Here is an 81322-nt window from a genome sequence, read left to right as displayed (position 1 = left end):
GGGTCTCCCCATGCGAGAGTAGGGAACTGCCAGGCATCAAATTAGAAAAACCCCGGTCCATAAGGCCGGGGTTTTTTGCATATCAATTATTTGCATGATGAAGGGAATCTCATGTCAGTTCTGTATATCCAAATTCGTCGTAATCAAATTACTGTTCGCGATCTTGAAAGCAAACGTGAAGTGTCAGGAGAGGCTGCCTTCAGTAACCAGCGCCTGTTAATCGCCAATTTCTTTGTTGCAGAAAAAGTTCTGCAAGATCTTGTTTTGCAACTCCACCCACGTTCACCCTGGTACTCTTTTTTGCCAGCAAAACGTATGGATATTGTTGTGAGCGCGCTGGAAATGAATGAGGGCGGTTTGTCACAGGTTGAGGAACGCATTCTTCATGAAGTGGTCGCTGGTGCAACGTTAATGAAATATCGCCATTTCCACATCCATGCGCAATCAGTGGTGCTCAGTGATAGTGCGGTCATGGCAATGCTTAAGCAGAAATAATCATGTCACCATTGGTGGGTACGAAACCTGAAGTTCAGCTCACCGGGATGAGAAAAAAATTGCCTACGCCTCCACATACGCCAGATTCAGCAACGGATACGGTTTCCCCAAATCGTCCACCTCAGAGCGTCCCGTAACCTTAAATCCCAACTTCTTATAGAACCCTACCGCCCGGGCATTTTGCTCATTAACATTGGTTGTCAGTTCCGGTGCTATCGAGAGCGCATGTTCCACCAGCATCCGACCCACGCCGCAGCCGCGCACATCAGGATCGATAAACAGCGCATCCATATGCTGCCCACTTAACAACATAAACCCAACCGGCCGATCCCGCTCATTAACCGCGACCCACAACGGCGCTTCCGGCAGGAAGGAACGCACCAGCTCTTCCAGCTCGGCCCGATACTCTGCTGATAAAAAATCGTGAGTGGCATCGACAGAACGGCACCAAATCGCAACCAGTTCTTCCCCTTCCTCATGCCGTGAGCGGCGAATACTAATAACCATTTTCTCTCCTTTTCGTCATTCTTATATTCTAACGTAGCCTTTTCCTTGAAACTTTCTCACCTTCAACATGCAGGCTCGACATTGGCAAATTTTCTGGTTATCTTCAGCTATCTGGATGTCTAAACGTATAAGCGTATGTAGTGAGGTAATCAGGTTATGCCGATTCGTGTGCCGGACGAGCTACCCGCCGTCAATTTCTTGCGTGAAGAAAACGTCTTTGTGATGACAACTTCTCGCGCGTCTGGTCAGGAAATTCGTCCGCTAAAGGTGCTTATCCTTAACCTGATGCCGAAGAAGATCGAAACTGAAAATCAGTTTTTGCGCCTGCTTTCAAACTCACCTTTGCAGGTCGATATTCAGCTGTTGCGCATCGATTCCCGTGAATCGCGCAACACGCCCGCAGAGCATCTGAATAACTTCTACTGTAACTTTGAAGATATTCAGGAACAAAACTTTGACGGTCTGATAGTTACCGGCGCGCCGCTGGGCCTGGTGGAGTTTAATGATGTCGCTTACTGGCCGCAGATCAAACAGGTGCTGGAGTGGTCGAAAGATCACGTCACCTCGACGCTGTTTGTCTGTTGGGCGGTCCAGGCCGCGCTCAATATCCTCTACGGCATTCCTAAGCAAACCCGCACCGACAAACTATCTGGCGTTTACGAGCATCATATTCTCCATCCTCATGCGCTTCTGACGCGTGGCTTTGATGATTCATTCCTGGCACCGCATTCGCGCTATGCTGACTTTCCGGCAGCGTTGATTCGTGATTATACCGATCTGGAAATTCTGGCGGAGACAGAAGAAGGGGATGCATATCTGTTTGCCAGCAAAGATAAGCGCATTGCCTTTGTGACGGGGCATCCGGAATACGACGCACATACGCTGGCGCAGGAATTTTTCCGCGATGTGGAAGCCGGACTAGACCCGGATGTACCGTATAACTATTTCCCGCATAATGATCCGCAAAATACACCGCGAGCGAGCTGGCGTAGTCACGGTAATTTGCTGTTTACCAACTGGCTCAACTATTACGTCTACCAGATCACGCCATACGATCTACGGCACATGAATCCAACGTTGGATTAATCTTCTATGATAGTCGATCGTTAAGCGATTCAGCACCTTACCTCAGGCACCTTCGGGTGCCTTTTTTATTTCCGAAACACACCTCAAAAGGTGAATAAATTTTATTCATATTGTTATCAATAGGTTAACATGTATTTTTATTTAAAATGGAAATTGTTTTTGATTTTGCATTTTAAATGAGTAGTCTTAGTTGTGCTGAACGAAAAGCGCACAACGATCCTTCGTTCACAGTGGGGAAGTTTTCGGATCCATGACGAGGAGCAGCACGATGACTGAACAGGCAACAACAACCGATGAACTGGTTTTCACAAGGCCGTATGGCGAGCAGGAGAAGCAAATTCTTACTGCCGAAGCGGTAGAGTTTCTGACTGAGCTGGTGACGCATTTTACGCCACAACGCAATAAACTTCTGGCAGCGCGCATTCAGCAGCAGCAGGATATCGATAACGGAACGTTGCCTGATTTTATTTCGGAAACAGCTTCCATTCGTGATGCTGACTGGAAAATTCGTGGGATTCCTGCGGACTTAGAAGATCGTCGGGTAGAGATTACCGGACCCGTAGAGCGCAAGATGGTGATCAACGCGCTCAACGCCAATGTGAAAGTCTTTATGGCCGATTTCGAAGATTCACTGGCACCAGACTGGAACAAAGTGATCGACGGGCAAATTAACCTGCGCGATGCGGTTAACGGCACCATCAGCTATACCAATGAAGCAGGCAAAATTTACCAGCTCAAGCCCAATCCAGCGGTTTTGATTTGTCGGGTACGCGGTCTTCACTTGCCGGAAAAACATGTCACCTGGAGTGGTGAGGCAATCCCCGGTAGCCTGTTTGATTTTGCGCTCTATTTCTTCCACAACTATCAGGCCCTGTTGGCAAAGGGCAGCGGTCCCTATTTCTATCTGCCGAAAACCCAGTCCTGGCAGGAAGCGGCCTGGTGGCGCGAAGTCTTCAGCTATGCAGAAGATCGCTTTAATCTGCCGCGCGGCACCATCAAGGCGACGTTGCTGATTGAAACGCTGCCCGCTGTGTTCCAGATGGACGAAATCCTTCACGCGTTGCGTGACCATATTGTTGGTCTGAACTGCGGTCGCTGGGATTACATCTTCAGCTATATCAAAACGTTGAAAAACTATCCTGATCGCGTCCTGCCAGACAGACAGGCCGTGACGATGGATAAACCATTCCTGAATGCTTACTCACGCCTGTTGATAAAAACCTGCCATAAACGCGGTGCTTTTGCGATGGGCGGCATGGCGGCGTTTATTCCGAGCAAAGATGAAGAGCGCAATAACCAGGTGCTGAACAAAGTAAAAGCGGATAAAGCGCTGGAAGCCAACAACGGTCACGATGGCACATGGATTGCCCACCCTGGCCTTGCTGACACGGCAATGGCGGTATTCAACGACATTCTCGGCTCCCGTAAAAATCAGCTTGAAGTGATGCGCGAACAAGACGCGCCGATTACTGCCGATCAGCTGCTGGCACCTTGTGATGGTGAACGCACCGAAGAAGGTATGCGCGCCAACATTCGCGTGGCTGTGCAGTACATCGAAGCGTGGATTTCTGGCAACGGCTGTGTGCCGATTTATGGCCTGATGGAAGATGCTGCGACGGCTGAAATTTCCCGTACCTCAATCTGGCAGTGGATCCATCATCAAAAAACGTTGAGCAATGGCAAACCGGTGACCAAAGCCTTGTTCCGCCAGATGCTTGGCGAAGAGATGAAAGTCATTGCCAGCGAACTGGGCGAAGAACGTTTCTCCCAGGGGCGTTTTGACGATGCCGCACGCTTGATGGAACAGATCACCACTTCCGATGAGTTAATTGATTTCCTGACCCTGCCAGGCTACCGCCTGTTAGCGTAAACCACCACATAACTATGGAGCATCTGCACATGAAAACCCGTACACAACAAATTGAAGAATTACAGAAAGAGTGGACTCAACCGCGTTGGGAAGGCATTACTCGCCCATACAGCGCGGAAGATGTGGTGAAATTACGCGGTTCAGTCAATCCTGAATGCACGCTGGCGCAACTGGGCGCGGCGAAAATGTGGCGTCTGCTGCATGGCGAGTCGAAAAAAGGCTACATCAACAGCCTCGGTGCACTGACTGGCGGTCAGGCGCTGCAACAGGCGAAAGCGGGTATTGAAGCAGTCTATCTGTCGGGATGGCAGGTAGCGGCGGACGCTAACCTGGCGGCCAGCATGTATCCGGATCAGTCGCTCTATCCGGCAAACTCGGTGCCAGCTGTGGTGGAGCGGATCAACAACACCTTCCGTCGTGCCGATCAGATCCAATGGTCCGCGGGCATTGAGCCGGGCGATCCGCGCTATGTCGATTACTTCCTGCCGATCGTTGCCGATGCGGAAGCCGGTTTTGGCGGTGTCCTGAATGCCTTTGAACTGATGAAAGCGATGATTGAAGCCGGTGCAGCGGCAGTTCACTTCGAAGATCAGCTGGCATCAGTGAAGAAATGCGGTCACATGGGCGGCAAAGTTTTAGTGCCAACTCAGGAAGCTATTCAGAAACTGGTCGCGGCGCGTCTGGCAGCTGACGTGACGGGCGTTCCAACCCTGCTGGTTGCTCGTACCGATGCCGATGCGGCGGATCTGATTACCTCCGATTGCGACCCATATGACAGCGAATTTATTACCGGCGAGCGTACCAGCGAAGGCTTCTTCCGTACTCATGCAGGTATTGAACAAGCGATCAGCCGTGGCCTGGCGTATGCGCCATATGCTGACCTGGTTTGGTGTGAAACCTCTACGCCGGATCTGGAACTGGCGCGTCGCTTTGCGGAAGCTATCCACGCGAAATATCCAGGCAAACTGCTGGCTTATAACTGCTCGCCGTCCTTCAACTGGCAGAAAAATCTCGACGACAAAACTATTGCCAGCTTCCAGCAGCAGCTGTCGGATATGGGCTACAAGTTCCAGTTCATCACCCTGGCAGGCATCCACAGCATGTGGTTCAACATGTTTGACCTGGCAAACGCCTATGCCCAGGGCGAGGGTATGAAGCACTATGTTGAGAAAGTGCAGCAGCCGGAATTTGCCGCCGCGAAAGATGGCTATACCTTCGTATCTCACCAGCAGGAAGTGGGTACAGGTTATTTCGATAAAGTGACGACCATTATTCAGGGCGGCACGTCTTCAGTCACCGCGCTGACCGGCTCCACCGAAGAATCGCAGTTCTAAGCAACAACAACCGTTGCTGACTGTAGGTCGGATAAGGCGTTCACGCCGCATCCGGCAATCGGTGCACGATGCCTGATGCGACGCTTGCGCGTCTTATTAGGCCTACAACCGTTGCTGACCGTAGGCTGGATAAGGCGTTCACGCCGCATCCGGCAATCAACGCCTGATGCGACGATTTGCGCGTCTTATCCGGCAATTCACTGCTCCTGATGAGGGCAACAAATGCCGCGTGGCCTGGAATTACTGATTGCACAAACCATTCTGCAAGGCTTCGACGCTCAGTATGGTCGATTCCTCGAAGTGACTTCCGGGGCGCAGCAGCGTTTCGAACAAGCCGACTGGCACGCTGTCCAGCAGGCGATGAAAAACCGTATCCATCTTTACGATCATCACGTGGGTCTGGTGGTGGAGCAACTGCGCTGCATTACCAACGGCCAAAGCACGGACGCGGCATTTTTACTGCGCGTTAAAGAGCATTACACCCGGCTGTTGCCGGATTACCCGCGCTTCGAGATTGCGGAGAGCTTTTTTAACTCCGTGTACTGTCGGTTATTTGACCACCGCTCGCTTACTCCCGAGCGGCTTTTTATCTTTACCTCCCAGCCAGAGCGCCGTTTTCGTACCATTCCCCGCCCGCTGGCGAAAGACTTTCACCCCGATCACGGCTGGGAATCTCTGCTAATGCGCGTTATCAGCGATCTGCCGCTGCGTCTGCGCTGGCAAAATAAAAGCCGTGACATTCATTACATCATTCGCCATCTGACAGAAACGCTGGGGACAGACAACCTCGCGGAAAGTCATTTACAGGTGGCGAACGAACTGTTTTATCGCAATAAAGCCGCCTGGCTGGTGGGCAAACTGATCACGCCTTCCGGCACATTGCCATTTTTGCTGCCGATCCACCAGACGGACGACGGTGAGTTATTTATTGATACTTGCCTGACGACGACCGCCGAAGCGAGCATCGTCTTTGGCTTCGCACGCTCTTATTTTATGGTTTATGCACCGCTGCCCGCAGCACTGGTCGAGTGGCTACGGGAAATTCTGCCAGGTAAAACGACCGCAGAATTGTATATGGCTATCGGCTGCCAGAAGCACGCTAAAACCGAGAGCTACCGCGAATATCTCGTTTATCTACAGGGCTGTAATGAGCAGTTCATTGAAGCGCCGGGTATTCGTGGCATGGTGATGTTGGTGTTTACGCTGCCGGGTTTTGATCGGGTGTTCAAAGTGATTAAAGACAAGTTCGCGCCGCAGAAAGAGATGTCTGCAGCTCACGTTCGTGCCTGCTACCAACTGGTGAAAGAGCACGATCGCGTGGGCCGAATGGCGGACACCCAGGAGTTTGAAAACTTTGTGCTGGAGAAGCGGCATATTTCCCCGGCATTAATGGCATTACTGCTCCAGGAAGCAGCGGAAAAAATCACCGATCTCGGCGAACAAATTGTGATTCGCCATCTTTATATTGAGCGGCGGATGGTGCCGCTCAATATCTGGCTGGAACAAGTGGAAGGTCAGCAGTTGCGCGACGCCATTGAAGAATACGGCAACGCCATTCGCCAGCTTGCTGCCGCCAACATCTTCCCCGGCGACATGCTGTTTAAAAACTTCGGTGTCACCCGTCACGGGCGCGTGGTGTTTTATGATTACGATGAAATTTGCTACATGACGGAAGTAAACTTCCGCGACATCCCACCGTCGCGCTACCCGGAAGACGAACTTGCCAGCGAACCGTGGTACAGCGTCTTGCCGGGCGATGTTTTCCCGGAAGAATTTCGCCACTGGCTATGTGCCGACCCGCGTATTGGTCCGCTGTTTGAAGAGATGCACGCCGACCTGTTCCGCGCCGATTACTGGCGCGCACTACAAAACCGCATACGTGAAGGGCATGTGGAAGATGTTTATGCGTACCGGCGCAGGCAACGGTTTAGCGTGCGATTCGTATAAATCAGAGGCGAAAATGTCACCGCATCCCGCTGTACGCCAGCGTCACTTCCTTCGCAGCTTTAATCACCATCGCACCAAACTCGGTTACGCGATCATCGGTAATACGTGAAATCGGCCCGGAAATCGAAATTGCCGCAAATGGTTCGCGGTGCTCGTCGAAAATACACGCTGCGAGGCAACGCAGCCCCAGCGCATGTTCCTCATCGTCAAATGAATAACCCCGTTTTCGCGTTTGGGCGAGATCTTCTTTTAAATGTACAGGAGACACCAGTGTTGCGTGGGTATAGGCATGTAACCCTTTGCGGTGCAGCAGCTTCGTCACCTGTTCTTCGCTCAGTTGGGCTAAAAAGGCTTTACCCGCACCGGAAGCGTGCATCGGTAATTTACCGCCAATAGGGGCGGACATACGCATCAGGTGCGTACACTGTACCTGGTCGATAATAATCGCTTCGTGATCGCTTTGATCAAGCACCGCCATATTTACCGTTTCGCCAGACTCTTCCATTAGATTGCGCAGGATAGGGTGAACAATGGCTAACAAATTACGGCTCTGGAGAAAGCTGCTGCCGACCATAAAGGCATGTGCGCCGATTGCCCAGTGACCCAGTTCGCCAACCTGACGCACAAAGCCCTGTTGTTGCATCGTGGTTAGCAAGCGATGGGTCGTGGAATTAGGCAATCCGGCTTGCTGTGCCAGTTCCGTGAGTGCCACACTGCCATTGGATTCGGCTATCCATTCCAGTAATTTCAGGCCACGCGTTAAAGACTGTACTTGCCCGGTAGCGGGGGCGGTGGCAGCGGCGGGTTTTCTGCCGCGTTTTGCGGGAACAGGTGCGACCATGACAGCCTCCTTTTTCTGTATCGTGGAAATCATTTTCATTTTTATTGCTATCTAATGCAATAGTTGCCACACTGATCCGATGAGTTAATGTTGAACAAATCTCATGTTGCGTGGTGGTCGCTTTTACCACAGATGCGTTTATGCCAGTATGGTTTGTTGAATTTTTATTAAATCTGGGTTGAGCGTGTCGGGAGCAAGTGTGAGCAGCAAAGTGGAACAACTGCGTGCGCAGTTAAATGAACGTATTCTGGTGCTGGACGGCGGTATGGGCACTATGATCCAGAGCTATCGACTGAACGAAGCCGATTTTCGTGGTGAACGCTTTGCCGACTGGCCATGCGATCTCAAAGGCAACAACGACCTACTGGTGCTCAGCAAACCGGAAGTGATCGCCGCTATCCACAACGCCTACTTTGAAGCGGGTGCGGATATCATCGAAACCAACACCTTCAACTCCACGACCATTGCGATGGCGGATTACCAGATGGAATCCCTGTCGGCGGAAATCAACTTTGCGGCGGCGAAACTGGCTCGCGCTTGTGCTGACGAGTGGACTGCCCGCACGCCGGAGAAACCGCGCTACGTTGCCGGTGTTCTCGGTCCAACCAACCGCACGGCGTCTATATCTCCGGACGTAAACGATCCGGCATTCCGCAACATCACTTTTGACCAGCTGGTGGCGGCCTATCGCGAATCCACCAAAGCGCTGGTGGAAGGTGGCGCGGATCTGATCCTGATTGAAACCGTTTTCGACACCCTTAACGCCAAAGCGGCGGTCTTTGCGGTGAAAACGGAGTTCGAAGCGCTGGGCGTTGAACTGCCGATTATGATCTCCGGCACCATCACCGACGCCTCCGGGCGCACGCTCTCCGGGCAGACCACCGAAGCATTTTACAACTCATTGCGCCACGCCGAAGCGCTGACTTTCGGCCTGAACTGTGCGCTGGGGCCAGATGAACTGCGGCAGTACGTGCAGGAGCTGTCACGGATTGCGGAATGCTACGTCACCGCGCACCCGAACGCCGGGCTGCCCAACGCCTTTGGTGAATACGATCTCGACGCCGACACGATGGCAAAACAAATACGTGAATGGGCACAAGCGGGCTTTCTCAATATCGTCGGCGGCTGCTGTGGCACCACGCCACAACATATTGCAGCGATGAGTCGTGCTGTAGAAGGATTAGCGCCGCGCAAACTGCCGGAAATTCCCGTAGCCTGCCGTTTGTCTGGCCTGGAGCCGCTGAACATTGGCGACGACAGCCTGTTTGTGAACGTCGGTGAACGCACCAACGTCACCGGTTCCGCTAAGTTCAAGCGCCTGATCAAAGAAGAGAAATACAGCGAGGCGCTGGATGTGGCCCGCCAGCAGGTGGAAAACGGCGCGCAGATTATCGATATCAATATGGATGAAGGGATGCTCGACGCCGAAGCGGCGATGGTGCGTTTTCTCAATCTGATTGCCGGTGAACCGGATATCGCTCGCGTGCCGATTATGATCGACTCCTCAAAATGGGACGTTATCGAAAAAGGGCTGAAGTGTATTCAGGGCAAAGGCATTGTTAACTCGATCTCAATGAAAGAGGGCGTCGACGCCTTTATCCATCACGCGAAACTGTTGCGTCGCTACGGTGCGGCAGTAGTGGTGATGGCCTTTGACGAACAGGGCCAGGCCGATACCCGCGCACGGAAAATCGAGATTTGCCGTCGGGCGTACAAAATCCTTACCGAGGAAGTCGGCTTCCCGCCGGAAGATATCATTTTTGACCCGAACATCTTCGCGGTTGCCACAGGAATTGAAGAGCACAACAACTACGCGCAGGACTTTATTGGCGCGTGTGAAGACATCAAACGTGAACTGCCGCACGCGCTGATCTCCGGCGGCGTTTCTAACGTTTCGTTCTCATTCCGTGGCAACGATCCGGTGCGCGAAGCCATTCACGCGGTGTTCCTCTACTACGCTATTCGCAATGGCATGGATATGGGGATCGTCAACGCCGGGCAACTGGCGATTTACGACGACCTACCCGCTGAACTGCGCGACGCGGTGGAAGATGTGATTCTTAATCGTCGCGACGATGGCACCGAGCGTTTACTGGAGCTTGCCGAGAAATATCGCGGCAGCAAAACCGACGACACCGCCAACGCCCAGCAGGCGGAGTGGCGCTCGTGGGAAGTGAATAAACGCCTGGAGTACTCGCTGGTCAAAGGTATTACCGAATTTATTGAACAGGACACCGAAGAAGCCCGTCAGCAGGCTACGCGCCCGATTGAAGTGATTGAAGGCCCGTTGATGGACGGCATGAACGTGGTCGGCGATCTGTTTGGCGAAGGCAAAATGTTCCTGCCGCAGGTGGTCAAATCGGCGCGTGTGATGAAGCAGGCGGTGGCTTACCTCGAACCATTCATAGAAGCCAGCAAAGAGCAGGGCAAAACTAATGGCAAGATGGTGATCGCTACAGTGAAGGGTGACGTCCACGATATCGGTAAAAATATCGTTGGCGTGGTGCTGCAATGTAACAACTACGAAATTGTTGATCTCGGCGTGATGGTGCCTGCGGAAAAAATTCTCCGTACCGCCAAAGAAGTGAATGCTGATTTGATTGGCCTTTCGGGGCTTATCACGCCGTCGCTGGATGAAATGGTTAACGTGGCGAAAGAGATGGAGCGTCAGGGTTTCACCATTCCGTTACTGATCGGCGGCGCGACCACCTCTAAAGCGCACACGGCGGTGAAAATCGAGCAAAACTACAGTGGCCCGACGGTGTATGTGCAGAACGCCTCACGCACCGTTGGTGTGGTGGCGGCGCTGCTTTCTGACACTCAGCGTGATGATTTTGTCGCTCGTACCCGTAAAGAGTACGAAACCGTACGTATTCAACATGGGCGCAAGAAACCGCGCACACCGCCAGTCACGCTGGAAGCGGCGCGCGATAACGATTTCGCTTTTGACTGGCAGGCTTATACGCCGCCGGTGGCGCACCGTCTCGGCGTGCAGGAAGTCGAAGCCAGCATCGAAACGCTGCGTAATTACATCGACTGGACGCCGTTCTTTATGACCTGGTCACTGGCTGGGAAGTATCCGCGCATTCTGGAAGATGAAGTGGTGGGTGAAGAGGCGAAGCGCCTGTTTAAAGACGCCAATGACATGCTGGATAAATTAAGCGCCGAGAAAACGCTGAATCCGCGTGGCGTGGTGGGGCTGTTCCCGGCAAACCGTGTGGGCGATGACATTGAAATCTACCGTGACGAAACGCGTACCCATGTGATCAACGTCAGCCACCATCTGCGTCAACAGACCGAAAAAACGGGCTTCGCTAACTACTGTCTCGCTGACTTCGTTGCGCCGAAGCTTTCTGGTAAAGCAGATTACATTGGCGCATTTGCTGTGACCGGCGGGCTGGAAGAGGACGCACTGGCTGATGCTTTCGAAGCGCAGCACGATGATTACAACAAAATCATGGTGAAAGCGCTTGCCGACCGTTTAGCCGAAGCGTTTGCGGAGTATCTCCATGAGCGTGTGCGTAAAGTCTACTGGGGCTATGCGCCGAACGAGAACCTCAGCAACGAAGAGCTGATCCGCGAAAACTATCAGGGAATCCGCCCGGCACCAGGCTACCCGGCCTGCCCGGAACATACGGAAAAAGCCACCATCTGGGAGTTGCTGGAAGTGGAAAAACATACCGGCATGAAACTTACAGAATCTTTCGCCATGTGGCCCGGTGCATCGGTTTCGGGTTGGTACTTCAGCCACCCGGACAGCAAGTACTACGCGGTAGCGCAAATTCAGCGCGATCAGGTCGAAGACTATGCCCGCCGTAAAGGTATGAGCGTCTCAGATGTTGAACGCTGGCTGGCACCGAATCTGGGGTATGACGCGGACTGATTCACAAATCTGTCACTTTTCCTTACAACAAACAGGGCGCTCAATGAGTGCCCTGTCTCTTTATTAATATGAAACACTTATACTGGAATCAGGCTGGAATAATCTTAGCCGGAAAAACGAATGTCAAAAGTCACGATAAAGATTTCAGTCAGCGTGTTTCCGGTCCTTTGGTCATTCAATTGCTTCAGGAACATATAACGATAAGGAGAACCTGAACTCGTGTTAACGCTGCTTCACCTGCTTTCTGCCGTCGCCCTGTTGGTCTGGGGGACACATATTGTTCGAACAGGCGTAATGCGCGTCTTCGGCGCACGTCTGCGTACCGTTCTGAGCCGGAGCGTCGAAAAAAAGCCGCTCGCCTTTTGTGCGGGGATCGGCGTTACCGCACTGGTGCAGAGCAGTAATGCTACCACCATGCTGGTGACTTCGTTCGTCGCTCAGGATCTGGTTGCCCTCGCGCCTGCGCTGGTGATTGTGCTGGGTGCAGATGTCGGGACGGCGCTAATGGCGCGTATTCTCACCTTCGACTTATCCTGGCTGTCACCGTTACTTATTTTTATCGGCGTGATTTTTTTCCTCGGCCGCAAACAGTCACGCGCCGGGCAACTAGGCCGTGTCGGTATTGGTCTTGGGCTGATTTTACTGGCGCTGGAATTGATTGTGCAGGCCGTAACGCCGATCACCCAGGCAAACGGCGTTCAGGTGATCTTTGCCTCGCTAACCGGCGATATTCTGCTGGATGCGCTGATTGGCGCGATGTTCGCCATTATCAGCTACTCCAGCCTTGCTGCTGTACTGCTGACCGCGACTCTGACCGCCGCAGGCATCATCTCCTTCCCCGTGGCACTTTGTCTGGTGATTGGTGCTAACCTCGGCTCCGGCTTGCTGGCGATGCTCAACAACAGTGCCGCCAATGCCGCAGCTCGCCGTGTCGCGCTGGGTAGCCTACTGTTTAAGCTGGTGGGTAGTCTGATTATCCTGCCGTTTGTCCATTTGCTGGCAGAGACAATGGGGAAGTTGTCATTGCCAAAAGCGGAACTGGTGATCTATTTCCACGTTTTCTACAACCTCGTTCGTTGCCTGGTCATGCTGCCATTTGTTGAACCGATGGCACGTTTTTGCAAAACGATTATTCGCGATGAACCGGAACTGGATACCCAGCTACGGCCTAAACATCTGGATGTCAGCGCGCTGGATACGCCCACGCTTGCTCTGGCGAACGCTGCCCGCGAAACCCTGCGCATTGGCGACGCCATGGAACAGATGATGGAAGGGTTGAATAAAGTGATGCACGGCGAGCCACGGCAGGAGAAAGAGCTGCGTAAGCTGGCTGATGACATCAACGTTCTCTATACCGCTATTAAGCTGTATCTGGCGCGAATGCCAAAAGAAGAGCTGGCGGAGGAAGAGTCGCGTCGCTGGGCGGAGATCATCGAAATGTCGCTTAACCTTGAACAGGCCTCCGATATCGTCGAGCGCATGGGTAGTGAAATTGCCGACAAATCGCTGGCTGCAAGGCGAGCATTTTCGCTTGATGGCTTGAAGGAACTGGATGCGCTCTATGAGCAATTGCTCAGTAATTTAAAACTGGCAATGTCGGTTTTCTTCTCTGGCGATGTTACCAGCGCCCGTCGTTTGCGCCGCAGCAAACATCGTTTTCGCATTCTTAATCGCCGCTATTCCCACGCCCACGTCGATCGCCTGCATCAGCAAAACGTGCAGAGCATTGAAACCAGTTCGCTACATTTAGGCTTACTGGGCGATATGCAGCGTTTGAACTCGCTGTTTTGTTCGGTGGCTTACAGTGTGCTGGAACAGCCGGATGAAGATGAAGGACGGGACGAGTATTAATACCGTGACCCTGAAGGCCTGATAAGACGCGTAAAGCGTCGCATCAGGCACTATGAACAAGATGCCGGATCATGCATCCGGCAATTCACTTAAAAACGGTGACCCGCTTCCAGCGGAACCGCTTCTTCACCAGCCTTAAACACATAAGTGGTGTTCGGGCCACCCAGCGTAGCGTGACCTTTACTTACTGTGATCCAGTTACCTTCCGGCAGACCAATAATCGTCAGTTCTGGCGCGACGACCAGCAGTTCGCGAATACGCTGCTCACGGGTTTCACCTTTATGGCCTTCCGGCAGCGCGTTGGTGAAGTGCGGGTTGATTTGCAGCGGGAACAGATTTAGCGCATCGAAACCTTGCGGATCGACAATCGGCATATCGTTGGTGGTACGAATGGTTGGGCAAGCAAGGTTAGCGCCTGCGCTCCAGCCAATATACAGCGCGCCACGTTTCACCACGTCAGTAATTGGTGCCAGCAGCCCGCGCTCGCGGCACTGTTTCAGCAACTGGAAAGTATTACCGCCGCCGACAATCACGATCTCAGCATTTTCAATCGCGGCAACGGGATCGACAACGCTATGAATACCGGTGACAGAAACACCCAGCGGAGCGAGAACCGCAGCCGTTTTCGCTGTGTAATCATCCCAGGTCTGCGTTACGCCAGCGAAAGGAATAAATACCGCAGAACGGCGACCCTGCAACTGTTCAGCAATCAGCGGCAGCGCGTGTTCCAGCCAGGCTTTACCCGGCAGCGTCGAGTTACTCAATAAAAGCAGTTCCATTACTTCTCCGGTTAGTAAGAAATCACGGGAGGCATGCTATCACTGTGATTTTAATCGCTTACTGACATGGCTCACGATGTCGCACATTGCTTCTGGAAAGTGATTTGAGCAGGTAACGAATTCAAGCCAATGGAAATAACAAATAGTTCGCTCATGACTATTTTTTATCAACCCAAAGGTACGGTATATTCCGTTTTTTACAGGAGAATTTATGCTGCCCGACTCATCAGTCCGTTTAAATAAATACATCAGCGAAAGCGGAATTTGCTCACGCCGCGAAGCGGATCGCTATATCGAGCAAGGCAATGTGTTCCTTAATGGCAAGCGAGCCACCATTGGCGATCAGGTGAAACCCGGCGACGTTGTGAAAGTAAATGGTCAGTTGATTGAGCCTCGGGAAGCCGAAGATTTGGTACTTATCGCCCTGAACAAGCCCGTCGGTATTGTCAGCACCACCGAAGATGGCGAGCGCGATAACATTGTCGATTTTGTTAACCACAGCAAACGCGTGTTCCCGATTGGCCGCCTGGATAAAGATTCCCAGGGGCTGATTTTCCTCACCAATCACGGCGATCTGGTGAATAAGATCCTCCGTGCGGGTAACGATCATGAGAAAGAGTATCTGGTTACGGTCGATAAACCGATTACCGATGAATTTATTCGTGGTATGGGGGCGGGGGTGCCGATCCTCGGGACGGTGACGAAAAAGTGCAAAGTCAAAAAAGAAGCGCCGTTTGTTTTTCGCATTACCCTGGTGCAGGGACTGAACCGTCAGATCCGTCGCATGTGCGAGCACTTTGGTTACGAAGTGAAAAAGCTGGAGCGTACGCGCATTATGAACGTCAGTTTAAGCGGCATTCCGCTGGGTGAGTGGCGCGATTTAACCGACGATGAGCTAATTGATCTCTTTAAATTAATTGAGAATTCCACTTCTGAGGTAAAACCCAAAGCGAAGGCCAAACCGAAAACGGCGGGCATCAAACGTCCAGTCGTTAAGATGGAAAAAACGGCGGAAAAAGGCGGTCGCCCGGCGTCCAACGGTAAGCGTTTTACCTCGCCGGGGCGCAAAAAGAAGGGGCGCTAATCAGCGCCTACCACGCGTCGACGTATTTGCCGACCAGCTAAACGACACTTCAGGATCTGGTTTATAAGCCTGCTTTTTCTTCAACTGGCGGGCTTTTTTTGCTTCAGCCTCACGCTCAACCATTAATTTATCGATGTACTCTTTCTTGATGCTGTTGGTTTCGGAGTTGGTCAGTACGCGACCATGCGCAATCCGCGCGCGATCCAGCAATGTTTTTAGTTCGCGCTGCTCGCGTTCAGTCATCTCTTTTTGGGTAATACGGGGGAGTGCCATGATGGTGCCCTCAGTGAGCCGGAGAGTTCAGTGTACGGGAATTCCTTTGCGAGCAGAACTGATAATATTCATTTTGCCTTCTCTTAAATATTTATCTCTCTCGATAATTAGCTAGAGATGCAGATAAAAAATTAAAGGTAATTATTCTTAGATAAAGATGCTGGTTAACAGGGAATAGACTCGTTTATTGATGGGCATAATGACAAGAAAAACATACGGCCCGAAATAATGTCTTTCGGACCATACTGTGTTTACTCAAACAAATTAAAATGCAGCTTCTGCACCACCTGCTCGGCATCTTCGCCGGGCACCAGGAAGCACAGGTTATGGCTGGATGCGCCGTAGCAAATCATGCGGATGTTGAACGGTTCCAGTACGCCGAATACCTCTTTGCCTACGCCGCAGGCTTTTGACAGGTCATTGCCAATCAACGCGACCAGCGCCAGGCCTTCTTCCACTTCTACCCGGCACAGTGCGGAAAGCTCCATCAGCAGGGATTGCGTCAGCAACGTATCGCCAGTGGAGGTGGAACCGGTGGTATCAAGTGTCAACGCCACGCTCACTTCGGAGGTGGTGATGAGATCCACCGAAATATTATGCCGCGCGAGAATGCCGAAAACTTCCGCGAGGAAACCGCGAGAATGCAGCATATTCAGGCTGTGCAAAGTGAGCAGAGTCTGATTACGACGAAGCGCCAGGGCACGGAACAGCGGCGGATTTTCAGTTTTATTGCACACCAGCGTACCACCTGCGCGTGGGTCTTTACTGGAGCCGACAAACACCGGAATATCGCTGCGTACTGCGGGTAGCAATGTTGCCGGATGCAGTACTTTTGCACCAAAAGTTGCCATCTCTGCCGCTTCGGCAAACGCGATTTCATCAATACGTTTTGCTGCGGTGACCACGCGTGGATCGGTGGTGTAGATGCCTGGGACATCGGTCCAGATATCAACTCGAGAAGCGTGTAAGGCCTCCGCCAGCAAGGCTGCCGTATAATCGCTGCCTCCACGGCCAAGCGTCGTTGTACGACCTTTACTTTCGCTGCCGATAAATCCTTGGGTGATCACTAAGCCTTCATTGAGGCGCGGGAGCAGCTGCAGCGCGGTCAGTTCCGCCAGCGCGGCTACGTCTGGCTCTGCACGACCAAATCGGTCATTAGTACGCATCACTTTACGTACATCAAACCACTGTGCCTGAATATCGCGTTCGCGCAGGATCTCAACAAACAGCAGGGTCGACATCAGCTCGCCGTGGCTGACCAGTTCATCTGTCAGCGCCGGAGACGTTGCCAGCGCCGCCGCTTCTGCCAGAACAGTAATGTTCTCCAGCAGACGTTCAATCTCTTCACGAATAACGTTCGGGTAACGCAGACGTTCCAGAATGGCAAACTGGATATTGCGGATTGCGTCGAGTTTTTCGAATCGCTCGCCAGGTTCCAGTCCTTCAGCTAAAGCGACCAGTAGATTAGTGATACCAGCAGAAGCCGAGAGGACAACTAAACGTACGTTGGCATCAGAAAGCACAATATCAGCACTGCGGTTCATCGCGTCAAAATCAGCTACGCTGGTACCGCCAAATTTGGAGACAACAATTTCAGACATAACTACCTCGTGTCAGGGGATCCATTTTCAGCCTTGGCACAAGGGAAGAGCGGAAGACGGGTGGGCGCAGAGCGATACTTCGCTACTATTTTCACCCAGAAGTGCTCCACCACTTGCGAAACGCCCGACTGCGAACGCTTCTGGTGACAACCCAGGGGATTCAGCCCCTGTAGCCGATGATGAACGTGGCCAGCCGTTCAATCACCTCGGCGATGCACCCCCTCAGGTGTTATCACAGGACTGGCTCCTCCAACACCGTTACTTGGGCAACGCGCCTCTTCTGGCCTGCGCTAGCGCAGGTAGTACATTTATAAATAAAGGGTGAGCGGGGCGGTTGTCAACGATGGGGTCATGCGGATTTTTCATCCACTCCTGGCGGTCAGTAGTTCAACTAATAAATGCTTCATCGCGATAAGGGTTTACACTCAACATTACGCTAACGGCACTAAAACCATCACATTTTTCTGTGACTGGCGCTACAATCTTCCAAAGTCACAATTCTCAAAATCAGAAGAGTATTGCTAATGAAAAACATCAATCCAACGCAGACCGCGGCCTGGCAGGCACTACAGAAACACTTCGATGAAATGAAAGACGTTACGATCGCCGATCTTTTTGCTAAAGACGGCGATCGTTTTTCTAAGTTCTCCGCAACCTTCGACGATCAGATGCTGGTGGATTACTCCAAAAACCGCATCACTGAAGAGACGCTGGCGAAATTACAAGATCTGGCGAAAGAGTGCGATCTGGCGGGAGCGATTAAGTCGATGTTCTCTGGCGAGAAGATCAACCGCACCGAAAACCGCGCTGTTCTGCACGTAGCGCTGCGTAACCGTAGCAATACCCCGATTCTGGTTGATGGCAAAGATGTTATGCCGGAAGTCAACGCGGTGCTGGAGAAGATGAAAACCTTCTCGGAAGCGATTATTTCTGGTGAGTGGAAAGGCTATACCGGCAAAGCAATCACTGACGTAGTGAACATCGGGATCGGTGGTTCTGACCTCGGGCCGTTCATGGTGACCGAAGCACTGCGTCCGTACAAAAATCACCTGAACATGCACTTTGTTTCTAACGTCGATGGAACTCACATCGCGGAAGTGCTGAAAAAAGTAAACCCGGAAACCACGCTGTTCCTGGTAGCATCTAAAACCTTCACCACTCAGGAAACCATGACCAACGCCCATAGCGCGCGTGACTGGTTCCTGAAAGCGGCAGGTGATGAGAAACACGTTGCGAAACACTTTGCTGCGCTCTCAACCAATGCCAAAGCCGTTGGTGAGTTTGGTATTGATACCGCCAACATGTTCGAGTTCTGGGACTGGGTCGGCGGTCGTTACTCTTTATGGTCAGCGATTGGCTTGTCGATTGTTCTCTCCATCGGCTTTGATAACTTCGTTGAACTGCTTTCCGGCGCACACGCGATGGACAAGCATTTCTCCACCATACCTGCAGAGAAAAACCTGCCTGTACTGCTGGCGCTGATCGGCATCTGGTACAACAATTTCTTTGGCGCGGAAACTGAAGCGATTCTGCCGTACGACCAGTATATGCACCGTTTCGCAGCGTACTTCCAGCAGGGCAATATGGAGTCCAACGGTAAGTATGTTGACCGTAACGGTAACGTTGTGGATTACCAGACTGGCCCGATTATCTGGGGTGAACCAGGCACTAACGGTCAGCACGCGTTCTACCAGCTGATCCACCAGGGAACCAAAATGGTACCGTGCGATTTCATCGCTCCGGCTATCACCCATAACCCGCTCTCTGATCATCACCAGAAACTGCTGTCTAACTTCTTCGCTCAGACCGAAGCGCTGGCGTTTGGTAAATCCCGCGAAGTGGTTGAGCAGGAATATCGCGATCAGGGTAAAGATCCGGCAACGCTTGACTACGTGGTACCGTTCAAAGTGTTCGAAGGTAACCGCCCAACCAACTCTATCCTGCTGCGCGAAATCACTCCGTTCAGCCTGGGTGCGTTGATTGCGCTGTATGAGCACAAAATCTTTACTCAGGGCGTGATCCTGAACATCTTCACCTTCGACCAGTGGGGCGTGGAGCTGGGTAAACAGCTGGCGAACCGTATTCTGCCAGAGCTGAAAGATGATAAAGAAATCAGCAGCCACGATAGCTCGACCAATGGTCTGATTAACCGCTATAAAGCGTGGCGCGGTTAATTAAATAACCGTAATAACAATGCCGACTATAAGTCGGCATTGTTTTATCAGATAAATCCCCTTGTCTGTGATTTAACGAAAATCATACCGTGAGGTTAATCCTAAAATAGATTTTTAATCATGATTGATTTCGGAAGATACGTAGGTTAATTATTTTTGATTTTATTTTAACTTTTTGATTTTTAATCTTATTTATATATAAGCTGAAACTTATATTTGATAATCATTCCAATTATCTTAAAACCCCATCACTAATTCCCCGCGCCGTAATTCGCATGCTTTAGTTGTGTATACTCGATCCCGCCCGAAATGTTTTTGGGTAAATCTCCATTCATTCAATGAAGGGAAATTGTTATGAAAAAAGTTCTGTATGGCATTTTTGCCATATCTGCGCTTGCGGCGACTTCTGCGTGGGCTGCACCTGTACAGGTGGGCGAAGCGGCAGGATCGGCAGCAACGTCGGTTTCGGCGGGTAGTTCCTCCGCGACCAGCGTCAGCACCGTAAGCTCGGCGGTGGGTGTCGCGCTCGCGGCAACCGGTGGCGGTGATGGTTCTAATACCGGGACCACAACAACCACGACCACCAGTACCCAGTAATAAAGTATGTATCCCCAAAATAATTTGAGTCATCGCATCTGTGGCTTGAAGTATGACGGGGATTAACCATAACCACACTCCGGTGTGGTTATTCTGCCCCTCTGGAGAAGAGTCGTGAAGCGACCTGCACTCATTCTTATCTGCCTGCTATTACAGGCCTGTTCAGCCACGACTAAAGAGCTGGGCAATTCACTGTGGGACAGTCTGTTCGGTACGCCAGGCGTACAGCTGACGGACGATGATATTCAAAATATGCCCTACGCCAGCCAGTACATGCAGCTTAATGGCGGGCCGCAGTTGTTTGTGGTGCTGGCCTTCGCTGAAGACGGACAACAAAAATGGGTCACTCAGGATCAGGCCACTCTCGTCACACAACATGGTCGTCTGGTGAAGACTTTGCTTGGCGGCGACAACCTGATTGAAGTGAATAACCTTGCCGCCGACCCGCTGATTAAACCCGCACAAATTGTTGATGGCGCAACATGGACGCGCACGATGGGCTGGACCGAGTATCAGCAGGTGCGCTACGCCACCGCACGCTCGGTTTTCAAATGGGATGGCACCGATACCGTCAAAGTCGGTAGCGATGAAACTCCGGTTCGTGTGCTGGACGAAGAAGTCTCCACCGACCAGGCGCACTGGCATAACCGCTATTGGATCGACAGCGAAGGGCAAATTCGCCAGTCGGAACAGTATCTCGGCGCGGATTATTTCCCGGTGAAAACCACTCTCATCAAGGCGGCAAAACAATGATTAAACAAACTATTGCTGCGTTGATTATGAGCGTGGGAGCGTCATCGGTCTTTGCGGCAGGCACCGTCAAAGTGTTCAGTAATGGCAGCAATGAGGCCAAAACGCTGACAGGCGCAGAGCATTTAATTGATCTGGTAGGTCAACCGCGGCTCGCAAACAGTTGGTGGCCCGGTGCGGTGATTAGCGAAGAGCTGGCAACGGCGGCGGCATTACGGCAGCAGCAGGCGTTGCTGACAAGGCTGGCAGACCTGGCCTCAGAATCCAGCACCGACGATGCCGCCGCCATTAACGCCTTACGCCAGCAAATTCAGGCGTTGAAGGTGACGGGCAGACAAAAAATCAATCTTGATCCTGATATCGTGCGCGTTGCCGAACGCGGTAACCCGCCGTTGCAGGGCAACTACACGCTGTGGGTCGGACCACCACCGTCCACGGTCACGTTATTCGGGCTTATCAGCCGTCCTGGCAATCAGCCATTCACTCCCGGTCGCGACGTGGCGAGCTATCTCTCTGACCAGAGCCTGCTCAGCGGTGCGGATCGCAGCTACGCGTGGGTCGTTTATCCGGATGGACGCACGCAAAAAACTCCGGTGGCTTACTGGAACAAGCGTCACGTAGAGCCGATGCCCGGCAGCATTATTTATGTTGGCCTCGCGGACTCCGTCTGGAGTGAGACGCCTGATGCCCTTAACGCTGACATTCTTCAGACTCTGACGCAGCGGATACCGCAATAATGAAAAAAAGACATCTGCTTAGTTTACTGGCGCTGGGCATTAGCACGGCTTGCTATGGCGAAACATATCCTGCGCCCATTGGTCCGTCGCAATCGGATTTCGGTGGCGTAGGATTATTACAAACACCTACTGCGCGCATGGCGCGGGAAGGGGAGTTGAGTCTGAACTATCGCGATAACGATCAGTACCGTTATTACTCTGCTTCGGTGCAACTCTTCCCGTGGTTGGAAACAACGCTGCGTTATACCGACGTGCGCACTCGGCAGTACAGCAGCGTCGAAGCGTTCTCTGGTGATCAAACGTATAAAGATAAAGCCTTCGATCTCAAACTGCGTTTATGGGAAGAGAGTTACTGGCTGCCACAGGTGGCGGTTGGTGCGCGGGATATCGGCGGTACGGGGCTGTTCGATGCGGAATATCTTGTCGCCAGCAAAGCCTGGGGGCCATTCGATTTTACGCTCGGCCTGGGCTGGGGATATCTGGGCACCAGCGGTAACGTGAAAAATCCGCTCTGTTCAGCCAGTGACAAATATTGCTATCGCGATAACAGCTACAAACAAGCGGGATCTATCGACGGCAGCCAGATGTTCCACGGTCCGGCCTCACTGTTTGGCGGCGTGGAATACCAGACGCCCTGGCAGCCGCTGCGTCTGAAACTGGAGTATGAAGGCAATAATTATCAGCAGGATTTTGCCGGGAAGCTGGAGCAAAAAAGTAAGTTTAACGTCGGGGCGATTTATCGCGTTACCGATTGGGCCGACGTTAACCTTAGCTATGAACGCGGTAACACCTTTATGTTTGGCGTCACGCTGCGTACCAACTTTAACGATCTACGCCCGTCCTACAACGATAACGCCCGTCCGCAATATCAACCGCAGCCGCAGGATGCCATTTTGCAGCATTCGGTGGTGGCGAATCAGTTAACGCTGTTGAAATACAACGCCGGACTGGCCGATCCGCAGATCCAGACGAAAGGCGATACGCTGTACGTCACCGGTGAGCAGGTGAAATATCGTGATTCGCGCGAAGGGATCATCCGTGCTAATCGGATCGTGATGAACGATCTGCCGGATGGGATCAAGACGATCCGCGTTACAGAAAATCGCCTTAACATGCCGCAGGTGACGACGGAAACCGATGTCGCCAGCCTGAAAAATCATCTTGCCGGAGAGCCGTTGGGCCACGAAACGAAGCTGGCGCAAAAACGCGTCGAGCCAGTGGTTCCGAAGTCCACCGAGCAGGGCTGGTATATCGACAAATCACGCTTTGATTTCCATATCGATCCGGTGCTAAACCAGTCGGTCGGTGGCCCGGAAAACTTTTACATGTATCAGCTGGGCGTGATGGGAACGGCGGATTTGTGGCTGACGGACCATCTGCTGACCACCGGCAGCCTGTTTGCTAACCTTGCCAACAACTACGACAAGTTTAACTACACCAATCCGCCGCAGGACTCGCACTTACCGCGCGTGCGTACCCATGTGCGTGAGTATGTGCAGAATGATGTCTATGTGAATAACCTGCAAGCCAACTACTTCCAGCATCTGGGCAACGGCTTCTACGGTCAGGTCTACGGTGGTTATCTCGAAACCATGTTTGGCGGCGTGGGGGCAGAGGTGTTGTATCGCCCGCTGGATAGCAACTGGGCGTTTGGTCTGGATGCTAACTACGTTAAACAGCGCGACTGGCGTAGCGCGAAAGATATGATGAAATTCACCGATTACAGCGTGAAAACCGGACATCTGACCGCCTACTGGACGCCATCTTTCGCTCAGGATGTGTTAGTGAAAGCCAGCGTCGGGCAATATCTGGCAGGGGATAAAGGCGGCACGCTGGAAATCGCCAAACGCTTTGACAGCGGCGTGGTAGTGGGTGGGTATGCCACGATCACGAATGTTTCGAAAGAGGAGTACGGCGAAGGGGACTTCACCAAAGGCGTGTATATCTCTGTACCGTTGGATCTCTTCTCGTCTGGCCCGACTCGTAGCCGAGCGGCAATTGGCTGGACGCCGCTGACGCGTGACGGTGGTCAGCAACTTGGGCGTAAGTTCCAGTTGTATGACATGACCAGCGACCGAAGCGTCAATTTCCGCTAAGTCAGAGGAAAGGTGCCAGTTTTCGCACTCACTGGCACCTTCATTCTTAATGGCCTGTCGAGCCATCAGGAACGCAGTTCACCCCCGGTTTGCGATCTGGTGTGTAAAGGCGAAAACATTCTGTTTTCCTGTCCGTCGATATTGGTTGCAGGTCTGGTTGCCTGAGCGACTGGGCCATCATTGGGCTGGAGACATTGCTTTGCGGTAGGTCGGCTTTATCAGCAGTACCGAGCGGACCAGCATAAGCAGGAAGAACAGAGACTGATAACATCAAAGCAGCAAAATAAGGCTTCATTTTTACCACCTTTATCAGGTTACGTTTCATTTGTTCCAGAGGAACATTGTCGATTTTTCGCGCATTGCTGGTGGCTGGGAATCACCTGAATGGGTGATTTTTTGGACTGTGTGTTTTGCCAGATGCGACGTTGGTTGGGAGATGCCCATTTAATCGATCTGAACAAAACATACACAAAAAATATAGATCTCCGTCACATTTTTGCGTTATACAGGAAGCTCGCCATTGTGAAGGAGGTACTGCTATGACGTCACTCTCTCGTCCGCGCGTGGAGTTTATCTCCACCATTTTGCAGACCGTTCTCAATCTTGGCCTGTTGTGCCTCGGCCTGATTTTGGTTGTCTTCCTCGGCAAAGAAACGGTGCATCTGGCTGATGTGCTGTTCGCGCCAGAACAAGCCAGCAAATATGAGCTGGTGGAAGGGCTGGTGGTTTACTTTCTCTATTTCGAATTTATCGCGTTGATTGTGAAGTACTTTCAGTCCGGTTTTCACTTTCCCTTGCGTTACTTTGTCTATATCGGGATCACCGCCATTGTGCGCTTGATCATCGTCGATCATAAATCACCGCTGGATGTGTTGATCTACTCGGCAGCGATCCTGCTACTGGTGATCACCTTATGGCTGTGTAATTCGAAACGGCTGAAGCGGGAGTAAAAAAAGGCGCTCCATAGAGCGCCGAATAACAGTCACAAGTTGGGATAACGTAAGTTGAGGGTGTAGCGGCATAACATTGGCAGAACAACATCTTTAACCTTTCACACCACCTGCCGTCAGTCCGTTGACCAGCCAGCGTTGAGCCAGCAAGAAGACGATGGTGATCGGTAATGCAGACATCACGGCAGCGGCGGCAAAGTCACCCCACAGGTAGTTTTGCGGGTTGAGGTATTGCTGCATTCCCACGGCCAGGGTGTAGCTGTTTACGTCACGCAGTAACAACGACGCGACCGGAACTTCAGTAATGGCAGCGATAAACGACAGGATGAACACCACCGCCAGAATCGGCACTGACAGCGGCAAGAGGACAAGGCGGAAGGCCTGCCACGGTGTTGCACCATCCAGCGCCGCCGCTTCTTCCAGCGAACTGTCGATGGTTTCGAAATAGCCTTTGATGGTCCAGACATGCAGCGCAATCCCCCCCAGGTACGCGAAGATTACGCCGCCGTGAGTATTCAGGCCGATGAATGGAATGTACTCACCCAAACGATCAAATAACGCATACAACGCTACCAGTGAAAGCACCGCCGGGAACATCTGGAAAATCAGCATGCCTTTCAGCAGTGTCGCTTTACCAGGAAAGCGCATACGGGCGAAAGCGTAGGCGCAGGTGGTGGATAGCGCAACAATGCCAATCGCGGAAATTCCGGCGACCTTTACTGAGTTCCACAGCCACAGCAGTACCGGGAACGGCGGTGGCGTAATGCGCCCATCAGCCTGTTCAACGCTAAAACCTAACGCCAGTTTCCAGTGATCCCAGGAGATTTGTTCCGGGATCAGGCTACCAGTCGCGAAGTTCCCCTGACGCAGAGAGATAGCGACGACCATCAGCAGCGGGAACATAATCGCCGCGATAAAAAGTAGCAGTAGCAGATGAGTAATAAACAAACGTGCTTTTTGCGATTTCGGTTGGACCATTGCCATTTTTGTTATCTCCCTTAATCAAACTTCATTCGCGTGGCTTTCAGGTTGACGATCGCCAGCGCACCCACCAGCAGGAAGATCAGCGTGGCAATTGCCGCCGCCAGACCGAAGTCCTGACCACCGCCGCCTTCAAAGGCGATGCGGTAGGTGTAGTTAACGAGCAGGTCGGTATAACCGGCTGGCGTGGTAGTGCCAAGACGATCCGGGCCGCCGTTAGTTAACAGTTGAATCAGCACGAAGTTGTTAAAGTTAAAGGCGAAGCTGGCGATCATTAGCGGTGTGAGCGGCTTAATCAGCAGCGGCAGCGTAATTTTAAAGAAGTTCTGGAATGGACCTGCGCCATCCATTGCTGAGGCTTCATACAGATCGTCCGGAATCGCTTTCAGCAAGCCCATGCAGAGGATCATCATGTACGGATAACCCAGCCAGGTGTTGACGATAATCAGCATCGTGCGGGCGGTGGTCGGATCGCTAAACCAGGCAGGCTTCACGCCAAATAGCGCGCTCAACATCATGTTGATTTCACCGAAGCTCTGGTTAAACAACCCTTTGAAAATCAAGATTGAAATAAACGATGGCACCGCGTAGGGCAGAATCAGCAGGACACGATAGACCGCTTTGCCGCGCAACGCTTCCCACTGCACCAGACACGCCAGAACCATGCCGACTGCCACTGTTAAAAAGACGGTGATTAGCGAGAACACCACGGTCCAGACGAAAATGGCGAGGAACGGTTTCTGAATGCCTTCGTCGGTGAAGACGCGGGTAAAGTTTTTCCAGCCGGTGGTCACGGTGTAACCGGGGCTTAACTTTTCATCGCCCCAGTTGCCGTCGGCGGTAATGGACTGGTAAAAACCAATTTGGTTATTCGGCCGATATTTCACACCGCTCTGGTTATTCGTCAGCGTGCCGTCACCGGCGAGTGTGTAGAGCGGCTGCGTGCCAGAAAACTGGCGCAGGGAGCTCATCATCACTTTGTTACCATCCGGCAGAATGGCAGTAATGTCACTCAGTGCCTGACGATTCTGGGTAATCACACGCAGATTCGCGCGCTCGCCTTCAGGCTGGGCGGCTGTTTCTTTTAGTTGCAGTTTTTGCTCGCCGCCAAATTTAAACGCGTCGGAGAGGTAATTTTTGCCAGTTTCGCCGTCGCTGAGCGCCAGTTGCCACTCATCGCCCGCCGGGTAAAGACCAAAGTTATAGGTTTTGCCTGCTTGCCAGGAGCGATCTAACAACACTTCCTGCGCACGTTCAAAAGTCAGCTGGTTAGTGCTGCTGTAGTTGGTGAAGGCAATGGCGATGGTGCAGACCAGAGGGAAAAGGACGAATAGCCCCATCCCAGCCATTCCCGGATAGACATAGCGCCAGGCGTAGGCTTTACGATTGGCGAAAATATAGAGCCCCGCTGAACTCAATATCAGCGTGGTAATGGCGAACAGGTATTCCCCTTGTGCGTACATTAAAACAACAAGGTAACCCACCAGCAGGCCGAGCAGACCTAACACTGACCATTTCAGCGCGTCGCTTTGCCACCAATGTTTCTTTTTAATGACATCCATGGGGTTCTTCCTCATTCCAGGACAGATAAAGCATTTACGCCTTATCCGACAACAACTGCCTGATGCGACGCTGACGCGTCTTATCAGGCCTACATACGTTTCGGTTTTGTAGGCCGGATAAGGCGTTTACGCCGCATCCGGCATTTCACTGCATTACTTGGTGATACGAGTCTGTGCATCTTTCAGCGCTGCATCCACAGTCTGACGACCGCTGGCGGCGTTGATCACGGCAGTACGCACGGCATACCAGAAAGCGGACATCTGCGGGATGTTCGGCATAATTTCACCTTTCTGAGCGTTATCCATGGTGGCGGCAATACGAGGATCTTTCGCAAGTTCATCCTGATAGGACTTCAGCGCTACTGCACCCAGCGGTTTATCTTTATTAACCGCTTCCAGGCCTTCGTCAGTCAGCAGATAGTTTTCGAGGAACTCTTTCGCCAGCTCTTTGTTCGGACTGGCGGCGTTAATACCCGCGCTCAGTACGCCCACGAACGGTTTGGATGGCTGGCCCTTAAAGGTCGGCAGTACCGTTACACCATAATTCACTTTGCTGGTGTCGATGTTGGACCATGCCCACGGGCCGTTGATGGTCATCGCTGTTTCGCCTTTATTAAAGGCGGCTTCTGCGATGGAGTAATCGGTGTCCGCATTCATGTGTTTGTTTTTAATCAGGTCAACCAGGAAGGTCAGACCCGCTTTCGCGCCAGCGTTATCCACGCCCACGTCTTTAATGTCGTACTTGCCGTTTTCGTACTTGAACGCATAACCCCCGTCAGCAGCAATCAGCGGCCAGGTGAAGTACGGTTCTTGCAGGTTGAACATTAGCGCGCTCTTACCTTTCGCTTTCAGTTCTTTATCCAGCGCTGGGATCTCTTCCCATGTTTTTGGCGGGTTCGGCAGCAGATCTTTGTTATAAATCAGCGATAACGCTTCGACAGAAATTGGGTAAGCAATCAGCTTGCCGTTGTAACGTACGGCATCCCAGGTAAACGGATACAGCTTGTCCTGGAACGCTTTGTCTGGGGTGATTTCAGCCAACAGGCCAGATTGAGCATAGCCACCAAAGCGGTCGTGCGCCCAGAAGATAATGTCAGGGCCATCGCCAGTTGCCGCAACCTGAGGGAATTTCTCTTCCAGTTTATCCGGATGCTCAACGGTGACTTTAATTCCGGTATCTTTCTCGAATTTCTTACCGACTTCAGCGAGGCCGTTGTAGCCTTTGTCGCCGTTAATCCAGATTACCAGTTTACCTTCTTCGATTTTGGCGAGAGCCGAGGCGGAAAACATCATCGTCGTTAATGCGGATAATGCGAGGATGCGTGCACCTGTTTTTATTTTCATAATCTATGGTCCTTGTTGGTGAAGTGCTCGTGAAAACACCTAAACGGACTCTAGTTTCTTTATACGGCAACCTCTTTCCATCCTCCTTGCCCCTACGCCCCTCCGTTGCTTTGTGTGATCTCTGTTACAGAATTGGCGGTAATGTGGAGATGCGCACATAAAATCGCCACGATTTTTGCAAGCAACTTCACGAAATTCCTTACATGGTCTCGGGTTAGTTCACAGAAGCCGCGTTCTCATCCTCCCGCCTCCTCCCCCATAAAAAAGCCAGGGGGTGGAGGATTTAAGCCATCTTCTGATGACGCATAGTCAGCCCATCATGAATGTTGCTGTCGATGACAGGTTGTAACAAAGGGAGAAGGGCATGGCGAGCGTACAGCTGCAAAATGTAACGAAAGCCTGGGGCGAGGTCGTGGTATCGAAAGATATCAATCTCGACATCCATGAAGGTGAATTCGTGGTGTTTGTCGGGCCGTCTGGCTGCGGAAAATCGACTTTACTGCGCATGATTGCCGGGCTTGAGACGATCACCAGCGGCGACCTGTTCATCGGTGAGAAACGGATGAATGACACACCGCCAGCAGAACGCGGCGTTGGTATGGTGTTCCAGTCTTACGCGCTCTATCCCCACCTGTCAGTAGCAGAAAACATGTCATTTGGCCTGAAACTGGCAGGCGCGAAAAAAGAGGTGATTAACCAACGCGTTAACCAGGTGGCGGAAGTGCTGCAACTGGCGCATTTGCTGGATCGCAAACCGAAAGCGCTCTCCGGTGGTCAGCGTCAGCGTGTGGCGATTGGCCGTACGCTGGTGGCCGAGCCAAGCGTATTTTTGCTCGATGAACCGCTCTCCAATCTCGATGCTGCACTGCGTGTGCAAATGCGTATCGAAATCTCCCGCCTGCATAAACGCCTGGGCCGCACGATGATTTACGTCACCCACGATCAGGTCGAAGCGATGACGCTGGCCGACAAAATCGTGGTGCTGGACGCCGGTCGCGTGGCGCAGGTTGGGAAACCGCTGGAGCTGTACCACTATCCGGCAGACCGCTTTGTCGCCGGATTCATCGGTTCGCCAAAGATGAACTTCCTGCCGGTAAAAGTGACCGCCACCGCAATCGATCAAGTGCAGGTGGAACTGCCGATGCCGAATCGTCAGCAAGTCTGGCTGCCGGTTGAAAGCCGTGATGTCCAGGTTGGAGCCAATATGTCGCTGGGGATTCGCCCGGAACATCTACTGCCGAGTGATATCGCTGACGTCATCCTTGAGGGTGAAGTTCAGGTCGTCGAGCAGCTCGGCAACGAAACTCAAATCCATATCCAGATCCCTTCCATTCGTCAAAACCTGGTGTACCGCCAGAACGACGTGGTGTTGGTAGAAGAAGGTGCCACATTCGCTATCGGCCTGCCGCCAGAGCGTTGCCATCTGTTCCGTGAGGATGGCACTGCATGTCGTCGACTGCATAAGGAGCCGGGCGTTTAAGCACCCCACAAAACACACAAAGCCTGTCACAGGTGATGTGAAAAAAGAAAAGCAATGACTCAGGAGATAGAATGATGATTACTCTGCGCAAACTTCCTCTGGCGGTTGCCGTCGCAGCGGGCGTAATGTCTGCTCAGGCAATGGCTGTTGATTTCCACGGCTATGCACGTTCCGGTATTGGCTGGACAGGTAGCGGCGGCGAACAACAGTGTTTCCAGACTACCGGTGCTCAAAGTAAATACCGTCTTGGCAACGAATGTGAAACTTATGCTGAATTAAAATTGGGTCAGGAAGTGTGGAAAGAGGGCGATAAGAGCTTTTATTTCGACACTAACGTGGCCTATTCCGTCGCGCAACAAAATGACTGGGAAGCTACCGATCCAGCCTTCCGTGAAGCAAACGTGCAGGGTAAAAACCTGATTGAATGGCTGCCAGGCTCCACCATCTGGGCAGGTAAGCGTTTCTACCAACGTCATGACGTTCATATGATCGACTTCTACTACTGGGATATTTCTGGTCCTGGTGCCGGTCTGGAAAACATCGATGTTGGCTTTGGTAAACTCTCTCTGGCAGCAACCCGTTCCTCTGAAGCTGGTGGTTCTTCCTCTTTCGCCAGCAATAATATTTATGACTATACCAACGAAACCGCGAACGATGTATTCGACGTACGTTTAGCACAGATGGAAATCAACCCGGGCGGCACGTTAGAGTTGGGTGTCGACTACGGTCGTGCCAATCTGCGTGATAACTATCGTCTGGTTGATGGCGCATCGAAAGACGGTTGGTTATTCACTGCTGAACATACTCAGAGTGTCCTGAAGGGCTTTAACAAGTTTGTTGTTCAGTACGCTACTGACTCGATGACCTCACAGGGTAAAGGTCTGTCGCAGGGTTCTGGCGTTGCGTTTGATAACGAAAAATTTGCCTACAATATCAATAACAACGGTCACATGCTTCGTATCCTCGACCATGGTGCGATCTCCATGGGCGACAACTGGGACATGATGTACGTGGGTATGTACCAGGATATCAACTGGGATAACGACAACGGCACCAAATGGTGGACCGTCGGTATTCGCCCGATGTATAAGTGGACGCCAATCATGAGCACCGTGATGGAAATCGGCTACGACAACGTCGAATCCCAGCGCACTGGTGACAAGAACAATCAGTACAAAATTACCCTCGCGCAACAATGGCAGGCTGGCGACAGCATCTGGTCACGCCCGGCTATTCGTGTCTTCGCAACCTACGCCAAGTGGGATGAGAAATGGGGTTATGACTACAACGGTAGCTCTTCAACCAACCCATACTACGGCAAAGCTGTTCCAGCTGATTTCAACGGCGGCAGCTTCGGACGTGGCGACAGCGACGAGTGGACCTTCGGTGCTCAGATGGAAATCTGGTGGTAATAGCAAAACCTGGGCCGGATAAGGCGTTCGCGCCGCATCCGGCATAAAAACAGGTTGTCATTATCTGAAAGGGGCGAAAGCCCCTCTGATTATCGGGTTTGGCGCGCTATTGCCTGGCTACCGCTGAACTCCAGATTTTGAGGTGAAAACAATGAAAATGAATAAAAGTCTCATCGCCCTCTGTTTATCAGCAGGGTTGCTGGCAAGCGCGCCTGGAATCAGCCTTGCCGATGTTAACTACGTACCGCAAAACACCAGCGACGCGCCAGCCATTCCATCTGCCGCGCTGCAACAACTCACCTGGACACCGGTCGATCAATCGAAAACCCAGACCACCCAACTGGCGACCGGCGGCCAACAACTGAACGTCCCCGGCATCAGTGGTCCGGTTGCTGCGTACAGCGTCCCGGCAAACATTGGCGAACTGACACTAACGCTGACCAGCGAAGTGAACAAACAAACCAGCGTATTTGCGCCGAACGTGCTGATTCTTGATCAGAACATGACCCCATCAGCCTTCTTCCCCAGCAGTTATTTCACCTACCAGGAACCAGGCGTGATGAGTGCAGATCGGCTGGAAGGTGTTATGCGCCTGACACCGGCGTTGGGGCAGCAAAAACTTTATGTTCTGGTCTTTACCACGGAAAAAGATCTCCAGCAGACGACCCAACTGCTCGACCCGGCAAAAGCCTATGCCAAAGGCGTCGGTAACTCGATCCCGGATATTCCCGATCCGGTTGCTCGTCATACCACCGATGGCTTACTGAAACTGAAAGTGAAAACGAACTCCAGTTCCAGCGTGTTGGTGGGGCCTCTATTTGGTTCTTCCGCTCCAGCTCCGGTTACGGTAGGCAACACGGCGGCACCAGCTGTGGCTGCACCCGCTCCGGCACCGGTGAAGAAAAGCGAGCCGATGCTCAACGACACGGAAAGTTATTTTAATACCGCGATCAAAAACGCTGTCGCGAAAGGTGATGTTGATAAGGCGTTAAAACTGCTTGATGAAGCTGAACGCCTGGGGTCGACATCTGCCCGTTCCACCTTTATCAGCAGTGTAAAAGGCAAGGGGTAATTACGCCCCACAGTGCTGATTTTGCAACAACTGGTGCGTCTCCTGGCGCACCTTTTTTTATGCTTATTTCCTGGGATATGAGCGATTTTTTATAGTACTTCGCTTCTTCTTCACTAAGAATGTGCATTATCTCAATGCCATATCAGAGATTCTTTTCCTATCCCCGGTAGTGTCTGGACGCTCAGGCTACTTTTCCAGGTTATTTTATTTCTGTAATACAGAGGTTTTATGATAGGTCATATCACAAATTCTGGCGGCAATAGCTCTTTGATGAAACATGATGTGGTGCAAGGAAATAATAAATTAGATCTTGATTTACTACGTAATTTCAATGGGGTACCAAGGTTAAATCGAGAAAATTTTATTTATATCAGCAATATATTTTTAAATATAAAACAACGGAACGAAAAAAATCATTCAATAAATATGTTTCGTGAAGTCTCAATCAGTAATGATATTATAAGCGTAAAATTTTATAGAAATGAAAAAATAGAGTGTGCTTGTGATTTTCTGATGGATAAAGATGCGCAGGGGTATATCGACCTGTCTGATTTGGATTTAACAAGTTGCCATTTTAAAGGTGACGTTATTTCGGAGGTATCTTTTTTATCGTCAAATCTACAACATGCAACTTTCGAATGTAAAGAAATTGAGAATTGCAATTTTACTAAGGCAACAGTTAATAATGTCATATTTAAATGTCGACGTTTACACAATGTGATTTTTCTCAAAACGAGTGGCGAATGTGTTGATTTTAGCCAAAATATTCTTGATACCGTTGACTTTTCTCAGAGTAACTTTGGTCATGGTAATTTTCGCGAATGTCAGATTAAAAATTCAAACTTCGATAATTGTTATCTTTATGCTTCGCACTTCACCAGAGCAGAATTTCTTTCTACCAAAGAAATATCATTTATTAAATCGAATCTGACAGCTGTTATGTTTGATCATGTGCGAATGTCGACAGGGAATTTTAAAGACTGCATTACAGAGAAATTGGCATTAACGATTGATTACTCAGATATATTTGGTAATGAAGATCTTGATGGTTATATCAATGGCATTATCCAAATGATTAATACGTTGCCTGATAATGCAGTGAAATTAAAATCCGTTCTGGCAATCAAACTGGTGATACAATTAAAAATTCTTAATATTGTTAATAAAAACTTTATTGAGAATATGAAAAACACATTTAGTCATTATCCTTATGTGAGCAATCCAATTATACGTAGCTATTTATATCATGATGAAGATGATAAGTTCGATATTTTTATGCGTCAACATCGTTTTAGTAAGGTGAAATTTGATGTCACACAGATGAATACTTTCATTAATAGATTTCGTGTGAATAAATGGTTGATTGATCAAAATAATAATTTTTTTATCCAACTTATCGATCAGGCTCTACGATCATCGGATGAGATTATCAGAGAAAATGCCTGGTATCTTTATAAAGAGTGGATACGCAGTGATAATATATCACCTGTATTTAAAGAAGTTGACGATTATTTAAGAACATTTAACGCCAAGCAATTAACACAAAACGACAATATCTTTATCCTGTTTTCCTCTGTCGATGATGGGCCAGTTATGGTGGTAAGCTCCCAGCGCTTACATGATATGTTGAATCCTACAAAAGATACCCATTGGAAATCCACCTATATCTTTAAATCCAGACATGAAATGCTGCCTGTTAATATTACTCCGGAAACACTTTTCGGCTCCACATCTCATGATGAACATGCGCTTTTCCCAATTTTTACTGCAAGTTGGCGAGCTATCCATAAAAAGAATAAAGGTGTGTAAGTAAAGGAAAACATCACCATTCCTGGCATCCCGGGCGGTGATGCCCCTATGGTTGCTCTTGCCAGCACGGGCATCGGCAAGCGTAAGGTTCAACAGCGTTTTATCACTTCATGCGATTGTTGCGTTTTTGTTGCGCATTAGATCACTTAATTTGCTATACATCTCCCGTAAACACTTTTCTGCGATACAATGCCTTTACGTTATGTAACGGAGAGTTCGGCATGTCACACCCCGCGTTAACGCAACTGCGTGCGCTGCGCTATTTTACAGAGATCCCTTCCCTGGATCCGCAACTGCTCGACTGGTTGTTGCTGGAAGATTCCATGACGAAACGTTTTGAGCAGCAGGGAAAAACAGTGAGCGTGACGATGATCCGCGAAGGGTTTGTCGGGCAGAATGAAATCCACGAAGAACTGCCATTGTTGCCGAAAGAGTCCCGTTACTGGTTACGTGAAATTTTGTTATGTGCCGATGGTGAACCGTGGCTTGCCGGTCGTACCGTCGTTCCTGAGTCAACGTTAAGCGGGCCGGAGCTGGCGTTACAAAAATTGGGTAAAACGCCGTTAGGGCGCTATCTGTTCACATCATCGACATTAACCCGGGACTTTATTGAGATAGGCCGTGATGCCGGACTGTGGGGGCGACGTTCCCGCCTGCGATTAAGCGGTAAACCGCTGTTGCTAACCGAACTGTTTTTACCGGCGTCACCGTTGTACTAAGAGGAAAAAAATATGGAGTGGAGTCTGACGCAGAATAAGCTGCTGGCGTTTCATCGCTTAATGCGTACGGATAAGCCAATTGGCGCGTTACTGCTGCTCTGGCCAACATTATGGGCGTTGTGGGTGGCGACACCGGGCGTTCCTCAGCTCTGGATCCTGGCGGTGTTTGTCGCGGGTGTCTGGCTGATGCGCGCTGCCGGATGTGTGGTGAATGATTATGCTGACCGCAAGTTCGATGGTCATGTTAAGCGCACGGCGAACCGACCACTTCCCAGCGGCGCGGTAACAGAGAAAGAGGCGCGCGCGCTGTTTGTCGTGCTGGTACTGATTTCGTTTTTACTGGTGCTGACGCTAAATACGATGACCATTCTGTTGTCGATTGCCGCGCTGGCGCTGGCGTGGGTGTACCCGTTTATGAAGCGGTATACCCATCTACCGCAAGTGGTGCTGGGGGCGGCGTTTGGCTGGTCGATTCCAATGGCTTTTGCCGCTGTGAGTGAGTCGGTGCCGTTGAGTTGCTGGTTAATGTTCCTCGCCAATATTCTCTGGGCGGTGGCTTACGACACGCAGTATGCGATGGTTGACCGCGATGATGATGTGAAGATTGGCATTAAATCCACCGCAATCCTGTTCGGCCAATACGATAAATTGATTATTGGTATTTTGCAGATTGGCGTACTGGCGCTGATGGCGATCATCGGTGAGTTAAATGGCTTAGGCTGGGGATATTACTGGTCAATTCTGGTGGCTGGCGCGCTGTTTGTTTATCAACAAAAACTGATTGCCAACCGTGAGCGAGAAGCCTGCTTTAAGGCATTTATGAATAATAACTATGTTGGCCTGGTGCTGTTTTTAGGGCTGGCAATGAGTTACTGGCATTTCTGATGATGTAAAAAAGCCGGATGATCATCCGGCTTTCTTCTGGGCTGGCTGATGCGCTGCGCTTCTCAGGCCTACACAACATATCGCAATTTATTGAATTTGCAGATCATGGTAGGCCGAATAAGGCGTTTGCGCCGCATCCGGCAATTCTCACTGATTACCCTTCGCCCTGCGTCGCACTCTCAATCGTCAAACGCACGTCTGATGTAATCAACTCCGCCAACAACTGATACACCTTCATCGTTTCTGCCGGTTCGGCGTCGCCGCTATCGCTGATATACCCTTCATCACGCAGTGTCAGCACCAGAGAACTGAACACCGCCTTGTCGAAGAACTCCGGCGCATTGATACCGTGCAGCACGGAGAGACGTTGCGCGACGGTGCGGCTCTCTTTCTCCAGCGTACCGCGGTTGATCGACGGGTTGGCGCTCAACAGCCAGAAGGTGATGGCATAACGTTGCAGCGTTTCGCGCGCGCCTGCGGCCAGCAGCTGTAGCGTGCGAGAATGCGCCGGGTTGATATGCAATTCATTATCTTGCAGGGTAATCAGTCCCTGGCGCTGCATCTCATTTGCCAGCGCATCAATAACGCCCGGCAACTCGTCGCGATCCCAACGCAGGAACAGCTCCGCTTTCAGCATGGGGTAAAGCACATTGACGTGCTCCATCAATACGTCACGGGAGATGTGGCGATGCTGGGTGACAATTGCCGCCATCAACGAAGGCAGCACCAACATATGCGCAATGTTATTGCGATAGTAGGTCATCAACACTGCTTGTTCGCGCGGCAGAATGATGATGTCGCCGATAGTGTCTTTCTCGACTTCAAACTTGTTCATTTGCAGCGCGTGATCGATAAGCTCGCTGGCGCTGGCTGAAGGAACGGTAGAGTCCGTGGAGTAAGGTACATTGCGCATCAGATCCAGGTAGCAGTTGAGTTGCTCGGTTAACTGCTCGCGGGTGAGTGAGCGCTGACGTGACGCCAGAAGCGCAGTACAGCACAGGTTCATGGCGTTTGCCGCGCCTGCGTTGTTAATGCGTACCATCAGATCGGCAGCAATATTATTGACCGTCGGCGTTAACCAGGCCGGACGCACCGCTTCGATGGGATCGATAGATTCACGCCAGTCAGGTACATGCTGGTTAAGGTAGGTCATCAACGGCATTGGTTCACCGAAGTTGACGTAACCCTGACCGAGATTACGCAGCTTGCTTAAACCGCGCAGCATCTGCGGCAGGCTCTCTTTCTCTTTCGTTGCACCGCGCAGTTCTTTGGCGTAAGTACCCACTTCCATGACGTGCTCATAACCGATGTAGATCGGAATCAGCGTAATCGGACGCGTGCCGCCACGCAGCATCGCCTGAATGGTCATCGACAGTGTACCGGTTTTCGGGTCAAGCAAACGCCCCGTACGGGAACGACCGCCTTCCACAAAGTACTCGACGGAATAACCACGGCTGAATAGTTCGCCGAGATACTCACGGAAAACGGTGGAATAGAGCTTATTGCCTTTAAACGTACGGCGAATAAAGAACGCACCCAGACGGCGGAAAATCGGCCCGGCAGGCCAGAAGTTCAGGTTGATCCCGGCGGCGATATGCGGTGGCACCAGCCCCTGGTGATAGAGCACGTAAGAAAGCAGCAGGTAGTCCATGTGACTGCGGTGGCAAGGCACATATACCAGCTCATGACCGTCATGAGCCAGCTGGCGAACGCGCTCAGCGTTATGGACGTTAATGCCCTGATAAAGTCGGTTCCAGGTGAAGCCCAGAATACGGTCAGTCAGGCGAATCATCTCGTAAGAGAAATTCGCCGCAATCTCTTCCATCAGTGCAATGGCGTTCTGCTGCGCTTTTTCATGGGAGATTTTTTTGCTGCGCGCTTCATCTTCTACCGCTTTGGCAATGGCGCGGGAGGCGAGCAGCTTATTAAACAGATCCTGACGGGCAGGAAGACGTGGACCTACGGCAGCCAGACGCTGACGAGCAAAGTGCATACGCGCCACGCGCGCCAGTTTCTGCGCGATAGTTTTATCCGTGCCGTGTTCATCCGCCATACGGCGCAGCGAAACTGACGGCGAGAAACGCACAAAACTGTCGCGACCGAGCCACAGTACAGCGAAAAATTTCTGTACGCCGTTAAGCATACGCAGCGGCGGGTTCACTTCGCCTTTTTCACGCCCCGGCGCGCGACCAAACATCACCGATACTGGCACCATCTGCACATCCAGATTTGGGTTGCTACGGTGCAAATCGAGATAGTCGTGGAACAGCTTAATAGACTCTTCTTTCGGCGTGTAATAGGTGAACACACGCGGCCCGCCGTGAATGAACACATAGCGCGGCAGTAGCGTGCCGTCAATCTCCAGCGGCTCTAAGGGGTCAGGCAGGTCATGTGCCAGACACTGGGCGCGCAACGTCAGCAAATCTGCTTTCGAGTTGTACGGTAAAACGTACATAATTGGACGAGAGGTATCCAGTCCCAGTTCCGGGGCAGGATCTGCCGGAATAGACTTGCTTTTTACCAGGATGCTTAATGGTAAATTCAGTAATTTGTAGTAAATTCGTGGCCAGCCGGACATAAACGATGTAAAGCCTCTGGTTAATAATGCAAATGCGCGGCAAGGATAGCAGAAACTCATGGGAAATTCTGTGGTATCCGCTCATGTTTCGCGCGGCGTTACGCAAACCCGAATCATCGGATTTAACGGTACACTGATATTGACGCTCATAATGTAAAAAGGTTCTTTCAATGGCCAATAATACCACTGGATTCACTCGAATTATCAAAGCTGCTGGCTATTCCTGGAAGGGGTTACGCGCGGCATGGATCAACGAAGCGGCATTCCGTCAGGAAGGCGTAGCGGTATTGTTGGCGGTGGTCATCGCCTGCTGGCTGGATGTGGACGCGATTACTCGCGTGCTGCTTATCAGCTCCGTCATGCTGGTGATGATTGTGGAAATTCTCAATAGTGCCATTGAAGCCGTGGTTGACCGAATTGGCTCTGAATACCATGAGCTTTCCGGACGCGCTAAAGATATGGGGTCCGCTGCGGTACTGATCGCGATTATCGTCGCCGTGATTACCTGGTGCATCCTGTTATGGTCGCATTTTGGATAACCCTTCCAGAATTCGATAAATCTCTGGTTTATTGTGCAGTTTATGGTTCCAAAATCGCCTTTTGCTGTATATACTCACAGCATAACTGTATATACACCCAGGGGGCGGAATGAAAGCGTTAACGGCCAGGCAGCAAGAGGTGTTTGATCTCATCCGTGATCACATCAGCCAGACAGGTATGCCGCCGACGCGTGCGGAAATCGCGCAGCGTTTGGGGTTCCGTTCCCCAAACGCGGCTGAAGAACATCTGAAGGCGCTGGCACGCAAAGGCGTTATTGAAATTGTTTCCGGCGCATCACGCGGGATTCGTCTGTTACAGGAAGAGGAAGAGGGGTTGCCACTGGTAGGTCGTGTGGCTGCCGGTGAACCGCTTCTGGCGCAGCAGCACATTGAAGGTCATTATCAGGTTGATCCTTCCTTGTTCAAACCGAATGCGGATTTCCTGCTGCGCGTCAGCGGGATGTCGATGAAAGATATCGGCATTATGGATGGCGACTTGCTGGCTGTGCATAAAACTCAGGACGTACGTAATGGTCAGGTCGTCGTCGCTCGTATTGATGACGAAGTTACCGTTAAGCGTCTGAAAAAACAGGGCAATAAAGTCGAACTGTTGCCAGAAAACAGTGAGTTTAAACCGATTGTCGTTGACCTTCGTCAGCAAAGCTTCACGATTGAAGGGCTGGCGGTTGGGGTTATTCGCAACGGCGACTGGCTGTAACATATCTCTGAGACCGCGATGCCGCCTGGCGTCGCGGTTTGTTTTTCATCTCTCTTCATCAGGCTTGTCTGCATGGCATTCCTCACTTCATCTGATAAAGCACTCTGGCATCTCGCCTTACCCATGATTTTCTCCAATATCACCGTCCCGTTGCTTGGGCTGGTCGATACGGCGGTTATTGGTCATCTTGATAGTCCGGTTTATCTGGGCGGTGTGGCGGTTGGTGCAACGGCGACCAGCTTTCTCTTTATGCTGTTGCTGTTTTTGCGCATGAGCACCACCGGGCTTACTGCGCAGGCTTATGGTGCCCAAAATCCCCAGGCATTAGCCCGTGCGCTGGTACAGCCGTTGCTGTTGGCTCTGGGGGCTGGGGCGTTAATTGCGCTGCTGCGTACGCCGATTATCGATCTGGCGCTGCATATTGTTGGCGGTAGCGAAGCAGTGCTGGAACAGGCGCGGCGCTTTCTTGAAATCCGCTGGTTAAGCGCACCGGCGTCGCTGGCGAATCTGGTGTTACTTGGCTGGCTACTCGGCGTGCAATATGCCCGTGCGCCAGTAATTTTGTTAGTAGTCGGCAATATTCTCAACATAGTGCTGGATGTCTGGCTGGTGATGGGGCTGCATATGAACGTGCAGGGCGCTGCGCTGGCGACGGTTATTGCAGAATATGCAACATTGCTGATTGGTCTGCTAATAGTGCGTAAAATCATCAAAATACGCGGTATCTCCGGCGAAATGCTGAAAAAAGCCTGGCGAGGTAATTTCCGCCGTTTGCTGGCGCTTAACCGCGATATCATGCTGCGCTCGCTGTTGCTGCAACTCTGTTTTGGTGCGATCACCGTACTTGGCGCACGACTTGGAAGTGACATCATCGCTGTAAACGCGGTTCTGATGACGCTACTCACCTTTACCGCCTATGCGCTTGATGGTTTTGCCTACGCGGTTGAAGCACATTCCGGTCAGGCATACGGTGCGCGCGACGGTAGCCAGTTGCTGGATGTCTGGCGGGCAGCGTGCCGCCAGTCGGGGATCGTAGCGTTACTGTTTTCGGTGGTTTATTTGCTGGCAGGGGAACACATCATTGCGTTGCTGACGTCGTTAACCCAGATTCAGCAGCTGGCTGACCGCTATCTTATCTGGCAGGTGATTTTGCCGTTGGTTGGCGTCTGGTGTTATCTGCTGGACGGCATGTTTATAGGCGCAACGCGCGCAGCCGAAATGCGTAACAGTATGGCGGTGGCCGCCGCAGGTTTTGCGCTGACGCTCCTTACGCTGCCGTGGCTGGGTAATCATGGTTTGTGGCTGGCGTTAACCGTCTTTCTGGCGTTGCGCGGGCTTTCTCTGGCAGCTATCTGGCAGCGTCACTGGCGCAACGGTACCTGGTTTGCAGCAACGTGACGGTTAAAAATTCTGAATAAATAATCCTGGGTAAAATTCCTGACTACACTTAATCTCACGTTCAGAAGAAAAGTGAGCGTACTCTCATTCACAACCTAACGATGAGGTCTTGATTATGAATAAAGATGAAGCCGGCGGTAACTGGAAACAGTTTAAAGGTAAAGTGAAAGAGCAATGGGGCAAACTGACCGATGATGATATGACGGTCATTGAAGGTAAACGTGATCAACTGGTCGGTAAAATCCAGGAACGTTATGGTTATCAGAAAGATCAGGCAGAAAAAGAGGTCGTGGATTGGGAAACCCGCAATGAATATCGCTGGTAATTAATCCCTTCTGCCCGACGTGTACAAGGATGTACGCCCTGTTAGCGAGATTTCTTTTTCACCTGAATAGAGTGGTCATGGTGGCACTGTTCAGGATGACGACATGCTTCTATTTCTACACATGCTGAACATAATCCATGTGCTTCAATCACATTATGCCGAAGGGCAAAACCCATTTTTGCCGCCAGCGTATGCATGATGTCCTCCACACCTTCCGCACACTCTTCTTTCACCGCACCGCAGCGATCGCAAATAAACATAGCTGAAGTATGCGTTGGCTGGTCGAACAGATGACAGAGCACATAGCTGTTGGTGGACTCAACTTTATGCACAAACCCTTGCTCAAGGAGAAAGTCTAGCGCGCGGTAAACCGTTGGCGGCTTGGCTTGCGGTTCAGCTTCGCGCAACAAATCAAGCAGATCATAAGCGCTGATAGCGCCATCCTGCAGACTCATCAGGCGTAACACTTCCAGGCGCTGCGGGGTCAGGCGCACATTACGCTGCGCACAGAGTTTTTCAGCCTGCGCTAATAATTCCTGCGTTGTGGTCTTTTCCATCGGGCACCTCAAGGTGTGGGTTAAGAATGTCCTTACTTTACCATGTTCCAGGAAAAACACCGAGAACCCTTATTGTTGTTGTAATGTTGATTTTCTGTTTCATAGGTAAGGTGTTGTATAGCCAGGTGACACCATTATCAACATGACAATAATTATTACTCCATTTTTAAATACATTGCTTGAAGTTAACTCGCTATTTATTTAAATGCGTTTGAAAGTATGCCTACAGATCAGAAATTATGAGCGGTTTTTGATAGTGGCTTTTTGTCAAATGAATTATAAGAATGATACAGCTCGGTAAAAAGGTGGATAAATTATGTCAAGTATAATAGGAAGTTCAAGAGATTACTTTAATAAAAGCCTCAACTCAAATCAATACGATAATAAAGATAAAGATGTAAGCTCGAAAGAATTTAAGGATATGTATAATAAATCGGTTGATTATGCAACGATGAGTAATCGCGCTGCGATTATTGCAAAAATAGATTTGTTTATTCAGAGGATTACCCATAATTTATGGACTGCAAGTGAAAAGAATGTTTCCTTAATTGGACGAATAAATGCTCTCAAAACGTGGGTTGAGGAGTGTATTGATCAGTGCACTAATGAGCAATTAGGTGATCGTGACTATATTTCTGCATTTGTAGAACGGGCGATTTTTCATTATGCGATGGATTTTGTTTGTAATCCAATGGAAAATAGCGATGCAACTCTAATAGACAGGTGTACTTTCGATGTAATAAATCAGAATGACCTTCCCTCCGCAATTCAGCTATTTTATGATAAACCCTATGGTAAAGTACCTGTAGCGTCATTACATCTAAAAACTGTAAGCGAAGGTTTTTTAAATTTGGAAAATGCATATAAAGCAAAGAACGATGCTCGCTTAAAACCCTTGGCTTCCCTTTTACTTTCATTCTCATATGGTAGTGCATCAGCTGATATCATAGCAACAGCACGAAGAGTTAGTGATTATTGCGAAAACCACATAACAAGTCAGATAAAAATATTATCTCGTCAAGTGATGAAAAAAAGCCTGATGGATATGAAAGAATTAGTAAATAAAAATGAACTGAATTTTAATTTAATTCTGAATGAGAGGAAAAAGAAGGCTGAAGAAGACAATAAAGACATCACAGACATTACAGACATTACAAAAATGCAGGCTGCAGGTGAGACGTTAATTAAATTCGTTCAAGCATTTGACCCAGACTCAACGGGACCCATTGTAATTGGCAAAGATATGAATGACAAAGATATAAATGACAACGATCTCATTAACGAAGATATTATTAAGTTCATTTATGACCTATTCGGTATTGTGTTAAAAAAATAAAATATGAATTTTCTCTGTAGTATGGAATTTTTTACATAAAAGAACCCAACATTGCTTGGGTTCTTTTTTATCTATCATTGCCATTCGCCGCGAGATAGTTCAACACGCTTTTATGTATGATTTTTTATTTATCGTCGAAACTGAATTGCTTATCATTGCTTTTCACAACGCTAACATCTAATAAGATTATTTCTTCAATTCGCGAGAGCGTCACGCTTTGAAGGGATCTCATTTTTCTTTTTCAAAGAGCCAGGCGCTTCCTGTTGTTATGGTATAGTACCCCGCTATTGAGCCTCCTGAACAGTGATGCTGAATAACATAACTCCATGATATATCGTTAAAATAATCTCTACTTTTGAAAATGCACGGTAATTCTGAAATGCAAAAAATCAACCAAACCAGCGCAATGCCTGAAAAAACTGACGTTCACTGGAGTGGTCGGTTTAGCGTTGCACCAATGCTCGACTGGACGGACAGGCACTGCCGTTATTTCCTGCGTCTGCTTTCCCGCAATACGTTGCTGTATACAGAAATGGTGACCACAGGGGCGATTATTCACGGTAAAGGTGATTACCTGGCGTACAGTGAAGAAGAACATCCGGTAGCGTTGCAACTGGGCGGTAGCGATCCGGCGGCGCTGGCGCAGTGTGCGAAGCTGGCAGAAACGCGCGGATATGATGAGATCAACCTGAATGTCGGCTGCCCGTCTGACCGGGTACAGAACGGCATGTTTGGTGCGTGCCTGATGGGCAATGCGCAGCTGGTTGCCGACTGCGTGAAAGCGATGCGCGATGTCGTATCGATTCCGGTGACGGTGAAAACGCGTATTGGCATCGATGACCAGGACAGCTATGAATTTCTCTGCGATTTCATCAACACCGTTTCCGGCAAAGGCGAGTGTGAGATGTTCATCATCCACGCACGTAAAGCCTGGCTTTCTGGGTTAAGCCCGAAAGAAAACCGTGAAATCCCGCCGCTCGATTATCCGCGTGTGTATCAACTGAAGCGCGACTTTCCGCATCTGACGATGTCGATTAACGGTGGCATCAAGTCGCTGGAAGAGGCTAAAGCACATTTGCAACATATGGATGGCGTGATGGTCGGGCGCGAAGCGTATCAGAATCCAGGCATTCTGGCGGCGGTAGACCGAGAGATCTTTGGTTCTTCGGATACCGATGCCGATCCGGTGGCGGTGGTGCGTGCCATGTATCCGTACATTGAGCGTGAACTCAGCCAGGGGACGTATCTCGGCCATATTACCCGGCATATGCTGGGCTTGTTCCAGGGTATTCCTGGCGCGCGGCAGTGGCGGCGTTATTTAAGTGAAAATGCCCATAAAGCGGGTGCTGACATTAACGTGCTGGAACACGCGCTCAAACTGGTGGCAGATAAGCGTTAACTTTTCACCAAAAAGTAGTCAAATTCACCACGCCCTGCGCACCGTCGCGGGGCGTTTTGCAGTTAAATCAATAGATTATTTTTGGCATGATTCTTGTAATGCCAGCAAGAGATTTCATATTTGGGAGAGCATCATGCTGGAACTACTTTTTGTGATTGGCTTTTTTGTCATGCTGATGGTCACCGGCGTTTCGTTGCTGGGTATTATCGCTGCGTTGGTTGTGGCGACGGCCATTATGTTCCTCGGCGGTATGCTGGCATTGATGATTAAGTTGCTGCCGTGGCTGTTATTGGCGATTGCGGTGGTGTGGGTTATTAAGGCGATTAAAGCACCAAAAGTGCCGAAATATCAGCGCTATGACCGTTGGCGTTACTAAGGGATTGTGCGGACGATCACAACCTAAGGTTTTATCCTTAGAACAAAATAGGAATTGATAATCAAATCTGTCACTATTGCGCCTCTAACAGATTCATCGTGCTGTACCCTACATACAGCCGAACTATAAAAAGAAAGGGCTTCCCAGGTGGAAGCCCTATTTCTTTTATGGAATCAACAGGCTGGAACCTTGCGTCGCCCGGCTTTCCAGAATCTCATGCGCACGCTGCGCATCCTTCAGCGGATATTTCTGTTGTTCGGCGACATCGACCTTAATCACACCGCTGGCAATCAAAGAGAATAGTTCATTACTGGCCTCGGTTAATTCCTCCCGCGTGGTGATATAGCCTTGCAGGGAAGGGCGTGTCACATACAACGAGCCTTTCTGATTGAGAATGCCTAAGTTCACACCGGTAACCGCGCCTGATGAGTTGCCAAAACTGACCATTAAGCCGCGGCGTTGCAGGCAATCCAGCGACCGTTCCCAGGTGTCTCTGCCCACGGAATCGTACACCACGCGCACTTTCTTGCCACCGGTGATCTCTTTTAACCGCTCGACCAGATTCTCTTCGCGATAGTTAATAACCTGCCATGCGCCCGCTTTTAGCGCACTCTGCGCTTTTTGCGCGGTTCCCACGGTGCCGATAAGTTTCGCCCCAAGGGCTTTTGCCCACTGGCAGGCAATTAAGCCAACGCCGCCAGCCGCTGCGTGGAACAGGAACTGCTCATCAGGTTTAATTTCATAGGTTTTGCGCAGCAGATAATAAACCGTTAAGCCTTTCAGGAATGATGCCGCCGCTTGCTCAAAAGAAATTGCCGCGGGCAGAATCGCCGCTTTATCGGCATTGACGTTATGCACAGAGCTGTAAGCGCCTAATGCCGACTGTGCATAGACTACGCGATCGCCTGCCTTAATATGCTTTACACCACTGCCGACTTTACTCACGATGCCTGCCGCTTCGGTACCTAATCCGCTGGGTAGCGATGGCGGCGGATAAAGGCCGCTGCGGATATACGTGTCGATAAAATTGATGCCGATGGCTTTATTTTCGACCTGGATTTCATTCTCCGCCGGATCGGCAGGAGTGAACTCTACGGCTTGAAGTACTTCCGGGCCACCGTGCTTATGAAATTCAATTCGTGTTGCCATGTGTCCTCCAGAACGTATCGTCAGGGTCTGCTTCATATGGTAAAGTTTCGACCCATTCTTTATCTCGGTAACTCCATTCACTATGGCAGGAAATAAACCCTTCAACAAACAGCAGGCTGAACCCCGCGAACGTGATCCACAAGTTGCCGGGCTGAAAGTGCCTCCGCACTCGATCGAAGCGGAGCAGTCGGTGTTGGGCGGTTTAATGCTGGATAACGAACGCTGGGACGATGTAGCCGAGCGTGTGGTGGCGGACGATTTTTATACCCGACCACACCGTCATATCTTTACCGAAATGGCGCGTTTGCAGGAAAGCGGTAGTCCTATCGATCTGATTACCCTTGCGGAATCGCTGGAACGTCAGGGGCAACTCGACAGCGTTGGTGGTTTTGCTTACCTGGCAGAGTTGTCAAAAAATACGCCAAGTGCGGCGAACATCAGTGCCTATGCGGACATCGTGCGTGAACGTGCCGTTGTCCGTGAGATGATCTCGGTTGCGAATGAGATTGCCGAAGCCGGTTTTGATCCACAGGGGCGAACCAGCGAAGATCTATTGGACCTGGCTGAATCCCGCGTCTTTAAAATTGCCGAAAGTCGTGCAAACAAAGACGAAGGGCCGAAGAACATCGCCGATGTGCTCGACGCAACCGTGGCGCGTATTGAGCAGCTGTTTCAGCAGCCACACGATGGCGTTACCGGGGTAAACACCGGTTATGACGATCTCAACAAAAAAACCGCTGGTTTGCAGCCGTCGGATTTGATCATCGTCGCAGCGCGTCCGTCGATGGGTAAAACGACATTTGCGATGAACCTCGTCGAAAACGCGGCGATGTTGCAAGATAAACCGGTACTTATCTTCTCTCTGGAGATGCCATCAGAACAGATTATGATGCGTTCTCTGGCGTCGCTGTCGCGTGTTGACCAGACTAAAATCCGTACCGGGCAGCTGGATGATGAAGACTGGGCGCGTATTTCCGGCACCATGGGTATTTTGCTCGAAAAACGCAATATCTATATTGATGATTCCTCCGGCCTGACACCAACGGAAGTGCGCTCCCGCGCGCGGCGTATTGCCCGAGAACATGGCGGCATTGGGCTTATCATGATCGACTACCTGCAACTGATGCGCGTACCGGCGCTTTCCGATAACCGTACGCTGGAAATTGCAGAAATCTCCCGCTCGCTGAAAGCACTAGCGAAAGAACTGAACGTGCCGGTGGTGGCGCTGTCCCAGTTGAACCGTTCTCTGGAACAACGTGCCGACAAACGCCCGGTTAACTCCGACCTGCGTGAATCTGGCTCTATCGAGCAGGATGCGGACTTGATCATGTTTATCTATCGTGATGAGGTGTATCACGAAAACAGTGATTTAAAAGGCATCGCGGAAATTATTATCGGTAAACAACGTAACGGCCCTATCGGGACGGTACGCCTGACCTTTAACGGTCAATGGTCGCGCTTCGACAACTATGCGGGGCCGCAGTACGACGACGAATAATAATTATTTTATGAATTAGGTAATTAAAGCAAACACTTATCAAGGAACACAAATGCAAGCGGCAACTGTTGTGATTAACCGCCGCGCTCTGCGACACAACCTGCAACGTCTTCGTGAACTGGCTCCTGCCAGTAAAATGGTTGCGGTGGTGAAAGCGAACGCTTATGGTCACGGTCTTCTTGAGACCGCGCGAACGCTCCCCGATGCTGACGCCTTTGGCGTAGCCCGTCTCGAAGAAGCTCTGCGACTGCGTGCAGGGGGAATCACCAAACCTGTACTGTTACTCGAAGGCTTTTTTGATGCCAGAGATTTACCGACGATTTCTGCGCAGCATTTTCATACCGCCGTGCATAACGAAGAACAGCTTGCTGCGCTGGAAGAGGCCAGCCTGGACGAGCCGGTTACCGTCTGGATGAAACTCGATACCGGTATGCACCGTCTGGGCGTAAGGCCGGAACAGGCTGAGACGTTTTATCATCGCCTGACCCAGTGCAAAAACGTTCGTCAGCCGGTGAATATCGTCAGCCATTTTGCGCGCGCGGATGAACCAAAATGTGGCGCAACCGAGAAACAACTCGCTATCTTTAATACCTTTTGTGAAGGCAAACCAGGTCAACGTTCCATTGCCGCGTCGGGTGGCATTCTGCTGTGGCCACAGTCGCATTTTGACTGGGTGCGCCCGGGCATCATTCTTTATGGCGTCTCGCCGCTGGAAGATCGCTCCACCGGTGCCGATTTTGGCTGTCAGCCAGTGATGTCACTAACCTCCAGCCTGATTGCCGTGCGTGAGCATAAAGCCGGAGAGCCTGTCGGTTATGGTGGAACCTGGGTAAGCGAACGTAATACCCGTCTTGGCGTAGTCGCTATGGGTTATGGCGATGGTTATCCGCGCGCCGCGCCGTCCGGTACGCCAGTGCTGGTGAACGGTCGCGAAGTGCCGATTGTCGGGCGAGTCGCGATGGATATGATCTGCGTCGACTTAGGTCCACAGGCGCAGGATAAAGCTGGGGACCCGGTCATTTTATGGGGCGAAGGTTTGCCCGTAGAACGTATCGCTGAAATGACGAAAGTGAGCGCTTACGAACTTATCACGCGCCTGACTTCAAGGGTCGCGATGAAATACGTGGATTAATCGTTCTGTAATATCTGATTATCTGTGCCGGATGTGGTATGAATGCCTATCCGGCTAATAAAATCTTACTAATTCAATAAATTGATATTATTTCATGCTGTTATAAAGGTCGTGCCTCTGGCGAATGTGCGTTTGTCATTGGTCACTTTTTGTTGCTAATTGTCGTTCACCCCTGAACATCCTCTCGATCTTCCCCACCTTCCGGTTTATTGTGGTTTAACCACCTGCCCGTAAACCTGGAGAACCATCGCGTGTTTCAAAAAGTTGACGCCTACGCTGGCGACCCGATTCTTACGCTTATGGAGCGTTTCAAAGAAGACCCTCGCAGCGACAAAGTGAATTTAAGTATCGGTCTGTACTACAACGAAGACGGAATTATTCCCCAACTGAAAGCCGTGGCGGATGCGGAAGCGCGTCTGAATGCGCAGCCTCATGGCGCTTCGCTTTATTTACCGATGGAAGGGCTTAATAGCTATCGCCATGCCATTGCGCCGCTGCTGTTTGGTGCGGACCATCCGGTACTGCAACAACAGCGCGTAGCAACCATTCAAACCCTTGGCGGCTCAGGGGCATTGAAAGTGGGCGCAGATTTCCTGAAACGCTACTTCCCGGAATCAGGCGTCTGGGTCAGCGATCCTACCTGGGAAAACCACGTAGCAATATTCGCCGGGGCTGGTTTCGAAGTGAGTACTTACCCGTGGCACGACAAAGCAACCAACGGCGTGCGTTTTAATGACCTGTTAGCGACGCTGGAAACATTACCTGCCCGCAGTATTGTGTTGCTGCATCCATGCTGCCACAACCCAACCGGTGCCGATCTCACCAATGACCAGTGGGATGCGGTGATTCAAATTCTCAAAGCCCGCGAGCTTATCCCATTTCTTGATATTGCCTATCAAGGATTTGGTGCCGGTATGGAAGAGGATGCCTACGCCATTCGCGCCATTGCCAGCGCTGGATTACCCGCTCTGGTGAGCAATTCGTTCTCGAAAATTTTCTCCCTTTACGGCGAGCGCGTCGGCGGACTTTCTGTGCTGTGTGAAGATGCCGAAGCCGCAGGCCGCGTACTGGGGCAATTGAAAGCAACAGTTCGCCGCAACTACTCCAGCCCGCCGAATTTTGGTGCGCAGGTGGTGGCTGCGGTGCTGAATGACGAGGCATTGAAAGCCAGCTGGCTGGCGGAAGTAGAAGAGATGCGTACTCGCATTCTGGCGATGCGTCAGGAACTGGTGAAGGTATTGAGCACAGAAATGCCAGAACGCAATTTCGATTATCTGCTTAATCAGCGCGGTATGTTCAGTTATACCGGTTTAAGTGCCGCTCAGGTTGACCGACTACGTGAAGAATTTGGTGTCTATCTCATCGCCAGCGGTCGCATGTGTGTCGCCGGGTTAAATACGGCAAATGTACAACGTGTGGCAAAGGCGTTTGCTGCGGTGATGTAATGTCGTTGGCAGGCGGATAAACAGCCGCCTGCTCAATCATCAATAAGTGGGTATACGTATTTTTTCGGCTAATCGTACAAAGGAATGGGTTCTGATAAGCGATATTTCCTACTGAGAAAATAGAAGTTTTTATATCCGAATATTTTTACACGATAGAGAGCCATTAAGTTATTAAATACAACAAACATAGTCTGATCGCATGTGATCCTGCTCCCTTTCTTAATAAAAGCCGTAGATAACCCTTTTATTCCCTGGCAGCTAGCGTTATGGTCAGATGGTTTTTGCAACAAATCTCATAATAAAACGTTTCAATAGACTGACTATTTAGGGAAAAATATGCGCAAGATCACACAGGCTTTGAGTGCCGTTTGCTTATTGTTCGCTCTAAACAGTTCCGCTGTTGCCCTGGCCTCATCTCCTTCACCGCTTAACCCTGGTACTAACGTTGCCAGGCTTGCTGAACAGGCACCAATTCATTGGGTTTCGGTCGCACAAATTGAAAATAGCCTCGCAGGGCGTCCGCCAATGGCGGTGGGGTTTGATATCGATGACACGGTACTTTTTTCCAGTCCGGGCTTCTGGCGCGGCAAAAAAACCTTCTCGCCAGAAAGCGAAGATTATCTGAAAAATCCTGTGTTCTGGGAAAAAATGAACAATGGCTGGGATGAATTCAGCATTCCAAAAGAGGTCGCTCGCCAGCTGATTGATATGCATGTACGCCGCGGTGACGCGATCTTCTTTGTGACTGGTCGTAGCCCGACGAAAACAGAAACGGTGTCAAAAACGTTGGCGGATAATTTTCACATTCCTGCCACCAACATGAATCCAGTAATTTTTGCGGGCGATAAACCAGGGCAAAATACAAAATCGCAATGGCTGCAGGATAAAAATATCCGAATTTTTTATGGCGATTCCGATAACGATATTACCGCCGCACGCGATGTCGGCGCTCGTGGTATCCGCATTCTGCGCGCCTCCAACTCTACCTACAAACCCTTGCCACAAGCGGGTGCGTTTGGTGAAGAGGTGATCGTCAATTCAGAATACTGACAGAGCGGGAGAGCGTGACACTCTCCCGAATGCTGTTTTTTTAATCACACCTTTATCCTTTCGCTGTCTTGCTGCAAACTGATTAAGAGAGTTTTATCAAGGAGCAGCACATGTGGTATCAAAAGACGCTCACGCTTAGCGCCAAATCTCGTGGGTTTCATCTGGTAACGGATGAAATTCTGAATCAGCTGGCTGATATGCCGCGCGTTAACATCGGTTTACTGCATCTGTTGCTGCAACATACCTCCGCCTCTCTGACACTTAATGAGAACTGCGATCCCACCGTACGCCACGACATGGAGCGTTTTTTCCTCCGCACCGTTCCCGATAACGGAAATTATGAGCATGACTATGAGGGAGCCGACGATATGCCTTCTCATATCAAATCCTCAATGCTGGGAACATCGCTTGTATTGCCGGTGCATAAAGGGCGTATTCAGACCGGCACCTGGCAAGGCATCTGGCTGGGGGAACATCGCATCCACGGCGGATCGCGTCGCATCATCGCGACACTACAAGGGGAGTAAAAAATGACCATTTCGGAGTTGCTACAATATTGCATGGCAAAACCAGGCGCAGAACAGAGCGTGCATAACGACTGGAAAGCGACGCAGATCAAAGTGGAAGATGTACTGTTTGCGATGGTGAAAGAAGTAGAAAATCGCCCAGCTGTTTCGCTGAAAACCAGCCCGGAGCTGGCGGAGCTGCTACGTCAGCAGCACAGCGATGTGCGTCCAAGCCGCCATCTGAATAAAGCGCACTGGAGCACCGTGTATCTCGACGGTTCGCTGCCAGATTCGCAAATCTATTATCTGGTGGATGCGTCTTATCAGCAGGCGGTGAATTTACTGCCGGAAGAAAAACGTAAATTGCTGGTGCAACTCTGAAAGAAAAAGGCCGCTCAGAAAGCGGCCTGAGAATGATGACAAACGCAAAATTGCCTGATGCGCTACGCTTATCAGGCCTACGTAATTTCTGCAATATATTGAAATTGCATGTTTTTGTAGGCCGGATAAGGCGTTCATGCCGCATCCGGCAAGAACAAAGCGCACTTTGTCAATAATCTGAGGCCGCTCAGAAAGCGGCCTTAACGATTACAGCATCGGCTTAAGGAAGCGTGCCGTGTGTGATGCTTCGCACTCCGCGACGGTTTCTGGTGTACCGGAGACGAGGATCTCGCCGCCGCCACTGCCGCCTTCCGGCCCCAGGTCGACAATCCAGTCAGCGGTTTTGATCACGTCGAGATTGTGCTCAATCACCACGATGGTATTGCCCTGATCGCGCAGTTTATGCAGTACGTCGAGCAGTTGCTGAATATCGGCGAAGTGCAGACCGGTGGTCGGCTCGTCGAGAATATACAGTGTCTGCCCGGTGCCGCGTTTTGACAGCTCACGCGCCAGCTTCACGCGCTGGGCTTCACCACCAGAAAGCGTGGTTGCGGACTGCCCGAGGCGAATATACGTCAGACCAACGTCCATCAATGTTTGCAGCTTACGTGCCAGAGCTGGCACCGCATCAAAGAACTCACGCGCCTCTTCGATGGTCATATCCAGCACTTCGTGGATGGTTTTGCCTTTGTACTTAATCTCCAGCGTTTCACGGTTATAGCGTTTACCTTTGCACTGGTCGCACGGTACGTAAATGTCCGGTAGGAAGTGCATCTCCACTTTGATCACGCCGTCGCCCTGACAGGCTTCGCAGCGTCCGCCACGGACGTTAAAGCTGAAACGTCCTGGCGTATAACCACGCGCACGGGATTCCGGTACGCCCGCAAACAGTTCACGTACAGGCGTAAACACGCCAGTATAAGTCGCCGGGTTAGAACGCGGAGTACGACCAATTGGGCTTTGGTCGATATCGATCACTTTATCGAAATGCTCCAGCCCCTGAATATCGCGATAAGGTGCCGGTTCGGCGATGGTCGCACCATTCAACTGGCGTTGGGCAATCGGGAACAGTGTGTCGTTAATCAGCGTCGATTTACCGGAACCTGAAACCCCTGTGATGCAGGTAAACAGACCGACTGGCAGCGTCAGCGTCACGTCTTTCAGGTTATTACCACGTGCGCCTGTCAGCTTCAGCACTTTTTCCGGATTCGCCGGAACGCGTTTCTTCGGCACTTCAATCTTGCGTTTGCCGCTCATGTACTGCCCGGTTAACGACTCAGGCACCGCCATAATCGCTTCCAGGGGACCTTCCGCGACTACTTCACCGCCGTGTACACCTGCGCCCGGGCCAATGTCGATCACATGGTCAGCGGCGCGAATCGCGTCTTCGTCGTGCTCCACCACAATCACGGTATTACCGAGATCGCGCAGATGGATAAGCGTACCCAGCAGGCGCTCGTTATCGCGCTGGTGCAGGCCGATAGACGGCTCATCGAGCACGTACATAACGCCAACCAGGCCCGCACCAATCTGGCTCGCCAGACGTATACGCTGGGCTTCACCGCCAGAAAGCGTTTCTGCCGAGCGGGAAAGTGTCAGGTAATTCAGGCCGACGTTAACGAGGAATTTCAGGCGATCGCCAATCTCCTTAAGAATTTTTTCCGCAATCTTCGCTCGTTGACCTGCGAGTTTGAGATTGTTGAAGAATTCCATCGCATGACCGATGCTCATGTCGGAGATAGCAGGCAGCGGCGTATTCTCGACATACACATGGCGCGCTTCCCGACGCAGACGCGTTCCTTCGCAGCTGGCGCACGGACGATTGCTGATAAACTTGGCTAATTCTTCGCGTACCGCACTGGATTCCGTCTCTTTATAACGGCGCTCCATATTGTGCAGCACGCCTTCGAACGGATGACGACGAATGGAGGTATCGCCACGATCGTTCATGTATTTGAATTCAATGTTTTCTTTGCCAGAACCGTACAACACCACTTTATGCACATTCGCGCTCAGGCTGCCCCACGGCGCTTCGACGTCGAACTTATAGTGATCTGCCAGCGATTTCAGCATCTGGAAGTAATAGAAGTTGCGGCGATCCCAGCCTCGGATCGCACCACCTGCCAGCGACAGTTCCGGATTCTGGATCACGCGGTCAGGATCGAAATATTGCTGTACGCCAAGGCCGTCACAGGTCGGGCAGGCACCCGCCGGGTTGTTAAACGAAAACAGGCGTGGTTCCAGTTCACGCATACTGTAGCCGCAAATTGGGCAGGCGAAGTTGGCGGAAAATAGCAGCTCTTCCGCTTTTGGATCGTCCATATCGGCAACTACCGCGGTACCACCGGAAAGCTCCAGCGCGGTTTCAAACGACTCTGCCAGACGTTGGGTGAGATCGTCACGCACCTTGAAGCGATCAACCACCACTTCAATGGTATGTTTCTTTTGCAGTTCCAGTTTCGGCGGATCGGAAAGATCGCAGACTTCGCCATCAATACGAGCACGGATGTAACCCTGGCTTGCCAGATTTTCCAGCGTTTTGGTGTGTTCGCCTTTGCGCTCTTTAATGATTGGCGCGAGCAGCATCAGGCGTTTACCTTCCGGCTGCGACAGCACGTTATCCACCATCTGGCTGACGGTTTGCGCCGCCAGCGGTACATCGTGGTCCGGGCAGCGCGGCTCACCGACGCGGGCGAACAACAAACGCAAATAGTCGTGGATTTCGGTGATTGTCCCCACCGTAGAACGCGGGTTATGAGACGTCGATTTCTGCTCAATCGAGATGGCAGGAGAAAGCCCCTCAATATGATCGACGTCCGGCTTTTCCATCAGTGACAGAAACTGCCGCGCGTAGGCGGAAAGGGATTCAACGTAACGGCGCTGCCCTTCGGCATATAAGGTGTCGAAAGCGAGCGAGGATTTGCCAGAACCCGAAAGCCCGGTCACGACAATGAGCTTGTCGCGGGGGATAACGAGGTTGATGTTTTTGAGATTATGGGTGCGGGCGCCCCGAACTTCGATCTTATCCATTCACCTTTCCCGGATTAAACGCTTTTTTGCCCGGTGGCATGGTGCTACCGGCGATCACAAACGGTTAATTATGACACAAATTGACCTGAATGAATATACAGTATTGGAATGCATTACCCGGAGTGTTGTGTAACAATGTCTGGCCAGGTTTGTTTCCCTGAACCGAGGTCACAACATAGTAAAAGCGCTATTGGTAATGGTACAATCGCGCGTTTACACTTATTCAGAACGATTTTTTTTCAGGAGACACGAACATGGCCAGCAGAGGCGTAAACAAGGTTATTCTCGTTGGTAATCTGGGTCAGGACCCGGAAGTACGCTACATGCCAAATGGTGGCGCAGTTGCCAACATTACGCTGGCTACTTCCGAATCCTGGCGTGATAAAGCGACCGGCGAGATGAAAGAGCAGACTGAATGGCACCGCGTTGTGCTGTTCGGCAAACTGGCAGAAGTAGCCAGCGAATATCTGCGTAAAGGTTCTCAGGTTTATATCGAAGGTCAGCTGCGTACCCGCAAATGGACCGATCAATCCGGTCAGGATCGCTACACCACAGAAGTCGTGGTGAACGTTGGCGGCACCATGCAGATGCTGGGTGGTCGTCAGGGTGGTGGCGCTCCTGCAGGTGGCAATATCGGTGGTGGTCAGCCGCAGGGCGGTTGGGGTCAGCCTCAGCAGCCGCAGGGCGGCAATCAGTTCAGCGGCGGCGCGCAGTCTCGCCCGCAGCAGTCTGCTCCGGCAGCACCGTCTAATGAGCCGCCGATGGACTTTGATGACGATATTCCGTTCTGATTTGTCATTAAACCAATAGGTTATATTGTTTTAAGGTGGATGATTAAAGCATCTGCCAGCCATAAAAAAAGAAGCCTCCGTTATGGAGGCTTCTACATATCAAGTCAAAATCATTGGCCATTGTGGCGGTGTCTGATTCATCTCTTCTATCATCACCGACTCGATGTTGTGCCAGATGGCGGTGATGTCCGCCATTGTGATGCCAAGCAACCCCATTGCGAACCAACAGGCGGAAACCACGCCCAGACCGCTGCTGATCACTGCAAGCCCGACATAATCAGACCGACGAAAACGGATGTTGAGTGTGCTGGCCAGAAACATCATTACGGCACTAAGAAGTTGCCAGCGAAGAAGAACCACGCCAGTGGTGAGGGTAGCCATCAAACAATTCCTCTGAAAAGAGCCGATGCCCTGGACAGCGCGGCGTTGTTCACGGGAGGCGTGGTACACTCTGGCTATCGCGGGGCTTGCAGAACACAAAAATGAAACACTCTTTTTGTTTCATTAATTTTGTGAACTATATCACAATTGATTGTTTGTTAGCCATATTAGGACGTGACTTTTATTGCTGTACAGATTATGTGGTTTTTCAGGGGCATTAAGGGTATATCTTCCCACCGCCTCTGCATTCCTGTAGGAAATTAGTTTTGAATATCAATGAATTATTTTTATTCAGGTGACGATTAAAAAGGTATCAATTTCAAATCAGGCAAAAGTGCTATTTATACCGTAAGATTTATCTAAAGACGTCGATAACCAGGGTTCTCGCCTTGCAATGACCGGGTATAAACAGGCAGGAAATTGATAGCAATGAGTCATCGTGCACGACACCAATTACTGGCGTTGCCGGGCATTATCTTTTTAGTTCTCTTTCCCATCATTCTGTCGCTATGGATTGCCTTCCTTTGGGCAAAATCAGAAGTGAATAGTCAGCTCCAAACTTTTGCTCAGCTGGCGCTGGATAAATCCGAGCTGGTCATTCGCCAGGCAGATTTAGTGAGCGATGCTGCTGAACGCTATCAGGGGCAAGTTTGCACTCCAGCCCATCAAAAGCGAATGTTGAATATTATTCGTGGCTATCTTTATATTAATGAATTGATCTATGCCCGTGATAACCATTTTTTATGCTCATCGCTGATAGCGTCTGTAAACGGCTATACGATTGCACCGGCCGATTATAAGCGTGAACCTAACGTTTCTATCTATTATTACCGCGATACGCCTTTTTTCTCTGGCTATAAAATGACCTATATGCAGCGGGGAAATTATGTGGTGGTCATCAACCCTCTCTTCTGGAGTGAAGTGATGTCTGATGATCCGACATTGCAATGGGGTGTATATGATACGGTAACGAAAACCTTTTTCTCGTTAAGCAACGAGGCCTCGGCAGCAACGTTTTCTCCACTGATTCATTTGAAGGATTTAACTGTACAAAGAAATGGCTATTTATATGCGACAGTTTATTCGACAAAACGCCCAATTGCAGCCATTGTTGCGACTTCATATCAACGTCTTATAGCGCATTTTTATAATCATCTTATTTTTGCGTTACCCGCCGGTATTTTGGGGAGTCTTGTTCTGCTATTACTCTGGCTACGTATTCGACAAAACTATTTGTCTCCCAAACGCAAATTGCAACGCGCCCTCGAAAAACATCAACTTTGCCTTTATTACCAGCCAATAATCGATATCAAAACAGAAAAATGTATCGGGGCTGAAGCATTGTTACGTTGGCCTGGTGAGCAGGGGCAAGTAATGAATCCGGCAGAGTTTATTCCGCTGGCAGAAAAGGAGGGGATGATCGGACAGGTAACTGATTATGTTATTGATAATGTCTTCCGCGATCTGGGCGCATACCTGGCAACACATGCCGATCGCTATGTTTCTATTAACCTGTCGGCCTCCGATTTTCATACGTCACGGTTGATAGCGCGAACCAATCAGAAAACAGAGCAATACGCGGTGCGTCCACAGCAAATTAAATTTGAAGTGACTGAACATGCATTTCTTGATGTCGACAAAATGACACCAATTATTCTGGCTTTCCGCCAGGCTGGTTACGAAGTGGCAATTGATGATTTTGGTATTGGCTACTCTAACTTGCATAACCTTAAATCATTGAATGTCGATATTTTGAAAATCGATAAATCGTTTGTTGAGACGCTGACCACCCATAAAACCAGTCATTTGATTGCGGAACACATCATCGAGCTGGCGCACAGTCTGGGGTTAAAAACGATCGCTGAAGGCGTCGAAACTGAGGAACAGGTTAACTGGCTGCGCAAACGCGGCGTGCGCTATTGCCAGGGATGGTTCTTTGCGAAGGCGATGCCGCCGCAGGTGTTTATGCAATGGATGGAGCAATTACCCGCGCGGGAGTTAACGCGCGGGCAATAAAACTACAGGCGGTGGCGATAATCGCTTGGAGTGCGATCAAACTGCCGACGGAAAACGCGGGAGAAGGTCTGCTGCGAGACATAACCCAGGTCCATTGCGATATCAAAAATCGGACGCTCGGTGGTGCGCAACTCAACGGCGGCCAGCAACAGGCGGCGTTGGCGAATGTAATCACCAAGTGTCTGATGCGTCACCGTGCGGAACATCCGCTGTAAGTACCACTTTGAATAGCCTGATTTTTTTGCGACGACATCAATGTTAAGCGGCTGGTCAATATGCTCGTCAATCCATGCGATAAGATCCTGAATAATTTTCTGATGGGACATAAATCTGCCTCTTTTCAGTGTTCAGTTCGTTAATTCATCTGTTGGGGAGTATAATTCCTCAAGTTAACTTGAGGTAAAGCGATTTATGGAAAAGAAATTACCCCGCATTAAAGCGCTGCTAACCCCCGGCGAAGTGGCAAAACGCAGCGGTGTGGCGGTATCGGCGCTGCATTTCTATGAAAGCAAAGGGTTGATTAGCAGTATTCGTAATAGTGGCAATCAGCGGCGATATAAACGTGATGTGTTGCGATATGTCGCAATCATCAAAATTGCTCAGCGTATTGGCATTCCGCTGGCGACCATTCGTGAAGCGTTTGGCGTGTTGCCCGAAGGGCATACATTAAGTGCGAAAGAGTGGAAACAGCTTTCGTCCCAATGGCGAGAAGAGTTGGATCGGCGCATTCATACCTTAGTGGCGCTGCGTGACGAACTGGACGGATGTATTGGTTGTGGCTGTCTTTCGCGCAGTGATTGCCCATTGCGTAACCCGGGCGACCGCTTAGGAGAAGAAGGCACAGGCGCACGCTTGCTGGAAGATGAACAAAACTAAAGCGCCACAAGGGCGCTTTAGTTTGTTTTCCGGTCTTTGTCTTTCTCTCTATCCCGCTGGTACACAGGAGGGTTTCCCCCGACGTCAACACACCTCATTCGAGCACGTGGTGGAGGTTCCGGTTGGTGTTGATGCTTTAATTGTATGTCACCGGCGTTTCTTCGCCAGTGTAAAAGTATACTTTTTAGCCGCAATATTTTTGTCATCTCAGACGATTTTTTATCGCAATCCTGAACGGTATGCGGCTCGATAACGCTGCAATCTTGCGCATCGACGATAACGTTTGCGCATCAATTGCCTGGTTTTTCATCGTCAAGACAATAAAAGAGAAAAAAGCAGCAAACTTCGGTTGAAAAAGCCGCTATGATCGCCGGATAATCGTTTGCTTTTTTTACCACCCGTTTTGTATGCGCGGAGCTAAACGTTTGCTTTTTTGCGACGCACCAATTTGTCGCAAACCTGGAGCAGGAAGATAACGTTTCGCTGGCAGGGGATTGTCCGCCACGCATCTTGACGAAAATTAAACTCTCAGGGGATGTTTTCTTATGTCTACGCCATCAGCGCGTACCGGCGGTTCACTCGACGCCTGGTTTAAAATTTCACAACGTGGAAGCACTGTCCGTCAGGAAGTGGTTGCCGGGTTAACAACATTTCTGGCGATGGTCTACTCGGTTATCGTCGTTCCAGGCATGTTGGGTAAAGCGGGCTTTCCGCCAGCGGCAGTTTTCGTTGCAACCTGTCTGGTTGCTGGACTCGGTTCTATCGTGATGGGGCTGTGGGCTAATCTGCCGCTGGCGATTGGTTGCGCTATCTCCCTGACGGCGTTTACCGCATTCAGCCTGGTACTGGGGCAACATATTAGTGTACCTGTCGCGCTGGGTGCCGTGTTCCTGATGGGTGTACTGTTTACGGTAATTTCTGCCACGGGTATTCGTAGCTGGATTTTGCGCAACTTGCCGCACGGTGTGGCGCACGGCACGGGGATCGGTATCGGTCTGTTCCTGCTGCTGATTGCTGCTAATGGTGTCGGTCTGGTGATTAAAAACCCGCTTGATGGTCTGCCTGTTGCGCTGGGTGATTTCGCGACCTTCCCGGTGATTATGTCACTGGTAGGTCTGGCTGTGATCATCGGCCTGGAAAAACTGAAAGTCCCCGGTGGCATTCTGCTGACCATTATCGGTATCTCAATTGTCGGTTTGATCTTCGATCCTAACGTCCACTTCTCTGGCGTTTTCGCCATGCCTTCATTGAGCGATGAAAACGGCAATTCACTGATTGGCAGCCTGGACATTATGGGCGCGCTGAACCCTGTGGTTCTGCCGAGCGTGCTGGCACTGGTGATGACTGCTGTTTTCGATGCCACCGGAACCATCCGGGCCGTCGCGGGCCAGGCAAACCTGCTGGATAAAGACGGGCAAATTATCGACGGCGGGAAAGCACTGACCACCGACTCTATGAGCAGTGTTTTCTCTGGTCTGGTGGGGGCAGCACCGGCAGCGGTATACATCGAGTCTGCGGCGGGTACAGCGGCGGGCGGAAAAACCGGTCTGACGGCTATCACCGTTGGCGTGTTGTTCCTGCTGATTCTGTTCCTCTCTCCACTCTCTTACCTCGTTCCGGGTTACGCAACGGCTCCGGCGCTGATGTACGTTGGCCTGCTGATGCTGAGCAATGTGGCGAAAATTGACTTTGCTGATTTTGTTGATGCGATGGCGGGTCTGGTAACAGCAGTATTCATCGTACTGACCTGTAACATCGTAACGGGTATTATGATCGGCTTCGCGACTCTGGTGATTGGTCGTCTGGTTTCCGGAGAATGGCGCAAGTTGAACATCGGTACGGTCGTCATTGCCGTGGCGCTGGTGACCTTCTATGCGGGCGGCTGGGCTATCTAAGCTTTAATAAGATTCTGAAAACGGGTGGCAATGGCTGCCCGTTTTTATTTTCTCCGCACATTGTGTGAGCTTTTGCGATATTCTGAAAAAATGAGAATTCAGGCATAACGCCTTTCTCAGATCATAAAAAAACATCGCAAACAGGGAACGCATGGAAATCTTCTTCACCATACTGATAATGACCCTCGTGGTCTCGCTGTCCGGGGTGGTCACTCGTGTCATGCCCTTTCAGATCCCGCTTCCGCTTATGCAAATCGCCATCGGTGCGCTACTGGCGTGGCCGACGTTTGGTTTGCATGTGGAGTTTGATCCTGAACTCTTTTTAGTCTTGTTTATCCCGCCGTTGCTGTTCGCAGATGGCTGGAAAACGCCGACCCGTGAATTTCTCGAACATGGTCGGGAGATTTTCGGCCTCGCGCTGGCGCTGGTGGTGGTCACCGTGGTTGGCATTGGCTTCCTTATTTACTGGGTGGTGCCGGGCATTCCGCTGATTCCCGCCTTTGCGCTGGCGGCGGTGCTTTCTCCGACCGATGCTGTGGCGCTTTCCGGTATTGTTGGCGAAGGGCGCATCCCGAAAAAAATCATGGGTATTTTGCAGGGCGAAGCGTTGATGAATGACGCCTCCGGCCTGGTGTCGTTGAAGTTTGCCGTAGCAGTGGCGATGGGGACGATGATCTTCACCGTCGGCGGTGCGACGGTCGAATTTATGAAAGTGGCCATTGGCGGTATTCTCGCCGGTTTTGTGGTGAGCTGGCTGTATGGTCGTTCGCTGCGATTCCTCAGCCGCTGGGGCGGTGATGAACCCGCGACGCAGATTGTACTGCTGTTCCTGTTGCCATTCGCTTCTTATCTGATTGCCGAACATATTGGCGTTTCCGGTATTCTTGCTGCGGTTGCCGCCGGGATGACCATCACCCGCTCCGGTGTAATGCGCCGTGCGCCGCTGGCGATGCGCCTGCGCGCAAACAGCACCTGGGCGATGCTGGAATTTGTCTTCAACGGCATGGTATTCCTGCTGTTAGGTCTGCAGCTGCCGGGTATTCTGGAGACGTCGCTGATGGCGGCAGAAATCGACCCTAACGTCGAAATCTGGATGCTGTTTACCGATATCATTCTGATTTATGCGGCGCTGATGCTGGTCCGTTTCGGCTGGCTGTGGACGATGAAAAAGTTCAGCAACCGCTTCCTGAAGAAGAAGCCGATGGAGTTTGGTTCGTGGACCACACGAGAAATCCTGATTGCGTCTTTTGCCGGGGTGCGTGGGGCGATCACACTAGCCGGTGTGCTCTCTATCCCGCTGCTCTTGCCGGATGGCAACGTCTTCCCGGCGCGCTATGAGTTGGTGTTCCTGGCGGCTGGCGTCATTCTCTTTTCGCTGTTTGTCGGCGTGGTGATGTTGCCCATTCTGCTACAACACATTGAAGTCGCGGACCATTCGCAACAATTGAAAGAGGAACGTATTGCGCGAGCGGCAACGGCAGAAGTGGCGATTGTGGCAATCCAGAAAATGGAGGAGCGTCTGGCGGCGGATACCGAAGAGAATATCGATAACCAGCTGCTCACGGAGGTCAGTTCTCGCGTCATTGGTAACCTGCGTCGTCGCGCCGATGGACGTAACGACGTTGAAAGTTCCGTGCAGGAAGAGAACCTTGAGCGTCGCTTCCGTCTGGCGGCATTGCGTTCTGAACGTGCTGAACTGTACCACCTGCGCGCCACGCGGGAGATCAGCAATGAAACGCTGCAAAAATTACTGCACGATCTCGATTTGCTTGAAGCGTTGTTGATTGAGGAAAATCAGTAAGCCGAAAGCGACGTAACCAGGCCCGAGGTAATCTGAAAAAGGTGCAATCTTTTGCACCTTTTTCAGATTACCTCGGGCTAACATTCATGATTCTAAAATAAATAAGTCAGAAGTCCGTGAGTATCTCTCTTTTAAAGTCAATTCATTGGCTATTCTTCGGCTTAATCTCAATCTGCGTATTGCATAGTATCTTCAGTGGTATTCATAGACACTTCCTGAATATTATGCTCAGTTTGTGACATGCCAGTATGAGTGGCACAATCCTCTTCAAAGAGTTGCTGTAGTGTTATCAGGATATCACTATTAATGGGAATATTATCCTCCCCACGGAGAATGGATATGCCCATTCCCTGGACGATAGCCTCATCGAAATTAACCCGATAGAAACGGGTATTAAACATCCAGGCTTTTGTTAAAATAGAACAGTTGAAATGGCAATTGCTTAAATTGGCATTATTAAAATTAGCATTAGCCATATTAGAATCGGTACATATAACCATTTCGAGGAACGTATTTGTCAGCCGCGTAAAAAAGAGTTTGCTATTAATTAAGTTTATATTCTGGAGGGTTGCTTTGTTCAGGTTGACGCGAGAAAGATTAGCATGTTCAAAGTTAATTAAATCGAGTTTAGAGAAACTAAGGTCGGCTCTAAATAAATTAACATATGGCGCTATTACTTTATAAAGATTCACCTCAGCCATGTACGCCATATAAAAATTTGAATAGTCAAGGAAGGTATTTTTAATTTTAGCTCTAATCATTGTTGCATTGAAGAATTCAACATGCATAGCGGAGCATGCATTTAGAGTTCCGTCAGTCATTTTTATCTGAGCGAAATTTGAGTCATCGAGAATACAATTATCAAAAATTATTTTTTCCATTATGGCAAAATTAAAATTCGTTTGATACATATTACAGCCCTGGAAAATAGCATTTTGTAGTCTGCAACCTGCAAAATCCGAATTGGATAAATCTTCATCTTTAATCCTGATACCTTTCAGGCTAAGGTGTGAAAAATCGTAACCACCATTTACTGTCTGTGGGATTTCGATAGTATTATTATGGACAGTGACATTATTTATAAAATACACTACCTTAATTGACACTTCCTTATCTTTATTAAGGTAAACTCTTCTCGTAATTCTATCGTCATATTTATTACTTGCATATAAAGCTATATCTATAAAATATTTATGAATTTTCCTGTCCGTTTCTTTAGTGATTTTTCCTGATGGTAAAGTATCATAAGTTCTTTTCATTTTCTGAATCAAGCCTATCACTTTTTCATGATCATCCATTTTGAAAAGAGAGAGGAATTTATTGTCAATTAACGTGTCTTTATGGTGTTTGCTATAATTATCTGATTCTGTTTTCTTTGTATGTGATGGACTTGTGACAGAGTGGTTATCGTTAATCAGGCAAAGAGGGAAAAACATATTATTTAAACCATTATAGCGCATAAAATATCCTTATAATTAACAAGAAAGAAAAGGCATATTCTCTGCATTATCTTTTTCTACGACTGTCAAAAATCGCTCATTTTTTAATGAGTTTATTTGTTTAATATTATGGGAAAAGGTGATGCATGTTGGAGAGGAAGAGTATTCCCCGGTCAGACGACCGGGGAAGGGTAGAGATTAATGCGCGCGGCCTTGCTCAACGCCAAAGCCGGTCTGGGAACGGATAAACTGCGCACGGAACAGTTCACGCTCGCGCGCACCTTCCGCTGAATTATCCGTTGCCGAGAAGAACCATATGCCGAGGAATGCCACACTGATAGAGAACAGCGCCGGGTATTCGTACGGGAAGATGGCTTTTTCGTGACCGAGGATCTGTACCCAAATGGTAGGGCCGAGAATCATCAGTACCACTGCGGTAATCAGCCCCAGCCAGCCTCCCATCATCGCGCCACGGGTGGTCAGTTTCGACCAGTACATGGAAAGCAGAATGATCGGGAAGTTACAGCTCGCCGCGATGGCAAACGCCAGGCCCACCATAAATGCGATGTTCTGATTCTCAAACAGCACGCCGAGGATAATCGCAATCACGCCCAAAATCAGGACGGTGATTTTCGATACTCGCAGTTCTTCACGTTCAGTCGCGCCTTTTTTGAAGACGTTAGCGTACAGGTCATGCGAAACCGCGGAAGCACCCGCCAGCGTCAGTCCCGCAACCACCGCAAGAATGGTGGCGAAAGCAACCGCTGAAATAAAGCCGAGGAACAGGTTACCGCCCACGGCATTGGCCAGGTGAACTGCCGCCATGTTGTTACCACCAATCAGATGGCCCGCCGCGTCTTTATATTCCGGATTCGCACCGACCAGCATGATTGCGCCAAAGCCGATAATAAAGGTCAGGATATAGAAGTAACCCATAAATCCGGTGGCGTAGAACACGCTCTTACGCGCTTCGCGGGCATCGCTGACCGTAAAGAAGCGCATCAGAATATGCGGCAAGCCCGCCGTACCAAACATCAGCCCCAGACCCAGCGACAGCGCGGAGATGGGATCTTTCACCAATCCGCCCGGCTTCATGATATCGACACCTTTCGGGTGTACCGCCATCGCTTCGCTGAACAGATTGTTGAAGCTAAAGCCGACGTGTTTCATCACCATAAAGGCCATAAAGCTGGCACCGAACAGCAACAGCACGGCTTTGATAATCTGTACCCAGGTGGTCGCCAGCATGCCGCCGAACAGAACGTACATCATCATCAGCACGCCGACCAGTACTACCGCAATGTGATAGTTAAGGCCAAACAGCAGCTCGATGAGTTTACCTGCCCCCACCATCTGGGCGATAAGGTAAAGCGCCACCACCACCAGAGAACCACAGGCCGAAAGAATGCGGATTGGCCCCTGTTTCAGGCGGTACGAGGCTACATCGGCAAAGGTGTAGCGCCCCAGGTTACGCAGACGTTCGGCAATCAGGAACAAAATGATCGGCCAGCCCACCAGGAAGCCCAGCGAGTAAATTAAACCATCATAGCCGGAGGTAAACACCAGCGCGGAGATCCCCAAGAATGAGGCAGCGGACATATAGTCCCCGGCAATCGCCAGCCCGTTCTGAAAACCGGTGATATTGCCGCCTGCGGTGTAGTAGTCATTACGCGAACGTACGCGTTTTGACGCCCAGTAGGTAATGCCGAGCGTAAACACGACGAAGATCAGGAACATAATTATTGCCTGCCAGTTCGTTGGCTGGCGCTCTACGGCCCCGCTAAGAGCATCCGCGGCGTTAGCTGCGAAAGGGAGTGTGGCGGCAAGCGCCGTCAGAACTCTTTTCATGATGCTTGTACCTCATGCAGGACTTCATTATTAAGACGGTCGAATTCGCCGTTCGCCCGCCAGATGTAGATACCGGTGAGAACAAAGGAGATCACAATCACTCCAACACCAATCGGAATACCGCGTGTGACGCTGGTGTTCGGATTCAGCGGAGTGCCCAGCCAGCCGGGCGCGAAGGCGATCAGTAAAATAAAGCCGATATAAACTGCCAGCATAATAATCGACAGGATGGTGGCAAACCGTTGCCGTTTTTCGACTAACTCCCTGAAATGCGCATTGTCTTCTATCCGCTGATAAATAGTGCCATTCATCACAGATTCTCCAGAGGTAATGTAGGGATTGTTTTAATTCCCGCGCCCTTATGGGAGCGGGTTAACGCCCAGGTAACCCTCGCCGAATGTAGGCTGGATAAGGCGTTATACGCCGCATCCGGCAATCAATGCCTGATGCGACGCTGTCGCGTCTTATCAGGCCTACAAATCGTTTCCGACTTGTTGCCCGGATCGCATCCGGCAATTGAGAGTTACGAGGGCATCGCGATAGCCTGCTTCTCTTCAAGCAGCTTCTCGACTACGCCAGGATCGGCAAGCGTCGAGGTATCGCCCAGGTTGCTGGTATCGCCCGCCGCAATTTTGCGCAGAATACGGCGCATAATTTTGCCGGAGCGGGTTTTAGGCAGGGAGTCGGTCCAGTGCAGCACGTCTGGCGTTGCCAGCGGGCCAATCTCTTTACGCACCCAGTTGCGGACTTCTGCGTACAGTTCTGGTGACGGTTCCTCCCCGTGATTAAGCGTGACGTAGGCGTAGATAGCCTGACCTTTAATATTGTGCGGAATACCGACGACAGCGGCTTCGGCAATCTTCGGATGTGCCACCAGCGCCGACTCAATCTCCGCTGTTCCCAGACGGTGACCCGAGACGTTCAGCACGTCGTCCACACGCCCGGTGATCCAGTAATAGCCATCTTCATCACGACGCGCGCCGTCGCCGCTGAAATACATATTTTTGAAGGTGGAGAAGTAGGTCTGTTCAAAACGCTCATGATCGCCAAACAATGTACGCGCCTGACCCGGCCAGGAGTCGGTGATCACCAGGCTGCCTTCGGTAGCCCCTTCCAGCGGGTTACCTTCGTTATCGACCAGCGCCGGTTGCACGCCGAAGAACGGACGCGTTGCAGAACCGGCTTTCAGCTCGGTAGCGCCAGGCAGCGGCGTGATCATGAAACCGCCAGTTTCGGTCTGCCACCAGGTGTCGACCACCGGGCATTTCTCGTTGCCGATCTTCTTCCAGTACCACTCCCACGCTTCCGGGTTAATTGGCTCGCCCACGGAACCTAGAATGCGCAGTGACGAACGGTCGGTACCTTCGATCGCTTTATCACCTTCCGCCATCAGCGCACGGATCGCCGTGGGCGCGGTATAGAGAATATTGACCTGATGCTTGTCCACCACCTGGGCCATACGGGCAGGCGTCGGCCAGTTCGGTACGCCTTCAAACATCAACGTGGTCGCGCCGCAGGCCAGCGGGCCATACAGCAAATAACTGTGCCCGGTAACCCAGCCCACATCGGCGGTGCACCAGTAGATATCGCCAGGATGATAATCAAAGACATATTTAAAGGTCAGCGCCGCGTACACCAGATAACCGCCGGTAGTGTGCAGCACGCCTTTCGGCTTCCCGGTAGAACCGGAGGTATAGAGAATAAACAGCGGATCTTCGGCGTTCATCTCTTGCGCCTGGTGCTGATCGCTGGCTTGCTCAACCAGGTCGTGCCACCAGAGGTCGCGCCCTTCCTGCCAGTCAATTTTTCCGCCAGTACGCTTCAGTACCACCACATGTTCAATGCTGGTGACGTTCGGGTTTTTCAGCGCGTCATCAACGTTTTTCTTCAGCGGAATACTACGCCCGGCACGCACGCCTTCGTCAGAAGTGATCACCAACCGTGAGTTAGAATCGATAATGCGTCCGGCAACGGCTTCCGGCGAGAAGCCGCCGAAAATTACCGAATGCACCGCGCCAATGCGGGCGCAGGCCAGCATCGCGACCGCAGCTTCCGGTACCATCGGCATATAAATCGCCACCACGTCACCTTTTTTAATGCCCAGCCCGAGCAGGGTATTGGCGAAGCGGCAGACGTCGCGGTGCAGCTCTTTATAGCTGATATGTTTGCTCTGCCTGGCGTCGTCGCCTTCCCAGATGATGGCGGTACGATCGCCGTTTTCTTGCAGATGGCGGTCAAGGCAGTTCGCCGCCAGATTCAGCGTGCCATCCTCGTACCATTTAATGGACACATTACCCGGGGCAAAGGAGGTGTTTTTCACCTTCTGGTAAGGTTTGATCCAGTCGAGAATTTTTCCCTGTTCGCCCCAGAAGGTATCTGGTGCGTTAATAGATTGTTGATACATCGCCTCGTACTGCTGAGGGTTTATCAGGCAACGGTCTGCGATGTTGGCAGGAATGGTGTGTTTGTGAATTTGACTCATGCTTTTGTTCTCCTTGTAGGATGTTAATAATATGTGGCATAAGCGTTAAATGTAGGGGTATTGGCAGTTTTGTTTAGTATTTGGGCGACAGATCACGCAAAAGTAGAATTGTGCAAATAAACGGCAGGGTAATTTTTGAAGGTCAGCAACAAAAGTTGATTAATTCTTTGAGGAACATGCAGTTATGCATGCTGTTGAAAAAGAGGAAGATACTGACTAACTCTAAAGTGGTATTTTACATGCACTTACAATTGATTAAAGACAACATTCACAGTGTGGTTATTTGTTACACATAGGGGCGAGCAATGTCATGACAGTGTAGGTGCGGTTACTGTCGTGAAAAACAATAAAAACCGCCATTGCAACAATGGCGCAATTCGGATGAAGCCCCTATGACAAGGATAAAAATAAACGCACGCCGTATCTTCAGCTTGTTGATTCCTTTTTTCTTTTTCACTTCTGTTCACGCTGAACAAACGGCCGCTCCCACGAAACCTGTAACTGTGGAAGCGAAGAATGAAACCTTTGCCCCGCAGCATCCCGATCAATATCTCTCCTGGAAAGCCACCTCGGAACAGTCAGAGCGTGTTGACGCCCTGGCGGAAGATCCACGGCTGGTGATCCTGTGGGCGGGGTATCCCTTCTCGCGCGATTACAACAAGCCGCGTGGACATGCCTTTGCTGTGACCGATGTGCGTGAAACCCTGCGTACCGGTGCGCCGAAAAACGCTGAAGATGGTCCGCTACCGATGGCATGCTGGAGTTGTAAAAGCCCGGATGTGGCGCGTCTGATCCAGAAAGACGGCGAAGATGGCTACTTCCATGGTAAATGGGCGCGCGGCGGCCCGGAAATCGTCAACAACTTAGGTTGTGCCGATTGTCATAACACCGCCTCACCAGAGTTCGCCAAAGGCAAACCGGAGTTAACCCTTTCCCGTCCGTATGCGGCTCGTGCGATGGAAGCCATTGGTAAACCTTTTGAGAAAGCCGGACGTTTCGACCAGCAATCGATGGTCTGCGGTCAGTGCCATGTGGAATATTACTTCGACGGCAAAAACAAAGCCGTTAAATTCCCGTGGGATGACGGCATGAAAGTCGAAAATATGGAGCAGTATTACGACAAAATTGCCTTCTCTGACTGGACTAATTCCCTGTCGAAAACACCAATGCTGAAAGCGCAGCACCCGGAATATGAAACCTGGACAGCGGGCATTCACGGCAAAAACAACGTGACCTGTATCGACTGCCATATGCCAAAAGTGCAGAACGCCGAAGGCAAACTCTACACCGACCATAAAATTGGTAATCCGTTTGATAACTTCGCCCAGACTTGTGCGAACTGCCATACCCAGGACAAAGCTGCCCTGCAAAAAGTGGTTGCGGAACGTAAGCAGTCAATTAACGACCTGAAAATCAAGGTTGAAGATCAACTGGTTCACGCTCACTTCGAAGCGAAAGCGGCGCTGGATGCAGGCGCGACGGAAGCCGAAATGAAACCGATTCAGGACGATATCCGTCATGCTCAGTGGCGTTGGGATCTGGCGATCGCTTCCCACGGCATTCATATGCACGCACCGGAAGAAGGTCTGAGGATGCTCGGTACGGCGATGGATAAAGCGGCGGATGCGCGCACCAAACTGGCGCGCCTGCTGGCGACCAAAGGCATCACCCATGAAATCCAGATCCCGGATATCTCAACCAAAGAGAAAGCCCAGCAGGCCATTGGCCTGAACATGGAACAAATCAAGGCTGAGAAGCAGGACTTTATCAAAACGGTGATCCCGCAGTGGGAAGAGCAGGCACGTAAAAACGGTCTGTTAAGCCAATAACCCCGTTCCGCCTCGCAAGGGGCGGAAAACACAATGGAGTGAATATGAGCGTATTACGTTCGTTATTAACTGCCGGGGTGCTGGCGTCGGGCCTGTTGTGGAGCCTGAACGGAATTACCGCTACCCCTGCGGCGCAGGCATCTGGTGATCGCTACGAAGTTACCCAGCAGCGTAACCCGGATGCCGCCTGTCTGGACTGTCATAAACCAGATACCGAAGGTATGCATGGCAAACATGCTTCCGTTATCAACCCGAATAACAAACTGCCGGTCACCTGCACCAACTGTCACGGCCAGCCATCACCGCAACACCGCGAAGGGGTGAAAGATGTGATGCGCTTTAACGAGCCGATGTACAAGGTTGGAGAGCAGAACAGCGTCTGTATGTCCTGCCATCTGCCGGAACAGTTGCAAAAAGCGTTCTGGCCGCACGATGTCCACGTAACCAAAGTGGCGTGCGCCAGCTGCCATTCCCTGCATCCACAGCAAGATACGATGCAGACGTTAAGTGACAAAGGACGGATTAAGATTTGCGTCGATTGCCACAGCGATCAGCGCACCAATCCGAACTTTAACCCGGCGTCTGTTCCGTTGCTTAAGGAGCAGCCATGACCTGGTCTCGTCGCCAGTTTCTCACCGGCGTCGGCGTGCTGGCAGCCGTCAGCGGCACCGCAGGACGCGTGGTGGCGAAAACGTTGAATATCAATGGGGTGCGTTACGGCATGGTGCATGACGAGTCGTTATGCATCGGCTGTACTGCCTGTATGGATGCTTGTCGGGAAGTGAACAAGGTGCCGGAAGGCGTCTCGCGCCTGACAATTATTCGTAGCGAGCCGCAGGGCGAATTTCCTGATGTGAAATATCGCTTCTTTCGTAAGTCTTGCCAGCACTGCGACCATGCACCGTGCGTTGACGTCTGCCCAACGGGTGCGTCTTTTCGCGATGCTGCCAGCGGGATTGTCGATGTTAACCTAGATCTCTGCGTCGGTTGTCAGTACTGCATCGCCGCCTGTCCGTACCGTGTGCGCTTTATCCATCCGGTCACGAAGACGGCGGACAAATGCGATTTCTGCCGTAAGACCAATTTGCAGGCCGGTAAGCTCCCCGCGTGCGTTGAGGCTTGCCCGACGAAGGCGCTGACGTTTGGCAATCTGGACGATCCCAACAGTGAGATTTCACAACTGCTACGCCAGAAGCCCACTTACCGCTACAAGCTGGCGCTGGGAACCAAACCGAAGCTGTACCGCGTACCGTTTAAATACGGGGAGGTGAGCCAATGACGCAGACTTCCGCATTTCATTTTGAATCGCTGGTGTGGGACTGGCCGATTGCCATCTACCTGTTTTTGATTGGTATTTCTGCCGGTCTGGTGACGCTGGCCGTGCTGTTACGTCGCTTCTACCCGCAGGCGGGTGGTGCAGACAGTACGTTGCTGCGAACCACGCTGATTGTCGGGCCTGGCGCGGTGATCCTCGGTCTGTTGATTCTCGTCTTCCACCTGACAAGACCGTGGACCTTCTGGAAGCTGATGTTCCATTACAGTTTTACCTCGGTGATGTCGATGGGGGTGATGCTGTTTCAGCTCTACATGGTGGTGCTGGTGTTGTGGCTGGCGAAAATCTTTGAACACGATTTGCTTGCCCTGCAACAACGCTGGTTGCCGAAGCTGGGAATTGTGCAAAAGGTTCTGAGCCTGCTGACGCCCGTTCACCGCGGACTGGAAACGCTAATGCTGGTGCTGGCGGTGTTGCTGGGGGCTTATACCGGCTTTCTGCTGTCTGCGCTGAAATCATATCCGTTCCTCAATAATCCGATTTTACCGGTGCTGTTCCTCTTCTCCGGCATTTCGTCCGGTGCGGCGGTGGCGTTGATCGCTATGGCGATACGCCAACGCAGTAACCCGCATTCCACGGAAGCGCACTTTGTTCACCGGATGGAAATCCCTGTGGTATGGGGCGAAATCTTCCTGCTGGTGGCGTTTTTCGTCGGTCTGGCCCTGGGCGATGACGGTAAAGTGCGTGCGCTGGTGGCGGCATTGGGCGGCGGTTTCTGGACGTGGTGGTTCTGGCTTGGTGTCGCCGGGCTGGGGCTGATTGTGCCAATGTTGCTCAAACCGTGGGTCAATCGCAGTTCCGGGATTCCTGCCGTGCTGGCAGCGTGTGGGGCCAGTCTGGTCGGGGTGTTGATGCTGCGCTTTTTCATTCTCTACGCCGGGCAGTTGACGGTGGCGTAAGCCAGAAAAGAGGTGGTTTCTGGACGTATTCCTTCCTGAAGTCGGTTTTCTGGCGTTGTTGTTAAGTCTTGGGGTCAACGTGTTGACCCCGTTGACGGCCTTCGCGGGAGTGCGGTTGCGCTGGCCTGCCATGATGCGACTCACTTGCATCGGCACTCTGGCACAGTTCGCGCTCCTGCTGCTCGCCTTTGGCGTACTGACGTATTGTTTTCTCATCAGCGATTTCTCGGTCATTTATGTCGCCCAACATAGCTATAGCCTGCTGTCGTGGGAACTCAAACTGGCGGCAGTGTGGGGAGGGCATGAAGGTTCGTTGCTACTTTGGGTGCTACTCCTTTCCGCGTGGAGTGCGCTGTTTGCCTGGCATTATCGGCAGCAAACCGATCCGCTATTTCCGCTGACATTAGCCGTTTTATCTCTCATGCTCGCCGCACTGCTACTGTTTATGGTGCTGTGGTCCGATCCATTCGTGCGGATATTTCCACCAGCAATCGAAGGCCGAGATCTCAATCCGATGCTGCAACATCCCGGTCTTATCTTTCATCCACCGCTGCTTTACCTTGGCTATGGCGGTTTAATGGTAGCGGCGAGCGTGGCGCTGGCGAGTCTACTGCGCGGCGAGTTTGATGGTGTCAGCGCCCGAATTTGCTGGCGTTGGGCACTACCTGGCTGGAGCGCATTAACGGCGGGGATCATCCTCGGTTCCTGGTGGGCCTATTGCGAACTGGGCTGGGGCGGTTGGTGGTTCTGGGACCCGGTGGAAAACGCCTCTTTATTACCCTGGCTTTCTGCCACTGCATTGCTGCACAGTTTGTCCCTGACACGCCAGCGGGGGATTTTCCGTCACTGGTCGCTGCTGCTGGCGATAGTTACTCTGATGTTGTCGCTGCTGGGCACGTTGATTGTCCGTTCTGGTATTCTGGTTTCGGTCCATGCGTTCGCGCTGGATAACGTCCGCGCTGTACCGCTGTTCAGCCTGTTTGCACTGATTAGCCTTGCGTCTCTGGCACTGTATGGCTGGCGAGCGCGGGACGGTGGCCCGGCGGTGCGTTTTTCGGGGTTATCGCGGGAAATGTTAATCCTCGCTACGCTGTTGCTGTTTTGCGCAGTGCTACTGATCGTGCTGGTGGGAACGCTTTATCCGATGATTTACGGCCTGCTGGGCTGGGGACGCCTCTCCGTTGGTGCGCCGTATTTTAACCGCGCGACGTTACCGTTTGGTCTGTTGATGCTGGTGGTGATTGTGCTGGCGACGTTTGTCTCTGGCAAACGCGTGCAGCTTCCGGCGCTGCTGGCTCATGCGGGCGTGCTGTTATTTGCCGCGGGGATCGTGGTTTCAAGCGTCAGCCGTCAGGAGATCAGCCTGAATTTACAGCCGGGTCAGCAGGTGACTCTGGCAGGATATACCTTCCGTTTTGAGCGCCTCGATCTGCAAGCCAAAGGTAATTACACCAGCGAAAAAGCGATAGTGGCGCTGTTTGACCATCAGCAACGCATTGGTGAACTGACGCCGGAGCGGCGTTTTTACGAAGCACGTCGTCAGCAAATGATGGAACCGGCAATTCGCTGGAACGGCATCCATGACTGGTATGCGGTCATGGGCGAGAAAACCGGACCGGATCGTTACGCTTTTCGTTTGTATGTACAACGCGGTGTGCGCTGGATCTGGGGGGGAGGATTGTTGATGATTGCGGGCGCATTGTTAAGCGGATGGCGGGGGAGGAAGCGCGATGAATAAAGGGCTTCTCACGCTACTGCTGTTATTTACCTGTTTTGCGCGCGCTCAGGTCGTAGACACATGGCAATTCGCCAACCCGCAACAACAGGAACAGGCGTTAACTATTGCCAGCCAGTTACGCTGCCCGCAATGCCAGAATCAGAACTTACTGGAATCCAATGCGCCGGTGGCAGTCAGTATGCGCCATCAGGTTTACAGCATGGTGGCGGAGGGGAAAAGTGAAGTCGAAATCATTGGCTGGATGACCGAACGCTACGGAGATTTTGTTCGCTATAACCCACCGTTAACCGGTCAGACGCTGGTGTTGTGGGCGCTGCCAGTGGTGTTGTTACTGCTGATGGCACTGATCCTCTGGCGAGTGAGAGCAAAGCGATGAAACAGCCTCAAATACCGGTGAAAATGCTGACAACACTCACGATATTTATGGTATTTCTCTGTGTCGGCAGTTATCTGTTAAGCCCAAAATGGCAGGCGGTACGTGCGGAGTATCAGCGTCAGCGCGATCCGCTATATCAGTTTGCCAGCCAGCAAACCCCGGAAGCGCAGCTTCAGGCATTGCAGGATAAAATCCGCGCTAATCCACAAAACAGCGAACAATGGGCGTTACTGGGCGAGTATTATCTGTGGCAAAACGATTACAGCAATTCGCTGCTGGCGTACCGTCAGGCGTTGCGACTACGTGGTGAGAACGCTGAACTGTATGCGGCGCTGGCGACGGTGCTTTATTACCAGGCCAGCCAGCATATGACCGCCCAGACTCGCACACTGATCGACAAAGCCCTCGCGCTGGACTCTAACGAAATCACCGCTCTGATGCTGCTGGCTTCAGATGCGTTTATGCAGGCGAATTACGCGCAAGCCATCGAACTATGGCAAAAAGTGATGGATCTCAACTCACCCCGGATCAACCGGACACAGCTGGTCGAGTCGATTAATATGGCGAAACTGTTGCAGCGGAGATCAGATTAATCATCTGGTGATGAAGATTATGTTATTGAGCTGCATAAAAAATAATCGAATGAACATATGCCCAAAATAATCACTAATCAGTATTATTGCAGGTTAAACAAATAAAAATCTTTCCATAACAAATGGTTATTCATTAATCCTGCCATAAACTCGCGTTATTATGCATTAATGCAGCGAAAAGCTCTGTTGTTAAAGGGTTGCGCAACATACCGCGCAAATGATACTGATTATAAGCGTTAAAAAAATCTACAAACCAACGCAACACAATTCATGCCCTGGCAGTATGTCACGTTCTCGCGTTTCTGAACGGGAACGGCGCTCCATTGAGGAAGTTATTCTGATGAAAAATATAAAATTCAGCCTGGCCTGGCAGATTCTGTTTGCTATGGTGCTGGGCATTCTCCTGGGAAGCTACCTGCACTACCATAGCGACAGCCGCGACTGGCTGGTCGTCAATTTGCTCTCTCCGGCGGGTGATATCTTCATCCATCTGATCAAAATGATTGTTGTGCCGATTGTTATTTCCACGCTGGTGGTGGGTATTGCGGGTGTTGGTGATGCCAAACAGCTCGGGCGTATTGGCGCGAAAACCATTATCTATTTCGAGGTGATCACCACTGTCGCCATCATTCTGGGGATCACCCTGGCGAACGTCTTCCAGCCCGGTGCCGGGGTGGATATGTCGCAGCTGGCAACCGTCGATATCTCGAAATATCAGAGCACTACAGAAGCGGTACAGAGCAGTTCCCACGGTATTATGGGCACGATTTTGTCTCTGGTGCCGACGAATATTGTGGCGTCGATGGCGAAAGGCGAAATGTTACCGATCATCTTCTTCTCGGTACTGTTTGGTCTGGGGCTTTCCTCCCTGCCCGCGACGCATCGTGAACCGCTGGTGACCGTGTTCCGCTCCATTTCTGAAACCATGTTTAAAGTGACTCACATGGTGATGCGTTACGCGCCGGTAGGTGTGTTTGCGCTGATTGCGGTGACGGTGGCTAACTTTGGTTTCTCGTCTCTGTGGCCACTGGCGAAACTGGTGCTGCTGGTGCATTTCGCCATTCTGTTCTTCGCGCTGGTAGTGCTGGGAATTGTGGCGCGCCTGTGCGGGTTAAGCGTCTGGATCCTGATTCGTATTCTGAAAGATGAGCTGATTCTGGCGTACTCCACTGCCAGCTCTGAAAGCGTGCTGCCGCGAATTATTGAGAAGATGGAAGCCTATGGTGCACCGGCGTCGATCACCAGTTTCGTGGTGCCGACCGGTTATTCTTTTAACCTTGATGGTTCGACGCTGTATCAAAGTATTGCCGCTATCTTCATCGCTCAGCTGTATGGTATTGACCTGTCCATCTGGCAGGAAATCATTCTGGTGCTGACGCTGATGGTGACCTCGAAAGGGATTGCTGGCGTGCCGGGCGTGTCGTTTGTGGTGTTGCTGGCAACGCTGGGCAGCGTAGGGATCCCGCTGGAAGGTCTGGCGTTTATTGCCGGTGTTGACCGTATCCTCGACATGGCGCGTACTGCGCTGAACGTGGTGGGTAATGCGCTGGCGGTGCTGGTGATTGCCAAGTGGGAACACAAATTTGACCGTAAGAAAGCGCTGGCTTATGAGCGCGAAGTGCTGGGCAAATTTGATAAAACTGCGGATCAATAATTGAGGATTGCCGGGGACATACACCCGGCAATGTGTGGATGCCTGATGCGACGCTTGCCGCGTCTTATCAGGCCTACATTAACCGTTAGTTAATTTTTCAAACTCTTCACACCCGGTATCAAACCCTTCCATACAGCTCAGGTTCAGCCAGTGCAGCGCCTTCTGTTTGTTCTTCTCGATAAAACCTTCTTCACCATTTAAGAACATCATTCCCGCCCAGTACTCGGAATAACCGGTTCGGGAAATCGCAGAGCTGCGTTTGAAATACCAGGTTGCCTTGTCATCGTCGGCCTTAATGCCCACGCCGTTGGCGTAAATCAAACCAAGCAGCATTTGGGCATCGACGGCAGAGTCGTTCTCCAGATCTTCCGAGGCGTTTTCTAACAGCGAAATCGCCTTTGGATAATCCGGTTTACCCGCTTGCGTATTTACCAGAATATGCGCCAGCGTCACTTCACCTTCTTTACTGCCTGCTTGCGCCGCTTTCTCTGCAAGAACTTTTGCTTGTGGATAGTCCAGACTGACCGGATTGGTGATTTTGATCTGCGCCAACAGCGCGCAGGCATCAGCATCACCGCTGTCGGCGGCTTTCTGTGCCCAATATTCGGCTTTGCTCAAATCGCCGGAGCTAAACCAGCTGTCAGCAAGAAAATATTGTGCGCGTCGGTCCCCGGCCTCTGCAGCCTTGAGATACTGACTGCCAGGCTCGGAGCCGTTCGCATGGGCAAAGAATGTCAAAAACAACATCAATGCGATAATTTTTTTCATTTTGATAATACGATTGGGTAGGGAGTGACCAGTATAAAGAGTTCGAATGGATAAAAAAACAGCCTCCGAAAGGAGGCTGTAGAAAGGACTGTATTACGCCAGTGCCGCTTCGCGCAGGCGAGTTTTCAACTTGTTGTACTCGTCAATCACGTACTGCTCGGCGGCGCGCTGATCGGCGATCGGCTCGACGCGCACGGCGCAGTATTTGTATTCCGGCGTTTTCGTAATCGGGCTTAAGTTTTCGGTAACCAGCTCGTTACAGGCACCAATCCACCATTGGTAGGTCATGTAAATCGCCCCTTTGTTCGGACGATCGCTGACCTGCGCACGGGTGATAATTTTGCCTTTACGCGAGTGCACCCAAACCAATGCCTCATCTTCAATACCCAGACGTTTGGCGTCTTCGGTATTGATTTGTGCGTAGCCTGGTTCATCAGCCAGCGCCGCAAGTGCCGCACAGTTACCGGTCATCGAACGGCAAGAGTAGTGACCGACTTCACGCACCGTTGACAGTACCATCGGGTACTCGTCGGTGAGTTTGTCGATTGGCGCTACCCAGTCGCAGGTGAAGAACTGCGCCAGACCGTTCGGGGTATCAAACTTCTCTTTAAACAAATAAGAAGTCCCCTGATCGGCATCTGAAGTATCGCGGCAAGGCCACTGAATGAATCCCAGTTCGCCCATTTTCTCGTAAGTCGCACCGTAGAAATCCGGGCACAGATGACGCAACTCATCCCAGATCTCCTGGGTGTTGTTGTAGTGCATCGGATAACCCATACGGGTGGCGATTTCACTGATAATCTGCCAGTCCGTTTTCAGATCCCACTTCGGTTCAACTGCTTTGAAGAAACGCTGGAAGCCACGGTCAGCCGCAGTAAACACGCCTTCATGCTCGCCCCACGACGTTGACGGTAAAATGACATCCGCCGCCGACGCGGTTTTGGTCATAAAGATGTCCTGAACGATGACCAGTTCCAGATCTTCAAAGGCTTTACGTACTGCCGACAGCTCCGCGTCAGTTTGTAGCGGATCTTCGCCCATAATGTACGCGGCACGCACTTCACCATGCGCTGCGCGGTGCGGCAGCTCGCTGATGCGATAACCGGTATGAGCAGGCAGGCTTTCCACGCCCCAGGCTTTGGCGAATTTCTCGCGGTTAGCCGGATCTTTCACATACTGGTATCCCGGATACGTATCCGGCAGCGCGCCCATATCGCAGGCACCCTGCACGTTGTTCTGACCACGAACCGGGTTTACACCCGCATGCGGCTTACCGAGGTTACCAGTCAGCATCGCGAGGCTGGTCAGAGAACGCACGGTTTCCACGCCCTGGTAGAACTGGGTTACACCCATGCCCCACAGGATGGCGGCGCTTTTCGCCTGGGCATACATCCGCGCCGCCTGACGAATCTCACTGGCGCTGACGCCGGTGATATCTTCAACCGACTCCGGCGTGTAGCCTTCAACGATTTTACGATACTCTTCAAAGCCTTCTGTACGGGAAGCGACGAACGCTTTGTCGTACAGATTTTCTTCAATAATGACATGGCCCATTGCATTCAACAGCGCGATGTTCGAGCCGTTTTTCAGTGCAATGTGCATGTCAGCAATGCGCGCAGTTTCAATTTTGCGCGGATCGCAGACGATAATTTTCGCCCCGTTACGTTTAGCGTTAATTACGTGATTCGCCACGATAGGGTGGGAATCCGCCGGGTTGTACCCGAAAACGAACACTAAATCGGTATTATCAATTTCGTTAATAGCATTGCTCATTGCGCCATTACCGACCGATTGGTGCAGACCTGCAACCGATGGGCCGTGTCAGACACGAGCGCAGCAGTCAACGTTATTGGTACCAATAACGGCGCGCGCAAATTTTTGCATTACATAGTTGGTTTCGTTACCCGTACCACGCGAGGAGCCGGTCGTCTGGATGGCATCCGGACCGTACTTCTCTTTGATGGCGCTCAGGCGCTCGGCAACGTAATTCAGTGCCTCATCCCAGGAAACAGGTTCGAGTTTGCCGCCACGCTGGCGACGGATCATGGGGGTTTTCAGGCGCGGGGTCAGGATCTGGGTATCGTTAATGAAGTCCCAGCCATAATAACCCTTCAGACACAGGGTACCCTGGTTGGTTTTCCCCTGCGCTGCCTCCGCCCGGACGATTTTGCCGTTATCGACGACCAGGTTGATTTTGCAACCTGATGCGCAATAGGGGCAAACCGTGACGACTTTTTTCATCGGTCTCGCTCCAGTTAATCAAATCACGCATACGCGCTCTCGACTACAGTATGCATCTTTTATGCCACATTTTATTTGGGGTCATTCCCTGATATTACGGGCACTATTTGTTCAAAACTCTGACGAAAAACAGGCTGTCGTCAGTTTTGACGTGACGAAACGAAATACCGCGTGACAGCCATCACGCGGCTGACATTTTATTTTTTCTCGAAGACGGGAGCCGCCTGATACCCGCCACCCAGCGATTTCATCAACTGAATGCTTTGGATCACCCGGCGGCTGTCCAGCATCAGTAATGACATCTCTTCGGCAAGCACCGGCAACTGGGCTTCGGTGGCCTGTAAGCGACTTGTTAAGCCTCGTTGGTAGGCGGCGTCGGCAGCGCGCTGGGTGAAGCGCGTTGCTTCTACGCGTTCTGCCTGCATCTCCCGCTCGTCGTTGAGCGTTTGCAGACGCGTGCCGTTGACTGCAACGTCGCGCACCGCATTCAGTACTGACTGGTTGTAACGTTCAATCATCATGTTGCTGGCGGCGCGTGTGCCTTCGAGATTGGCATTCAACCGTCCACCATCAAACAGCGGTAATTTCAGACCAGGAATGAAATTGAACTGGCGACTGGTTTTTTTGAATAAGGTATCCAGGTGGATGGCATCAAGGCCGAAAAATGCTTTGATATCAAAGCTCGGGTAGAACAGCGCCCGCGCGGAATCCACCTGATCTAATGACGCCTGAACATACCAGCGCATGGCTTGCAGATCCGGGCGTCTGGCGAGCAACTCATAAGAGAGTGTCGCCGGAATACCGGTCTGGGCTTGCGGTAATGCCA

At 51.1% G+C, this 81322-nt stretch carries 68 protein-coding genes and 1 riboswitch (1 of these 69 only partly in view); of the genes, 46 read left to right on the top strand and 22 right to left on the bottom strand.

Annotated elements, in window-relative coordinates; translation table 11 throughout:
* Positions 1 to 111: 111 nt before the first annotated feature.
* A complete protein-coding gene (locus AACU19_RS14625) occupies positions 112 to 495 on the top strand; it encodes a YjaA family stress response protein (protein ID WP_001353546.1) in 384 nt (127 codons plus the stop codon).
* 63 nt (positions 496 to 558) lie between these two features.
* Here AACU19_RS14625 and AACU19_RS14620 read toward each other — a convergent pair whose 3' ends face one another.
* Complete coding sequence (locus AACU19_RS14620) at positions 559 to 1002, bottom strand: acetyltransferase (protein WP_088541567.1); 444 nt, start codon at positions 1000 to 1002, stop codon at positions 559 to 561.
* Between the two features lie 156 nt (positions 1003 to 1158).
* Here AACU19_RS14620 and metA point away from each other — a divergent pair, with 156 nt between their 5' ends.
* The 4 genes from metA to aceK all read left to right on the top strand — a co-directional run bounded on the left by metA (position 1159) and on the right by aceK (position 7239).
* Positions 1159 to 2088 carry a homoserine O-acetyltransferase MetA gene (gene metA / locus AACU19_RS14615; RefSeq protein ID WP_001122781.1) on the top strand — a complete coding sequence of 310 codons (930 nt, stop codon included), beginning with the start codon at positions 1159 to 1161 and terminating at the stop codon, positions 2086 to 2088.
* 268 nt (positions 2089 to 2356) lie between these two features.
* Positions 2357 to 3958, top strand: coding sequence for a malate synthase A (aceB, locus tag AACU19_RS14610; RefSeq protein ID WP_105279092.1), 1602 nt, complete (start codon positions 2357 to 2359; stop codon positions 3956 to 3958).
* Positions 3959 to 3987: 29 nt separating this feature from the next.
* On the top strand, positions 3988 to 5292 hold the full coding sequence (aceA, locus tag AACU19_RS14605) for an isocitrate lyase (RefSeq protein WP_000857853.1): 1305 nt from the start codon (positions 3988 to 3990) through the stop codon (positions 5290 to 5292).
* 222 nt (positions 5293 to 5514) lie between these two features.
* Positions 5515 to 7239: a bifunctional isocitrate dehydrogenase kinase/phosphatase gene (aceK, locus tag AACU19_RS14600; protein ID WP_105279091.1), complete on the top strand. Its 1725-nt coding sequence runs from the start codon at positions 5515 to 5517 to the stop codon at positions 7237 to 7239.
* 16 nt (positions 7240 to 7255) lie between these two features.
* Here the strand turns inward: aceK and iclR are convergent, their stop codons facing one another.
* Entirely contained in the window at positions 7256 to 8080 is an 825-nt protein-coding gene (gene iclR, locus AACU19_RS14595) for a glyoxylate bypass operon transcriptional repressor IclR (protein WP_105279090.1), read from the bottom strand.
* 199 nt (positions 8081 to 8279) lie between these two features.
* Between iclR and metH the strand changes: the two genes are divergently transcribed.
* Together metH and AACU19_RS14585 are read left to right on the top strand one after the other, a co-directional pair.
* Positions 8280 to 11963 carry a methionine synthase gene (gene metH, locus AACU19_RS14590; RefSeq protein WP_105279089.1) on the top strand — a complete coding sequence of 1228 codons (3684 nt, stop codon included), beginning with the start codon at positions 8280 to 8282 and terminating at the stop codon, positions 11961 to 11963.
* A gap of 219 nt (positions 11964 to 12182) precedes the next feature.
* On the top strand, positions 12183 to 13814 hold the full coding sequence (locus AACU19_RS14585; protein WP_105277319.1) for a Na/Pi cotransporter family protein: 1632 nt from the start codon (positions 12183 to 12185) through the stop codon (positions 13812 to 13814).
* 89 nt (positions 13815 to 13903) lie between these two features.
* Here AACU19_RS14585 and pepE read toward each other — a convergent pair whose 3' ends face one another.
* Positions 13904 to 14593 (bottom strand): dipeptidase PepE, encoded by a 690-nt coding sequence (gene pepE, locus AACU19_RS14580; RefSeq protein WP_000421763.1) that lies wholly within the window; start codon positions 14591 to 14593, stop codon positions 13904 to 13906.
* A 211-nt stretch (positions 14594 to 14804) separates the two neighbouring features.
* Here pepE and rluF point away from each other — a divergent pair, with 211 nt between their 5' ends.
* The gene (rluF, locus tag AACU19_RS14575; protein ID WP_000936373.1) at positions 14805 to 15677 is read left to right on the top strand and encodes a 23S rRNA pseudouridine(2604) synthase RluF; all 873 of its coding nucleotides are present in this window, start codon (positions 14805 to 14807) and stop codon (positions 15675 to 15677) included.
* Here the strand turns inward: rluF and AACU19_RS14570 are convergent, their stop codons facing one another.
* The gene (locus AACU19_RS14570; RefSeq protein ID WP_105279088.1) at positions 15678 to 15950 is read right to left on the bottom strand and encodes a DUF3811 domain-containing protein; all 273 of its coding nucleotides are present in this window, start codon (positions 15948 to 15950) and stop codon (positions 15678 to 15680) included. It lies immediately after the preceding gene.
* A 251-nt stretch (positions 15951 to 16201) separates the two neighbouring features.
* Positions 16202 to 17551: a lysine-sensitive aspartokinase 3 gene (gene lysC, locus AACU19_RS14565; protein WP_001290305.1), complete on the bottom strand. Its 1350-nt coding sequence runs from the start codon at positions 17549 to 17551 to the stop codon at positions 16202 to 16204.
* A 91-nt stretch (positions 17552 to 17642) separates the two neighbouring features.
* A riboswitch (Lysine riboswitch) is annotated at positions 17643 to 17839 on the bottom strand.
* Between the two features lie 236 nt (positions 17840 to 18075).
* Here lysC and pgi point away from each other — a divergent pair.
* The 5 genes from pgi to AACU19_RS14540 all read left to right on the top strand — a co-directional run bounded on the left by pgi (position 18076) and on the right by AACU19_RS14540 (position 23905).
* Positions 18076 to 19725 carry a glucose-6-phosphate isomerase gene (gene pgi, locus AACU19_RS14560; protein ID WP_105279087.1) on the top strand — a complete coding sequence of 550 codons (1650 nt, stop codon included), beginning with the start codon at positions 18076 to 18078 and terminating at the stop codon, positions 19723 to 19725.
* Positions 19726 to 20079: 354 nt separating this feature from the next.
* Positions 20080 to 20322, top strand: coding sequence for an exopolysaccharide production protein YjbE (yjbE, locus tag AACU19_RS14555; RefSeq protein ID WP_000757333.1), 243 nt, complete (start codon positions 20080 to 20082; stop codon positions 20320 to 20322).
* A 114-nt stretch (positions 20323 to 20436) separates the two neighbouring features.
* Positions 20437 to 21075: a YjbF family lipoprotein gene (locus AACU19_RS14550; RefSeq protein WP_002433024.1), complete on the top strand. Its 639-nt coding sequence runs from the start codon at positions 20437 to 20439 to the stop codon at positions 21073 to 21075.
* Positions 21072 to 21809 carry a capsule biosynthesis GfcC family protein gene (locus AACU19_RS14545; protein ID WP_105279086.1) on the top strand — a complete coding sequence of 246 codons (738 nt, stop codon included), beginning with the start codon at positions 21072 to 21074 and terminating at the stop codon, positions 21807 to 21809. The genes AACU19_RS14550 and AACU19_RS14545 overlap by 4 nt, the downstream gene beginning before the upstream one ends.
* Positions 21809 to 23905, top strand: coding sequence for a YjbH domain-containing protein (locus AACU19_RS14540; protein WP_105279085.1), 2097 nt, complete (start codon positions 21809 to 21811; stop codon positions 23903 to 23905). Before AACU19_RS14545 ends, AACU19_RS14540 begins: the two co-directional genes overlap by 1 nt.
* Before the next feature lie 46 nt (positions 23906 to 23951).
* On the opposite strand, the gene AACU19_RS14535 is transcribed toward AACU19_RS14540, so the two are convergent.
* Entirely contained in the window at positions 23952 to 24230 is a 279-nt protein-coding gene (locus tag AACU19_RS14535; protein WP_001295279.1) for a periplasmic protein, read from the bottom strand.
* A gap of 214 nt (positions 24231 to 24444) precedes the next feature.
* Between AACU19_RS14535 and psiE the strand changes: the two genes are divergently transcribed.
* Positions 24445 to 24855 (top strand): phosphate-starvation-inducible protein PsiE, encoded by a 411-nt coding sequence (psiE, locus tag AACU19_RS14530; protein WP_000202899.1) that lies wholly within the window; start codon positions 24445 to 24447, stop codon positions 24853 to 24855.
* 93 nt (positions 24856 to 24948) lie between these two features.
* On the opposite strand, the gene malG is transcribed toward psiE, so the two are convergent.
* The 3 genes from malG to malE form a co-directional block, all read right to left on the bottom strand.
* Entirely contained in the window at positions 24949 to 25839 is an 891-nt protein-coding gene (gene malG / locus AACU19_RS14525) for a maltose ABC transporter permease MalG (RefSeq protein ID WP_001252058.1), read from the bottom strand.
* A 14-nt stretch (positions 25840 to 25853) separates the two neighbouring features.
* The gene (gene malF / locus AACU19_RS14520; RefSeq protein ID WP_105279084.1) at positions 25854 to 27398 is read right to left on the bottom strand and encodes a maltose ABC transporter permease MalF; all 1545 of its coding nucleotides are present in this window, start codon (positions 27396 to 27398) and stop codon (positions 25854 to 25856) included.
* Between the two features lie 153 nt (positions 27399 to 27551).
* Complete coding sequence (malE, locus tag AACU19_RS14515) at positions 27552 to 28742, bottom strand: maltose/maltodextrin ABC transporter substrate-binding protein MalE (protein ID WP_000695398.1); 1191 nt, start codon at positions 28740 to 28742, stop codon at positions 27552 to 27554.
* A gap of 364 nt (positions 28743 to 29106) precedes the next feature.
* On the opposite strand from malE, the gene malK reads away from it, so the two are divergent.
* From malK to ubiA, 6 genes are all read left to right on the top strand, one after another.
* Positions 29107 to 30222, top strand: coding sequence for a maltose/maltodextrin ABC transporter ATP-binding protein MalK (malK, locus tag AACU19_RS14510; RefSeq protein WP_000179165.1), 1116 nt, complete (start codon positions 29107 to 29109; stop codon positions 30220 to 30222).
* 71 nt (positions 30223 to 30293) lie between these two features.
* On the top strand, positions 30294 to 31634 hold the full coding sequence (lamB, locus tag AACU19_RS14505) for a maltoporin LamB (RefSeq protein ID WP_000973662.1): 1341 nt from the start codon (positions 30294 to 30296) through the stop codon (positions 31632 to 31634).
* A 151-nt stretch (positions 31635 to 31785) separates the two neighbouring features.
* Positions 31786 to 32706, top strand: coding sequence for a maltose operon protein MalM (gene malM / locus AACU19_RS14500; protein WP_000783444.1), 921 nt, complete (start codon positions 31786 to 31788; stop codon positions 32704 to 32706).
* Positions 32707 to 32934: 228 nt separating this feature from the next.
* A complete protein-coding gene (locus AACU19_RS14495; RefSeq protein WP_105279083.1) occupies positions 32935 to 34515 on the top strand; it encodes a SopA family protein in 1581 nt (526 codons plus the stop codon).
* Between the two features lie 221 nt (positions 34516 to 34736).
* Positions 34737 to 35234 (top strand): chorismate lyase, encoded by a 498-nt coding sequence (gene ubiC / locus AACU19_RS14490; protein ID WP_001353542.1) that lies wholly within the window; start codon positions 34737 to 34739, stop codon positions 35232 to 35234.
* 12 nt (positions 35235 to 35246) lie between these two features.
* A complete protein-coding gene (gene ubiA, locus AACU19_RS14485) occupies positions 35247 to 36119 on the top strand; it encodes a 4-hydroxybenzoate octaprenyltransferase (protein ID WP_000455227.1) in 873 nt (290 codons plus the stop codon).
* 154 nt (positions 36120 to 36273) lie between these two features.
* Here the strand turns inward: ubiA and plsB are convergent, their stop codons facing one another.
* Positions 36274 to 38697, bottom strand: a complete 2424-nt coding sequence (gene plsB / locus AACU19_RS14480; RefSeq protein ID WP_105277369.1) for a glycerol-3-phosphate 1-O-acyltransferase PlsB — start codon at positions 38695 to 38697, stop codon at positions 36274 to 36276.
* Positions 38698 to 38867: 170 nt separating this feature from the next.
* Here plsB and dgkA point away from each other — a divergent pair, with 170 nt between their 5' ends.
* The 4 genes from dgkA (at position 38868) to AACU19_RS14460 (ending at position 41677) form a co-directional block, all read left to right on the top strand.
* On the top strand, positions 38868 to 39236 hold the full coding sequence (dgkA, locus tag AACU19_RS14475; protein ID WP_000002907.1) for a diacylglycerol kinase: 369 nt from the start codon (positions 38868 to 38870) through the stop codon (positions 39234 to 39236).
* 109 nt (positions 39237 to 39345) lie between these two features.
* Complete coding sequence (lexA, locus tag AACU19_RS14470; protein WP_000646078.1) at positions 39346 to 39954, top strand: transcriptional repressor LexA; 609 nt, start codon at positions 39346 to 39348, stop codon at positions 39952 to 39954.
* A gap of 72 nt (positions 39955 to 40026) precedes the next feature.
* Positions 40027 to 41352: an MATE family efflux transporter DinF gene (gene dinF / locus AACU19_RS14465; protein ID WP_123057665.1), complete on the top strand. Its 1326-nt coding sequence runs from the start codon at positions 40027 to 40029 to the stop codon at positions 41350 to 41352.
* Between the two features lie 115 nt (positions 41353 to 41467).
* The gene (locus AACU19_RS14460; protein ID WP_001030595.1) at positions 41468 to 41677 is read left to right on the top strand and encodes a CsbD family protein; all 210 of its coding nucleotides are present in this window, start codon (positions 41468 to 41470) and stop codon (positions 41675 to 41677) included.
* A 41-nt stretch (positions 41678 to 41718) separates the two neighbouring features.
* Here the strand turns inward: AACU19_RS14460 and zur are convergent, their stop codons facing one another.
* Entirely contained in the window at positions 41719 to 42234 is a 516-nt protein-coding gene (zur, locus tag AACU19_RS14455; RefSeq protein WP_001353540.1) for a zinc uptake transcriptional repressor Zur, read from the bottom strand.
* Between the two features lie 316 nt (positions 42235 to 42550).
* On the opposite strand from zur, the gene AACU19_RS14450 reads away from it, so the two are divergent.
* The 3 genes from AACU19_RS14450 to pspG all read left to right on the top strand — a co-directional run bounded on the left by AACU19_RS14450 (position 42551) and on the right by pspG (position 45345).
* Positions 42551 to 43570, top strand: a complete 1020-nt coding sequence (locus AACU19_RS14450; RefSeq protein WP_105279081.1) for a DUF2713 family protein — start codon at positions 42551 to 42553, stop codon at positions 43568 to 43570.
* 361 nt (positions 43571 to 43931) lie between these two features.
* Positions 43932 to 44969, top strand: coding sequence for a tRNA dihydrouridine(20/20a) synthase DusA (dusA, locus tag AACU19_RS14445; protein WP_001355080.1), 1038 nt, complete (start codon positions 43932 to 43934; stop codon positions 44967 to 44969).
* A gap of 133 nt (positions 44970 to 45102) precedes the next feature.
* Complete coding sequence (gene pspG / locus AACU19_RS14440; protein ID WP_000891404.1) at positions 45103 to 45345, top strand: envelope stress response protein PspG; 243 nt, start codon at positions 45103 to 45105, stop codon at positions 45343 to 45345.
* 165 nt (positions 45346 to 45510) lie between these two features.
* Here the strand turns inward: pspG and AACU19_RS14435 are convergent, their stop codons facing one another.
* Positions 45511 to 46494: a quinone oxidoreductase gene (locus tag AACU19_RS14435; RefSeq protein WP_001601108.1), complete on the bottom strand. Its 984-nt coding sequence runs from the start codon at positions 46492 to 46494 to the stop codon at positions 45511 to 45513.
* Positions 46495 to 46576: 82 nt separating this feature from the next.
* Between AACU19_RS14435 and dnaB the strand changes: the two genes are divergently transcribed.
* The 6 genes from dnaB to AACU19_RS14405 all read left to right on the top strand — a co-directional run bounded on the left by dnaB (position 46577) and on the right by AACU19_RS14405 (position 52506).
* A complete protein-coding gene (dnaB, locus tag AACU19_RS14430) occupies positions 46577 to 47992 on the top strand; it encodes a replicative DNA helicase (RefSeq protein ID WP_000918363.1) in 1416 nt (471 codons plus the stop codon).
* Between the two features lie 52 nt (positions 47993 to 48044).
* On the top strand, positions 48045 to 49124 hold the full coding sequence (alr, locus tag AACU19_RS14425) for an alanine racemase (RefSeq protein WP_105271899.1): 1080 nt from the start codon (positions 48045 to 48047) through the stop codon (positions 49122 to 49124).
* 251 nt (positions 49125 to 49375) lie between these two features.
* Entirely contained in the window at positions 49376 to 50569 is a 1194-nt protein-coding gene (gene tyrB, locus AACU19_RS14420) for an aromatic amino acid transaminase (protein WP_105279080.1), read from the top strand.
* A gap of 336 nt (positions 50570 to 50905) precedes the next feature.
* A complete protein-coding gene (gene aphA, locus AACU19_RS14415; RefSeq protein ID WP_039020370.1) occupies positions 50906 to 51619 on the top strand; it encodes an acid phosphatase AphA in 714 nt (237 codons plus the stop codon).
* 110 nt (positions 51620 to 51729) lie between these two features.
* The gene (locus tag AACU19_RS14410; protein WP_000270375.1) at positions 51730 to 52146 is read left to right on the top strand and encodes a secondary thiamine-phosphate synthase enzyme YjbQ; all 417 of its coding nucleotides are present in this window, start codon (positions 51730 to 51732) and stop codon (positions 52144 to 52146) included.
* Between the two features lie 3 nt (positions 52147 to 52149).
* Positions 52150 to 52506: an MmcQ/YjbR family DNA-binding protein gene (locus AACU19_RS14405; RefSeq protein ID WP_000155657.1), complete on the top strand. Its 357-nt coding sequence runs from the start codon at positions 52150 to 52152 to the stop codon at positions 52504 to 52506.
* A 207-nt stretch (positions 52507 to 52713) separates the two neighbouring features.
* Here the strand turns inward: AACU19_RS14405 and uvrA are convergent, their stop codons facing one another.
* A complete protein-coding gene (gene uvrA, locus AACU19_RS14400) occupies positions 52714 to 55536 on the bottom strand; it encodes an excinuclease ABC subunit UvrA (RefSeq protein WP_000357740.1) in 2823 nt (940 codons plus the stop codon).
* A 254-nt stretch (positions 55537 to 55790) separates the two neighbouring features.
* On the opposite strand from uvrA, the gene ssb1 reads away from it, so the two are divergent.
* Positions 55791 to 56327, top strand: coding sequence for a single-stranded DNA-binding protein SSB1 (gene ssb1 / locus AACU19_RS14395; protein WP_000168305.1), 537 nt, complete (start codon positions 55791 to 55793; stop codon positions 56325 to 56327).
* 99 nt (positions 56328 to 56426) lie between these two features.
* Here ssb1 and AACU19_RS14390 read toward each other — a convergent pair whose 3' ends face one another.
* Positions 56427 to 56708 (bottom strand): YjcB family protein, encoded by a 282-nt coding sequence (locus AACU19_RS14390; protein WP_001295689.1) that lies wholly within the window; start codon positions 56706 to 56708, stop codon positions 56427 to 56429.
* Between the two features lie 429 nt (positions 56709 to 57137).
* On the opposite strand from AACU19_RS14390, the gene pdeC reads away from it, so the two are divergent.
* Positions 57138 to 58724, top strand: a complete 1587-nt coding sequence (gene pdeC / locus AACU19_RS14385) for a c-di-GMP phosphodiesterase PdeC (RefSeq protein WP_105277332.1) — start codon at positions 57138 to 57140, stop codon at positions 58722 to 58724.
* 2 nt (positions 58725 to 58726) lie between these two features.
* On the opposite strand, the gene soxS is transcribed toward pdeC, so the two are convergent.
* Positions 58727 to 59050, bottom strand: coding sequence for a superoxide response transcriptional regulator SoxS (gene soxS / locus AACU19_RS14380; RefSeq protein WP_000019358.1), 324 nt, complete (start codon positions 59048 to 59050; stop codon positions 58727 to 58729).
* A gap of 85 nt (positions 59051 to 59135) precedes the next feature.
* On the opposite strand from soxS, the gene soxR reads away from it, so the two are divergent.
* From soxR to AACU19_RS14365, 3 genes are all read left to right on the top strand, one after another.
* Positions 59136 to 59600, top strand: coding sequence for a redox-sensitive transcriptional activator SoxR (soxR, locus tag AACU19_RS14375; RefSeq protein ID WP_000412424.1), 465 nt, complete (start codon positions 59136 to 59138; stop codon positions 59598 to 59600).
* Between the two features lie 545 nt (positions 59601 to 60145).
* A complete protein-coding gene (gene ghxP, locus AACU19_RS14370; protein WP_000106882.1) occupies positions 60146 to 61495 on the top strand; it encodes a guanine/hypoxanthine transporter GhxP in 1350 nt (449 codons plus the stop codon).
* Between the two features lie 151 nt (positions 61496 to 61646).
* Positions 61647 to 63296, top strand: a complete 1650-nt coding sequence (locus AACU19_RS14365) for a Na+/H+ antiporter (RefSeq protein WP_000402207.1) — start codon at positions 61647 to 61649, stop codon at positions 63294 to 63296.
* Positions 63297 to 63463: 167 nt separating this feature from the next.
* Here AACU19_RS14365 and AACU19_RS14360 read toward each other — a convergent pair whose 3' ends face one another.
* The 4 genes from AACU19_RS14360 to acs all read right to left on the bottom strand — a co-directional run bounded on the left by AACU19_RS14360 (position 63464) and on the right by acs (position 69065).
* On the bottom strand, positions 63464 to 64756 hold the full coding sequence (locus tag AACU19_RS14360) for a pentapeptide repeat-containing protein (protein ID WP_105279079.1): 1293 nt from the start codon (positions 64754 to 64756) through the stop codon (positions 63464 to 63466).
* 177 nt (positions 64757 to 64933) lie between these two features.
* A complete protein-coding gene (actP, locus tag AACU19_RS14355) occupies positions 64934 to 66583 on the bottom strand; it encodes a cation/acetate symporter ActP (RefSeq protein ID WP_032185687.1) in 1650 nt (549 codons plus the stop codon).
* Positions 66580 to 66894: a DUF485 domain-containing protein gene (locus AACU19_RS14350; RefSeq protein ID WP_001014565.1), complete on the bottom strand. Its 315-nt coding sequence runs from the start codon at positions 66892 to 66894 to the stop codon at positions 66580 to 66582. The genes actP and AACU19_RS14350 overlap by 4 nt, the downstream gene beginning before the upstream one ends.
* 212 nt (positions 66895 to 67106) lie before the next feature.
* The gene (acs, locus tag AACU19_RS14345) at positions 67107 to 69065 is read right to left on the bottom strand and encodes an acetate--CoA ligase (protein ID WP_039021427.1); all 1959 of its coding nucleotides are present in this window, start codon (positions 69063 to 69065) and stop codon (positions 67107 to 67109) included.
* Positions 69066 to 69457: 392 nt separating this feature from the next.
* Between acs and nrfA the strand changes: the two genes are divergently transcribed.
* The 8 genes from nrfA (at position 69458) to gltP (ending at position 77487) form a co-directional block, all read left to right on the top strand.
* Positions 69458 to 70894, top strand: a complete 1437-nt coding sequence (gene nrfA, locus AACU19_RS14340) for an ammonia-forming nitrite reductase cytochrome c552 subunit (RefSeq protein WP_105279078.1) — start codon at positions 69458 to 69460, stop codon at positions 70892 to 70894.
* Between the two features lie 44 nt (positions 70895 to 70938).
* Positions 70939 to 71505: a cytochrome c nitrite reductase pentaheme subunit gene (nrfB, locus tag AACU19_RS14335; protein WP_001296647.1), complete on the top strand. Its 567-nt coding sequence runs from the start codon at positions 70939 to 70941 to the stop codon at positions 71503 to 71505.
* Positions 71502 to 72173, top strand: a complete 672-nt coding sequence (gene nrfC, locus AACU19_RS14330) for a cytochrome c nitrite reductase Fe-S protein (protein WP_032304304.1) — start codon at positions 71502 to 71504, stop codon at positions 72171 to 72173. The genes nrfB and nrfC overlap by 4 nt, the downstream gene beginning before the upstream one ends.
* The gene (gene nrfD, locus AACU19_RS14325; protein WP_000195167.1) at positions 72170 to 73126 is read left to right on the top strand and encodes a cytochrome c nitrite reductase subunit NrfD; all 957 of its coding nucleotides are present in this window, start codon (positions 72170 to 72172) and stop codon (positions 73124 to 73126) included. The genes nrfC and nrfD overlap by 4 nt, the downstream gene beginning before the upstream one ends.
* Positions 73127 to 73145: 19 nt before the next feature.
* Positions 73146 to 74864 carry a heme lyase CcmF/NrfE family subunit gene (locus AACU19_RS14320; protein WP_105279077.1) on the top strand — a complete coding sequence of 573 codons (1719 nt, stop codon included), beginning with the start codon at positions 73146 to 73148 and terminating at the stop codon, positions 74862 to 74864.
* Complete coding sequence (nrfF, locus tag AACU19_RS14315; protein WP_105271907.1) at positions 74857 to 75240, top strand: heme lyase NrfEFG subunit NrfF; 384 nt, start codon at positions 74857 to 74859, stop codon at positions 75238 to 75240. Before AACU19_RS14320 ends, nrfF begins: the two co-directional genes overlap by 8 nt.
* Complete coding sequence (gene nrfG, locus AACU19_RS14310; RefSeq protein WP_105279076.1) at positions 75237 to 75833, top strand: heme lyase NrfEFG subunit NrfG; 597 nt, start codon at positions 75237 to 75239, stop codon at positions 75831 to 75833. The genes nrfF and nrfG overlap by 4 nt, the downstream gene beginning before the upstream one ends.
* Positions 75834 to 76173: 340 nt before the next feature.
* Positions 76174 to 77487: a glutamate/aspartate:proton symporter GltP gene (gene gltP, locus AACU19_RS14305; protein ID WP_000789589.1), complete on the top strand. Its 1314-nt coding sequence runs from the start codon at positions 76174 to 76176 to the stop codon at positions 77485 to 77487.
* 78 nt (positions 77488 to 77565) lie between these two features.
* Here the strand turns inward: gltP and yjcO are convergent, their stop codons facing one another.
* The 3 genes from yjcO to mdtP all read right to left on the bottom strand — a co-directional run.
* The gene (gene yjcO, locus AACU19_RS14300) at positions 77566 to 78255 is read right to left on the bottom strand and encodes a Sel1 family TPR-like repeat protein YjcO (protein WP_000719893.1); all 690 of its coding nucleotides are present in this window, start codon (positions 78253 to 78255) and stop codon (positions 77566 to 77568) included.
* 93 nt (positions 78256 to 78348) lie between these two features.
* Positions 78349 to 80496, bottom strand: coding sequence for a formate dehydrogenase subunit alpha (gene fdhF, locus AACU19_RS14295; RefSeq protein ID WP_001300547.1), 2148 nt, complete (start codon positions 80494 to 80496; stop codon positions 78349 to 78351).
* 197 nt (positions 80497 to 80693) lie between these two features.
* Positions 80694 to 81322 carry the end of a multidrug efflux transporter outer membrane subunit MdtP gene (gene mdtP, locus AACU19_RS14290; protein ID WP_105279075.1) on the bottom strand. The gene runs 838 nt beyond the window's last position, so only the last 629 of its 1467 coding nucleotides appear in the window; its start codon lies beyond the right edge, outside the window; its stop codon occupies positions 80694 to 80696.

This window comes from Escherichia sp. MOD1-EC4550, from assembly GCF_963876935.1.
Lineage (GTDB): Bacteria > Pseudomonadota > Gammaproteobacteria > Enterobacterales > Enterobacteriaceae > Escherichia > Escherichia coli_F.
The sequence above is the reverse complement of the archived record's forward strand: the minus strand, read 5'-3'. Positions and strand labels throughout refer to the sequence as shown.

Excerpts from the sequence above, each read along its gene's own strand:
- AACU19_RS14410 (WP_000270375.1), top strand. The coding sequence starts at position 51,730 with ATGTGGTATCAAAAGACGCTCACGCTTAGCGCCAAATCTCGTGGGTTT.
- malG (WP_001252058.1), bottom strand. The coding sequence starts at position 25,839 with ATGGCAATGGTCCAACCGAAATCGCAAAAAGCACGTTTGTTTATTACT.
- dinF (WP_123057665.1), top strand. The coding sequence starts at position 40,027 with ATGGCATTCCTCACTTCATCTGATAAAGCACTCTGGCATCTCGCCTTA.
- pgi (WP_105279087.1), top strand. The coding sequence starts at position 18,076 with ATGAAAAACATCAATCCAACGCAGACCGCGGCCTGGCAGGCACTACAG.
- AACU19_RS14570 (WP_105279088.1), bottom strand. The coding sequence starts at position 15,950 with ATGGCACTCCCCCGTATTACCCAAAAAGAGATGACTGAACGCGAGCAG.
- AACU19_RS14360 (WP_105279079.1), bottom strand. The coding sequence starts at position 64,756 with ATGCGCTATAATGGTTTAAATAATATGTTTTTCCCTCTTTGCCTGATT.
- metA (WP_001122781.1), top strand. The coding sequence starts at position 1,159 with ATGCCGATTCGTGTGCCGGACGAGCTACCCGCCGTCAATTTCTTGCGT.
- malE (WP_000695398.1), bottom strand. The coding sequence starts at position 28,742 with ATGAAAATAAAAACAGGTGCACGCATCCTCGCATTATCCGCATTAACG.
- aceK (WP_105279091.1), top strand. The coding sequence starts at position 5,515 with ATGCCGCGTGGCCTGGAATTACTGATTGCACAAACCATTCTGCAAGGC.
- soxS (WP_000019358.1), bottom strand. The coding sequence starts at position 59,050 with ATGTCCCATCAGAAAATTATTCAGGATCTTATCGCATGGATTGACGAG.
- actP (WP_032185687.1), bottom strand. The coding sequence starts at position 66,583 with ATGAAAAGAGTTCTGACGGCGCTTGCCGCCACACTCCCTTTCGCAGCT.
- AACU19_RS14435 (WP_001601108.1), bottom strand. The coding sequence starts at position 46,494 with ATGGCAACACGAATTGAATTTCATAAGCACGGTGGCCCGGAAGTACTT.
- nrfB (WP_001296647.1), top strand. The coding sequence starts at position 70,939 with ATGAGCGTATTACGTTCGTTATTAACTGCCGGGGTGCTGGCGTCGGGC.
- AACU19_RS14535 (WP_001295279.1), bottom strand. The coding sequence starts at position 24,230 with ATGAAACGTAACCTGATAAAGGTGGTAAAAATGAAGCCTTATTTTGCT.
- nrfD (WP_000195167.1), top strand. The coding sequence starts at position 72,170 with ATGACGCAGACTTCCGCATTTCATTTTGAATCGCTGGTGTGGGACTGG.
- lamB (WP_000973662.1), top strand. The coding sequence starts at position 30,294 with ATGATGATTACTCTGCGCAAACTTCCTCTGGCGGTTGCCGTCGCAGCG.
- AACU19_RS14625 (WP_001353546.1), top strand. The coding sequence starts at position 112 with ATGTCAGTTCTGTATATCCAAATTCGTCGTAATCAAATTACTGTTCGC.
- AACU19_RS14350 (WP_001014565.1), bottom strand. The coding sequence starts at position 66,894 with ATGAATGGCACTATTTATCAGCGGATAGAAGACAATGCGCATTTCAGG.
- nrfG (WP_105279076.1), top strand. The coding sequence starts at position 75,237 with ATGAAACAGCCTCAAATACCGGTGAAAATGCTGACAACACTCACGATA.
- ubiA (WP_000455227.1), top strand. The coding sequence starts at position 35,247 with ATGGAGTGGAGTCTGACGCAGAATAAGCTGCTGGCGTTTCATCGCTTA.
- lysC (WP_001290305.1), bottom strand. The coding sequence starts at position 17,551 with ATGTCTGAAATTGTTGTCTCCAAATTTGGCGGTACCAGCGTAGCTGAT.
- AACU19_RS14540 (WP_105279085.1), top strand. The coding sequence starts at position 21,809 with ATGAAAAAAAGACATCTGCTTAGTTTACTGGCGCTGGGCATTAGCACG.
- yjbE (WP_000757333.1), top strand. The coding sequence starts at position 20,080 with ATGAAAAAAGTTCTGTATGGCATTTTTGCCATATCTGCGCTTGCGGCG.
- aphA (WP_039020370.1), top strand. The coding sequence starts at position 50,906 with ATGCGCAAGATCACACAGGCTTTGAGTGCCGTTTGCTTATTGTTCGCT.
- dusA (WP_001355080.1), top strand. The coding sequence starts at position 43,932 with ATGCACGGTAATTCTGAAATGCAAAAAATCAACCAAACCAGCGCAATG.
- gltP (WP_000789589.1), top strand. The coding sequence starts at position 76,174 with ATGAAAAATATAAAATTCAGCCTGGCCTGGCAGATTCTGTTTGCTATG.
- ssb1 (WP_000168305.1), top strand. The coding sequence starts at position 55,791 with ATGGCCAGCAGAGGCGTAAACAAGGTTATTCTCGTTGGTAATCTGGGT.
- rluF (WP_000936373.1), top strand. The coding sequence starts at position 14,805 with ATGCTGCCCGACTCATCAGTCCGTTTAAATAAATACATCAGCGAAAGC.
- AACU19_RS14460 (WP_001030595.1), top strand. The coding sequence starts at position 41,468 with ATGAATAAAGATGAAGCCGGCGGTAACTGGAAACAGTTTAAAGGTAAA.
- nrfA (WP_105279078.1), top strand. The coding sequence starts at position 69,458 with ATGACAAGGATAAAAATAAACGCACGCCGTATCTTCAGCTTGTTGATT.
- nrfF (WP_105271907.1), top strand. The coding sequence starts at position 74,857 with ATGAATAAAGGGCTTCTCACGCTACTGCTGTTATTTACCTGTTTTGCG.
- iclR (WP_105279090.1), bottom strand. The coding sequence starts at position 8,080 with ATGGTCGCACCTGTTCCCGCAAAACGCGGCAGAAAACCCGCCGCTGCC.
- AACU19_RS14365 (WP_000402207.1), top strand. The coding sequence starts at position 61,647 with ATGGAAATCTTCTTCACCATACTGATAATGACCCTCGTGGTCTCGCTG.
- aceA (WP_000857853.1), top strand. The coding sequence starts at position 3,988 with ATGAAAACCCGTACACAACAAATTGAAGAATTACAGAAAGAGTGGACT.
- nrfC (WP_032304304.1), top strand. The coding sequence starts at position 71,502 with ATGACCTGGTCTCGTCGCCAGTTTCTCACCGGCGTCGGCGTGCTGGCA.
- lexA (WP_000646078.1), top strand. The coding sequence starts at position 39,346 with ATGAAAGCGTTAACGGCCAGGCAGCAAGAGGTGTTTGATCTCATCCGT.
- AACU19_RS14390 (WP_001295689.1), bottom strand. The coding sequence starts at position 56,708 with ATGGCTACCCTCACCACTGGCGTGGTTCTTCTTCGCTGGCAACTTCTT.
- soxR (WP_000412424.1), top strand. The coding sequence starts at position 59,136 with ATGGAAAAGAAATTACCCCGCATTAAAGCGCTGCTAACCCCCGGCGAA.
- alr (WP_105271899.1), top strand. The coding sequence starts at position 48,045 with ATGCAAGCGGCAACTGTTGTGATTAACCGCCGCGCTCTGCGACACAAC.
- ubiC (WP_001353542.1), top strand. The coding sequence starts at position 34,737 with ATGTCACACCCCGCGTTAACGCAACTGCGTGCGCTGCGCTATTTTACA.
- AACU19_RS14545 (WP_105279086.1), top strand. The coding sequence starts at position 21,072 with ATGATTAAACAAACTATTGCTGCGTTGATTATGAGCGTGGGAGCGTCA.
- malM (WP_000783444.1), top strand. The coding sequence starts at position 31,786 with ATGAAAATGAATAAAAGTCTCATCGCCCTCTGTTTATCAGCAGGGTTG.
- AACU19_RS14450 (WP_105279081.1), top strand. The coding sequence starts at position 42,551 with ATGTCAAGTATAATAGGAAGTTCAAGAGATTACTTTAATAAAAGCCTC.
- aceB (WP_105279092.1), top strand. The coding sequence starts at position 2,357 with ATGACTGAACAGGCAACAACAACCGATGAACTGGTTTTCACAAGGCCG.
- malF (WP_105279084.1), bottom strand. The coding sequence starts at position 27,398 with ATGGATGTCATTAAAAAGAAACATTGGTGGCAAAGCGACGCGCTGAAA.
- psiE (WP_000202899.1), top strand. The coding sequence starts at position 24,445 with ATGACGTCACTCTCTCGTCCGCGCGTGGAGTTTATCTCCACCATTTTG.
- pdeC (WP_105277332.1), top strand. The coding sequence starts at position 57,138 with ATGAGTCATCGTGCACGACACCAATTACTGGCGTTGCCGGGCATTATC.
- AACU19_RS14405 (WP_000155657.1), top strand. The coding sequence starts at position 52,150 with ATGACCATTTCGGAGTTGCTACAATATTGCATGGCAAAACCAGGCGCA.
- dnaB (WP_000918363.1), top strand. The coding sequence starts at position 46,577 with ATGGCAGGAAATAAACCCTTCAACAAACAGCAGGCTGAACCCCGCGAA.
- malK (WP_000179165.1), top strand. The coding sequence starts at position 29,107 with ATGGCGAGCGTACAGCTGCAAAATGTAACGAAAGCCTGGGGCGAGGTC.
- uvrA (WP_000357740.1), bottom strand. The coding sequence starts at position 55,536 with ATGGATAAGATCGAAGTTCGGGGCGCCCGCACCCATAATCTCAAAAAC.
- ghxP (WP_000106882.1), top strand. The coding sequence starts at position 60,146 with ATGTCTACGCCATCAGCGCGTACCGGCGGTTCACTCGACGCCTGGTTT.
- yjcO (WP_000719893.1), bottom strand. The coding sequence starts at position 78,255 with ATGAAAAAAATTATCGCATTGATGTTGTTTTTGACATTCTTTGCCCAT.
- pepE (WP_000421763.1), bottom strand. The coding sequence starts at position 14,593 with ATGGAACTGCTTTTATTGAGTAACTCGACGCTGCCGGGTAAAGCCTGG.
- AACU19_RS14620 (WP_088541567.1), bottom strand. The coding sequence starts at position 1,002 with ATGGTTATTAGTATTCGCCGCTCACGGCATGAGGAAGGGGAAGAACTG.
- zur (WP_001353540.1), bottom strand. The coding sequence starts at position 42,234 with ATGGAAAAGACCACAACGCAGGAATTATTAGCGCAGGCTGAAAAACTC.
- AACU19_RS14495 (WP_105279083.1), top strand. The coding sequence starts at position 32,935 with ATGATAGGTCATATCACAAATTCTGGCGGCAATAGCTCTTTGATGAAA.
- dgkA (WP_000002907.1), top strand. The coding sequence starts at position 38,868 with ATGGCCAATAATACCACTGGATTCACTCGAATTATCAAAGCTGCTGGC.
- plsB (WP_105277369.1), bottom strand. The coding sequence starts at position 38,697 with ATGTCCGGCTGGCCACGAATTTACTACAAATTACTGAATTTACCATTA.
- pspG (WP_000891404.1), top strand. The coding sequence starts at position 45,103 with ATGCTGGAACTACTTTTTGTGATTGGCTTTTTTGTCATGCTGATGGTC.
- acs (WP_039021427.1), bottom strand. The coding sequence starts at position 69,065 with ATGAGTCAAATTCACAAACACACCATTCCTGCCAACATCGCAGACCGT.